The sequence below is a fragment of the Streptomyces sp. NPDC094034 genome, from assembly GCF_040303865.1.
Taxonomy (GTDB): Bacteria; Actinomycetota; Actinomycetes; order Streptomycetales; family Streptomycetaceae; genus Streptomyces.
On the sequence record NZ_JBEOUD010000035.1, the window covers coordinates 1 to 88,027 of the forward strand.

Consider the following 88,027-nt stretch of genomic DNA (forward strand, 5'->3'; position numbering starts at 1 on the left):
CGCGATCTGGCACAACCGCAACACCGGCCGAACCATCACACGCTCGCTAACCGCCTACGACCACTAACCAAGCCTTCGGACTTACTCGTCTAGGTGAGGCGGCTGAGCGCCGCCGCCGCCGCGGCGGACAGTCTCGGGTGGAAGCCGGCGGCTTCCAGGACCGGGCGCGCACGGTCGTCGCCGAGGCGGCCAAGACCCTCCACACAGGCGAGCGCCACCCGCCAGTACGGCTCGTCCGGGGCCAGCAGCCGTTCCAGTGTGCTGATCAGCGCCGGTACGGACTCGGGCGCGCGCAGTTCGGTCAGCAGGCGTACGGGGTGGAGCGCGTAGGCCGTGCGCAGCGCGTTGGTGGCGAGCGCGGCGGCGGCTCTGGGGGTGCGCGGGTCGTCGAGCCGTGCCAGTGCGTACGAGGCGGAGACGCAGCGCTCCGGATCCCGGTGGTTGAGGAGCAGCACCAGCGTCTCGAAGGCCCGCCGGTCCCCCGCGCAGCCGAGCCGGAACGCCGCGATCTCCCGTGCCCACAGGGCCTGTTCGGGCGCGACGAGGACATCGGCCAGGGCCTCGTGATCCTCGGTGGCGATCAGCCGCTCACAGGCGTCGGAGCCCCGGGACTCGCCCCGCACCCGGTCCGCGAGCGAGCGGAAGTCCTCGTCCATCCCTCCAGCGTAGCCATCCGGAGTGGCGCTGTCGGCATCAAGTGGGGTGCCCCACCGGCCACTTCGCGCCCGAACGAGCAATTCCGGCCGCCCGTGACACAGCGCACAGCGTCCCAGATATGGCGCGCTCGTTACTCGTCGGTTAGCCTCAGATGAGCGGATAACCTCCGCGGCTTTCGACGGCCTGGTGACGCAGCCGTCGTGAGTGCTGTCGGTTCAGCACGGCCGTGTACGGCCCCCGGGCTTGTACGGCCTTCAACGGGGATGTACGGCGCGACTCCGGGACAGGGTCCGCCGCCACACCACCCCGACCCGCACGCTCCCGCGCGCCCGGCGCTCGCCGCGCGCCCTCAGTCGTCACCCTCATCCCCTGGAGTCCCGTGATGGACATCCCTCTCTCCACCATCGCCGTCGTCGGCCTCGGCACCATGGGCACCGGAATCGCCGAGATCCTCACCCGCGCCGGACACGAGGTCATCGGTATCGACATCAGCGACGCCGCCGCCGTCCGCGCCGTTGAGGCGCTCGACGCGTCCGCCGCGCGGGCCGTGGAGCGGCGGCGGCTCAGCGAGGAGGAGCGGCGTACCTCGCTCGCGCGGTTGCGCACCTTCTCCGATCTGCGCGCCGCCGCCGACGCCGAGCTGGTGATCGAGGTCGTGCCGGAGTCGTACGAGACGAAGCAGCGGGTCTTCCGCGCGCTGGACACGATCGTCGGCCCCACCACGATCCTGGCGACCGGCACCAACGCGCTGTCGGTGACCCGGCTGGCCGCCGACTCCGCGCACCCCGAGCGCGTGCTCGGACTGCACTTCTTCAACCCCGCCCCGGCGATGAGGCTGGTCGAGGTGGTCTCCTCGGTCCTCACCTCGCCCCAGGCGGTCGCGGCCGTCACGGCGCTCGCCCGGGAGCTCGGCAAGGAGCCGGTCGCGGTGGGTGACCGGCCCGGTTTCGTGGCGGACGGGCTGCTCTTCGGCTATCTCAACCAGGCCGCCGCCATGTTCGAGGCGAAGTACGCCTCCCGCGAGGACATCGACGCCGCGATGCGGCTGGGCTGCGGACTGCCGATGGGGCCGCTCGCCCTGCTCGATCTGATCGGGGTCGACACCGCCCGTACGGTGCTCGACGCGATGTACGCGGCGTCGCACGACCGGCTGCACGCGCCCGCGCCGGTCCTCGGCCAGCTCAGCGAGGCGGGGTTGACCGGCCGCAAGTCCGGGCGCGGTTTCTACACGTACGAGGCGCCGGGCAGCGGCACGGTCGTGCCGGACGTGTTCACCCCGCCGGCCGGCCCACGCGGCGGCGCCGGGCGCCCCGTCCGTTCGGTGGGGGTGGCGGGCTCGGGCACCATGGCGAGCGGCATCGCGGAGGTCTTCGCCAAGGCGGGATACGACGTCGTGCTCGCGGCCCGGGACCCGGAGAAGGCCGCGAGCGCCCTGTCCCGTATCGCGAAGTCCCTGGCCCGTTCGGTCGACAAGGGCCGGCTGACGGCCGAGGCACGTGCCGAGACGCTGGCGCGGATCGCCCCGGCCGGCTCGCTCGACGCGCTGTCCGAGGTGGATCTCGCCGTCGAGGCCGTGGCGGAGGACCTGGAGATCAAGCGGCGGTTGTTCGCCGTGCTGGACAAGGTCTGCCGGCCGGGCGCGGTGCTGGCCACCACGACCTCGTCCCTCCCGGTGATCGCCTGTGCCCGCGCGACCTCGCGCCCGCGGGACGTCGTCGGGATGCACTTCTTCAATCCGGCCCCGGCGATGAAACTGGTCGAGGTGGTCCGTACGGTCCTCACCTCCGACGAGACCGTGGCCACCGTCCACGCCGTGTCCACGGCCGTCGGCAAGCACCCGGTGGACTGCGGCGACCGCGCCGGCTTCATCGTCAACGCGCTGCTCTTCCCGTACCTGAACAACGCGATCAAGATGGTCGAGGAGCACTACGCGTCGCTGGACGACATCGACGCCGCGATGCGGCTGGGCGGCGGCTATCCGATGGGCCCCTTCGAACTCCTCGATGTGGTCGGCCTCGATGTCTCGCTGGCCATCGAACGGGTCCTGCACCGCGCGTTCCGGGACCCGGGCCTGGCCCCGGCGCCGCTGCTCGAACATCTGGTGGCCGCGGGCTGCCTCGGCCGCAAGACGGGCCGCGGCTTTCGCGAGTATGCCCGGCGCTGACCCGGGCGCGGGCCGGGGCGGTCCGCTCCACCTGGGTGGCGGGCCGCTCCACCCGGGTGGCCGGACGCCGGGCGCGGGTGGCCGGACGCCGGGCGCGGGTGGCCGGACGCCGGGCGCGGCGGCGTCCGGCGGGGCGGGCGGCCCGGCCCCGCAGGCGCGCTCTCCTGCACCGATGCAGTACGTTCACCTCATGTCCCAGCCCGCCAAGTCCTCCCGTACGAAGTCCAGGACCGACGTTCCGGAGAGCGCCGCCGGTACCCGCGCCGCCGCCCAGCGGCTCAAGATGCGCCGCGAGCTGGCGGCCGCGGCCATGGAACTGTTCGCGACCAAGGGGTACGAGGCGACGACCGTCGACGAGATCGCCGCGGCGGCGGGGGTGGCCCGCCGTACCTTCTTCCGGCACTTCCGCTCCAAGGAAGAGGCGATCTTCCCCGACCACGACGACACGCTCGTACGGGCGGAGGCGGTCCTGAACGCCGCTCCCGCCCATGAGCACCCGCTCGACACGGTCTGCCGGGGCATCAAGGAGGTCATGCGGATGTACGCGGCCTCCCCCGCGGTCTCCGTGGAGCGCTACCGGCTGACCCGTGAGGTGCCCACGCTCCGGGAGCGCGAGATCGCCTCGGTGGCCCGTTACGAGCGGCTGTTCACCCGCTATCTGCTGGGCCACTTCGACGAGCGTGACCACACCGACGGCAATGACGATCCGCTGCTGGCCGAGGTGGCCGCGTCCGCGGTGGTCACCGCGCACAATCATGTGCTCCGCCGCTGGCTGCGGGCCGGCGGCCAGGGCGATGTCGAGGCGCAATTGGACCATGCCTTCTCGATCGTGCGGGACACCTTCGGCGCGGGCATCGGCGCGGGCCGGACCATCGGCGGCAAGCCGGAGCATCCGGCGGCCTCGGCGCGTACCACCGGGGACGTGCTGGTGGCGGTGGCGCACACCGATGCCCCGCTGGACGAGGTCATGCGCACCATCAGGCAGGCGCTCAGGGACGCGTGAGCGCCCCCCGCTGAACGACGGCGCACCGGACCCCGCGGGGTCCGGTGCGCCGTCGTTCAGCACCCTCCGCCTACGCCATGCGCTCGCATGACCGCGTCCGGTGATATTCGCCGCGGATTGAGCGGTAGACATTGCTCATGCGTGCCACGCGGGTGACAAACGAGGGAAATTGTTGGCACCCAGTGCCTTGCCAGCTGTCACGGGGTGCCATAACGTGAAGTTGTCCGGCTGTTCCCGCAAGCCATCTCGCTTGTGCGCCAGGACGCCTGCGTCACAGGCACCTCCGCGCCCACCCGGCGCCGCCGATCAGCACGAAGCGAGCTCGATCAGCACCCGCACCCCGCCGAACCGACGGCACACCTCCACCGCACCAGCAGGCACTCCCCTCGCATCTCGCACCCTCAGCTTCGCCGGAGGCAACACCGTGAAGGAAATCCTGGACGCGATCCTGTCGCCGGACAGTACGTCCGCCGACTTCGCCGCACTGCCGCTGCCCGGTTCGTACCGCGCGGTGACCGTGCACAAGGACGAGACGGAGATGTTCGCCGATCTCCCCACCCGGGAGAAGGACCCCCGCAAGTCACTCCATCTCGACGATGTGCCGGTGCCCGAACTCGGTCCCGGCGAGGCCCTGGTGGCCGTCATGGCCAGCTCGGTGAATTACAACTCGGTCTGGACCTCGATCTTCGAGCCGCTGCCGACCTTCGGCTTTCTGGAGCGGTACGGCAAGCTCAGCGAACTCGCCAGGCGGCACGATCTGCCGTACCACGTCATCGGCTCGGACCTGTCCGGCGTCGTGCTGCGCACCGGGCCCGGTGTCAACGCCTGGCACCCGGGCGACGAGGTCGTCGCGCACTGTCTCTCGGTCGAACTGGAGTCGTCCGACGGCCACAACGACACGATGCTCGACCCCGAGCAGCGGATCTGGGGCTTCGAGACCAACTTCGGCGGTCTGGCGGAACTGGCGCTGGTGAAGTCCAATCAGCTGATGCCCAAGCCCCGGCACCTCAGCTGGGAGGAGGCCGCGGCTCCCGGTCTGGTCAACTCCACCGCGTACCGCCAGCTGGTGTCCCGCAACGGCGCCGGGATGAAGCAGGGCGACAACGTGCTGATCTGGGGGGCGAGCGGCGGACTGGGCTCGTACGCCACGCAGTTCGCGCTGGCGGGCGGCGCGAATCCGGTCTGTGTCGTCTCCAGCGACCGGAAGGCGGAGCTGTGCCGGCGGATGGGCGCCGAGGCGATCATCGACCGCGGCGCCGAGGACTACCGGTTCTGGAAGGACGAGCACCACCAGGATCCACACGAGTGGAAACGTTTCGGCAAGCACATCCGCGAGCTGACCGGGGGCGAGGACGTCGACATCGTCTTCGAGCACCCGGGACGCGAGACCTTCGGCGCGAGCGTGTATGTGACCCGCAAGGGCGGCACGATCGTGACCTGCGCCTCCACCTCCGGCTACACCCATGAGTACGACAACCGCTATCTGTGGATGTCACTGAAGCGGATCGTCGGCTCGCACTTCGCCAACTACCGCGAGGCGTGGGAGGCCAACCGGCTGATCGCCAAGGGGAAGATCCACCCCACCCTGTCGAAGGTGTACGCGCTGGAGGACACCGGTCAGGCCGCCCAGGACGTGCACCGCAACCGCCATCAGGGCAAGGTCGGCGTGCTGGCGCTGGCACCGCGCGAGGGCCTCGGGGTACGCGACACGGAGCTGCGCGCACGCCATCTCGACGCCATCAATCTGTTCCGCGACGCTCCCGCGGAGCGGACGAACTCCCACACCCGCGTCAGCTGAGGGTCGCCTCCATGCCTGATCGTCAGAAGGACCGGCCCTGGCTCATGCGGACATACGCCGGTCACTCGACCGCCGAGGCGTCCAACGAGCTGTACCGGCGCAATCTCGCCAAGGGGCAGACGGGCCTGTCCGTCGCGTTCGATCTCCCCACGCAGACCGGCTACGACCCCGACCACATCCTCGCCCGCGGCGAGGTGGGCCGGGTCGGGGTCCCGGTCGCCCACCTCGGTGACATGCGCCGGCTCTTCCAGGACATCCCGCTCGAACGTACGAACACCTCGATGACCATCAACGCCACCGCCATGTGGCTGCTGGCGCTCTATCAGGTGGTCGCGGAGGAACAGGGCGCGGACATCGGCCTGCTCCAGGGGACGACACAGAACGACATCGTCAAGGAGTACCTCTCGCGCGGGACGCATGTCTTCCCGCCGGGCCCGAGCCTGCGGCTGACCACGGACATGATCACCTACACGGTGAACCACATCCCCAAGTGGAATCCGATCAACATCTGCAGCTACCACCTCCAGGAGGCGGGGGCCACCCCGGTCCAGGAGATCGCGTACGCGATGTCCACCGCGATCGCCGTACTGGACGCGGTGTTCGCGTCCGGTCGGATCCCCGAGGAGCGCAAGGGGGATGTGGTCGGCCGTATCTCCTTCTTCGTCAACGCGGGTGTCCGGTTCATCGAGGAGATGTGCAAGATGCGGGCCTTCTCCCGTATCTGGGACCGGATCGCCCAGGAGCGGTACGGCATCGGGAACGCCAGGCAGCGCCGCTTCCGCTATGGCGTCCAGGTCAACTCCCTGGGGCTGACCGAGGCACAGCCGGAGAACAACGTCCAGCGGATCGTCCTCGAAATGCTCGCGGTGACGCTCTCCAAGGACGCCCGTGCCCGCGCCGTACAGCTGCCCGCCTGGAACGAGGCGCTGGGGCTGCCCCGCCCCTGGGACCAGCAGTGGTCGCTCCGTATCCAGCAGGTGCTGGCGCACGAGAGCGACCTGCTGGAGTACGCGGACATCTTCGAGGGCTCGCGGGTCATCGAGGCCAAGGTGGCGGACCTGGTCACCGAGTCCTTCGCGGAGATCGAACGGATCGAGGCGATGGGCGGGGTGATGACCGCCGTCGAGTCCGGCTATCTGAAGTCACGGCTCGTCTCCTCGCACGCCGAGCGGCGGGCGCGGATCGAGTCCGGCGAGGAGCGGATCGTCGGCGTCAACTGCTACGAGTCCACGGAGCCCAGTCCGCTCACCGCCGATCTCGACACCGCCATCATGACCGTCGATCCGGCGAACGAGGCCCGGGTGGTGGCCGCGCTCCAGAGCTGGCGGGTCAACCGTGAGGAGGCCCGTGCCACCGACGCGCTGACCGCTCTGAAGAAGGCCGCCGCGGGCACCGACAATCTGATGGCCGCCACCCTGGAGTGCGCCCGGGCCGGGGTGACGACCGGCGAGTGGTCCTGGGCGCTGCGGGACGTCTTCGGCGAGTTCCGCGCGCCCACGGGTGTCAGCGGCGCCCCGATCGCGGTGTCCGCGGAGGCGGGTACGGCGCTCGCGGCCGTACGGGAGAAGGTGGCCCGTACCGCCGAGGAGCTGACTTCCGTGGCCGGCGTCCCCGGCGGCACCGGGCGGCTGCGGCTGCTGGTCGGCAAGCCCGGCCTGGACGGGCACTCCAACGGCGCCGAACAGATCGCGGTCCGCGCCCGCGACGCCGGCTTCGAGGTGGTCTACCAGGGCATCAGGCTCACACCCGAACAGATCGTCGGTGCCGCGCTCGCCGAGGACGTGCACTGTGTGGGCCTGTCGATCCTGTCCGGCTCGCACGCCGCGCTGGTACCCGAGGTGCTCACCCGGCTGCGGGAGGCGGGCGCGGGCGACATCCCGGTGATCGTCGGCGGGATCATCCCGAACGCCGACGCCGAGGAGCTGCGGGCGGCCGGGGTGGCCGCCGTCTTCACCCCGAAGGACTTCGGGATCACGGAGATCATCGGCCGTATCGTCGACGAGATCCGCACAGCGAACAAGCTCGACCCATGGGAGGTCCCCGCATGACCGCGCCTGTTACCACCGAGACCGCCGCAGCCACCGCGAACCGGCTGCGTCCGCGCCGCTCGTGTCTCGCCGTACCGGGATCGAACCCGCGCTTCCTGGAGAAGGCCCAGGGACTGCCGGCCGATCAGGTGTTCCTGGATCTGGAGGACGCCTGCGCGCCGCTCGCCAAGGAGGGCGCCCGGCACACGATCGTCGACGCGCTCAACAAGGGCGACTGGACGGGCAAGATCCGGGTCGTACGGGTCAATGACTGGACGACGCAGTGGACCTACCGCGATGTGATCACGGTGGTGGAGGGCGCGGGACACAATCTCGACTGCGTCATGCTGCCGAAGGTCCAGGACGCCCAGCAGATCGTCGCCCTCGATCTGCTGCTCACCCAGATCGAGCGGACGATGGGCTTCGAGGTCGGCAGGATCGGGATCGAGGCCCAGATCGAGAACGCCAAGGGGCTGGTGAACGTCGACGAGATCGCCGCCGCCTCACCGCGTCTGGAGACGATCGTCTTCGGTCCCGCCGACTTCATGGCCTCCATCAATATGAAGTCCCTCGTCGTCGGCCAGCAGCCGCCCGGTTATGGCGCGGACGCCTATCACTACATTCTGATGCGCATTCTGATGGCGGCCCGTACCCACGATCTCCAGGCGATCGACGGCCCCTACCTCCAGATCCGCGATGTGGACGGCTACCGCGAGGTGGCACGCCGGGCGGCGGCGCTGGGCTATGACGGCAAGTGGGTGCTGCACCCCGGCCAGATCGAGGCGTCGAACGAGATCTTCTCGCCCTCCCAGGAGGACTACGACCACGCCGAGCTGATCCTCGACGCGTACGCGTACTACACATCAGAGGCGGGCGGCAAGAAGGGCTCCGCGATGCTCGGCGACGAGATGATCGACGAGGCGAGCCGCAAGATGGCGCTGGTCATCTCGGGCAAGGGCCGGGCCGCGGGGATGCGGCGTACGACCTCGTTCGAAGCCCCGGAGGCATGACGATGCGGTTCGGACGCACGTTCGAGGAGTTCGAGGTTGGCGCGGTCTACAAGCACTGGCCGGGCAAGACGGTCACGGAGTACGACGACCATCTCTTCTGCCTGCTCACCATGAACCACCATCCGCTGCACCTGGACAGCAACTACGCCGAGAAGACGACGGACTTCGGCAAGAACGTCGTCGTGGGCAACTACATCTACTCGCTGCTGCTGGGCATGTCGGTGCCGGACGTCTCCGGGAAGGCCATCGCCAATCTGGAGGTGGAATCGCTCAGGCATGTCGCGCCGACGTTCCACGGGGACACGCTCTACGGCGAGACGGTCGTGCTGGAGAAGACCCCGTCACGTTCGAAGAGCGACCGCGGAATCGTGTACGTGGAGACCCGGGGCCACAAGCAGGACGGGACGCTGGTCTGCGTCTTCAGACGCAAGGTGATGGTCCCCACCGAGGCGTACATCAAGGAACGCGGCGGGGAGCAGCCCGGCCGCCCCGAGCCGCGGGAGAAGTGACAGATATGAACCGACTCGCCCAGACAGCCGGGCTGACCGACATTCAGCGGGAAATCCTGGCGACCGTAAGGGATTTTGTCGACAAGGAGATCCTTCCGGTCGCCACCGAGCTGGAGCACCGCGACGAGTACCCCACCCAGATCGTCGACGGGCTCAAGGAACTCGGCCTGTTCGGGCTGATGATCCCCGAGGAGTACGGCGGCCTGGGCGAGTCCCTGCTCACCTACGCGCTCTGCGTGGAGGAGATCGCCCGGGGATGGATGTCCGTCTCCGGCATCATCAACACCCACTTCATCGTGGCGTACATGCTCAAGCGGCACGGCACCGAGGAGCAGCGGGCCACCTTCCTGCCGCGGATGGCCGCCGGCGAGGTGCGTGGCGCGTTCTCGATGTCGGAGCCAGGACTCGGCTCGGACGTCGCGGCGATCACGTCCAAGGGGATCAGGGACGGCGACTCCTATGTGCTGAACGGCCAGAAGATGTGGCTGACCAACGGCGGCACGTCCAGTCTTGTCGCGGTGCTGTGCCGCAGCGACGAGGGCCACCCGGAGGGCACGGCTCCGCACAGGTCGATGACCACGTTCCTGGTCGAGAAGGAGCCCGGCTTCGGCGAGGTGCGGCCCGGTCTGACCATCCCGGGGAAGATCGACAAGATGGGCTACAAGGGGGTCGACACCACCGAGCTGATCATGGACGGACTACGCATTCCGGCCAATCGGGTGCTCGGCGGGTCCACCGGCCGAGGGTTTTACCAAATGATGGACGGCGTCGAGGTCGGCCGGGTGAATGTCGCGGCGCGTGGTTGCGGGGTCGCACAGCGCGCTTTCGAGCTCGGCGTCTCATATGCCCAGCAGCGTCATACTTTCGGCAAGCCCATCGCCCAGCACCAGGCGATCCAGTTCAAGCTGGCCGAGATGGCGACCAAGGTCGAGGCCGCCCATGCCATGATGGTCAACGCGGCACGCAAAAAGGACTCCGGGGAACGAAACGACCTGGAGGCGGGGATGGCGAAGTATCTCGCCTCCGAGTACTGCAAGGAAGTCGTCGAGGACGCCTTCCGTATCCACGGCGGTTACGGCTTCTCCAAGGAGTACGAGATCGAGCGCCTCTACCGCGAGGCGCCGATGCTGTTGATCGGCGAGGGCACCGCCGAGATCCAGAAAATGATCATCGGCCGCCGACTGCTGGAGGAGTACCGGTTCCAGGGTTGATTGTCGCTTTTATTGGCGTTTAATGGCGAAGAAGATCACACCCGATCACCCTCCGGCGCTCGCTTCAAGCCGCTCGACTCGGGTCCTGGCTTGCTCAGTTGCGACTCGAAACCAGTACCATCGCTGGAAAGCCGCCGCCGTCCCCCCGTTGCCAGCGCGGCATCATCCGCTACGAAGGTCATCCATGCCCCACAGCCAAACCTCTGCACCACGCGGCGTCCGCCTCGCGCGCGGAGCATCGCCGTGGCTCCTCCCGACCGTCGCCACCGCGGCGATCGGCCTTGTCCGCGCACGTCACTCGAAGCGCGCAGCGGTCCTCGCTGTGCCCGCCACCGCGCTCGCGGCGGGCATGCTGTGGTTCTTCCGCGACCCCGAGCGCGAGATCACGCAGGGCCGGGTCATCTCCCCGGCCGACGGTGTGGTGCAGAGCATCATGCCGTGGAAGGACGGGCGCACCCGGGTCGCCATCTTCATGAGCCCGCTGAACGTCCATGTCAACCGCGCGCCCCTCGCGGGAACCGTGACCTCCGTCGAGCACATCCCCGGCGGGTTCGTTCCGGCGTTCAACAAGGAGAGCGAGAACAACGAGCGCGTTGTCTGGCACTTCGACACCGAACTGGGCGACATCGAGATGGTGCAGATCGCCGGCGCGGTAGCCCGGCGCATCGTCCCGTATCTGCCCCAGGGAACCAAGGTGGAACAGGGCGAGCGCATCGGCCTGATCCGGTTCGGCTCGCGTGTCGACATCTACCTTCCGGAAGGTGTCGATGTCGCTGTCGAGGTCGGTCAGACCACGACCGCAGGGGTGACTCGAATTGACCGTGATTGATCCCGACACGCAAGCCGGCTGGGCCGCGGAGGCCGAGGCCGAGGAGGAGGACGACGCGGAAGACATGCCGCTCTCACTGCGGCTGTCGATAGCGGACACCCTCACACTCGGTAACGCCACCTGCGGCTTCATGGCCGTCTACTTCACCACCACCGGCATCCTCATCCCGCATCTCACGGGCAGCGACGAGACCGGCATGGCGCGGCACTCCGCCGCGACGGCCGTGATCCTGATGCTGGCGGCGGCGATCTTCGACCTCTTCGACGGGCTCGTGGCGCGCAAGCTGCGCAGCTCGCCGATGGGCGCGGAGCTCGACAACCTCTCCGACCTGATCAGCTTCGGCCTCGCTCCGGCCTATTTCGTACTGGTGTACGGAATGGTCGCGGACGACGCGCATCAGCGGGTCTCCGCGCTGGCGGCGGTCGTGGTGCTGCTCGCCGTCGTACTGCGACTGGCGAGATTCTCCTGCGTGACCATGAAGGACGGCATGTTCCAGGGGATGCCGAGCCCCTTCGGCGCCCTGACGGTCATCTCGATCGTGCTGCTCGAACTGCCCTTCGTGCCGACGCTGCTCGCGATCATCGGGGTGGCCTGGCTGATGGTGAGCCGGGTCGAGTACCCCAAGCCCCGGGGCGTTCTCGCGGTGGCGATGCTCAGCTGGATCGTGGCCGCGATGGGTCTGCTGGCGGCCTGGGCGTTCGACGCGCCGGGCGGTCAGCTGCTGCTCCAGACCGGCTGTGCGCTCCAGGTGGTGACGGGAGCGGTGATCCCGCTCTTCGCCACGGCGCGGCGGGTGAACACGTTCCGCGACAATCGCCGTGAGGCGCGGGCGGCGCAGCTGCCGTAGCGGCGCGCCCGCCGTACGGCGAGCGATCGTGAAAGGGCCCGGACGCCCCTGCGCGTCCGGGCCCTTCCCGTGCACTCCCCCTTCCGCCGGCCCCGGCGCTCTGGAAGGATCGACCGCCATGACCGGGGGATCGATACATCAGCTCTTCGAGGAATGGGCCCGGCGGACGCCCGACCACATCGCCGTCATCACCGACAGTGACCGGATCGACTACGCACAGCTGGACGCCGACGCCGGACAGCTCGCCGCGTATCTCACCGCGAGCGCCGGACTTCCGGAATCCGGATCCACCGTCGCCATCTGTACCCGGCGCCCGTACGACGTGCTGGTGTCGATCCTCGCCGTACTGAAGTCGGGCCACGCGTACGCCGTGCTGAACCCGAGTACCCCGGCCCAGGAACAGCACCGGTTACTCGGCCTGACCCGGGCCGAGGCGATCATCACCGACGAATCGCTGCTGCCACGGGTCGATGACGGCCGGGACCGGACGGCCATCTGTCTGGACACCCACGCGACGACCATCGCCCACACCCACGCACCCGCTCCCGCTCCCGGGGACTCGGCGGGCCGGACCGGCGGACCGGCCGCCGTACTGCTCACGGCGGGCACGACGGGAAGGCGCATGGCCGTCGCCACCGGGCACGACCGGCTGCTCGCCGCGTACGCCGCCTGGTCCGAGGTCTACGGGGTGTCGCCGGAGGACCGGGTGCTGCTGACCGCGCCGCCCGCGACCACCGAGTTCACCGGCGGCTGGATACGTGCCCTGTGCTCGGGCGCGACGCTGGTGCTCTCCGAACGGCCGATCACCGCCGAGCGGATCACGATCGAGCGGGTCACGGTCGCGGAGATGAGCCCCGCGACCGCCGCCCGGGTGCTGGACGTGGAGCTGCCGTCCCTGCGGCTGCTCGCGGTGGGCGGCGCGCCGCTGCGGCTCGACGAGCAGCTTCGGCTCCAGGCGCTGCTGCCGGCCGCCGGGGCACGGGTGCTGAGCGTGTACGGGACGGCGGAGGTCGCCGGCTGCGGTACCTGGTTCGAGCCCGAGCAGCTGCCCGGCCCGGTGGCGCACCCGGAGCGGGCCGCCTATCTGGGGCTGCCGTTCCCGGGGTGCGCGGCAGAACTGCGCAAGGGACGGATCTGGCTCACCCCGCCGGAGGGCGGCGACGCGGTCCCCACCGAGGACGTGGGACGGCGCCAGGGCGAAGGGCCCATCGAGTTCCGCGGCAGGACGGCCGACCAGGTCACGATCGACGGCAGGACCGTCGACACCTATCGGGTGGAGACGGCGCTGGCCGGTCACCCGCATATCCAGGACGTGGTCATCACCGGGGACCGCGGCCGGACCGGAAGCCGGCTGATCGCCTTCGTGGTGCCGGGCCCCCGGGCTCCGTTCGGCGCCGCTCCTGAGGTCGGCTCCCTGCGCGCGAGGCTCACCGGCCTGGTCCCGGCGGGCGACGTCCCGGAGGTGGTGGTGCGCCTGAGAAAGCTGCCGACGAACGCGGCGGGGAAGGTGAACCGGGAGAAGCTGCCGCTGCCGCCGGTCCCGGGGGCCGTGCGCGCGAGCGGCAAGAGCGGGGCGGGCGGGGACACGACCGAGGGCGCGATCGCCGCCCTGGTCGGGGTCACCGCCGGTTTCCTCGCCGCCGTGTTCACCGGCGTCATCTTCCCCGGCGCCACGGATGTGTCCGGGGTGCCGGCGCCGTGGAACGCGCTGTTCGTTCTGCTCTATATGGCGGAGTGGCTCGCCTTCGCCGTCGGGATGGGGTTCCTGGTGGTGGGCCGGCGGGTGATGCTGCGGCGGAGCGAGTCGCGGGGGCTGACGGCCGCGGCCCATCTGGCGATCGTCTATCTGCTGGTGGCCTGGTGGCCGCAGGACAACCTCTACCGGCTGACCGCCAAGACGGACTGGCCGCGGCAGGCGGCGCTCGTCTGGGCCTTCAATGTGCCGTTGATGATCGCGGCGTTCATCGTGATGATCTGGATGGTGGCGTCGCTGCCCGCCGTCAGGAAACAGGTCAAGTAGATCCGGCGGGCCGGTCGACGGGGGCGAAGATCCGGCCGAGGTCCTGAGCCGCGCCGCGGACCAGCGCCTCGGCCGCGTCGAGACAGTCCGGTGCCCGGGCGCCGAGCAGGACGCCCACGAACGGGGCGGGGTCGAAGGCGGCCGTGGGGATCGAGGGCACGAGCACCGCGCCGATCCCCGCGCAGCGGCCCGTCAGTTCCTCCAGCCAGCCGATGAGTTCGGTGTCCGGGAGCCGGGCGCCGAGCGGGACGTGATCGAGCGAGCGTACGAGATGATCGCCGCCCCTGGTCTCGTCGAGGCGGGCCTTCACCATGAAGGCGACGGACGGTCCCGTCAGCCGCAGATTGATCTCCGTCGGTGCGAGCCGGCCTTCTGTGGCGGTCACGAAATCGACGTCGTACCAGCCGCGGTAGCCGCTCGCGGCGAGTTCGAGGCCGACGGCGTGCCCGAACCGCAGGGCGACCGAGGCGGCCTGCTCCGGGACGGCGCCGGGGCCGACACTCGCTCCCCGGTACACCGTGTCCGCCACGTCCATCCGCGCAGCGCCGACATCGTGCACCGTGCCGGCCGTGTCCACGAGGCCGTCGTAGGTGAGGTCGCGCGGAACGTCGCCCGGGAGCTCAGGCGACGTGCCATCGCGACCGGAGGCGGAGCGAGGGCAGGCGCGGCCGTCCGTCAGGTAGTCCTCCACGAGGAGCGGGCCACGGGGAAGCGCGCGCAGCACCGGCAGCAGAGCGCGTACGGACCTGACCACATGGGTGCCCGAACCCCCCACACCGTGCTCGGTCTTGACGACTCCGCCGTCACCGGAGCGGATCCGCGCGAGGAGCAGCCGGGCCGCCTCCCGCCGGCCGGCCGCCGTCCGCTGTACGGGCACGGTGATGGCGGGGTGCGCGGGGGCCAGCCGCTGGAAGAGGGCGTTGGCCGCGCTCTTGGACTCGTGGCGCAGCGCCCCGGGCGGCAGGGGCTCCCCGGACAGCTCACCGGACGGTTCGGTGTGACCCCACGGTACGAAGGGCAGCCCGAGCCCGCGCAGCCGGCGGGTGAGGGCGGGGCGGGCGAGGATCGCCGCGGTGAGCCCGGCGGGCGGGGCGTCGTCGGCCGGAGCGGCCTCAGCCGGGGCGGCATCGGTGGCCCGAGCGGCCTCGGTGGCCTGAGCGGCGGCGTCGAGGCCGTCGTACACCTCCACCGATTCCCAGGCCAGTTGGCGGCACAGCAGCTCGACCCAGCCCGGCGGCACCGTCTCCGGCAGAACGACCGCGGCCGGGTGCGGACCGCTCAGCACGGCCAGGCAGGAGTAGTGTCCGCTCGCCCGGCGCGCGAGCGGGGTCAGCTCACCGAACTGCGCCTGGAACTCGCCGACATTGCCGAGCTGTACGGTGCGCCGACCGCGTGTCCAGGCCCGTACCCAGGCCCTGCGCGGAGGCGGTTCCACCAGGAGCCGGGGCAGCGCGCCCCCGCCTCGGACGGGCCGCGCGCCCAGCGCCCGGTAGAAGTCCACCGCGTGCGGGTCGGAGTCGATGGTCAGCCGCTCGAAGCCCAACGCGCGTGCGGTGTCCAGGACATGGGCGAACAGGGCACGGCCGATGCCCCGTCCGATCACGCGTGGTTCGACGAAGAGCAGACCGAGCGCACCGTTCGGGGCCGGGCCCTCCAGGGAGGCGACGCCCAGCGCTTCCCCGGACATCGCGTCCTCGGCGACCACGAGCCGACGCTCCGTCATCTCGCTGGCGGAGATGGTCAGTTCGGCACGGCAGGCGGCCAGGAACGCCTCGTCGTAACCCCAGTACGCCTTCGAGCGCAGCACCAGCGCGCTGAGCGCCCGCGCCTCGCCGGGGCGCGCCTCCCGTATGCGCACGCCCCGACTCCCGTACCCCTTCCCGGTATCGCTCAGCGCAGGAAGTCCCGCGCGATCTCCGTCGCCAGGCGTTCCAGCAGCGGGCCGGCCTGTGCCATGGAGACGGCCGGGTCCGGTTCCAGCCGGCTGAGCGCGTAGGCGCGGCGGATGCCCGCCCTGCCCAGGGCCTCCGGCGGAAGGCTCAGCCGGCCGCAGACCGCGATGACCTCGATATGCCGGGCGCGGGCCGCCGCCGCGACGCCCGCGGGGGCCTTGCCGTGCAGGGTCTGCTCGTCCAGGGAACCTTCGCCCGTGATGACGAGGGTCGCCCGGGACAGGGCGTCGGCGAAGCCCAGCACATCGAGCATGACCTCGATCCCGGGACGGAAGCCCGCGCCGAGTCCGACCAGCGCGCCGTAGCCGATGCCGCCCGCCGCGCCCGCGCCGGGCGAGAGCGCGAGATCGGCGGCACGGGGGCCGATGGACGTCTCCAGGACCGTGGCGTAGTGGGCGAGGGCCGCGTCGAGGGTGGCGACATCCGCGGGGCTCGCGCCCTTCTGCGGCCCGTATACGGCGGCGGCGCCCTTGGGGCCGGTCAGCGGATTGTCGACATCGCTGGCGAGCACGATCTCCGTCCGGGCGAGCCGTTCGTCCAGACCGGAGAGGTCGGCGGTGGCGAGGTCGCGCAGCCCGCCGCCGCCCGGCCCCAGGGGCTGCCCCGCCGCGTCCAGGAAACGGGCGCCGAGCGCGGCGAGCATTCCGGCGCCGCCGTCGGTCGTGGCGCTGCCGCCGACACCGAAGACGATGACGCGCGCGCCCGCGTCCAGCGCGGCGCGCAGCAGCTCGCCCGAGCCGTGGGTGGACGCCGTCAGCGGCGCGAATACCCCGTCGGGCAGACACTGGAGGCCCGAGGCCTCCGCCATCTCGACGACGGCCGTACCGTCCCGCAGCGCGAAGGCGGCGGTCAGCTCGTCACCGAGCGGTCCGGTGACCCGTACCTCGCGTCGTTCGAAACCGGCGGCCACGGCCGCCGCGACCGTACCGTCGCCGCCGTCCGCGACGGGCAGGGTCTCCACCGCCACCTCGGGGACGATCCGGCGCAGTCCCGCCGTCACCCGCTCCGCGACCTGTACCGCCGTGAGGGAACCCTTGAACTTGTCCGCCGCGATGAGCACGCGCGCGGCCTCCGTTGCTGCTCCGTCCGTCACCATGCATCCCTTTGCTCTTCGAACAGGCAGTCGCGCCGTTCCCGACCCTATCCGGACGGCGGCTCCGTGCCCATAGGCCGCCCTTGTGCGCCTATGGGCACCCGCCCGCGGTGCCCGCACCCGCCCGCGGTGCCCGTCCCCGGCGTCGGACACGGCGGTCGGACACGGCCGTCGGACACGGCCTAGGCTTTCCCGTGTGACACACACCGATACGGGCAGCGATACCGATACCGATTCCGACTACGCCACCTACATCGCGGGTCTCCCCCGCGTCCTCGCCGGCGCGGCCGTCCTGTTCAGGGACGGCGCGGGACGCGTGCTGATCGTCGAGCCCAACTACCGGGACGGCTGGGCACTGCCCGGCGGGACCATCGAGTCCGACGACGGCGAGACGCCTCGCCAGGGCGCCCGGCGGGAGACCCTGGAGGAGATCGGCCTCGACATCGAGCCGGGGCGGCTGCTGGCGATCGACTGGGTGGAGGGGAAGGCCCGGCCGCCGATCGCCGCGTATCTGTACGACGGCGGGGTGCTCGACGACGAGCGGCTGGCGGCGATCCGGCTCCAGGAGGAAGAGCTGCTGTCATGGCGGTTGGTGGACCGCGCCGAGGTCCCGGCGTATCTGCCGGGCTCGCTCGGACCGCGGGTACTGGCCGCGCTCGACGTACTGGATTCCGGCGCGGGCGCTGTGGAGCTGGAGAACGGGCACCGGCCCGGCTCGTCGTAGGCCCTGTCTGACACCGCCGGGTGCGCCGGGTGCTCAGCCGCCGGTGGGGAGTTGACCCTCAGGTTGGCTGAACGTCGACAATCACCGGCATGGACCTCGATACCAACGGCGCCGGTCATCTCCTGGGCATCAGCGCCTTCGCCCGGCGCGTCGGCCTCGCGCCGAGCGCACTACGCTTCTACGACGACTGCGGGGTACTGCGGCCCGCCCGGGTCGATCCGGCGACGGGCTACCGCTTCTACCGCCCCGACCAGGACATCCGGGCCCGGCTGCTGCGGAGCCTGCGGGCCGCGGGGCTGCCGCTGGCGGAGGTCACCGTCGTGCTCGACGGCGACGAGGACGAGGCCCGCGCCGTGCTGGAGCGGCATCGGAACACCGTACGGGACCGGACGCGGACGGCCGACGCCACGATCGCGGCAGTGCTCCGGTCCCTCTCCGGTGACGGAGCGCGCGCGGATTCCGGGGCCCAGGGCGCGTCCGGGGCAGGGGCCGGGGCCGGGGCCGTCACGCTCGTACGGCTCGGGGGCGTGGAGCTGGCGAGCGCGCTCCGCCAGGTCGTTCCTGCGGTCGGGCATGACCCGGAGCACCCGGAACTCGGCTGCGTCCTCGTCGAGATCGACGACGGCGAGGTCCGGCTGGTGGCCACCGACCGCTACCGGCTGTCGACACGGGTCCTGAGGCCGGTGGCGGCGGTCGAGGGGCCCGCCACCCGGCTGCTGCTGACGGCCGATTCCCTGCCCGGGGTCGGGGCATGGGCCGCGCGGTGTGCCGCCGTGACGATCGAGGCCGGCCCCGAGGGCGCCACGCTCCACGAGACGGCGGGCACCGCTTCCCGCGAACTCCCCGTCTATGCCGCTCTGTTCCCCGCGTACCGGGAGATTCTGTCGGCACTTTCAGCGCCTCGGCACCGGCTGGTCGTGGACCGGTCGACCCTGCTCGACACCGTCAACGGCCGTGGCGAGACACCGGCGATCGTGCTGCGGCTCGGCGAGGACGAGGTGGCCGTCTCCCTGCCCGATCACTCCCGGACCACGACTCTGCCGGCGGTCCGCCATGGCGAAGGGCCCCTGCGTATCGGCTTCGACCCCGCCGTACTCGCCCCGGCCCTGGAGGCGAGCGTCGGCCCCGACGTCCTGCTGGAGATCGCCACCGTCACCGAGCCGGTGGTGGTGCGCTCGGCGGACCAAGGCAGCTTCACCACCCTGGTGATGCCCATCGGCCTCGACACCGCGACCGCCCGGCCCACGCCGGCGGACGCATCGCACTGACAAGCGGACGCATCGCACTGACAAGGAGACGAGAAGTGGACATGAACCCGGACAACCCCGTCGTACGGCTCTGCGCGCAGGGCATGCGGGCCGAGGCCGAGGGCCGGGAGGAGGACGCGCGCGAGATGTTCCACCGTGCCTGGGAAGCGGCCGGGGACGACTTCGAGGCATGCGTCGCCGCGCACTATCTCGCGCGCCATCAGCCGACCCCGGAGGAGACCCTGCGCTGGAACCAGGAGTGTCTGACCCGCGCCGACCGGGTCGGCGACGAACGCGTGCGCGGCTTCTACGCCTCCCTGCACGGCAACATGGGCCGGGCCCAACTCGCGCTCGGCAGGCCAGGACAGGCCCGTGCGCACTTCCACTCGGCGGCCGAGCGTCTTGACGACGTACCGCCCGGTCCTTACCGGGACTGGGTGCGGCTCTGTGTCGCCAGGGGGCTGCGGGCCACCGACGAGGCACCCGCGGCGGACGATCCGGTCCGTGACCTGCTGGCGCGGCTGTGCGCACGCGCCGATCTCGAAGCGCTGAGCCTGCTCCTCCCCGCCTATATGGGCGGTCTCGGCACACCCGAGGACGAGGAACGCCTCACCACCGCCCTGCGGATGCTCCACGCCGAGAAGCGGCTGCCCGCCCCCGAGCAGTCCGCGCTGAGCGCGGCCATCACGCTGCGCGCCGCCTGACACCGGTCATCGGGTGATGGGTTGACGGCACGTCAGACACTCGACGGTATCGCCCAAGGGGCTGACGGTACGTCAGGGACGTCCCCTCACGTTCATTCCGAGTTGGTCCGCCGTGCACGGCAGCGCGGCATCATCCTGGAATCCCAGGACTCGGAGGCATCATGCGAAGGCATCCACGCGGCCGGTTCGCTGCCCTGTTCATGTCCGTGGTCGTGGTGTCGGCCGTCGTCGCCGGCGCCGGGGCGGCGCAGGCCCAGCCCTCCGCCGAGGCAGCGCCGCCCGCCACCCTGCCCAGCCGTCCCGCCGCGCTGCCCGCCCGTGTCGACGGCGGCACCTGGCAGTCCGGGCATCTCCAGGGCATGGCCATCGACCGCCGCAAGGGCCGTATGTACTTCTCCTTCACCAACCTCCTGGTGAAGACGGATCTGGCCGGCAAGCCCCTCGGCTCCGTCACCGGCATCACCGGCCACCTCGGTGACCTGGACTTCAACGAGGAGGACGGACGGGTCTACGGCTCGCTGGAGTACAAGGCCGCGAAGGCGTTCTACATCGCGGTCTTCGACGGCGACCGCATCACCCGGATGAACATGGACGCCGCGTCCACCGGCGTGGTCTCCACCGTCCATCTCCAGGAGGTCGTGAAGGACTACACGGCCGACATGAACGGTGACGGCGTCTTCGACGGCGACACCGCCAAGACCGCCGACCACCGGTACGGCTGTAGTGGCATCGACGGCGTCGCGTTCGGGCCCTCCTTCGACCGCGAGGGCGGTACGAAACTGACCGTCGCGTACGGGGTCTACGCCCACACCGGCCGCCAGGACAACGACAATCAGGTCCTGCTCCAGTACGACGTCCGGCGGTGGAAGCGGTACGAGCGCCCGCTCACGGAGGACGCCCCGCACACGAGCGGGCCGTCCTCCCCCGACGGCAAGTACTTCGCGTACACCGGGAACACCACATACGGCGTACAGAACCTGGAGTACGACGCGGAGAGCGGCAATTGGCTGATGGCCGTGTACAAGGGCACCAAGCCGGGCTTCCCCAACTACTCGCTCTTCGTCCTCGACGGCTCCAAGCGGCCCGTGTGGGGCGCCGTACCGGGCCAGCGACCGTCCGAGCGCGGGCAGTTGCTGCCGCTCCTGCCGCGCGGGCTGCATGACGCGGCGTCCGGAGTGTACGGCTGGGAGTCGGCCGGACAGTACGGGCTGATCTCGCTCGGCGGCGGCCGCCACTACGTCGCCGAAGCCGGTACGGTCCAGGTCGACGGCGTCACCCGGCAGACCGGCCGGGCGGTACTGCACCGCTGGACGGGGCTGACCCCGAACCCCTTCGCGCCCGTGTCACCGGCGCCACCGGTCGAGCCCGTACCGCGGGCGGGCGCCGTACGGGCCGAACGGCCGGTACAGCGTCCCTGACGAGCCGGGGGATCCGCTGATCCGCGCCGGGCGGCGGGGAATCCGCTCGCCGTCCCCGGCGTGGCTGCGTACGCTCGCGGCATGACTCTCGTCGCGATCCTCAGCGGCGCCGGGATCTCCACGGACTCCGGCATCCCCGACTACCGTGGGCCGGGCGGCCTGTGGCGGCGCGATCCGAGCGCCGAGAAGCTGGTCACGTACGAGTCGTACATGACGGATCCGGAGATCCGCCGCCGCTCCTGGCGGATGCGGAGCGAGAGCCCCGCGCTGCGCGCCGAGCCCAATGCCGCGCACGTGGCGGTGGCCGAGCTGGCGCGGGCGGGGACGGCGGTCCGGGTGATCACCCAGAATGTGGACGGCCTCCATCAGCGAGCCGGGCTCCCCGCCCGCAAGGTGCTCGAACTCCACGGCACGGCACGGTCGGTGAGCTGTACGAAGTGCCATGCGCGCTCATCGATGACGGAGGCGCTGGCACGGGTGGCGGCCGGTGAACCGGACCCGCCCTGTCTGGAGTGCGGTGGGATCCTCAAGTCGGCGACGGTGATGTTCGGCGAGCGGCTCGATCCGGAGGTGCTGGCCCAGTCGATGGCGATCGCGAAGGCGTGCGAGGTGTTCCTCGCGGTCGGTTCGACCCTTCAGGTGCAGCCGGCCGCCTCGCTCGCGGGGATCGCCGCCGACCACGGGGCCCGGCTGATCGTGGTCAACGCCGAGCCGACGCCGTACGACGACCGCGCCGACGAGATCGTCCGCGAGCCGATCGGTACGGCGCTGCCCGCGCTGCTGAAGCGGTTCCACCCCGGCTGACCGGGGGCGGCCCCCGGGGTGGGCTCGGTCAGAAGAGCGTGGCGGTGGCGGGAGCCTCGGCCGCCGCTCCTTCGAAGACCAGCAGCCGCTGCTTGCGGTCGAGCCCGCCGCCGTAGCCGGTGAGTCCGCCGGTCGAGCCGATCACCCGGTGGCAGGGCACGATGATGCCGATCGGATTCTTGCCGTTGGCCAGCCCCACCGCGCGCGAGGCGCCCGGCTTGCCAAGGGAGTCGGCCAGTTCGCCGTACGAACGCGTCTCGCCGTACGGGATCCGCTGGAGCCCGGCCCAGACCGCGCGCTGGAACGGGGTGCCGTTCAGCCGCAGGGGCAGATCGAACTCGGTCAGCTCACCCTCGAAGTAGGCGCCGAGCTGGCGCACGACCTCCGCGAAGGGGCCCGGGTCCGGCTCCCCGAAGGTCTCCTCCGGCGGGCGGTGCCGCTGCCCGACCATATAGAGGCCGCTCAGCACGCCGTCGGTGGCGACCAGGGTCAGTGGTCCGTAGGGGCTGTCGATCACCGTGTGGGCGATGTGCCGCCCAGGTTCCGCTGTCATGACGAACTTCCTTACACGGGGAGGTGGTTGATCGCGTGGTCCGCGGTGGCCCACAGATACTGCACGGCATACGCCCGCCAGGGCCGCCAGGCGGCGGCGCGCGCGGTGAGCGCGGCGGGTGTGGACGGCAGGCCGAGTCCCGCGGCGGCCCGGCGCATGCCGAGATCCGTCGGCAGGAACGCGTCGGGGTCACCGAGCGCGCGCATGGCGATCACCTCGACCGTCCACGGCCCGAACCCGGGCAGGGCGGTGAGCTGTTCGCGCGCCCGGTCCCAGTCGCTGTCGGGGCCGAGCCGGAGCGTGCCGTCGGCGAGGGCCGCGACCAGCGTGGTGAGGGTGGTGCGTCTGCTGCGCGGCAGGGCCAGTGCCTCGGGGTCGAGCGCGGCCAGCGCCTCGGGCGACGGGAAGAGATGGGTGAGCCCGCCCTCGGGGTCCTCGATCGGCTCGCCGTGCGCCGTGACCAGCCGGGCCGCGTGGGTACGGGCGGCGGCGGTGGACACCTGCTGGCCGAGCACGGCGCGCACGGCGAACTCCGCGGCGTCCACGGTACGGGGCACGCGCCGCCCCGGCGCCTTGTCGACCAGCGGGGTCAATTGAGGGTCGGCGCGCAGTTGTTCGTCCACGGCCACCGGGTCGGCGTCCAGATCGAGCATCCGGCGGCAGCCGCTGATGGCGAGCGTGAGATCGCGCGGATCGGTGAGCGAGAGCCGGCACGCGATGTGGTCGGGGCGCGGGGCGAGGGCGACGATGCCGTGTCCGTACGGCAGGGAGAGGGTGCGGCGGTACGCGCCGTCCCGCCACTCCTCGACACCAGGTACCGCGGTCGCGACGAGATGCCCGAAGAGATTGTCGGGGGTGAGCGGCGCCCGGAACGGCAGCCGCAGCGAGATCACTCCGGGGGTGGTCGCCGGTTCCGTACCGCTCATACCACGCGCACCCTTCGTGCCGCTGGTACCGCTGGTGCCGCGGTGACCGCGTGCGCGCAGTTCGCTCGGTGAGAGCGCGAAGACCTCGCGGACGGTGTCGTTGAAGGCCCGGATCGAGGAGAAGCCGGCCGCGAAGGCGACGTCCGCCATGGGGAGGCCGGTCGTCTCGATCAGCAGTCGGGCGGTCTGCGCGCGCTGGGCACGCGCCAGGGCGAGCGGCCCCGCGCCCAGTTCGGCGAGGAGCTGCCGCTCGATCTGGCGCGCCGAGTAGCCGAGCCGGCCGGCCAGCCCGGGGACGCCCTCGCGGTCGACCACACCGTCCTGGATGAGCCGTACGGCGCGGGCGACCGTGTCGGCGCGGGCGTTCCACTCCGGGGACCCGGGGCTGGTGTCGGGCCGGCACCGCTTGCAGGCGCGGAACCCGGCTTGCTGGCAGGCCGCGGCGCTGGGGTAGAAGGTCATGTTCTCGGCCTTGGGCGGCACGACGGGACAGCTGGGCCGGCAGTAGATCCCCGTGGTCAGGACCGCGGTGAAGAACCAGCCGTCGAACCGCGCGTCCTTGGACCGGACGGCCCGCACACAGCGCTCGGTATCGGTGTACATGGCTCCAGCATCGGTGACGCGAGGGCTCTCGGCTGGCAGGAATCCGACATCAACCTTCGGACGGCTCAGCCGTCCGAGGTGGCCAACGCCGTCTCGAACGCCTGGTAGGCCCGCCGTTCGAAGAGCACGAACCGCACTTCCTCGAAGGACCGCCCTACGGCCCTTCCCTCCCCGCTCCGTCTCTCCGGAGCCCCGGTGGTTTCCCAGGCCGCCAGGGTCTCGCGGACGGTACGCACGGCGATCCGGGCGGCGTCGTCCAGGGGCCACCGGTGGGTGCCGGTGGACACCGCGGGCAGCGCGATCGTCCGTGCCCCCAGCTCGGCCGCGACCTCCAGCGAGGTGCGGTAGCAGGAGGCGAGCAGGCTGGACCGGTCGTCGTACCGTACCCAGTGCGGCCCTACGGTGTGGATCACCCAGCGGGCCTGGAGGCGGCCCGCCGTGGTGGCGACGGACTGTCCGGTGGCCACCCCGCGGCCGTACTTCGATTCGCGCAGCTCACGGCACGCGTTCGTGAGAGCCCGCCCGGCGCGGGCGTGGAGCGCGCCGTCGACACCGTAGCCGCCGACCAGCAGGGAGTTCGCGGCGTTGACCAGCGCGTCGGCGCGCTGGTGGGAGATGTCTCCGAGGACGAGAGTCAGCTTCGTCACGCATGACCTCCTCGGGCCCGGCACGGGCCCTGCTCATCGGCGGCTCGGGGGGGGCGGGGCGCGGTGGCGGCCCGGTGGCCCGGCGGCTCGCGGGGGGGGGCGGATGGTCCGACGGCTCGCGGGGCGGGGCGCGGCGCGGTGGCGGTCCGGTGGCCCGGCGTCGGCTCAGACGGCGCGCAGCATGCGCCACACCGCCTTCGCCGCGTTGTGCCCGGACATCCCGTGCACCCCGGGCCCCGGCGGGGTCGCGGAGGAGCAGAGGAAGACCGCGGGACGCGGGGTGGCGTACGGGAAGAGGGAGATCTTCGGGCGCAGCAGCAGCTGGAGCCCGGAGGCGGCGCCGCACGCGATGTCCCCGCCCACGTAGTTGGCGTTACGGACGGCCAGCTGGGGCGGGCCTGCGGTCGCACGCGCCAGGACGCGGTCGCGGAAGCCGGGCGCGAAGCGTTCTATCTGCCGTTCGACCGCATCCGTGAGATCGCCCCGCCAGCCGTTCGGGACATGGCCGTAGGCCCAGAAGACATGCTTGCCCTCGGGCGCGCGGGACGGGTCGACGAGGCTGGGCTGCGCGGTGATCAGGAACGGCGTCGGCGGCGCCTGTCCGCCCGCGGCCTGGCGCAGCGCGGTGCCGATCTCCCCGCTGGTGGGCCCGATCTGGACCGTGCCCGCCCGTCCTGGCTCCTCGGCCGTCCAGGGCACGGGGCCGTCCAGCGCGTAGTCGATCTTGAAGACGCTCGCCCCGTACCGGTAGCCGTCGTAGGCCCTGCCGAGGCCCGCGATCCTGGCCAGGGCGGTGGGTGAGGTGTCGAAGACATACGCGCGGGCGGGCGGCAGCTCGTCCAGCCGCTTGACCTCGTATCCGGTGTGGACCGTGCCTCCCAGGTCACGGAGGTACGCGGTGAGCGAGTCCGCGATCGACTGGGAGCCGCCGCGCGGCATCGGCCAGCCGCCCGCGTGCGCGGCGAGCGCGAAGACCAGACCGACGGCGCCGGTCGCGATCCCGGTCAGCGGGGCGATGACATGGGCGACGAGTCCGGCGAACAGCGCCTTCGCCTTGTCGTCGCGGAACCGACGGGTCAGCCATGTGGACGGCGGCAGTCCGGTCAGACCGAACCGCGCCAGGGTGATCGGATCGCGCGGCAGCGCGGTCAACGGCAGGGACATGAAGTCCTGGGCGAGGCTGTCCCATTTGCCGAGGAACGGCGCGACGAGCCGGCGATACGCCCCCGCGTCGCGCGGTCCGAACGACATGGCCGTCTCGGCGACGGAGCGGGACAGCACAGCCGCCGTCCCGTCGTCGAAGGGGTGCGCCATGGGCAGCTCGGGATGGAGCCAGTCCAGGCCGTACCGCGCGAGCGGCATCGTCTTGAAGACGGGCGATCCGGCGCCCAGCGGATGGACGGCGGAACAGGGGTCGTGGCGGAATCCGGGGAGCGTCAGCTCTTCCGTCCTGGCGCCGCCCCCCACGGTGTCCTTGGCCTCGAACACGGCCACCGAGAATCCACGCCTGGCCAGCTCGACCGCGGCGGTCAGCCCATTGGGTCCCGCCCCCACGACGACGGCATCGAGCATCGAGGTCACCTTCGGACTCCTTAGTCAGCCGATGGCAAGGAGCCCCAGGATATTCCCGGGCACTGACAGCCCGAACCCGGGTACTGTCCGCGACGATGAACGCGACGATCGAAGCGATGGCGACACGCCTGCTGACCGTACGAGGCGTACGCGCCGTGGCCCTCGGCGGCAGCCGTGCCCGGGGCACGCACCGCCCCGACTCCGACTGGGACCTGGGCGTCTACTACCGCGGCGAGCCCGACATCGCCGCGCTGGCGGCGCTGGCCGCCGAGGTGACCGGCTCCCCGGTGGAGGTCGCGGGCCCCGGCGGCTGGGGGCCCTGGGTGAACGGCGGCGCCTGGCTCTCCGTCGACGGGGTCGCGGTGGACTGGATCCTGCGGGATCTGGACCGGGTGGAACGGGTCTGGGCGGAGTGCCGGCGTGGCCGGTTCGAGATCGGCACGCAGCCGGGCCATCCGCTCGGCTTCTGGTCACCCGCGTACGCCGGGGAGGTCGCGCTGTGCCGCGTACTGGCTGACACGGACGGCGAGTTGACGGCGCTGCGGGCGGCGGCGCGCGACTATCCGGAGCCGCTGCGGACCGCGCTCGCGGAGGCGGTCTGGGAGGCGGACTTCTCCGTGGCGGCGGCCCGCAAGGCGGCGGGTACGGCGGGGAGCGAAAGCTCCGGCGGGACGGGGGCCGGGGGCGGGGCCGGGCGTGGGGCCGGGCATGGGGCCGGGGGCGCGCGTGGGGCCGGGGGCGACGCGCTGTATGTGTCGCTCTGTCTGTCCCGGGCCTTCGGAATCCTCGTACAGGCCCTCCTCGCCCATCACCGGGTCTGGTGCCTCAATGAGAAGGGCGCGCTCGCGATGGCCGCCACGCTGCCGGACACCCCGCCGGACTTCGCGCACCGGGTCGCGGCGGCCCTCCAGGGGCTGGACGCGGCGGCGCTGGAGGCGGCGGACGCACTGGTACGGGACGTGCGGGCAGTGCTATAGGACTGATGCCGCTCAGCCTCCGGCGAGCAGCCGCTCCCGCACCCGCTCGGCCGTCACCGTGTCCCTGGCCGCCGTGAAGGGCAGCGCGTTGTCGCCGGTGATACGGAACGGCTCGCCCGCGAGCGTCATCTGGGCGCCACCCGCCTCCTCGACCAGCAGAAGGCCGGCCGCGTGGTCCCACGCGAGTTCCCAGTTGAAGGCCACCGCGTCCAGCGCGCCCCGCGCCACGCGCAGGTATTCGAGCCCCGCGGAGCCGCACGGGCGGGCTTCGACATCCTTGGTGCGCAGCCCCAGGAGGGCGTGCTTCTGCTCGTCCGTGGTGTAGTCGGGGTGGGACATCGCGATCCGGAGCACCGCGCCGGGCGCGGGCGATCCTGAGTGCAGCGGGACACCGTCGAGCGTGGCGCCCCGGCCGCGTACGGCGATCGCCATCTCGTCCAGCGCCGCCGCGTACGTCCAGGACGCCAGCACCTCGCCGCCCTGCGCGAGGGCGACGAGCGTGCAGAAGCCCCGCTCGCCGCGGACGAACGGGCGGGTGCCGTCGACCGGGTCGACGATCCATACGGGCGCGTCACCGCGCAGCGCGTCGTACACCGACGGGTCCGCGTGCACGGCTTCCTCACCGACCACGACGGAGCCCGGGAGGAGTGCGGTGAGGGCGGTGGTGAGATATTCCTCCGCGCCCCGGTCCGCGACCGTCACCAGATCGTGCGGGCCGTGCTTCTCGACGATCTCGTGGGCGGCCAGCTGCCGGAAGCGCGGCATGATCTCCGCGGCGGCGGCTGCGCGCAGCACCTCCTCGACGGCGGACACGCGGGGTCCGCGGGCCGCCCCCGGGAGGGGAACCGTTCCGTACACAGAGTCATCGACCATTCCCCCAGCCAACCACGTCCGGGTGACCGGCCGCCTGCCAGGTCATATGACAGGAGGCGGACGGCCGGCGGACGGTCGGCGGACGGGAAGGTCCGAAGGCGCGGACAGCCGGGTACGCGGGCGCGGACGGTCAGCGGCCCACGGCGTATCCCTGCATGCCTCGGGGGTTGGCCGCGGCCGAGAGGATGCCGGTCTCCGGGTCCCTGGCGACCGCGCAGAGCCGCCCCTCCGACCATGGATCGCCGACGGTCACCTCATGGCCCCGGCGGCGCAGTTCCTCGATGACCTCCGGGTCCATCCGGGACTCCACGGTCACGCTGCCTGGGCGCATGCCGCGCGGGTAGAAGGAGCCGGGGAAGCTGTCGTTGTGCCAGTTGGGCGCGTCGATGGCGCCCTGGAGGTCGAGTCCGCCGCGCACGGGCGGCCGCAGGGCGAGGGCCAGGAAGAAGTGCAGCTGCCACTGGTCCTGCTGGTCGCCGCCCGGCGTGCCGAAGGCCAGCACCGGTACGCCGTCGCGCAGCGCGAGGGACGGGGTGAGGGTGGTACGGGGCCTGCGGCCCGGGGTCAGGGAGTTCGGCAGACCGGGGTCCAGCCAGGCCATCTGGAGCCGCGTACCGAGCGGGAACCCCAGCTCGGGCACGACAGGGTTGGACTGGAGCCAGCCGCCGCTGGGGGTGGCGGCGATCATGTTGCCCCAGCGGTCGACGACATCGAGGTGGCAGGTGTCGCCCCGGGTGGCGCCGTCCCCGGCCACGGTCGGCTCCCCGGCGCCGGGGATCCCGAGCGGGTCGAAGCCGGGCTCGCCCGCGGCGACGGCGGTGGCATGGCGGCTGAGCACGGGTGCGCGTCCCCCGGGGGTGCCGGGGCGCAGCTCGTACGAGGCGCGCTCACCGATGAGGGCGCGGCGCGCGGTGTTGTACGGCTCCGAGAGCAGCGCGGCGAGCGGGGTGCCCTCGCCCTCGGCGTCGCCGTACCAGGCCTCCCGGTCCGCCATGGCGAGCTTGCAGCCCTCGATGAGGAGATGCACATACTCCGCCGATCCGTACCGTGGCAGTTCGGCCGCGCGGGAGGGCAGCAGGGCGAGACGCTGGAGGAGTGCGGGGCCCTGGCTCCAGCCACCCGCCTTGCACAGGGTCCAGCCGTCCCAGTCGTAGGTGGCGGGCGCCTCGTATGTCGCGGACCAGCCGGCCAGATCGGCGGCGGTGAGGGTGCCGGTGTGGCGGGCGCCGCTGGTGTCCATGGTGGGTCGGGCGGAGTGCGCCACCAGGGCCTCGGCGATGAAGCCCGTACGCCAGACCTCTCTGGCGGCCTCGATCTGGGCCACCCGGTCCGCACCGGCCTCCTCGGCCTCCGCGATCAGTCGGCGCCAGGTCGCGGCGAGCACGGGGTTGCGGAACAGCTCACCGGGCGCCGGTGCCTTGCCGCCCGGGAGGTAGACGTCGAGGGACGAGGTCCACTCCGTCTCGAAGAGTTCACGGACCGTCTCGACGGTCTCGCCGACCCGCTCGACGGGGGCGTGGCCGTCCTCCGCGTAACCGATGGCGTAACGCAGCACCTGGGCAAGGGACTTGGTGCCGTGGTCGCGCAGCAGCAGCATCCAGGCGTCGAAGGCCCCCGGTACGGCGGCGGCCAGCGGCCCGGTGCCGGGGACGAGTTCGAGGCCGAGCGAGCGGTAGTGGCCGATGGTCGCGCCCGCGGGCGCGGGTCCCTGGCCGCAGAGGACCCGTACCTCGCCGCCGGCGGGCGCGAGAATGATCGGCACCTCACCGGCGGGGCCGTTGAGATGGGGTTCGACGACATGCAGCACGAATCCCGCGGCGACGGCCGCGTCGTAGGCGTTGCCGCCGTCCTCCAGGACGGCCATCGCGGACTGCGAGGCCAGCCAGTGGGTGGAGGAAACCATGCCGAAGGTTCCCTGGAGGGTCGGTCGGGTGCTGAACCGCATGTCTCACCTCGGTATCCGCTCGCGTCGGCCGGTCGCGCCAGCTTGCCACGTGCCCCCGTGGCGACGGGAATCCCCTGCGCCGACGAAATTCGAGACGCTGGGGACGCTGGGGAGTCCCGCGAAGCCGTACGACGGCCCTTCGCCGCCGTACGAGGTCGTTACGAGGCCGCACAAGGCCGCGCGAGGCGTCAGCCGATGGTCTGCCGCGTTTTCCACCAGGAGTAGGAGCCGATGATTTCGGTGCCGTTGCCGGGGAGGACGTTTCTGGTGCCGAGATAGAGACGTACGGAGCCGTTGGCGGGCACGGTCCAGATGTCGGCCCTCGCCCTGACCGTCACCGACACCAACGGCAGAGTCACCCGTACCGAATACGACGCGCTGGGGCGCCTGACCAAGGGATGGTCCCCGTCCCGTTCGTCCGGTGGGAAGTCCCCGGACACCGAGATCGCCTACCGGACGGCCGTCGCGACGGACGACGAGACCACGCCCGCCGCCGTCACCGTCAAAACCCTGAAGGACGACGGAAGTTACGCGCGGCAGGTCACGCTCTACGACGGCCTGATGCGAGAGGTGCAGACCCAGGGCGAGGCCCATGGGGCCGGCCGGATCATCACCGACACCAAGTACGACGACCACGGCCTGGTCCAGGAGCAGACCAGCGGCTATCTCGCCAAGGGCGATCCGGAAACCAAGCTGTTCGCCCGTATATCCGAGTCGCTGGTACCGAACAAGACCAGAACGCGGTACGACGGCCTGGAACGGCCTGTCGAGTCGGCGGTGTACTACGGCGGCACCTACAAATACGCCACAGCCACCACGTACCGCGACACCTCCGTCCATGTCGACCCCGCCGGTTCGACCGCCCCGGCGACCGAGAGCTACACCGACGCGATGGGGCGGATCACATCGGTCCGGCACTACACCACCCCTGAAGGCACCGGTGCCTCGCGGACGACGAACTACACCTATGACGCGCGGGGAAACCGCACCAAGGTCACCGACCCGGCCGGCAACGCCTGGACCTACACCTATGACAGCCTGCCCGGCGCGGTCGGTCAGCCCGTCGCCTCGATCCGTCATGACGCGTCGGGCGACTACATCAGCCGGATCACCGGCTACGACACCGACTACCTGCCCACCGGCCGTGAAACGGTCATCCCGGCACATGCGATGACCGCCGGACTGTCCGGCACCTACGCGTACTCCTACACCTACACACCCACCGGAAAGCCCCTGTCGGTCACCCTCCCGGCGAAGGGCGGCCTGGCCCGTGAGAAGGTCGTCACCCGCTACGACGCCGACGGTCTGCCGGAGTCGACCTCGGGTCTCAACTGGTACACCTCCGACGTCACTTACTCCCCGTACGGGGAAGCCCTGCGCACCGTCAGCGGATCACAGCCGTCACGGGTGTGGACGACCAACTTCGTCGACCAGCACTCCGGAGACCTCCAACGCTCCGTCACCGACCGTGAGACGGCTGGCACACACCGGGTCTCCGACAGCTACTACTCCTACAACACCGCGGGCACCATCACCTCCAATGCCCGCAAACTCACCGATGCCACCGGCGACACCTGGGACACCTGGGACACCTGGGACACCTGGGACACCTGGGACACCCAGTGCTACACCTATGACGCACTGGGTGAACTCGTCCACGCGTGGACCTCGAACATCACCCCCAACAACTCGGGTACCGGCTGCCGCTCCTCCAGCGGCAGCGCCTGGGGCTACCGCACCGACGGCGCCGCCTCCAGCGGCCCGGTGGCCGACGCCGCCAACACGGCCACGGACACCACCAGCCCCGACGCGGAACTGGCCGCCGCCGCCCCCAACGCCACGACGGTCTCCACCGGCGCCACCGCCTACCGTCAGTCCTTCACCTACGACTGGCTCGGCAACCGCGCCACTCTCACCGAACACAACACCGCCGACGCCGCCAAGAACGTCACATACACGTACGGATACGGCCGCCAGGTCACCGGCAAGGGCCTCACCCAGCCGCACACCCTCTCCACGATCAGCTCCACCCCCTCGGGGCAGGCCAGTTCCTACACCAACGACGCGGCCGGCAACACCACCGGCAGAAGTCTCCCGGACACCACCCAGACGCTGGACTGGACCGCGGAGAACAAGCTCGACACGATCACCGACGACGGCGTCAAAACCCGGTACGTCTACGACGCCGACGGCAACCGCATCCTGGAGAACTCACCCACCGGTTCCACCCTTTACCTGGGCGAGACCGAGCTGACCACCGACTCCACCGGCAAGATCACCCGCTCCTCCCGCGCATACGCGCACGACGGCGCCCCCACCGTCGTCCGCACCACCCTCAACGGCGCCAGTACGGGCCACAAGCTCAACGTCCTCATCGCCGACCAACTCGGCACCGCCAACACCACCGTCGAACTGGGCAGCACCCAGCCCGTCACCCGACGCGCCTTCAAACCGTACGGAGAGGCGCGCGGCCCCAAGCCGTCGACCTGGCCGAACAAGCGCGGCTACCTCGGCGTCGGCATCGACGACGCGGCCACCGGCCTTACCCACATCGGGGCCCGCGAATACGACCAGGCCGCCGGCCGCTTCCTCTCGGCGGACCCCGTCATCGACATCACCCAACCGCTCCAGATGAACGGCTACGCCTACGCGGGCAACAGTCCGGTCAGCACGAGCGACCCGACGGGTCTCTGCCCGGCGGACATCTGCGGCACCGGATCCGCGAACCCGTCGCAGCACTACGGCGGCGGCACGTCGAGTACCGGCGGCGGTGGAGGAGGAGGCGGAGGCGGAGGCGGGGGCGGCAACGCCGGATCGGGCAGCTCGGGCACCACGACCACCGTCACGTACACAACGACCAAGACGGTCACGGTGACCAAGCCCGCACCCTGTGACTGGTGGTGCAAGGCCAAGGGCTGGATGAAGAAGCACGTCACCGTCGTCACCATCGTCACCGAAGTCGTGGTCGGGGTGACCTGCGGAGCCGTCGCGGTCGGCGCCGGCGCGGCGGCCGGCGCGGTCGGCAACGCCCTCGACCCCAAGGCCGACCACAGCCTACGCGTCCGCCGTCGGCAAGGGAGCAGGCGTCGGAGCCGTCGCCTCGGTCGTCGGCGCAGGCGTGGCCAAGGTGGCCGCCAAGGGAGCCAAAGCCGTCGCCTCGAAAATCCTCGGCAAAACAGGCGGCACCAAACCCACATCTGGGGGCTCAGGGGGCTCCACCGGCTGCAAGACCGCGAACAGCTTCACCGGCGACACCCCGGTCCTGATGGCCGAGGGCACGCGCAAACCCATCAAGGACGTGCGAGTCGGCGACAAGGTCCTCGCGACAGACCCCGAAACCGGCGAGACCGGCCCACGCGAGGTCACCGCATTGATCCAGGGATCCGGTGACAAATCCCTGACAGACATCACCATCACCACCGCCGACGGCAAACCCGCCAAGATCACCGCGACCGACGGCCACCCCTTCTGGCTTCCCGCCACCAAGGAGTGGACCGACGCCGGCGACCTCCGACCGGGCCAGTGGCTCCGCACGAGCTCCGGCACCTGGGCCCAGATCACCGCGATCACCCACCGCACGCAGTCCACAACGGTCCACAACCTCACGGTCGACGACCTCCACACGTACTTTGAGCGTGGCGCCGACGGAAAAGTGACACGCTATCAGACCTATAAGGTGAACGATAGGGCTCCCAGCGGATGGCAACAGGGGCCTCGATTCCGTGGAACTGGGGGGACTCATTCCGGAATGGATCCCCCACTGCACTATCCGAAGGGTGGAGGAAAGGCATTTCCGGGCATCGAAGTTCCGGAGAACATTCCTCCAGGATATCTCGAATAATCGAGGAGGCGGTTATGAATGACAATGTTTCGCTGGGAAGCATTCTGCATTGTTCATTTCCAGAGGTTGACTCGCTCGACCCAGTTTCGTACGTCAGCGAAGTCGGGGACGCAGTGCAGGCCCTCGTGTACTCGCGCTTGTTCTGGCCGAAACTTGTAGAGTTCAATGGCGCAGTATTTGTCGCACTCTGGGGAGATGACGAAGCTTATATTTTCCAACGCCTCCATAATTCTTCCGTAGGTAGAGACTGGGCGCCGATGTCATGGACGAGCGTGGTCAACAGCTTCAATGTCTTCGAGGTGCAATATATCTTCCGGCAAGCTAGAGGGGCATGCGAACTTATCGATCAGGCTAATCTAGAGCTTGGTTCCATTCTGATCGAAACATGGCGAGCGCGACTCGCGACTGAATATCCCGAGCGCAACTTCAGAGTGGAATTAGTTGCGGCGGACGAGACCATGGGTTCACGGATCGAGGTAGCCCAAGAATATCCACCCCTTGCATCGCCTGAAGGATGGAGCGACGAGCAGCGCGCGATCATCGTTGATGAGCCGGATCGTTGGCTTGACGGCAGTAGTTGACGGCAAGGCCGGCGTGCAGGTTTCTCGCGCCGCCGGCGGACGGACTCACGGGTACTGCCGGATGCCCCGAACGTCCGCACCGTGAACCCGTGAGCAAGGTGGATATAGCGACCGTAAAGCGGGTTACTAAGGATTGGGTGACTCTGTACCCGGGTTTCGATGCCTGGCGGCCTTTGAGACTGGCTGAGGCGTATTGGCCCTGTGCTTCAAGGGGTCACGCTCGACCGATCCACCTCGGGCGATGCGCACTTCCCGACGGTGCACATTCATGCTCTCACCCGAGAGTTTCCAGTCGTCTCCCTGACTCTTGGCCAGCGTCTCGTCACAAGCTCAGGGGTGCAGGAGGCCGTTGCTTTCTCTCGCCACGAGGAAGGCTACTCTGACGCTGCTATGCGGCTGGCCGAGCAGGCGCGGTTGAGTTTGGATTTGCCGCCGACGATTGAGGACGTCGTCCGAGAGTTGCGCACCTTTGCGGTCTCTCAGCAAGCCCAAGGCGGCCCGCCTGCGGTGAATGAAGTTGAGGTGCGTAGCGCGTCGCGGAGTAGGGCGTTGAAATGCCTGGTGAGCGTGGCGGGTTCTACCGGGTGTCCGTCGACCCGTGTGAAGACGTAGCCGCGCCCTGCCAAGCCCGGCCCGCCTGTTCCTGCTCACGTGCCTGCCGCTGGCGGTGCGACCCGAGCCGGGCCGTCGGCCACCATCTGGTCTGGCTCGCCGATGTCCTCCGTGCGATCGGACAGGCCACCGGCCACCACACACGCGACGTGACGTAGAACTACGAAGTCACACTGGAGTATGAGACGTGGTCTTACAGGACGCCCGCCCCTGGTGACGCCGAGGTGGTCCTCGGCAGGCGGGTCTCGGCGGGACTGCGGTAGCTGCTGCCCGCCAACGAGTGGCCGAGCCCGCTCGACTGGCCCGCGACTGATCCGGGACGGGCTCCCTCACCCTCCCTCACCGCCGACTGCGCACGCGTACGCCCGGTCCGCGGCGGAATGAACCGCCTCGGCGTGAGCGTTTCGGTGAGCGGAGCAGGCATCGGTTCATGGGTGGGCCTGCCGGATCTGGAGGCATGACGGTGCACGGTGAGTACAAGGTCCCCGGCGGCAAGCTCGTCGTGGTCGATCTCGACACGGAGGACGGGCGGCTGCGCCATGTGCGGGTCGCCGGGGACTTCTTCCTGGAGCCCGACGACGCGATCGAGTCGATCGACCGGGCGTTGGAGGGCGCCCCCGCCGACACCGACGCCGCCGCGCTCGCAGCCCGTATCGAGGCGGCGCTGCCGCCCGGCACCGTGATGTACGGGCTCAGCGCCGAGGGCGTCGCCATCGCCGTACGCCGCGCGCTGGCACGCGCCACCGACTGGACGGACTACGACTGGCAGCTGATCCATTCGGCCCCGGAGTCACCCGCCCTCCATATGGCGCTCGACGAGGTCATCACCACCGAGGTCGCCGCCGGACAGCGCCCGCCCACCCTGCGGGTCTGGGAGTGGGCCGCGCCCGCCGTGGTGATCGGCAGCTTCCAGTCGCTGCGCAACGAGGTGGACCCCGAGGGCGCGGAACGCCATGGCATCACCGTGGTCCGCCGGATCTCCGGCGGTGGCGCCATGTTCATCGAGCCGGGCAACACCATCACGTACTCCCTCTCCGTCCCCGACTCCCTCGTCAAGGGCCTCACCTTCGCCGACAGCTACGCCTATCTGGACGACTGGGTGCTGGGCGCGCTCGGCGACATGGGCATCACCGCCTGGTACCAGCCCCTCAACGACATCGCCACCGACGCCGGCAAGATCGCGGGCGCGGCCCAGAAGCGGATCGTGAGCGGTACGGGCGCGGTGCTGCACCACGTCACCATGGCGTACGACATCGACGCCGACAAAATGCTCGATGTGCTCCGCATCGGCCGCGAGAAGCTCTCCGACAAGGGCACCCGGAGTGCGAAGAAGCGTGTCGATCCGCTGCGCCGCCAGACCGGGCTGCCGCGCGAGACCGTCATCGAGCGGATGATCGACTCCTTCCGCGGCCGGTACGGACTGACCACGGGCAAGGTCACCGACGAGGAGATGGCACGGGCCAGGGATCTGGTCGCGACGAAGTTCGCCACCCCGGAGTGGACGGCCCGCGTGCCGTAGGCCCGGTCAGCCCGCCGTAGCCCAGGTCAGCCCCTGCCTCGTAGGCCCGGTCACCCCATGCCCTGTGCCCCGTCAGTCCCCCGACATCCCGGCCCGTAGGCCCCTTCGGTCCCGTCAGTCCCCCGACATCCCCGCCCGCAGGCCCCGTCGGTCCCTCGTCAGGCCCCCGTCAGCCCGTCCTCCCGGCCCGCCCGGCGCCTGGCCGACCCCGGCAGCGTCAGTGCCACATACAGCACCAGCGAAGCCGCCAGGCCGACCGCCCAGCCGTAGTCCGCGAGGGGCTTGAGGAAGGGGATCAGTCCGTCCTCCGGGAACGGGCCCTTCTCCGGCGCCGAGTGGGAGCCGCCCACGGCCAGTACGCCACCGACGACGAAGGCGACGACCGCCCGCGGATTCCAGCCGTTGGCGTACCAGTAGCGGCCGCCGGGGCGGTACAGATCGGCCAGGTCGAGGACGGTGCGCCGGACGATCCAGTAGTCGGCGATCAGGATGCCCGCCACCGTACCGAGCAGACCGCCCACCAGACCGAGCCAGGTGAAGATGTACAACTCGGGGGTGGCGGTGAGCTTCCACGGCATGATGACGACCCCGACCACACCCGTGATCAGCGCGCCCGTACGGAAGTTGATGAGCCTCGGCGCGAGATTGGCGAGGTCGTAGGCGGGCGAGACGACATTGGCGGCGATGTTCACGGAGATCGTCGCGATCAGCACGGTCACCAGCGCGAAGAGCAGGCCGAAGACGTTGTCGGTCTTCGCGGCCAGTTCGACCGGATCCCAGACGGCCGCCCCGTACACCGCCTGCGAGCCCGAGGTGACGAAGACCGAGAGCACCGCGAAGAGGGTCATGGTCGTGGGCAGGCCCAGCGACTGGCCCCAGATCTGGGCGCGTTGGCCCGCGCCGAAGCGGGTGAAGTCGGGGATGTTCAGGGACAGCGTGGACCAGAAGGCGATCATCCCCATCAGGGACGGGAAGAAGACCGGCCAGAAGTCGGCTCCCCAGCCCAGTTCGGACGGCTGGTCGAGCAGCGGTCCGAAGCCGCCCGCCTTGACGGTGATCCAGACCAGCAGCACCAGCGCGCCGACGATCACGAAGGGCGCCGCCCAGTTCTCGAAGCGCCGCAGGGTGTCCATCCCCCGGTAGATGATGGCGAGTTCGAGCGCCCAGAAGAGGACGAAGCAGAGCCAGAGGGTCCAGGGTTGGCCGCCGATCCTCGACGCCTCCGCCCAGCCGCCGAAGACTTTGTCGAGCAGGACGAAGATGCCCTGGCCGCCGATCCAGGTCTGGATCCCGAACCACGCGCAGGCGACCGCCGCCCTGATCAGCGCGGGCAGATTCGCGCCGCGCAGCCCGAAGGAGGCGCGGGCGAGGACCGGGAAGGGGATGCCGTACTTCGGCCCCGCGTGCCCGGTCAGCAGCATCGGGAACAGCACGATCACATTGGCCAGCGCGATCGTGAAGACCGCCTGCTTCCAGTCCATGCCGAGGGTGACCAGCCCGGAGGCGAGCAGCCAGGACGGGATGTTGTGCGCCATCCCGACCCAGAGGGCCGCGAAGTTGTATGTGGTCCAGCGGCGGCGGGCCACCGGTACGGGCAACAGATCCGCGTTGGCGAAGCGGCTGTCGTCGGGGATCGCACCGGGCGGGAGTTCGACCCGGCCCTCGGGGTCGGTCCGCGCGGCGGCGGCTATCGGATCTCCGGGGGAGGCGGGCGGTACGGTCGCGGTCATGGCGGGGACCCTTCGTTCGAGGGCGGATGTCGGGGACGTCGAACGAGGCCGTGCGGGCGGTGGTGGAACACTCGGGCGCGATCGTGCGCGCGCGGTGGTGGAACACTCGGGCGCGATCGTGCGGGCAGTGGCCGACCGGAACAGGAGAGCGCGATCGTGCGCGCAGTGGCCGACCGGAACAGGAGGGCGCGATCGTGCGCGCAGCGGCGGACCGGAACACGAGAGCGCAAGAGCGCCGTCGTGCGGGTCAGTTTTGGAGCGCCGGGATGATCCCGTCTCCGTACGCGTCGATCGTCGCTTCCTTCGCGTCATGCATGGCATAGACGGCGAACTGGTCGACTCCCAGGTCGCGCAGCGCCCTCAGCTTCTCGATATGCGCCTCGGCCGGCCCCAGCAGACAGAACCGGTCGACGATCTCGTCGGGCACGAAGTCCGTGGACGGGTTCCCGGCCCGGCCGTGGTGGCTGTAGTCGTACCCCGCACGCCGCTTGATGTAGTCGGTCAGCGCGTCGGGCACCAGCCCGGAGTGCTCTCCGTACCGGCTCACCAGATCGGCCACATGATTGCCGACCATCCCGCCGAACCACCGGCACTGCTCGCGCGCGTGCGCGATGTCGTCGCCGACATAGGCGGGCGCGGCGACACAGATGGTGAGGGAGTCCGGGTCGCGTCCGGCGTCGGACGCCGCCGTGCGGACCGCCTCGACCATCCACTGCGTGAGAAACGGGTCGGCGAGCTGGAGGATGAAACCGTCGGCCTTCTCCCCCGCCATGGCCAGCGCCTTGGGCCCGTACGCCGCCATCCACACCGGCAGTTTCCCGTCGCGTACCCAGGGCAGGCGCAGCGGCCGGCCGTCGACCATGGCCTCGCGCCCCTCCCCCAGATCGCGGATGACGTCGATGGCCTCGCCGAGCCGGGCCAGTGTGTGGGGCTTACGGCCCGCGACGCGCATCGCGGAGTCGCCGCGCCCGATGCCGCACACGGTGCGGTTGCCGTACATCTCGTTGAGCGTGGCGAAGGTGGAGGCGGTCACCTCCCAGGTCCTGGTGCCCGGGTTGGTCACCATCGGGCCGACGGTCAGTGTGCTGGTGTGCTCCAGGATGCGGCTGTAGATGACGAAGGGCTCCTGCCAGAGCACGGCCGAGTCGAAGGTCCAGCCGTGGGTGAAGCCGTTGCGTTCCGCGCGCCGCATGAGGCCGACGACCGCCGACGCGGGCGGGTCGGTCTGGAGGACGAGTCCGAAGTCCATGGCCTGGTCCTTCCTAGGTCTCAGGTGAGGTACTGGCAGAGGGAGCGGGGGGTGTACTGCCCGTGTCCCGCCCGCCCGGTGAACCGCCGGTTGTCGATGACGAGTTCACCGCGTGAGAGGACGGTCTCCACCCGCCCGGTGATCCGCTTGCCCTCGTACGCGGAGTAGTCCACGTCCATGTGGTGGGTCTCGGCGGAGACGGTCTGTTCGGCGTGCGGGTCGTAGATGACGACATCGGCGTCGGCGCCCGGCGCGATGGTGCCCTTGCGTGGATGGAGACCGAACATCCTGGCCGGGGTGGCGCAGGCGATCTCGATCCAGCGGCGGCGGGTCAACTTCCCCTCGACGACGGCCTGATGGAGCAGATCCATCCGGTTCTCCACGCCCGGCAGCCCGTTGGGGATCTTCGAGAAGTCGCCGCGGCCCATCTCCTTCTGACCCACGAAGCAGAACGGGCAGTGGTCGGTGGAGACCACCTGGAGATCGTTGGTCCGCAGTCCGCGCCAGAGCGCGGCCTGGTGCTCCTTGGGTCGAAGCGGGGTGGAGCAGACGTATTTGGAGCCCTCGAAGTCCGGCTCGGCGAGATTGTCGGTGGAGAGGAAGAGGTACTGCGGACAGGTCTCGCCGAAGACGGGCAGCCCCTTGTCGCGGGCGGCCGCGAGTTCGGCGACGGCCTCCTCGGCGGAGACATGCACGACATACAGCGGCGCCTCGGCGACCCGTGCGAGCTGGATCGCCCGATGGGTGGCCTCGGCCTCCAGCAGGACCTTGCGTACCTCGCCGTGATAGCGCGGGTCGGTGTGTCCCGCGGCCAGGGCCTGTTCGACGAGGACATCGATCGCGATGCCGTTCTCGGCGTGCATCATGATGAGCCCGCCGTTGTGCGCGGCGCGCTGCATGGCGCGCAGGATCTGCCCGTCGTCGCTGTAGAAGACGCCGGGATAGGCCATGAAGAGCTTGAAGGAGGTGATGCCCTCCTGGACGAGGAGGTCCATCTCCTTCAGGGAGCTCTCATTGACATCGGCCATGATCATGTGGAACGCGTAGTCGATGGCGCAGTTGCCGTCGGCCTTGGCGTACCAGGCGTCGAGTCCGGCGCGCAGCGCGTGCCCCGGGGACTGGATGGCGAAGTCCACGATGGTGGTGGTGCCGCCCCAGGCCGCCGCGCGGGTACCGGTCTCGAAGGTGTCGGCGGCGAAGGTGCCGCCGAACGGCATCTCCATGTGGGTATGGGCGTCGACCCCGCCCGGGATCACGTACTTGCCGGTGGCGTCGATCGTCCGGCCGGCGGTCCAGCCCTCGGCCACGTCGGACCCGTGCGCGGCGAGGGCGACGATCCGTCCTTCCTCGATCAGTACGTCGGCGTGGATCTCGTCGGCGGCGGTGATGACGAGTCCGCCGCGAATCAGGGTGCGGGTACTGCTCATGCTGGTGGCGCTCCCTTTCGTACGGTCGGCTCGCCGCGGTCCGGCAGAGCCGGCCACGGCGCTGTTGAAGACCGCGGCTACCGGGGCCTGGAGAGCCCGGCTACGGGTCCTGGAGAGCCCGACTACGCCCCGCGCAGGGCCTGTTCGAGGATCGCGGCGCCCTCTTCCGCCTCGGCGACGGTCAGCGAGAGCGGCGGGGCGATCCGTAGCACGCTGGTGTTGTGGCCACCGCCCTTGCCGATCAACAGACCGCCCTCGCGGGCCGCTTCGAGCACGGCCGACGCCGTCTCGGGGGCCGCCTGGCCGGTGCTCGGCTTGATCAGCTCGATGCCGATCATCAGTCCGCGCCCGCGTACCTCGCGTACGGAGTCGACCCCGGCGCCGATGGCCCGCAGCCGCTCGATGAGCAGTCCGCCGACGCGGCGCGCGTTGCCCTGGAGGTCGTGCTCCAGCAGATACGAGAGATTGGCGAGACCGGCCGCCATCGTGATCGGACTGCCGCCGAAGGTCGAGATCGAGTTGGCGTCAAGGCAGTTCATGATGTCGGCGCGGGCGACGACTCCGCCGATGGACATGCCGTTGCCGATGCCCTTGGCGAAGGTGAGCAGGTCCGGCGGGCCGTTCTCCCCGTGCGCCTGCCAGCCCCAGAAGTGCTCGCCGGTACGGCCCCAGCCGGTCTGCACCTCGTCGCTGATCCACAGGATGCCGTGCCTGTCGAGGACTTCACGGAAGGCGGCGTACAGCCCGTTCGGCGGGGCGGTGAACCCGCCGACGCCCTGCACCGGTTCGGCGATCAGCGCGGCGGGGGTGCGGGTGTGGCCGAGCAGATCTTCCAGATCGGCGACGCACGCCTCGATGAACCGCTCGTCGGTGAGCCCGGCGTACGGGCCCCGGTTGCGGACGCCGCCGTGCACGTACAGCGTCTGGAGCGGCGAGAGGCCGGTGGGCGACCAGCCGCGGTTGCCGGTGACGGAGACGGTGGAGAAGGACCGGCCGTGGTAGCTGTTGCGCATGGCCAGGATCTGGTGGGACCCGCGGTGCGCGGTCGCCAGCAGCAGCGCCGTGTCATTGGCCTCGGTGCCCGAGGTGGTGAAGAAGACCCGGGCGTCCGGGATCCCGGACAGGGCGGCGATCCGCTCGGCGAGTTCGACCATCGGACGGTTGAGATAGAGCGTGGAGGAGTGGATGATCCGCCCGGCCTGCTCGCTCACCGCCTTGGTGACCTCGGGGAGCGCGTGGGCGGTCATGGTGGTGAGGATGCCGCCGAAGAAGTCGAGATAGCGGTTGCCCGCCGCGTCCCAGACATGGCGGCCCTCGCCGTGGGTGATCTCGATGGGCTCGTCGTAGTAGAGCGCGAGCCAGTCGGGGAGTACGGCGCGGTGGCGGTCGTACAGATCGTTCGCGAGCGGACGTGTCACGGCCGCACCAGCCCCTCGTACGCGTCGGGTCGGCGGTCCCGGTAGAACGCCCACTGCTGTCGCACCTCGTCGATCAGGCCGAAGTCCAGGTCCCGTACGACCAGTTCCTCCGCCTTGTCGCTGGCGGGGTCGCCGACGAACTGACCGCGCGGGTCAACGAAGTAGCTCGTCCCGTAGAAGTCGTTGTCGCCGTACTCCTCCTGTCCGACGCGGTTGATCGCGGCGACGAAGTACTCGTTGGCGACGGCGGCGGCCGGCTGCTCCAGCTGCCAGAGATAGCTGGAGAGACCGCGGGAGGTGGCGGAGGGGTTGTAGACCAGTTGCGCGCCGTTCAGCCCGAGCTGGCGCCAGCCCTCCGGGAAGTGGCGGTCGTAGCAGATATAGACACCGACCTTGCCGACGGCCGTGTCGAAGACGGGCCATCCCGCGTTGCCCGGCTTGAAGTAGTACTTCTCCCAGAACCCCTTGACCTGCGGGATGTGGTGCTTGCGGTACTTGCCGAGGTACGAGCCATCGGCGTCGATGACCGCCGCGGTGTTGTAGTAGAACCCGGACTGCTCGACTTCGAAGACCGGGACAACGATCACCATGCCGGTCTCGCGGGCGAGCTCCCGCATCCTCGTGACGGTCGGGCCGTCGGGGACGGGCTCGGCCCACCGGTAGTGCTCGGGCTCCTGCACCTGGCAGAAGTAGGGCGCGTTGAAGACTTCCTGGAACCCGATGACCCGCGCGCCCAGCAGGGCCGCCTCGCGGGCGTGCTCCTCATGCTTGGCGATCATGGATTCGGTGTCGCCCGTCCAGGTCGCCTGGACGAGTGCGGCGCGTACGACTCTGGCCACGAGCTGCTCCTTCGGCGAGGGCGTCGATGAGCTCTACGCACGTAGACACGGTGCGTAGGAGGAGAACGTAAGCCCCGTCTCACACTGGGGCAAGACCATCGCCGTTAACCAGCAGAGTCGATCAAGTTTCACACCCGAGCGGTCGACATTGGGCAAGACGCATCAATCGATCAGGCCCAGGGCCCGTCCCGATCGACGACCGGGGCCGGTCCGCGCACCTCCGGGGCCGATCCCGGTCGAGCGCCGGGGCCGGTCCGCTCACCCCCGGGGCCGGTCCGCTCGCTTCGGGGCCGGTCAGGTGGCGACGATCCCCGCCACCCGCAGGGCATGTACGAGATCGCGCTCACGGGCCACCGAGACCGCACGGGCGGCGTCGATCAGCTGCGGGACCAGCCGGCGCGGATCGGATACGGCGATCCGCACCGCGTCCTCGGGGGCACGGGCCTGGACGAAGGCGCTCAGCAACGCGTGCGACTCGTGCACGCGGCCCGCCTCGCCGAGTGCGAGTACGGCGTCGCCGATCTCCTCCGCGGGGCGGGAGACACCCTGGCGCAGCAGTTGCCCGCAGTCACCGTCCCGGCCCGCGGCGGCGAGCGCCCCGGCCGCGGCGGCCAGCCGCGCGGGCGGCAGGAAGGCCGCTTCCCAGAGCAGTTCGGCCCAGTCGGCGCCGAGTCCGGCGCGGTGCAGTTCGGCGGCGAGCAGCGGGAACTGCTCCGGGGGCCGGCCCGCGGCTTCGCAGAGCACGACATGCGCCTCACCGGTCCTGCCTTCGGCGCGCAGCCGGATCAGCGTGGCGACTGTCTCGGCGGCGGCCCGCAGATCCGCCGCGGAGTGCCGGGGCGCGGCCGGCGCGACGGGAGCGGCGGGCGCGCCGCCGAAGCGGGCCCCACGCGGGGAGGCGGGGGCGGACGGAGGTGGTACGGGGAGCGCGGGCGCGGGCGCCGCCGCGTCGATGTCGTCGGTGTCGTCGACTTCGAGCCCGGCGAAGCGGGCGCCACGGGGCCTCCGCCGGGGCGCGGGCGCGCGCTTCTTCTTCCCGCCAGGCTCGGGAGCGGGTTGGGGAGCGGCTTGGGAAGCGGCGGGGTCGGGGGCCTCGGGGTCGGGTTTCCCCCCGGGTCGGCCCCGGTCCGCCGGGGCGCCTGTGGACGTGGCGCCGGGCGACTCGGCGGGCCCCCCGCCGGACAGCTCATCAGGTATCCCGCCCGGCCTCCCCGCGCCGGGCCTCTGTACGGCCGGCCGGTCGAAGACCGAGGGCTCCTCCGCGCGGAACCAGCTGTCCGGGGCCGGTGGGCGCACGGGCCCGGTGGCGCGGGCCGGTGGCGCCAACGACTCCAGCCGGGCCCGGAGTTCGGCGCAGCGCGCGGAGGCACGGGCGTGGTCGTCGCGGATCCAGGCAAGGTCGTGGGCGAGCTGTTCGGCCCGGGGCGTGCGCTCCGGAGTGGTACCGAGCAGCCGGACCAACTCCTCGGCCCGGCCCGCCGCGTGCACCTGCTCACGCACCATCAGCCGCAGCCGCTCGGACAGCGCCTCCGGACCGCCGGGGCGGCGGTCGTAAGCGGTGGCGGACGCCGTATGGAGCCGACCCGCCCGCTCGGTCTCGGCGGCCACCATCCGGTCGTCGCGTCCGGAGGCGAAGTCCTGGAGCAGCGAATCCACCACGTCCCAGGGCGGCACCTCGGCACCGTCGAAGCAGGCTCGCAGACCATCGGGGTCACGGCGGCGGAAGACTCCGTACCAGCCACCCTCCGGATCGAGGAGGGACGTCAAGTCCCTTAAGTACCGGGCGAACGCCCCGATCTCCGCTGGAAGTTGACGCACCGCCATCGCAGGCCCCGTTCCTCCCCCGCCGTGCTCCGCCGAAGGGAGCCCTCCGGTCCGCTGGCATTCGACCTCAGTCGTGTTACAGCGCGGCTACGGACTGTTTTCCGGCGCGGTTCGGGTGCCTCACCGGGCCACGGGGTCAGAAGGTGACGGCGATGCCGGTGTGGAGGCGCTTGCCGCGCCGAACGACCCTGGCAGGCCGGTCGATCAGCCAGAACTGCCAGGTGTACTTGCGGGTGAGCAGCTTGCGGATGCGCTCCAGCGCCGCCGGCTCCTCAAGCAGCCGCGCACTGCCCTCGGCGCTCGGCGCACCCTGCGCGATCCGGCCGCGCGCATCACACGCCGTCACCACGACGCGGCTGTTGTTACGGATCCGCTTGACCTTCCAGGCGTCGGACCTGGTCCAGATGAGCAGTTCGCCGTCGTCCACCGCGTGCCAGACGGGGGTGGCGACGGCCGTGCCGTCCTTGCGGTAGGTGGTGAGGCTGACATAGCGGCTACGGCCGAGTGCGTCGAGGGTCGTCACGGGCGGGAGACTACGCGGTCCCCGCCCTCCTCGTCAGCCCGGATCACCCGTGACCGCGCGAGAGACCGGCCCGTGACCGGACCGGGATCAGGCCGGCACCAGCACGCAGCTCGCGGCGATCTCGTCCATCGACAGCCCCAGCGCCCCGGCCAGCGCCGCGACGGTGAAGAAGGCGGGCGTCGGCGCCCTGCCGGTCTCGATCTTGCGCAAGGTCTCGGCGGAGAGCCCGGCGACCGCGGCGACCTCCACCATGCTGCGCGAGCCACGCGCCTCACGGAGCAGCCGACCGAGCCGCTCGCCGCGCTCGTGCTCTTGGGGAGTGAGTGGACTACGTACCATGCCGTCATTGTAATACCGCCGCACAAGGGTGCCCGGATCCCCGGCGACCGGTATAGTTATTGGAATGGTGGAGATCAAGACCGATGCGTCCCTGGACGCCATGCGCGCCGCCGGCCGGGTCGTCGCACAGGCACTGACGGCGGTACGGGAAGTGGCGGCCGTGGGCACCAGCCTGCGCGCGCTCGACGAGACCGCCCGCGCGGTCCTGCGCGAGGCGGGTGCCGGTTCGCCGTTCCTCGACTATCACCCCGACTGGGCGCCCACACCCTTCCCCGCCGTCATCTGCGCCTCGGTCAACGACGCGATCGTGCACGGCATCCCCGACGGCTACCGGCTGCACGACGGCGATCTGGTGAGCATCGACTGCGGCGCGGAGCTGGCCGGCTGGGTCGGCGACGCGGCGATCAGCTTCACGGTCGGCCGGCCCCGCCCGGACGACGTACGGCTGATCGACACGGCCAACGAGGCACTGGAGGCCGGAATCGCGGCGGCAGTCGTCGGCAATCGGATCGGCGACATCGCCCATGCGATCGGCCGCGTCTGCCGCCGCGCGGGCTACGGCATCCCCGAAGGCTTCGGCGGCCACGGCGTGGGCAGGACGATGCACGAGGACCCGGGCGTGCCCAACGAGGGCCGCCCGGGGCGGGGGATGCCGCTACGGCACGGCATGGTGCTGGCGATCGAGCCGATGCTGATCAGCAGTGGCACCGACCGGCACTTCACGGCCCACGACGGCTGGACGATCCGCACCCTGGACTCCAGCCGCGCGTCCCACGCGGAACACACGGTCGCGATCACCGACGAGGGACCGAGGATCCTGACGGCGCTCTGAGCACATGAGCGCGCGAGCCACATGAGTGCGCGGGCCACATGAGTGCGCGGGCCACATGAGCGCGAGCACATGGGGCGCACGGAACCGCCGGACCGCACGGAACAAGGGCGCGCGACGGCCCCGGGGCCCGCCCCGGCCGGTAGGCCGGCGGGGCGGGGCCCAGGGGCCGGGAGTCGTTCCGTACGCCCTGCTACTTGCCGTCCGGGCGCACCACCATCGCCGAGCCGCCGCCCCTGCGGACCTTCTCGGCCGCGGCCTGCCAGCGGCCGTCCGGCAGTCGCTGTACACCGGTCGCCGCGCCGATCTCCGGGTTCTGGGTGAAGACATGGCCCAGCGCCTCAAGCTGTTGGCGCACCGGGCTGTTCCAGAGGCCGGGCTCCAGTTCCGTGGCCGCCGCGTTGCGCTGGCTGGCCCGGGGCGCCGCGATCGCGTCGACGAGCGGCAGACCGCGGTCCAGCCGGCCGGTCAGCGTCTGGAGCACGGTGGTGATGATCGTCGCGCCGCCCGGTGAGCCGATCGCCAGGACCGGCCGGTCCTTCGAGTCCAGCACGATCGTCGGGGAGATCGACGAGCGCGGGCGCTTGCCCGGTCCCGGCAGGTTCGGGTCGTGGACGGCCGGGTTCGCCGGGGCGAAGGAGAAGTCCGTCAGCTCGTTGTTGAGCAGGAAGCCCCGGCCCGGCACGGTGATCGCGCTGCCGCCCGTCGACTCGATGGTCAGCGTGTAGGCGACGACATTGCCCCACTTGTCGGCCGCCGTGAGATGCGTGGTGTTCTCGCCCTCGAAGGTGGTCGGCGCCGCCGTCCCGCCGCGCCCGCACGGCGTGGGATCGCTCGGATCACCGGGCGCCAGCGGGCTCTTGAGGACCGCGTCGTCCTTGATCAGACAGCCGCGCGCGTCCGCGAAGCGCTGCGACAGCAACCCCTTGGTCGGTACGTCCTCGAAGGCCGGGTCGCCCACCCAGCGGCCCCGGTCCGCGAAGGCGATCCGGCTCGCCTCGATGAACCGGTGCAGATACCGCGCCTCGGTCGCCTTCGAAAGGTCCGTACGCTCAAGGATGTTGAGCGCCTCGCCGACGCTCGTACCGCCCGAGGACGACGGCGCCATGCCGTACACGTCGAGTCCCCGGTACGAGACCTTGGTCGGCGCCTGCGTCTTCGTGCGGTAACCGGAGAGATCGCGGGTGGTCAGATCGCCGGGGCGGGCGTTGCGGCCGGAGTCCGGGTTCACGGGGGGCTTGCGTACGGTACGGACGATGTCGCGGGCCAGCTCGCCCTCGTAGAGCGAGCGGGTGCCGGTACGCCCCAACTCCCGGTAGGTACGGGCCAGATCGGCGTTCTTGAAGGTGGATCCGACGACCGGCAGCTGTCCCCCGGGCAGGAAGAGTTCGGCGGTGTCGGGGAAGTCGGCGAACCGCGCCTGGTTCGACTGGGTCTGCGCGCGGAAGGTGGCGTCGACGACGAAGCCGTCCTTCGCCAGCCGCTCGGCCGGCGCCAGCAGTTGGGAGAGCGAGCGGCTGCCCCAGGCGTCGAGAGCGCTGTTCCAGGTGGCGGGGGTCCCCGGCGTACCGACGCTCAGACCACTGGTCACGGCGTCCGCGAAGGGCAGCGGTTTGCCGTTCTCCAGGAAGAGCGAGCGGTCGGCCGAGGCGGGAGCGGTCTCGCGGCCGTCGATGGTGTGTACGGTACGGGACTTGGCGTTGTAGTAGACGAAGTAGCCGCCACCGCCGATACCCGCGGAGTACGGCTCGGTGACGCCGAGCGCGGCGGCCGTGGCCACGGCCGCGTCCACGGCGTTGCCGCCGTTCCTGAGCACCTCGATACCGGCGGCCGAGGCATCGGCGTCGACGCTCGCGACCGCGCCCCCGTATCCCGTCGCCACCGGTGTCTTGGCCGGCGGACGTGCCTGTGCGCCGCTCGTCCCCGAGACCGAGGGTGGCGCGCACGCGCCCACCGAGAGCAAGGCCGCGGCAACGGCCGACAACGACACATTCCGCGCAGCGGAGCGACGCATCCGTACCTCCAGTCGAGAACTGTGCGCGCAGCGTAACGCCGACGCCCCCGCTTCGTCAGGACCGTCTCGAACCGCGTTCGCCTCGTCCCGCTACGATGCGCGCCCATGAATGACGACATACGCAACATCGTGCTCGGCGTAGTCGCCGCCGGTGTCAGCGCTTCCCTGGGCTGGCTCGCCCGTACCTATCTCTGGCGCCGCAGGCTCCGCCGCAAGCAGGCGTTCTTCGGTCTGCCCGGAAACTCCGAATGTCTGCTGGTCGTCAATCGTGAGGCGGGCAGCGACGGGGCCGTCCACCGCTACGACGTCTCCGCTCTGCTGGAGCTGGCCGCGCTGATCAAGGACTGCGGGGCGCACGCGGAGATCGTCCAGCACGACTCGGCGCGCCAGGGCTTCGGGGAGCGTACGGAATTCTGCCTCGGCGGGCCGTACTCGAATCGGCGGATGGCCGCGCATCTGGGCTCACTGCTGCCCGGTGTGAAGGTCGACACCAGTACCGAATCCGGGCCGGACCGGGGCTCGTTCCAGATCGGCTCCGAGCGCTACCGCGCGGAGGTGGGCGTCACCGAGTACGTCCTGCTGGCGCGGCTCACCGCCGGTGAGGGGGCACGGCCGGTCTTCCTCTTCTGCGGCCAGCGGGCGATCACCAACCAGGCGGCCACGCGCTATCTGTTCCGCCATCACGAGAAGCTGGCCCGCAAACACGGCGGTAACTCGTTCTGTCTGCTGCTGAAGGTGGTCAACTCGGCGGCGTACGGGCCCGATGTGGTGGAGCTGGTCGCGGATGTGACGCGGGCGGCCCACGAACCGCTCCCCGCCGCCGCGTGAGCGACGGAGGCGCGTGAGCAGCGGAGGCTGGTGAGCGACGGAGGCGCGTGAGCAGCGGGGGCTGGTGAGCGACAGCGGCCGGTGAGTGACCTCGCGTGCCAAGTGGCCCGCCCGCCGGGCGCGCTCCCGGCTGGAGCACAACCCGACCGGCGCGCAGCTGACCTTCTTCCCGTCCGTACGAGATCCGTACGAGAAGTGATCTCCGGCTGCCGCCGGACGGGCCACTGCCCCTGAGCTACTGCCCGCCCGGCAGCAGCGTCCCTGGGGAGGCCGGGGCGACGCCCGCGGCCTCGGTTCTCGGGTTGCGCCGCTGCCGCCCGGCCAGCCAGTGGGCGAACCAGGAGAGCAGCATGCACATCCCGATGTAGATCGGTGAAATCACCATCACCACAGGGATGAACGGCAAATCGTAGTCGAGATTCGAGGCGATGAGCTTTCCGGCATGGAGGAACTCCTCATAGGTGATCAGATAGCCGAGTGATGTGTCCTTGAGAGCGACCACCAGCTGGCTGATGATCGTGGGCAGCATGGCGCGGACCGCCTGCGGCACCAGCACGTACGTCATGACCTGCGTCTTGCGCATGCCGAGCGCGTACGCCGCCTCCCGCTGACCGCGCTCCACCGAGTTGACTCCGGTACGGAACACCTCGGCGAGCACGGAGCCGTTGTAGAGCGTCAGTCCCGCCACCAGCGCGGGCAGCGCCTGCACCTTCAGCGCCACGAAGATGAAGAAGATCATCACCAGCACGGGCATGGCACGGAAGAACTCGACCAGTGCGGTGGCCACCCAGCGCACCGGCCGATGCTCGGAGAGCCGGCCACAGGCGAGGGCCGCGCCGAGTACGAGCGAGAGCACCGCCGCGTACGCGAAGGCCTTGAGGGTGTTGCCGAGGCCGCGCAGCAGCAGATCCTGGATGCCCTGGTACTCGAAGGGGGACCATTTGGTGGCGGTGAACTGGTCGGTGGCGAAGAGGAGATAGAGCAGCCAGCCGAACAGCGCGGCGACCGCCGCCGTCGCCAGCACGCCGTACCAGCGGTGCCGCCGCTCCGTCCGGGGCCCCGGGAAGTCGTACAGCGCGGTCGACTCGCTCCGGGACGTCTTCGTCGTCCGCGTCGTCCGCGCGGGCTCCGGTGTCTTCGAGGCCGTCGAGGTCATCGGGCGACTCCCCAGTGCTTCTCCATGACGTGGAACAGCGCACTGATGGACAGGGTGATGATCAGATAGCCGACGGCGATCCAGACGAAGGTCCAGACGATGCTGTAGCCCATCTCGTTCAGGCTCTTGTACGTGCCGAGCAGCTCGGTGACGCTGAACGCCCCCGCGATCGCCGAGTTCTTGGCGAGGGCGATCAGGGTGGAGCCGATGGGCGGGATGACCGAACGGAACGCCTGCGGCAGGACGATACCGCTCAGGGTCTGCCCGAAGGTCATCCCGAGGCTGCGGGCCGCCTCACCCTGCCCCTTGGGCACGGTGTTGATGCCCGAGCGCAGCACCTCGCAGATGAACGCGGAGGTGTAGCAGCCGAGCGCGAGGACCGCGAAGAGCTGGAAGGGCAGGACGAGACCGAAGCGCGGCAGCCCGAGGACGACCGCGAAGAAGAGCAGCGTCAGGGGGGTGTTGCGCAGGACGGTGACCCATGCGGTGCCCAGCGCCCGCAGGGCGCGGACCGGCGCGACCCGGAAGGAGGCCATCACGAACCCGAGTGCCAGCGCGAGCAGCGAGGCGTAGACCGTCAGCTCGACCGTGCCGAGGAAGCCCTTGCCGTAGAGGGTGAGGTTGTCGGTGAGTACGTCCATGGCTCCTGCCTCAGCTCGCCGGGTAACGGTCGATCGGCGGGGGCGGGGTGGCCCGGCGCCCGGAGAGGCCGAGGGTCGCGTCGTACGCCTTCTGCCAGTTGCCGTTCCTCTCGTTGGCCGCGAGGGCGTCGTCGAGCGCGAGGCGCAGCGCGTTGTCGTCGCGCGGGACACCGATGCCGTAGGGCTCCTTCGAGAAGGGCTTGCCGACCACCTTGAGTTCGCCGGGCGCCTTGGCCGCGTAGCCCTGGAGGATGGTGTCGTCCGTGGTGACGGCATCGACCTGGTAGGTCAGCAGATTGTCCACACAGGCGGAGTACGTGTCGTAGCCCACGAGTTGAATGCGCGGGTAGTCCCGCTGGATCCGCTGGTACGGGGTCGATCCCGCGGCCGAGCAGACGCGTCTGCCGTCGAGGTCCCGCGGCCCGTGGATGTCGTGCTCGTCCGTCCTCACCAGCAGCGACTGCCCGGCCATGTAGTACGGGCCGGCGAATCCGACGAGCTTCTTGCGGTTCTCATTGATGGTGTACGTGCCGACGTAGTAGTCGATCTGCCCGTTCTGCAGGGCGGTCTCCCGGTTCGCGGAGGCGATCGTACGGAAGCGGATGGTCTTCGGATCGAAGCCCAGGGACGCCGACATCATTCTGGCGATCTCGATGTCGAAGCCGGAGTAGACGCCGGTGGCCGGGTCCTTCTCCCCCATGTACGGCTGGTCCTCCTTGGCACCGACGATCAGATACCCACGCCGCTTCGCCGCGGTCCAGGTCGGTGACTCGGGCAGCCGGAACTCGGTGTTCACCTGATAGTGGGGCAGCGTGTCGGCCCGCGGGCCCTTCACGGGCGGGCTGCCCGGCTTTCCGCAGCCCGCGGCGAGAGCGGCCGGCAGGGCGAGCAGGAGGGACAGGAGCGCCATGAGGGTTCTCGCCGCGAGGGTTCTCCTCGTACACGGTGCGCGACTCGTACGCGGTGCGAGACCTGTACGCGGTGCGCGCCCGGTACGCGGTACGCGACCTGCACGCGGTACGCGACCGGGGATCATGGACCGCACCCCCTCAGTGCTTGAGGATCTTGGAGAGGAAGTCCTTCGCCCGATCGCTCTCCGGCGCGGTGAAGAAGTCCTCCGGGGTGCGGTCCTCGACGATGCGGCCGTCGGACATGAAGACCACGCGGTTGGCGGCGGAGCGGGCGAAACCCATCTCATGAGTGACGACGACCATCGTCATGCCCTCGCGGGCGAGTTGCCGCATGACTTCGAGCACCTCATTGATCATCTCCGGGTCGAGCGCCGAGGTGGGTTCGTCGAAGAGCAGGGCCTTGGGGTCCATGGCGAGCGCGCGGGCGATGGCGACGCGCTGCTGCTGACCGCCGGAGAGCTGCGCGGGCAGCTTGTCGGCCTGGGAGACGAGTCCCACGCGGTCGAGCAGTTCCCGGGAACGCCGGTCGGCGTCCTCCTTCTTGCGCTTGCGGACCTTGATCTGCGCGAGCGAGACATTGTCCAGCACGGTCCGGTGCGCGAAGAGGTTGAACGACTGGAAGACCATGCCCACTTCCGCGCGGAGCCGGGCGAGCCCGCGGCCCTCGGCCGGCAGGGGCGTTCCCTCGATGGTGATCAGGCCCGACTCGATCGTCTCCAGCCGGTTCATGGTCCGGCAGAGCGTGGACTTCCCGGAGCCGGAAGGGCCGATGACCACGACCACTTCCCCGCGGGCGACCGTCAGATCGATGTTCTGGAGGACATGCAACGGTCCGTAGTACTTGTTGACGCCCCGCAGCTCGATCAATGAATCGACGGCCATACGCTGCCCCACCCACTCCCGGCTGTGTCGAAGTCAGCGCAAACTATCCAGCCGGACAAGGGACTTCGTGCTCGACACGCACATGTGGGGCATAAGCCGTATTTACTGCACAGGACGACATACCGCACCGGAGGACTGACCGCGCGGAAGGCCGAGGGTCAGGCTTCCGCGGCCTCCGCGTAGACCTGGGACAGCTCGGGCGCTCCGGTCGCCGCCCAGTCGAGACCGGATTCGACGACCGGGATCTCGCGCCCGGAGACGAGGCGCACCACGGGATGTCCGCCGGGCCAGATGTGCCAGAGCGCGCCGGGCACCGTACGGACGATCACCGTGCCCAGATACAGCCCCGCGTCGTTGCCCAGCCAGGGCAGTTCCTCGGGGTCGTCGCGCCAGCGCGGTGGCAGTTGGTCGAGGGCCTCCAACGAGGCCGGGGAGTCGTCCAGTTCAAGACCGTTCTCCCCCGCCCGGGCACGCAGCAGCTCGCACTCGGCGAGCAACTCGGCCACACCCTCCGGGTCGCCGTCGACGACGGAGGCGAGCGAGGCCGCGTCCTCGCCGTCGTGCCGCTTGCGCCAGTTGTCCAAGAAGGGGATGTTCATACCGCTCAGCGTGCCATTCCGCTTGCCGACGCACCATAGGGCGCGCGGACCGGTTGGCGGGCCGCGGAGGGTGCGGACCGCGGAGCGCGCGGACGCGCGGACCGGAGAGGGCACGGACCGGAGAGCCGTCCTCAGACGTCGATGTCCACGACGACGGGGGCGTGGTCCGAGGCGCCCTTGCCCTTGCGCTCCTCGCGGTCGACATAGCTGTCCTTGACCGCGCCCTCGAACGGCGTGTTGCCGTAGACCAGGTCGATACGCATGCCCTTGTTCTTCGGGAAGCCCAGCTCGCGGTAGTCCCAGTAGGTGTACGGGCGGTCGTACTTGAGCGGGCGTGGCACCACGTCGGAGAGCCCCTGCTCGCGCAGCGCGGCGAGCGCCGCACGCTCGGCGGGGGTGACATGCGTGGCACCCTCGAAGCGGGACAGGTCCCACACGTCCTCGTCGGCCGGGGCCACATTGAAGTCACCGAGCACCGCGAACGGCCGCGCGCCCGCCGCGTCGTCGGTCACCGCCGCGCGCAGCGCCTCCAGCCAGCGCAGCTTGTACGCGTAATGGTCATGGCCGACCTCGCGGCCATTGGGCACGTACACCGACCAGAGGCGGACGGGGCCGCAGGTCGCGGAGATCGCGCGCGGCTCGGTCACGCCCTCGTACTCCGGTCCGCCGGGCAGCCCCCGGACGATGTCCGTCAGGCCGGCCCGGGAGATCACCGCCACCCCGTTCCACCGTCCGGTGGCGTTGACCGCCGATTCGTAGCCCAGCTCACGGAGCTGTTCGGCGGGGAACTGCTCCTCCGTGCACTTGGTCTCCTGGACGCACAGCACGTCCGTACCGGTGCTCTCCAGCCAGGCCAGCAGCCGGGGCAGCCGGGCAGTGATCGAATTGACGTTCCAGGTCGCGATGCGCATGCGGGACAGCCTATCGGCGGGGTCCGACAGTCACAGTTCGACGGAGCGCCCCGGGGCGAGCCTGCCGTGCTCCGCGCCGCCCAGACCGCCGATCTGGGTGTCGTAGATGGGCCGGGCCAGCTCCGTGATCAGCGCGTCGTGGACATCGAAGGAGCGCCGCGGCTTGACCTCGCGTACGTACTCGATCACCTCGGAGATCTTGTTCCAGGGCGCCTGTACGGGCAGCAGCAGCGTCTCGACGGGCTGGTCGGGGACGGTCAGCGCGTCGCCGGGGTGGAAGACCGAGCCGTCCACGAGATAGCCGACATTGGTGATCCGCGGGATGTCCGGGTGGATCACCGCGTGCAACTCGCCGTGGACCTGGATGTCGAAACCGGCGGCGGAGAACGTGTCGCCGTGGCCGACCGTGTGGACGCGCCCTGGGTAGGCGGCGGAGATCTGGTCGGCGACGCTGCGCAGCGTCCACAGCTCGGCCGCCGGGTTGGCCTCAAGGCCGGCCCGCAGATGCCCCTCGTGGAAGTGATCGGGGTGCTCGTGGGTGACCAGGATGGCGTCCGCGCCGGTCGTGGCATCGTCCTCGGTGTAGGCACCGGGGTCGATGACGAGCGTACGGCCGTCCTTCTCCAGCCGGACACAGGCGTGCGTCTTCTTGGTGAGCCTCACCGCTGACCGCCTCCCTCGCTGTCGGTGCCGCTGTAGGTGCGTTGTCGGTGCTGGTGTCGGTGCCGGCGCATGAGCGCACACCGCCATCCTGCTACGTCTCGGGCGTGGTCTCCTCTTGGATCACGGTCCGCGCCACCCGGAACGCCGTGTTCGCGGCCGGGACCCCGCAGTACACGGCCGTCTGGATCAGCACTTCCTTGATCTCGGCGGGGGTGAGGCCATTGCGCAGCGCCGCCCTCGTGTGGAAGGCCAGCTCCTCCAGATGGCCGCCCGCGACCAGCGCCGTCAGCGTCACGGCGCTGCGGGTGCGGCGGTCAAGGCCCTCCCTGGTCCACACCTCGCCCCAGGCGTAGCGGGTGATCAGCTCCTGGAAGTCGCCCGTGAAGTCGTCGGCGGCCATGGCACGGTCCACATGGGCGTCGCCCAGGACCTGTCGGCGCACCCGCATGCCCGCCTCGTACGGGTCGGGCCGCCCGGCGGTCACGGCCTGGGGCTGCTCGACGGGGGCGATCTCGGCGATCGGGCCGACCGTCGCCGAGAGTGAGGGCACGGGGCCCCGGTCGGGCAGGACGGTGAGGCCGGTGGAGGTGTCGGACGGGTTGTACCAGGCGGTGGAGAAGTGGTGGACGAGCAGATCCGTGACGGCGGCGGGCCGCTCGACGGGCGCCAGATGGGAGGCTCCGGGCACCAGCGCGAGCCGGGCGTCCGGTATCCCCGCGACCAGCGTGCGCGCCTCGGCGGGCCCGGTGACATGGTCCTCGGCGCCGACCAGCACCAGGGTCGGTACGGTGATACGGCCCAGCTCCGCCCGGATGTCGAAGGCGGCCAGCGCCTCACAGGAGGCGATATAGCACCCGGGGTCGGTGGTACGGACCATCTGGACGGCCCATTCGACGATGGCGGGCTGCGCGGCGGCGAAGCCCGGGGTGAACCAGCGTTCGGGCGCGCTGCGGGCCATCGGGTCGAGCCCGTTCGCACGGACGATCACCCCGCGCTGCCGGAACTCGTCGGCCGTCCCGAACCGGGGCGAGGCCGCGACCAGCGCGAGCGAGGCGATCCGGTCGGGACGGCGCAGCGCCAGCTCGGCGCCGATGGCTCCGGCGATGGAGCAGCCCACATAGCCGAACCGCTGCACGCCGATCTCGTCGAGGGTGGCCAGCAGCCGTTCCGTCAGCTCGGGGACGCTGGTCGCGGGGTGCGCGGGGGCGCCGCCGTGACCGGGCAGGTCGAAGCGGAACACCCGCCACTGGCGGGCCAGCTCGGGCACCTGGCGATCCCACATGTGCCAGGTCGTTCCGAGGGAGGGGCCCAGGATCAGAATGGGTGCGTCTTCCGGCCCGTCCATGCGGTATTGCAGGGTCTTCGGCAGTGTCTCGCTCACCCTCAGACCCTCTCATCCCTCACGAGATCTCCTATGGCCGGTCCCGACCCAGGGGGTCTTGTCCCGGCCTGGGACCTCTTGTCCCGGCGGGTACGGATCACCCCGCGTGACGATGGAGCGGCTCGCCGTGGCGGCCGTCACGGGGTCGTGGTGGAGACCACGTACACCCTCGGGAAGCCGGGCTCCGTCAGGTCCACCACCACGTCCTGACTGGGCCGCGGGCTCTTCTGGTGGTGGCTGGTGCCCGCCCAGTCGTGGCCGGGGAGGTCGAAGTTCCAGCCGACCGTGCGGCGGTCGCGCGGCGTGATCGTGATGGCGCCGTCCTGGAGCGCGGAGCGGCTGGTGCCCATCTCGGTCAGGAATGTGTCGAGCCGTCCCGAGGTGATGTCGAACTGGACGTACAGCCTGCTGGTCTTCCAGTTGCTCGTCTCGAAGTAGCGCACCCGGGTGGCGCCCAGCGGTATCGGCACCTCGAAGATGCGGCGCTTCATCTTGGACGGGCGCAGCTGCTGGAGACCGGTGGCCGAGGACTCGGCCTCCTTGTTCCGGCCGCTGTCGCGGCTCTGCCCGGCCGAGATGACGAGGTAGCCGGCCGGGATGCCGATGAGCAGGACGATGACGATGGCCGTCAGCCAGCGGCGGCGGTTGCGGTGCCCGCGGTCCTCGGGCGGCTTGCCGCCCTCGTCGCGCACCGGCACGGGTAGCTCGATGGTCATGAGGGCGGTTCCTGGGTCGTACGGGGTTCCTGCGTCGGGCGGGCGGTGCGGATGGCCTGGGCGTATCTCTCGTACCGCTCGTGGCGCTCCACCCGGCGGCGATTGGCGCGGCGGAAGCGGCGGGCCACCAGCCGGGCGAGATCGGCGGCGCCGACCATGCCCGCCTCGGGGCCGAGCTGCGCCTTGGTGATCCGTGCCTCGGGGCGGTAGCCGCGGCCGGTGAGATGGCGGCGGAAGGCGTCACGGGCGGGGCCGATCAGCAGATCGTCGGCGGCGCTGACCCCGCCGCCGATGACGAAGCAGGACGGGTCGAGCGCGGCGGCGAGGTTGGCGATGCCGACCCCGAGCCACTGGCCGATGTCCTGGAACAGCTCGATGCACATGGCGTCGCCCTCGCGGGCGAGTTCGGTGATCAGCGGTCCCGTGATGTCATGGACGTTGCCCTTGACCCGGTCGATGATGTTGTACGCGACGGGCGAGTCGGCGGCGGCAAGCTCCCTGGCCTCCCGTACGAGGGCGTTGCCCGAGCTGTACTGCTCCCAGCAGCCGCGGTTGCCGCACGGGCAGCGGTGGCCGCCGGGCACGACCTGCATATGGCCGAACTCACCGGCGACGCCGAACTTGCCGCGCTTGACCCGGCCGTCCTCCAGGATGGCGCCGCCGATACCGGTGCCGAGCGTGATCATGACGAGATGGTCCTCGCCGCGCCCGGCGCCGAAGCGCCACTCCGCCCAGGCCGCGGCGTTGGCGTCGTTGTCGACCATCACGGGGACGGCGAGCCGTGAGGAGATCGCGTCCCTGAGGGGTTCGTCGCGCCAGGCGAGGTGCGGCGCGAACAGCACGCGGGACCGGTCGGCGTCGACCCAGCCGGCCGCGCCGATGCCGACGGCGTGCACATCGTGGCGGTCGGAGAGGTCGAGTACCAGCTCGACGATGGTGTCCTCGACGACCCGGGGGCTCTTGGACTTGTCCGGCGTCTCGGTCCTGAGCTTCTCCAGGATGTTGCCGTCCGGATCGACGACGCCGGCCATCACCTTCGTACCGCCGATGTCGATGCCGACGGTCGGGACCCGGGGCGCGGTGAGGAGGGAACGGCGCTCACGGGTGCCGGCGGTCCGCAGGACGGTGGCGCGGGCGGTGCCGCGGTGTGCGAAGTCGCGGTATGTGCTCATCGGCCGGGCTCCCCGGCCTCGTCCGTGGGCGCGAGCGGCTCCGGTTCGCCGTGCCGGGTGAGTGGGCGGCTGCGTACGCGCACGAGTCGTGTCGTCCCTGCGGGGTCGGGAGCCGCCGGGCCCGGACGGGCGGCGGCGGCGGACGGTGTCCGCCGTGCCAGATTGTGCCATCCGTGGCGGGTTGGTTGGCTGTGCGGCCCGGCGGGGGTCCGGCGGTGACGGTCGCCTCCGGGCTCAGTCCTCGCTCTCGGGGCCGTCACCGGGGCGTGCGGCGGGGTGGCCGCCGACAGGGGTGGGCGCGGGGGCGCGCTCCAGTTCATGACTCAGCTCCTCCAGCTCGGAACCGCCCGCCATCTGCCGCGTCAGCTCATCGAGAGTGATGGAGTCCTTGGTGTGGCTGCCGGCCATCACGCCCCGCTTGAGCAGGACGAAGCGGTCACCGACCAGATACGCGTGGTGCGGGTTGTGGGTGATGAGCACCACTCCGAGTCCCGCGTCACGTGCGGCTGCCACGTACTTGAGCACCACTCCGGACTGCTTCACCCCGAGCGCCGCGGTCGGCTCGTCCAGAACGAGGACCTTCGCGCCGAAGTAGACGGCCCGGGCGATGGCCACACACTGGCGCTCACCACCGGACAGCGTGCCGATGGGCTGGTCGACATCGCGCAGATCGATGCCCATCCGCAGCAGTTCGGCGCGGGTGGTCGCGCGCATCAGGGCGACATCGAGCCGTTTGAACGGGCCGGAGCCCTTGGTGGGCTCGGAGCCGAGGAAGAAGTTCCGCCAGACGGGCATCAGCGGTACGACGGCGAGGTCCTGGTACACGGTGGCGATCCCGCGGTCCAGGGCCTCGCGCGGGGAGGCGAGGGCGGTCTTCTCGCCCTCGATCAGGAAGTCGCCCGCGTCATGCCGGTGCAGCCCGGCGATGATCTTGATGAGGGTGGACTTGCCCGCGCCGTTGTCGCCCAGCACACAGCTGATCGCGCCCGCGTGGACCTCCAGCGAGACGCCTTCCAGGGCGCGGATATTGCCGTAGTACTTGCTGACGTTGTCGAGTTCGACCAGCGCGCCGCTCGTGGTGCCCGCCGAGGCGCGGTCCGTCGCTGTCCCGTGCGTCGTTGTCCCGTGCGTCGTTGTCCCGTCCGCCGTTGTGCCGTCCGTCATCGTGTCGCCTCCGCACGCTTGCGCACCCACGCGTTGAGCAGGGTGGCCAGAAGGAGCATCGCTCCGAGGAAGAACTTGAACCAGTCCGGGTTCCACTCCGCGTAGACGATGCCTTTGCTGGTCATGCCGAAGATGAACGCGCCGACCGCCGAGCCGATCGCGGAGCCGTAGCCGCCGGTGATCAGACAGCCGCCGATGACGGCCGCGATGATGTAGATCAGCTCGTTGCCGACGCCCTCGCCCGACTGGACGACATCGAACGAGAACAGCAGATGCTGGCCCGCGATCCAGGCGCAGAAGGCCACGCCCATGTACAGCGCGATCTTCGTCTTGAGGACCGGGACACCGACCGCGCGGGCGGCGTCGGCGTTGCCGCCCACCGCGAAGATCCAGTTGCCGAAGCGGGTACGCAGCAGGATCCAGGTGGCGAGCGCGACCAGACCGGCCCACCACAGGATGGTGACCTTCAGCTCGACACCGCCGAGGGTGAGCTGGGAGGCGAAGAGCTTCCTGGCGGAGGGGAAGCCCTCCATGTCGCCGATGCTCTTGGTCGAGACCGTGCCGCTGATCAGCTTCGTCAGTCCGAGATTGAGGCCGGTCAGCATCAGGAAGGTGCCCAGCGTGATGATGAAGCTCGGCAGCTTCGTACGGGTCAGCATGACGCCGTTGAAGACCCCGAAGGCCAGCGTGACCAGCAGCGACACCAGGACGCCGACCCATACGTTCGCGGTCATCTGGAAGCTGAACATCGACGAGACCAGCGCGGAGCTGGTCACCATCACACCGGCGGAGAGATCGAACTCGCCGCCGATCATCAGCAGCGCCACCGGGACGGCCATGATCCCGATCGTGGAGGCCGCGTACAGGACGGTGCCGAAGCTGGACAGCTGGAGGAACGAGTCCGCCACGAACGAGAAGAAGACGAAGACGGCGAGCGCGCCGACGACCGAGCCCAGTTCGGGCCGGCCGAGCAGCTTACGCAGCGGGGAGGCGTGCAGCAGCCGCTCGTCGGCGCCCGCGCTCCCGCCGGGGCGGTCGTCGACCGGTGGGGCGGTCGTGGTCATCGGGTGCCCCGCTTCGTGTACGCGGCGAGCGCGCCGGCGTCCTTCTCCGTGATGATCTGCGGGCCGGTCAGTACGGGGCGTCCGCCGCCGAGGACATCGGCGTTGTACCGGTAGAGCCAGAGCAGGTCCACGGCCTCGTACCCCTGGAGGTAGGGCTGCTGGTCGACGGCGAAGCCGAGCGCGCCGGAGGTGAGCGAGGAGGCGACCTTGGCGTTGAGGTCGAAGGTGTCGATCTCGGCCTGGCTGCCCGCGGACTCCTTGGCCTTGACGGCGGTGTCCGCGAAGGGGGCGCCGAGGGTGACGACGGCGTCGATGCTCTTGTCGGTCTGGAGCTTGGCCTCGATGGACGCCTGGACGTCGGGCATGTTCGTACCGTCGACATAGAGGTTCTGGAGCTGTCCGTCGAAGGTCTTCTTCGCTCCGGCGCAGCGCTGCTCATGGCCGACGTTGCCCTGCTCGTGGATGACGCAGAGGGCCTTCTTCCTGCCGCGCTTGTCCAGCTCGTCGCCGACGGCCTCGCCCGCGATGGTCTCGTCCTGGCCGATATGGCTGAGCGCGCCGAAGGACGCGGACTCCGCCGCGCCGGAGTTGACGGTGATCACCGGTATACCGGCCTTGACCGCCTTTTCCACGACGGCCTTCATGGCGTCGGGCTTGGCGAGCGTGACGATCAGTCCGTCGACCTTCTTGTCGATGTAGGACTGGACGAGCTGGGCCTGCTGCTGGCCCTCGTCGCTGTTGGCGTAGAGGAACTTGATGTTGTCCTTGGCCGCCGCCTGCTTGGCGCCGCTCTGCACGATGTCCCAGAAGGTGTCGCCGCTGCCCGAGTGGGTGACCATGGCCACGGTCCACTCGGGGGTGTCCACCGCGGCCCGCCCCTGGGCGGCCGCCTGCTTGGCCCGGTCCTCCGCGCGCTTGCCGCCGGTGCTGCTGCATCCCGCGAGAACCGAGGCCGCGAGTACCGCCGCCAGCACGGCGCTCGTCGCGCGTACTCCTGTCCGAACCCTTGCCACGACGCCGCGCCCTTCTTGCCGTACTCCTCGGTGCGGCCGGGGCCCGTTCGGTCCCGCCGCCGCCCAAGTATCGGTCATGCCCGCTCGGCGGCCGGTCGGCGGGTGCCGGGGCGGGTGCGCTGCCGGGCGAGCCGGGCCCGCTTCCCGCCCGCCGTTTCCGGTGGTTCGCGTCCTGCGAGGGGTTCGCGCCATGGATCCGCCTCCTGTCCCGGCCGCCCCGTTGCGGCTGGGGGGAGTTCTAGCCGGGCCTCCATGGAGGCGTCAATACTTTGTCCGTACATTCTTACGAAGCGACGAAGGCGTCGGGGCCGTCACGGGCGGACGAGCAGCTGGAACTCGAAGGAGTATCGCGAGGCGCGGTAGATGTGCGAGCCGAACTCCACGGCCCGTCCGGTGTCGTCGAACGTGGTCCGCTCCATGGTGAGCAGCGGGGCCCCCGCGGGCTCCCCGAGCCGCTCGGACTCCTCCTCGGTGGCGGCCCGCGCCCCGACCGTCTGCCGGGCGCTGTGCAGGGTGATCCCGGCGGAGCGCATCATCCGGTAGAGACCGGTCGTCTCCAGACGCGCGGTGTCGCACTCGAACAGCCCGATCGGCAGATGGTTGCGCAGATACGCCATCGGCTCGTCGTGCGCGTATCGCAGCCGTTCCACGAGCCGTACCTCCACGCCCTCCGCCACCCCCAGCGCGGCGGCGACCTCGGCCGTGGCCGGCACGACGGTGTTGCGCAGCACGCGGGTGGCCGGGCGCTGACCGGCCGCCTCCAGATCGTCGTAGAGGCTGCTCAACTCCAGCGGGCGCTTGACCTGGCTGTGTACGACCTGGGTGCCGACGCCCCGACGGCGCACCAGCAGCCCCTTGTCGACCAGGGACTGGATGGCCTGCCGGACAGTGGGCCGGGACAGTCCGAGCCGGCCCGCCAGCTCGATCTCATTGCCGAGCAGGCTCCCCGGCGCCAGTCCGCCCCGCTCGATGGCCGCCTCCAGCTGCTGCGCGAGCTGGAAGTAGAGCGGGACCGGGCTGGTGCGGTCGACGCTGAGCTGGAGCGGCGTGGCGTGATCCGTCTCCGGTCCGGGCGTGTCCTGTCCGGGCTGGGCTGATCTCGGCTGCTGGGGCACGGGGTGAGCGTAACCGCACGGCATGTTGACGGGAAGTCGATACGTTCGATTGTCAGGACAAACGCTTGACATGACGAGGGGCCCCCGGCCACCTTGGGGGCCATGCGCATCGGACTCATCGGAACCGGCCGTATCGGCACCTTTCACGCGGATGTACTCGGCCGCCATCGCGACGTCGGCTCGCTGGTGGTCGCGGACACCGACGCGGCCCGCGCGGCGCGGGTCGCCGAACGTACGGGAGCGACCGCCGCCCCCTCCGTCGACGAGGTCTTCTCCTCGGGCGTGGACGCCGTGGTGATCGCCTCGGCCACCTCCTCGCACGCCGATCTGATCAGCCGCGCCGCCCGGGCCGGGCTCCCCGCCTTCTGCGAGAAGCCGATCGCCCTGGACCTGCCGGGGACACTGGGCGCGCTGCGCGCGGTGGAGTCGGCGGGCACGGTGCTCCAACTGGGCTTCATGCGCCGCTTCGACGCGGGGTACGGCGCGGCGCGCGAGCTCGTACGGTCGGGCCGACTCGGCCGGCTGCACACCGTACGGGCGATCACCTCCGACCCGGCGCCGCCGCCCGCCGCGTATCTGCCGCTCTCCGGCGGCCTGTACCGCGACTGTCTGGTGCATGACTTCGACATCATGCGCTGGGTGACCGGACGCGAGGTGGTGGAGGTGTACGCGACGGGTTCGGACGCGGGTCCCGCCATGTTCCGCGAGGCCGGCGACGTGGACACCGCCGCCGCGGTCCTCACCCTGGACGACGGGACACTCGCGACCGCCACGGCCACCCGCTGCAACGGCGCGGGCTATGACGTACGGATGGAACTGGCGGGCGAACTGGACCAGTTCGCGGTCGGACTGGACGACCGTACGCCGATCACCTCGACCGAGCCGAAGGGCCCGCCGCCCTCCGACAACCCCTGGCCCGGCTTCCTGGAGCGGTTCGCACCGGCGTACGAGGCCGAGCTGGACGCGTTCCTCCAGGTCGTCTCCGGCGAGCTGGAGAACCCGTGCGACGGCCGGGAGGCGCTGCACGCACTGCGGATCGCGGAGGCGTGCGAGCGGTCCCGGCGCGAGCGACGCCCGGTGCCGCTGTCGGAGATCCCCGCCCAGGACGGCTGAGCGGGGAGCCCCCCGTCCCTACCGGCGCACCGGCGGCCCTCGCACCACGGAGGCCGGGGAGACCATGCCGGTTCGATCACCGCGATCGCATCAGCGTGGGTCGCCGTTCCGGGCGCCCTCCGCCTCCGTGGCCGGATCGGCGTCATGCACCAACAGGGCGATCTGAACGCGGTTGTTGAGGCCGAGTTTGGCCAGAATCCGGGAGACATGGGCCTTGACGGTGGGGACGCTCATATAGAGCCCGGCGGCGATCTCGGCGTTGGACTGGCCGCGGCCCACGGCGAGCGCGACCTCCCGCTCGCGCTCGGCGAGAGAGCCGAGCCGGTCCGACGCGGTGTCCCGCCGGGTGCCGGTGGCCGCTCCCGCCACATGGGTCATGAGCTGGCGGGTGACGGCCGGTGACAGCACCGGATCCCCAGCCGCCACCCGCCGCACGGCGGTGACGATCTCGGCGGGCGGGGTGTCCTTGAGAACGAATCCGGCCGCTCCCGCGCGCATCGCCCGCACCACCTGTTCATCCGCGTGGAACGTGGTCAGGATCAGCACCTCCGGGGCGCCCGGGCGGCGGCGCAGCGTCTCGGTGGCCGTCAGACCGTCCACGCCGGGCATCCGGATGTCCATCAGCACCACATCGGGCGCGGTCCGCTCGATCAGCGCCGGGACCTCGGCGCCGTCGGCGGCCTCCCCGACGATCTCGATGTCGTCGGCGCCGCCGAGCATGAACGTCAGTCCCGTGCGGACAAGGGGGTCGTCGTCGACGATGATCAGCCGGATACTCATGCGGCCCACGGTAGCCAAGCGCGGACGGCGAATCCGCCGTCGCCGGTGGCTCCGTGCTCGAACCGGCCGCCGGCCAGCAGCGCGCGCTCGGTCAGCCCGATCAGCCCCTGGCCGGAACCCGGCACCTTCGGGACCTCCCCCCGCGGCGCGTGGTTGCGCACCTCTACGGTGAGCCCGTCCCCCGGTCCCCCGGTCACCTCGACGGTGGCCTCCGTGCCCGGCGCGTGTTTACGGGCGTTGGTCAGGCCCTCCTGGGCGATGCGGTAGGCGGTACGGCCCGTGGCGGCCGGCACCGCCGACGGGTCATCGATCCGGCTGTCCAGAGTCACGCTCATGCCGGCCTCACGCGACTCGGCGACCAGCGCGTCCAGGGTGACCAGGGTGGGCTGCGGCCGGTCGCCCTCGTCACCGGGCGCCCGCAGCACCCCGATGATCATGCGCAGATCCTGGAGCGCGTCGTGCGCGCTGTCCCGGATCACCCCGGCGGCCCTGGCCACCTCGGGCGCCGGCGCGTCCGGCCGGTACTCCAGAGCGCCCGCGTGGACGCTGAGCAGCGTCAGCCGGTGCGCGAGCACATCGTGCATCTCCCGCGCGATGGCCTCCCGGGCGAGCCGCTGCGCCTGCTCGGCCCGCAGCTCGGCCTCGGCCTCCGCCCGCGTCGCCCGCTCGCGCAGCGCGACGACCAGCTGGCGCCTGGCCCGTACGAGCATGCCCCAGCCGGTGACCATCAGGATCAGCACGACGGTCGCGATGAGCCCGGTCGTCAGGGGCGTACTCGGATCGGGCCTGATCCAGGTTTGCAGGCACCCGGCCACCAGAGACAGCCCGGCGACAGGAGCGACATATTTGAACGGCCGGTGCACGGCCACGCAGAAGAGCGCCACGACCGTGGCCCCGCCGGTGACCGGGGCCACCGTGCTGACCACGGCGAGCACCAGCGCGAGCCCCACGGGCCAGCGGCGCCGCGTCCACAGCGCGCAGCAGGCCAGCACACCCACGATCGTGTCGACGAGGACGATGTTGTCCGAGTTACCGGCCTTCTCGCCGGCCTCCAGGGCGATCAGCCCGATGGCGGCCGCGATCAGAAACATCAGGGTGTCGATGATCCAGTCGCGCACGGTCCGCCGCGGCCGGGCTCTGCCGCGGTCGCCGGGCAGCTCGGGGCCTCGCGGGTCGATCATCTCCGAGGGGAGCAGCCAGGGATAGTCCGTGCGTGTCATATCGACAAAGTTACGCAGCGAGGGTGGGAGCCGGGTCCCTCGGCGGGGTGGAAGCTACCAAAGTCACCAGGACGTGGACGTTGGTCCGGCCGGCCACGACTCGTGGCGGTGCCGGTGTGTTTCACCCACCGCCGGATGCGCCCCGCGGCTACCGCTCCCCATACCGCGCCCGCAAACTCGCCGCGCCCCCCTCGGTCAACCCCCCGAACACCCGCAGCCGCGAGATCCCGCCGTCCGGAAAGATGTCCAGCCGCACATCCGTCGCCACCACCGCCGCCGTCGGCACGAACCGGTGGTTCGTGTCCGGCTGAAGCCTCGTCCGTGGCAGGAGCACCGTCCACGCCCCCGTCGACCCGTCCCGTACCGACAGCGTCGCCCACCCCGCCGCGTTGCCCTTCAGATACGCCGTGTCGATCTCGATCGCGCGGATCTCCGCCTGCTCCACCAGGCGGTAACAGATCCAGTCGTTCCCCCTGTCCCGGCGGCGCCGGGTCTCCCAGCCGTCGTCCATCGTGTGGGAGCGGCCCGGCCGGATGGTGTTCGTGGCGGGCGAGTAGAAGCGGTCGGAGGCGTCCTCCACCCGGCCGCCGTTCTCCAGTGCGACGAGATCGAACGTACCGAGGACACCGAGCCACGCCGGGTCGGGCGTGACCTCGCCGTGGACGCGGAGACGGGCGATCCCGCCGTCGGGATGCTGGTTCAGCCGCAGATGGGTGAAGCGCTGTGCCACGTCGACCGCGAAGCCGTTCGCGGCGTGGCCGCCGATGGCCGTACGGGGCACCAGGACCGTCCACTTCACGCCGTCGCCGAGCAGTTCCCCCGGTGACGGGGCGCCCGGCAGCGAGGTGGCCTCCACCGAGACCGCGCGGGGGTAGTTGCCGCGGAAGTGGGCGGTGTCGACGACGATCCCCCGGATCACCCCGGGCGCGCCGAGCCTGATCAGTGCCCAGTCGTGGTCCTCGTCGGTGGGGTGCGGCCGGTCGGCGTCGGTGCCGCGGCGGCGGCGGGTCTCCCAGCCGTCCATGATCTTGCCCTTGTGCCCGAACCGCTCCGGGTCGAACTCCGCCGCTCCGGGCTTCAGCAGGTTCTCGCGGTCGGCGAAGAACTCGTCGTTGGCGGCGATGACCCCGGCCCCGAGCCGGCGGTCGGCGAGATCGGCGAGTTGGGCGAAGGGGAAGTCGGTGGTGCGGTAGTCGGCGTACGGGTCGCCGCCGGGGTACGGGCGGGCGTCACCGGTGAACAGGGCTTCGGGCACGGTCAGTCGTTCCTTTCGAGCAGTCGGCCGATGGGTCGCGTGAACGCGCCGTCGTAGATCCGGGTGCCGCGCAGCCAGGTGGATCCGACCACGCCGTGGAGCGTCCTGCCCGCGTACGCCGTCACCTGATTGCGGTGGTGGAGGCGGGCCGGGTCGACGGTGAAGGTCTGGTCGGGCGCGAAGACCGTGAAATCGGCGTCGCGTCCCGCTTCGATGGCGCCCTTGCGGGTCAGTCCGGCGAGCGCGGCGGGGGCCGTGGACATCCAGCGGGCGACGTCCTCCAGCGGCAGGCCGCGTCGGCGGGCCTCGGTCCAGATCGCGGGCAGGCCCAGTTGGAGCGAGGAGATTCCGCCCCAGGCGGTCGCGAAGTCGGGGGTCTTGAGATCGGTGGTGCAGGGCGAGTGGTCGGAGACGACGCAGTCGATGGTGCCGTCGGTGAGGCCCTGCCAGAGCGCGTCCTGGTTCGCGGCCTCGCGGATCGGCGGGCAGCACTTGAACTCCGTCGCCCCGTCCGGGACTTCCTCGGCGGTGAGGGTCAGGAAGTGCGGACACGACTCGACGGTGACGCGTACGCCGTCCCGCTGGGCCTCGGCGATCAGCGGCAGCGCGTCGGCCGACGACAGATGCAGTACGTGGACCCGGGCGTCGAGCCGCCGGGCCTGGGTGATCAGGCTCCTGATCGCCGTGTTCTCGGCGGCGCGCGGCCGGGACGCCAGGAAGTCGGCGTAGCCGGGGCCGCTTCGGCGGGGCGCGGCCGCGAGTTCGTGGGGGTCCTCGGCGTGCACGATCAGCAGCCCGCCGAAGCCGGTGATCTCGGCGAGCGAGCGGCTGAGTTGTTCCTGGTCGAGTTCCGGGAACTCATCGACTCCGGAGGGCGACAGGAAGCTCTTGAAACCGAAGACCCCGGCGTCGTGGAGCGCGCGCAGGTCCGTGACGTTGTCCGGGACGGCGCCGCCCCAGAAGCCGACGTCGACATGGGCCTTCGTCCGGGCCACGTCGCGCTTGGTGCGCAGATGGGCGGCCGTGGTGGTGGGCGGCAGGGAGTTCAGCGGCATGTCGAGGAGCGTGGTGATCCCGCCGGCCGCCGCCGCGCGGGTGGCGGTCCAGAAGCCTTCCCAGGCGGTGCGCCCCGGGTCGTTCACATGGACGTGGGTGTCGACGAGGCCGGGGAGTACGGCGTCGTCCCCGACGTCCTCCAGCCGGGCGCCGGGCGGCACCTGCGCGTCGTACGGCACAACGGCCGCGATCCGTCCGTCGGCGACGGCGACCGAGGCCGCCCGCGCGCCCTCGGGGGTGATGACGCGCGTCGAGCGCAGTACCAGGCTCACATCGGACACAGGTGCCCCTCACTGAGCGAAATTCAACGAACTGTTGAAGGAGTCTTCACTCCGAACCCTGGCGAGTCAAGACCGGACCGAGCTTGATTGTTTCCACAGAGTGAAACTCTGATTTCGCCAGATAGAATGGACTCATCGCACACAATTGACCGCGGACACCGGACAGAAACGTCCTGACCGGCAGATACGCTCCACGATTGATCAGGTACCCGGTCACCCGGCCCGGTAGGCTGCTTGCCTGCCCCGCCCGCCTCGAAAGGACCGTTGACGTGCCGTCGTCCAGCGCCAGCACCACCGACGCCACCAAATCCGCCTCCGCCAGCGGCGGCGTCCAGTCCCTTGAGCGCGCCTTCGACCTGCTCGAACGAATGGCGGACGCGGGCGGCGAGGTCGGGCTCAGCGAGCTCTCGGCGAGCAGCGGGCTGCCGCTGCCGACCATCCACCGGCTGATGCGCACGCTGGTGGCCTGCGGCTATGTGCGCCAGCAGGCCAATCGCCGGTACGCGCTCGGCCCCCGGCTGATCCGGCTCGGCGAGTCGGCGTCACGGCTGCTCGGCACCTGGGCGCGGCCCTATCTGGCCCGGCTGGTCGAGGAGACCGGCGAGACGGCGAACATGGCGCTGCTCGACGGCGACGAGATCGTGTATGTCGCGCAGGTCCCCTCGAAGCACTCGATGCGGATGTTCACCGAGGTCGGCCGACGGGTGCTGCCGCACTCCACGGGCGTGGGCAAGGCGCTGCTCGCGCACACCTCGTCGGAGGAGGTCCGCGCGCTGCTGTCCCGTACGGGGATGCCGGCCGCCACCGAGAAGACGATCACGACACCCGACGGCTTCCTGGACGCTCTGGAGCAGGTGCGCCGAGTGGGGTACGCGGTCGACGACAACGAACAGGAGATCGGCGTCCGCTGCCTGGCGGTTCCGGTCCCCGACTCCCCCACGGCCGCGGCCATCTCCATCTCGGGTCCGGCGGGCCGGGTGACGGAGGAGGCCACACAGCGGATCGTCCCGGTGCTCCAGGAGGTCGCGCGCGATCTCTCCGAGGCGCTGGCGAACACGGCACAGGCCCAGCCGCACGTCTGAGCCCCCGGATGGGGCCGGTCAGGGGCGGCGGGGCGCGTCCCCGAAGAGGTCGACGGCTGCCCGTACCCCCATCAGTGCCTGCCCCAGCGCGCTGACCGAACCGATCGAGCCCACGATCAGCAGCAGCGAACGGCGCATACGGGACGCCTCGGGAGCACCGCTCGCCACCATCTCGGCGAGGGCGGCCAGCTCGTCCTCCGCGATGGCGCGGTCCCTGAACTCTGCCTGATAACCGGCCAGTTCACGTCTGAGCCGGGACACCGCGGCACGTAGCTCCGCGATCCTCGGGTCTTCGCCCTTCTCTGCCACCGGCGTCTGCCCCACGCTCCGCAACAAAGCTGTCCCCCTTGCCCCTCGCCCGCACACACCGCTGCGCCGGGCACGTTCCTGTACCGGTATATGCCAAAAGGCCGACTCCTCGGACGGTGGTCAAGCGCCAAGGTTCGCGGGCAAGTTAACGCCATTACGCGTGGTACGCGCCACTCCACGGACCCAAGTGGGACGGAATGAGGTACGCAGTACCCATGCCAGGCACACAGGACGAGATGAATCCGCCCGACCCGCCCCCTCCCGTGATCGCGGGACTGCTGCTCGCCGCGGGTGGCGGGCGCAGGCTCGGGGGCCGGCCCAAGGCGTTGCTGACGCATCGAGGGCGGCCCTTGGTCGAGCACGGCGCGCGGGCGCTGCGCGAAGGGGGCTGTGGACCGGTGCGTGTGGTGCTGGGGGCGGCGGCCGAGGAGGTACGGAGCCGGGCCGCGCTGCCGGGCGGCGAACTGGTCGACAATCCGCGGTGGGCCGAGGGCATGGGGTCCTCGCTGCGCGCGGGACTCGCCTCGCTGGCGGACACGGACGCGGCGGCGGTGGTCGTCCTGCTGGTGGACCAGCCGGGGATCGGCGCGGCGGCGGTGGCCCGGGTGGTGGGCGCGTACCGCACCCCGGATTCGCTCGTGGCGGCCTCGTACGACGGGACGCGCGGCCATCCCGTGCTGTTCGGCGCCCGCCGATGGGCGGAGATCGCGGCGGACGCGGAGGGCGATCGCGGGGCGCGCGCGTATCTGCGGGCGCATGAGAGCGAGATCGTGCGGGTGGAGTGCGGGGATGTCGCGCGGGCGTATGACATCGACACGGAGGAAGATCTGTCGCACCTTGAGTGAGGACGGTGGCACTCGGCGCCACGGTCGCTCGACCAGGAGAATCTCGATATCAACAAACCATTGAACTTCCACCATGAGGAAACTATTATCCACAGGTCAGAAGCGCCCGACCCCCCGCACGGCGCCCGCGACCGTACCCCCTGCCATGGCACTCCGTGCCGTCCCGGGCCGGCCGGCGGTCCCGGGCACCGCCCGTGAAGGAGTGACAGCTCATGTCCGCACCAGCGCCCTCCCCGCTGGCCGTCGTCGACGCCGAACCGCTGCCCCGCCAGGACGAAGTGCTCACCGACGCGGCCCTCACCTTCGTGGCGGAGCTGCACCGGCGTTTCACCCCGCGCCGTGACGAGCTTCTCGCCCGCCGCGCCGAGCGCCGCGCCGAGATCGCCCGTACCTCAAGCCTGGACTTCCTGCCGGAGACGGCGGCGATCCGCGCGGACGACAGCTGGCGGGTCGCTCCGTCACCGGCCGCGCTGGAGGACCGCCGAGTGGAGATCACCGGTCCCACCGACCGGAAGATGACCATCAACGCGCTCAACTCCGGTGCGCGGATCTGGCTCGCCGACTTCGAGGACGCCTCGGCCCCCACCTGGGAGAATGTGATTCTCGGTCAGCTCAATCTGAGCGACGCGTACCAGCGCCGTATCGACTTCACCGACCCGCGCTCCGGCAAGTCGTACGCCCTCAAGGACGCCGGTGAACTCGCGACCGTCGTGATGCGCCCGCGCGGCTGGCATCTGGCGGAGCGTCATCTCCAGCTGAACGGCGAACAGGTGCCCGGCGCGCTGGTCGACTTCGGGCTGTACTTCTTCCACAACGCCACACGCCTGATCGAGCTGGGCAAGGGCCCCTACTTCTACCTCCCGAAGACGGAATCGCATCTGGAGGCCCGCCTCTGGAACGATGTCTTCGTCTTCGCGCAGGACCGTCTGGGCATTGAACAGGGGACCATCCGCGCGACGGTGCTGATCGAGACGATCACCGCGGCGTACGAGATGGAGGAGATCCTCTACGAGCTGCGCGACCACGCCTCCGGGCTGAACGCGGGCCGCTGGGACTATCTCTTCTCGATCGTCAAGAACTTCCGTGACGGCGGCGCCAAGTTCGTCCTGCCGGACCGCAACGCGGTCACGATGACGGCGCCGTTCATGCGCGCGTACACCGAACTGCTCGTCCGCACCTGCCACAAGCGCGGCGCCCACGCGATCGGCGGCATGGCCGCCTTCATCCCGTCCCGGCACGACGCCGAGGTCAACAAGGTCGCCTTCGAGAAGGTCAAGGCCGACAAGGACCGCGAGGCGCACGACGGCTTCGACGGCTCCTGGGTCGCCCACCCCGATCTGGTCCCGATCGCGATGGCCTCCTTCGACGCGGTCCTCGGCGACCGCCCGAACCAGAAGGACCGGCTGCGCGAGGACGTCTCCGTCGCCGCGGGCGATCTGATCGCCATCGACTCGCTCGACGCGCGGCCCACGTACGAGGGCCTGCGCAACGCCGTCCAGGTCGGCATCCGCTATATCGAGGCGTGGCTGCGCGGCATGGGCGCGGTCGCGATCTTCCATCTGATGGAGGACGCCGCGACCGCGGAGATCTCGCGTTCGCAGATCTGGCAGTGGATCAACGCGGGCGTCGAGTTCGACCACGACGGCCACACCGTACGCGCCACCCCGGAACTGGCCAGGGGCCTCGCCGCCGACGAACTCGCCGCGATCCGCGCCGAGATCGGCGAGGAGGCCTTCACCGCCGGCCGCTGGCAGCAGGCCCATGATCTGCTGCTGACGGTCGCGCTGGACGACGACTACGCGGACTTCCTCACGCTCCCGGCGTACGAGCAGCTGCGCGGCTGACGCCTCCCCGGGCGGGAACCGCCCCCGGTGCCCCGCACGGCGCCGGGGGCTTTCGCGTGCCCGACGCCCCCGGTCCCGGTCGCGCTGCCGGTATAGGTGCCGGTGCCGGTCGCGGTCCCGGTCGCGGTCCTGGTCTCAAAGAGTCTTGGCCGACGGAAGCCTCGGTACGCTCGCGATCAGCCGTCGCGAGTAGGGGTGCGAGGGCGAGCCCAGGACCGACGCGGTGTCGCCCTGCTCCACGACCCGCCCGTGTTCCAGCACCGCCGTCCGCTCGCACAGCGCCGCCACCACCGACAGGTCGTGCGACACCATCGCGATGGTCAGCCCCCGCGTCTCCTTCAACTCGACGAGGAGATCGACGATCCTGACCCGGGTGGTGACATCGAGCGCGCTGACGGGCTCGTCGGCCAGCAGCACCCGGGGCTCGCACACCGTGGCCCTGGCGATGGCGATGCGCTGGCGCTGGCCGCCGGAGAACTCGTGCGGATAACGGCGGGCGGCGTCGGCGGGAAGACCGACCGCCTCCAGCGCGGCGGCCACCCGGGGGTCCTCCTCCCCACGCGCCACCGGCCGGCTCAGACCGAGCGAGCGCAGCGGCTCCGCGACGATACCGCTGACCCGCTGCCGGGGGTCGAGTGAGGAGTAAGGGTCCTGGAACACGCTCTGCACGCCCCGCCGGAAGCGGCGCATCAGCGCGCGGTCGCGGAGCCTGAGCTCGTCCCCGTCGAACAGGATCCGCCCGCTGGTGGGGCGGGCGAGTCCGAGCAGCAGCCGCAGCACCGTGGTCTTGCCGGCGCCGGACTCGCCGACCAGTCCGAGGCTCTGGCCCGCGGTGATGTCGAGGGAGACGCCGTGCAGTACGGGCGGGGCGCCCCGGTAGGCGAACCCCGCCTCCCGCGCGGTCAGGATCGAGGGGGCCGCGGCCCGGTGGTCCGGGGCGGGTGCCGGGGTGGCCGGAATCGGAGTGGTCATCGGACGATCCGTTCCAGAGCGCTTTCGAGGTGCCTGGCACTGTCCACCAGGTCCCGGGTGTACGGGTGCCGGGGGCGCCGCACGATGTCGTCCACACTGCCGGACTCCACGGCCGACCCGTCCTTGAGCACCAGGACATGATCGGTGACGGACGAGACCACCGCCAGATCATGACTGACGAACAGCAGCGCCATGTCCCGCTCGGCGACCAGCCCGTCCAGCAGCGCGAGCACATCGGACTGGACCGTGACATCGAGGGCGGTGGTGGGCTCGTCCGCGATCAGCAGGGCCGGTTCACAGGCCAGCGCCATGGCGAGCGCGACCCGCTGACGCTGTCCACCCGAGATCTCGTGCGGATAGGCGCGGGTGATCCGCTCGGGGTCGGGCAGCCGTACCTGATCGAGGACTTCCGCCACCGCGCGGCGCAGCGCCGGTCCGCGCAGCCCGCGCCACCGGCGCAGCGGTTCGGCGATCTGACGACCGATCCGCATCAGCGGGTCGAGCGCGGTGAGGGGTTCCTGGAAGACGACGGTGGCGGCCCGGCCGCGCAGACCGGTCAGCCGCCGCTCGCTCGCGCCGACGACTTCGGTGCCCGGCGCGTCCGGGGCCGTCCTCAGCACGATGCTGCCCGAGGCGTTCATACCGGGTGGCAGCAGGCCGAGCACGGCGAGCGCGGTGAGGGACTTGCCGGAGCCGGACTCGCCGACCAGCCCGAGCCGGGAGCCCGCGTCGATCGAGAAGGTCAGGTCGGAGACGAGGGTCCGGCCCTGGTCGGTGCGGATCGTCAGTTCGCTGACATCGAGCACCCGCGGATCGCGCGCGTTCATCGGGTCCTCCGCCGGGTGGGGTCGAGGGTGTCGCGCAGTCCGTCGGCGATCAGATTGACGCCCACGACCAGCATGACCAGCAGTACTCCGGGGGCGATGACCCCGGTGGGGGCGGTGAACACGGTCGCCTGCGCCTCCTGGAGCATGCGCCCCCAGGACGCGTTCGGCGGCGGGGCACCGAGCCCGAGGAACGACAGGCTCGCCTCGGCCATGACGGCGAGGCCGAACTGCTGGGCGAGGTTCACCACCAGGGTGGGCCAGATATTGGGCAGCACATGGCCGGTGATCACACGGGGCCAGGAGGTGCCCGAGGTGCGCGCCGCCGTGATGTAGTCCTGCGCCAGCACCCGTTTGACCAGGATCCGGGTCAGCCGGGCCACCACGGCCGTCATCGCGAGCCCGATGGCGAGGATCGCGGAGCTGAGCGAGGCGGAGCGGGCCGCGACCATCAGCATCGCCAGCAGGAGGGTGGGGAAGGCGATCAGAACATCCAGCAGCGTGGAGAGGGTGTCGTCGAGCCATCGGGTGGCGAAGCCCGCGGCGAGACCGAAGCACACACCGAGCACCGCCCCGATCGCGGTCGCACCGAGGCCGGCCTCCAGCGCGATACGGGCGCCCGCCATGAGCTGGGTCAGCAGATCGCGGCCGAGCTTGTCGGTGCCGAGCAGATGCGGCAGTCCGGGCGGGGTGAGCCGGCCGCCCGTGGTGTCCTCGGGGGCGTACGGCACCCAGAACAGCGAGACCAGCGCGGTCACGACGATCAGCCCGAGCAGGACGCAGCCGCTCACCAGGGCCGGGGAGCGACGGCGCCGAGTGACCGGGGGCGTCTTCGCGCGCTCGACGGTGGGGGTGGCGGCCGGCGCGGAGTCCGCTTCTCCGCTCGGGCCGGGGTTCAGGTCGGTCCGCTCGCTCATCGTGCGCCTCCCGACAGTCGGCCGCGCAGCCGGGGATCGATCAGCCGCTGCGCGAGGTCGCTGAGGAATCCGATGACCAGTACCGCGAAGGTGCTCACGAAGAGGACTCCCTGGACCGTGGGGTAGTCGTGCTGGGCGACGGCCTGGGCGAGCAGGCTGCCAAGGCCGGGCAGCGCGAACACCGTCTCGACCACCACCGCGCCCAGCAGGGTGGTGGCGAGTTCGATCCCGAGGACGGAGACGACGGGTACGGCGCCGTTGCGCATGCCGTGCCGCCACATCGCCCGGTTGAACGACGAGCCCAGGGCCCTCGCGGTACGGAGATAGTCGCTGCCGAGGACATCCAGCGCGGCCGACCGTACGTACCGGACGAGGGAGGCCGGCATCACCAGCGCGACGGTGATCACCGGCAGCGCCAGCGAGGTGAGCGCCTCCCCCGGCCGCGCCCAGCCGTCCTGTGGAAACCCTCCGGCGGGCAGTACTCCGAGGCGCAGCGCGAAGACGGTGATGAGGATCATCCCGATCCAGAAGACCGGTACGGCGATCCCCAGTTGGGAGACTCCACTGATCAGCGTCCCGTACCAGGTGGCCGACCGGTGCGCCGCGATGAAGCCGACGGGGACGGCGATCACCACGGCCAGCAGGAAGGAGAGCAGCGTCAGCGGGACGGTGACATCGAGCCGGGAGGTGATCTCCGGGCCGACCGGGAGAGTGCTGACGAACGAGTTCCCCAGATCGAAGGTGGCCAGTTGACGGAGCCACTGAACGAATTGTTCCGGTACGGGGCGGTCCGAGCCGATCTCATGGCGGGCGGCGGCGATCTGCTCCGGGCTCGCGCCGACCGAGAGCAGGGAGTTCGCGGGGTCGCCCGGGAGCAGCCGCAGCAGCAGGAAGAGCACCACGCTGGCCAGGAACAGTGAGCCGGCCAGGAAGGCCAGCCGTCGCAGCAGATAGGAGATCATCAGGCGGGGGACCGATCGACGGAGGCGGGGACCGCGCCGTGCGGGTCCGGGGAGGGTGTGGCGACCGGGCCCGCACGGCGGGGTGAGGCGTCAGCTCTTCTTGATGCCGTAGGCGTGGAACTGCGAGTTGAGACCGTTGAGCGGGTAGCCCGACAGCTTGGTACTGGCCACCACGATCTGCGGGTAGAGGTAGAGCCAGTCGCTCGCCGCGTCCTCGGCGATCTGCCGGTTGACCCGCTTCAGCAGGGCGGTCTGCTGGTCGGTGGTGTCCGACTGCTCGGCCTGCTTCACCCACTCGGTGACCTGCTTGTTGTCGTAGCCCCAGTAGAAGTCCGGGTCGCCGTACCAGACGATGTCGCGGTCGTTGACATGCTCCTGGAGCGTCGCGCTGAAGTCGTGGTTCTTGTAGACCTTGGTGTACCACTCGTCCGGCGTGATGACGTTGATGTCGACCTTGATACCGACCTTGGCCAGCTCCGACTTGATGAAGGTGGCGGCCGTCGGGTGCGGGTCGTAGTTGGGGGTGTCGAGCGTGAAGCTGAAGCCCTTGGGGTAGCCGGCCTCGGCGAGCTGCTTCTTGGCGAGCGTCACGTCGTACGGGTTGACCTTCGTGAGGTCCTCGTACCAGGGGTCGGTGGGCGGCACCATCGAGCCGATCAGTGTGCCGTGGTCGCCCCAGACCGACTGGAGCAGCTTCTTGTTGTCGATCGCGGAGCTGACGGCCTTGCGCACCGTGACGTTGTCGAACGGCTTGACGCGGTCGTTGAAGGCCAGCAGCAGCTTGGTGGTCGAGTTACCGTCGTTGACCTTGTAGTTCGGGTTGTTCTTGAACTGGTCGAGGGCGTCCGGGCTCTGCTCGCTGGTCACCACGTCCACGGCGTTGGTGAGCAGCGCGTTGTTGAGGGCGGTCGCGTCCTTGTAGTAGTGGAAGACGACCTTCGCGTTGGTCGCCGCCGTACCCCAGTACCCCGGGAAGCGCGCCAGGCTGAGCGCGGAGCCCCGGGTCCACTTGTCCAGGGTGTAGGGGCCGGTGCCGTCCTCCGAGGTTTTGAGGTCCTTGGCCGCGGAGTTGACCACCCACACATAGCTGAGGTTGTAGACGAACGAGATCGACTTGGACGACAGGGTCACCTCGACGGTGGCCGGGTCCGGGGTCGCGATCGACTTGACCATGTCGAAGCTGCTCTTGCGCGCCGACTGGGAGTTCTCGGCCCGGACCTTCTCGATGCTGTACTTCACATCGGCGGAGGTGAGGGCCTTGCCCGAGTGGAACTTCACGCCGTCGCGCAGGGTGAAGGTGTAGGTGAGGCCGTCCGGGCTGACAGTGTAGTCCTTGGCGAGCTGCTTCTCGACCTTGCCGCTGTCGGTGAGCTTGAACAGCCCCTCGTAGACATTGCCGTTGAGCGCCTCGGTCACGCCCTGCCCGCCGCCTCCGGTGTTGTCCAGATTCTGCGGTTCGTAGAGCGAGCCGATCCCGACGGTCGCGTTCTTGTCGTACGAGCCGGCGGGCGATTTGCTGTTCGTGCCGGTCCCGGAGCCGCAGGCGGTGAGGGCGAGGGACAGGGTGACCACCAGGGTGCCGCCGAGCAGCGGTACGGACTTTCTCATCACTTCTACTCCTGATCGACTGCCGGACGGGGCCGCGGGGAGGGGCGGTGGGTGCCGGCTGTGGTGCCTTGGGTGTGCTCAGTTGACCGTGTAGCCGTCGCGGAAGACCGGAAGCCTCTCGCCCGCCTCGACGGGCAGGTGCAGCCGGTTCTGCCGCGGCGGCAGTGGACAGTTGTACTGAGCGGAGAATCCGCACGGCGGCACGAACGCGCGATTGAAGTCCAGTACGACCGTTTCGCCGCCGGCCTCGTGCGGGACGAACAGGAAGCGGCCGGCGCCGTAGGTGTCGCCGCCGTTCGTCGGGTCACCGAAGACCAGGAGGAGTGTCCCGTCGTCGTCGAAGGCCGACAGTGTGTAGTCCACGCCGTCCAGTGTGACGTGGATATCGCCGGGCACAACCAGTTCGCGACTGCCTCCGCTGTCGCGAATGTGCTCGAACGGCACCCGTCGGTCGGTGGATACCGGAGTGAAGGTGGCCTCGACCACCCAGTCCGGATGGAACGGATATGCGGCGATATGCGAGAAATGCCGGATGGCCGGAGCGTCCGCGTCCCAGAAGCGCAGCGCCTCTTCCGGCTCGCCGGTATGGAGGTTGGCGCGCCGCACGGTGGTTACGGTCACACCGTCCGGGACCGCGATCCCGGCCCGCTCCTCGGCGGCGTCCACGCCGGGCTCCAGCCAACGGGTCTCCACCAGCGCCAAGTTGCCTGTGGGGCCGGTCACGGCGGCCTGCCGCGCGGCGCGCCAGGTCTCCAGCGCCGCCCGCGCCTCCTCGGCCCGCCGCGCGGCGGCCTCGGTCGGCTCGGAAGAACGGGTGTGCACGGACATGCGGGACTCGCTCCGGTCTGAGGGAATGGTTCGATCCCGCGCGGCGTCGCAGTGGGGTCTGGAACGACTGGATCGTACATACGTAGGGTTATTTCCAGCCATGATTGACCATCCTTCGAGACAGGTTGTCTCGCGCCCGGGACAACAGGGTGTAACCACGGGCCCGGTCGATGTGTTCCGGAGCGATGAGTTTTGGCGGCGGGGCCGGTCTGCTTGGTATGGACACAGAGACCGAGACGCAACCCTTCGACCTGGGCCCCGCGTGCCACGAGACGGCGCGGTTGCTGGGCGGTATCAAGGATGATCAGCTCGCCGGCCCGACGCCCTGTCCCGACTACGCGGTACGGGACGTGCTGGCGCATCTCGTCGGGCTGACGGTGGCGTTCCGCGACGCCGCGGCGAAGAAGTCCGGGCCGACGACGGACACACCGCCGGATGCCGCCCTTCCCGTACTGCCCGACGACTGGCGTGAGGTGCTCCCCCGGCAGTTGGACGAACTGGCCGAATCCTGGCGTTCGCCCGCCGCCTGGCAGGGCGGCACCCGGGTCGGTGGTGTCGATCTGCCGGGCGCGGTGGCCGGGCTGGTGGCCCTCAATGAAGTGCAGATCCACGGCTGGGACCTGGCGCGGAGCACGGGGCTGCCGTACGCCCCCGCCGAGGCGTCGCTCCGGGCGTCGCTCGCGGTGCTGGCACCGCCCCCGGCGGCCGGGTCCGACGGATCCGATGGGCCTGATGGATCCGATGCGTCCGGCGGGCCTGATGGACCCGGCGGGTCCGATGATCCTGGCGGCTCGGGCCCGGCTCCGGACGGCGTGTTCGGGCCGCCGGTCGAAGTCCCCGAGGACGCCCCACTGCTGGACCGGGTGATCGGCCTGAGCGGTCGCCGCCCCGACTGGCGGCCCGGGGAGTGAGCGGGGCGTGAGCGGGGCCGGCCGCCCGAGGGTCCGGGGGGCTCTGCGGTCGGCCGGCCCGGAACCGACGCCCGGGTCGTCCGCGGGCCCGCCCGAACGCGGTCAGTCGGCGGCGGCCCGGGCGTCGGTGCGCCGGGAGGCGGTGGCGGTGCGCAGCAGTGCGCGGGCCGCCTCCTGGAAGCGTGTGTCCGAGGAGACGACATCCGGTTCCAGGCCCGTGCCCCATATCCGGTGGTCCCGTTCCGCCAGGGTGGTCAGCCGGTGCAGTGCGGACTCCGTCAGGGATTCCGGGCCGAGCGCCGCGAGGGCTTCCAGGGCCCTCATTGGGTCCGCGTGGCGTTCGGCGCAGCTCAGGAGCGTGTCCGCGAGACGCGCGTGATCGGCCAGGTGGGCATGGTCGGCGTCGTGGGTCCGGTCGGCGTCGTCCGGGGCCGCGGTTCCGGTGGCGAGCAGGGCCAGGGCCATCGACGGGGCCCGTTCGGGGTGGGCCAGTCCCCGTTCCAGGGCCGGACGGAGCGTCGCGGCGGCCGGGCCGAGCCGGGCGGCGGCGCGGGCGGCGTGGACGGCTGTCCAGCGCATCCACTCGCTGCCCGACGCCTCCAGTACGGCGGCGATCACCGGCAACGCCTCCCCCGGATCACCGGTCAGCCGCCACAGGGCGAGGGCGATGTCCACGTCCGCGTCCAGCCGTGGGCTCGTCACACGATCGTCGTCCGTACCGAGCGCCGCCCGCAGACGCGGAATCAGCACGGCGGCGTCCTTACCGAGATCGGCCGTGGCCCGGGCGGCCTGCCGTACGCGGTGGAGGTCGGCCGCCTCGAGCTCCGCGGCGAGAACGGTCAGCAGTGGTTCAAGGTCGCCGGTGAGGGAGTGGAGCGCACGCGCGGCGGCGAACCGGCCGGGCTCGGGCCCCTCGGCGGCGGCCTCCGCCAGCGGCACGACAGCCCTCCCCGGATCGACGGCCGCCAGTGCGGCGGGCACGAACGCGGGAAACTCGCCGAGCAGCGCGGCCAGTTCGGGAAAAGCGGGCGCGGCTCGCTCGCCCCAGGAGGCGAGCAGCCGGATGAGCCGGTTCGGCTCGTTCCCGTGGAGCTCCGGCACGGTCAGTCTGACTCTGGCGGCGTCCAGCAGCTCCGGGTGGTACGGAAACGGCCTGTCGTGGTCGGTGCGGGGGAAGCCGCTGGCGGCGCCGAGGGCCGCCGGGCGCCCGGCCAGATCACGCGCGAGCAGCGGGGCCGCCCGCTCGGGGTCCACGACCACCAGGACTTTGAGCGCGCGGTCCGCGACATCGCCGCCCCCGGAGGCGAGCGCCGTCAGCGCGGGCGCCGCGGCGAGCGCGTACGGTCCGAGCTTGTCCAGGGCGCTGAGCGCCGGGCGCGCCGACGCCGGGTCGTCCAACAGCGCGATCAGCGGGTTCGCCAGCCGGGCGGGCGCGCTCCGCGAGGACACACACGCCTGCTCCGTCGCCCACAGGGCCTCCGCGCGCACCTCGTCGTCCGGGACGCGCAGCGCGAAATCGAGCAGCGCGAACGCCGCCTCGCGATCCGCGGGGGTGTCGCGGTCCAGCAGCGCCTCGACGATGTGGTGCAGCGGTTCCGTCCGCTCCGTGTCGAAGCGGTCGGCGACCAGTTGGCCGGCCGGCAGCAGGGACAGCACGGTCTGATGGTGGCTCCCGGTCCAGGGCAGCCCCAGGTCCAGAGTGCCGAAGACGGCGGCGATCCGGAGCTCCCCGGGCTCCCCCGCCGCCAATGCCCCCATGACCATGCCCATCGCCGCGCCCGCGGGGTCGAGCAGTACCGCCCCCGCCAGCAACTCGGCCCGTACGAGCGGCTCCTTCTCCCGCTTCCAGCGCCGCAGCAGCACCGGAAGAACGGGCTCCGCGGCCCCCGTACGCACCGCCGCCCAGACGGCCGCCTGCCGCACCGCCTTGTCCTCGGCGTCGACCAGCGGCAGGATCAGGGGCAGTTGGCCGATCACGGCGGCCTGGCACTCGCCGGGCGGCGTGCCGTCATAAACGGCCTCGCTCTCGGCTATCCCCCCGAGAAGGACGAGCAGATCGTCGGTGCGCACCCCGGCGGCGGCCAGCCCGGCGAGATACGGCACGGCCCGCGCGGACGCCTCGTACACCGACCCCTGGTGGAGGATGCTGCTGTACAGCTCGCCCAGCGCCTCCCCGGCCGCCTCCTCGTCCGCACCCGCCAGCGCCCGCAGCGCCTCGGGCACGTCTTCGGCGCTGCCGTAGGCGTGCTCGAGCTCCGCCCACGGCTGGGCGTCAAGGTCGGCCAATACCTGTGCGAGATCCATGGCGGGAATGCTGCCACGGGGGTCTGACAACGGCGCCCGACGTCCTGCCCCGCGTAACCTCGTCCTGTGTCAGCCTCCCGCCTGAATCGCGTCGCCGTCCTTGTGCTGGAGGGTGCGAAGCCGCTCGATGTCGGCATTCCCGCGCAGGTTTTCACGACCCGCGCGAGCATGCCGTACGAGGTGCGGGTGTGCGGCGCGACACCCGGCCTGGTGACCGGCGGCGACGGCCTCGCGTACGACGTCGCCCACGGCCTCGACGCGCTCGCGTGGGCCGACATCGTCTTCGTCCCCGGCTACCGGTTCCCGGACCGCGACGACCCGCCGCGGGCCGTCGTCGACGCGCTGATCGCCGCCCACGACCGGGGCGCGCGGCTCGCCGCCATCTCGACGGGTGCCTTCGCGCTCGCCGCCACGGGGCTGCTCGACGGCAGGCGCGCCACGACGCACTGGCACTACACGCGGGCACTCATGGCCAGGCATCCGCTCGTCCAGGTCGACGAGAACGTGCTGTTCGTCGACGAGGGCAGCGTGCTCACCTCGGCCGGCGCCGCCTCCGGCATCGACCTGTGTCTGCACATCCTGCGCGGCGATCTCGGAGTGGCCGCGTCCAACCACGCGGCCCGGCGTCTGGTCGCCGCCCCCTACCGCAGCGGCGGGCAGGCCCAGTACGTACCGCGCAGCGTGCCCGAGCCGCTCGGCGAGCGGTTCGCCGCCACCCGCGAGTGGGCGCTGCACCGGCTCGGCGAGCACCTCACCCTCGGCACACTGGCGCGGCAGGCGGGAGTCTCGCCGCGCACGTTCTCCCGGCGCTTCGTCGAGGAGACCGGCTACACGCCGATGCAGTGGGTGATGCGCGCCCGTATCGACCTGGCCCGCGAACTGCTGGAGCGCTCGCAGCGGGGCGTCGAACAGATCGCCGCCGACGTCGGGCTCGGCACCGGCGCGAATCTGCGCCTGCACTTCCAGCGCATCCTCGGCACCACACCGAGCGAGTACCGGCGCACCTTCACCCGGGGCGAGTAACCCGCCCGGCGCCGCGTGACGGGATCCTTTCGAACCATGGCGATCCCGCCACTGTCGGCGGCCCTGGCCGCGGGCGAGCCTGGTGGCGAAGGGAAGGGACACCACTCATGACTCGCATCGCCATCAACGGATTCGGCCGCATCGGACGCAATGTGCTGCGCGCGCTGCTGGAGCGCGACAGCGCCCTGGAGATCGTCGCTGTCAACGACCTGACGGAGCCCGCCGCTCTCGCCCGGCTGCTCGCCTACGACAGCACGGCCGGCCGGCTCGGGCGTCCGGTGACCGTCGAAGGGGACACCCTCCTCGTCGACGGCCGTCGGATCACGGTGCTGGCCGAACGCGAACCGGCGCGGCTGCCGTGGGCCGAACTCGGCGTCGACATCGTCCTGGAAGCCACCGGCCGCTTCACCTCGGCCAAGGCCGCCCGCGCCCACCTCGACGCGGGCGCGAGGAAGGTACTCGTCAGCGCGCCGTCGGACGGCGCCGACGTCACGCTCGCGTTCGGGGTCAACACCGACGCCTACGACCCCGCCGTGCACACGATCGTCTCGAACGCCTCCTGCACCACCAACGCGCTCGCGCCGCTGGCCGCGGTCCTCGACGAACTCGCCGGTATCGAGCACGGGTTCATGACGACGGTGCACGCCTACACACAGGAGCAGAACCTCCAGGACGGTCCGCACCGCGACGCCCGTCGCGCCCGGGCCGCCGGCGTCAATATCGTGCCGACCACGACCGGTGCCGCCAAGGCGATCGGCCTGGTGCTGCCGAACCTCAACGGCAAGCTGTCGGGCGACTCGATCCGCGTACCCGTGCCGGTGGGCTCGATCGTCGAGCTCAACACGACGGTGGCCCGCGATGTGACACGCGACGATGTGCTGGCGGCGTACCGCGCCGCGGCGGAAGGGCCGCTCGCCGGCGTCCTGGAGTACTCGGACGACCCGCTCGTGTCGTCCGACATCACCGGCAATCCCGCCTCGTCGATCTTCGACTCGGCCCTCACTCGCGTCGACGGCCGCCACGTCAAGGTGGTCGCGTGGTACGACAACGAGTGGGGCTTCTCGAACCGCGTGATCGACACGCTTGAGCTGCTCGCCATCCGCTGATCTGACGCCGGGCCTGCTGCGCGGTCCGGGCCGGCGCCATCGGCTCCCCCTCGCGTGCGGGCACGAGACACATCTCACCGTCCCGGGAGGTGAGGTACCGGCAGCGTGCGGTACGACACCTCCCGGGCACGGCTGCCAGAGACCCCGCTGGGGTCCCTGGCCTCCGGTCGTGGGCCGTCCCCCGCGACCGGATGTCCTGAAGTGTGTCCTGGCGTGTGCCCTGGCGGGATCAGCCCTGTTCGGCGATCCGCGCGAGACGCTGGGCCTCGGTCCGTGTGTGGCGGGCGATGGTGTCCTCGTCCACCGTGGTCAGATGACCGCCCTCCACCACGGGTCGGCCGTTGACGAGGGAGAGTGTGACGGGGGCGGCGGCGCCGAAGATCAGCGCGGTCACCGGGTCCGCGATGGAGGCGTGGGCGAGGGTGTCCAGCTTCCACATGACCAGGTCGGCGAGCTTCCCCGGCTCGATGGAGCCGATCTGGTCGGCGCGGCCGAGGACCTGGGCACCACCGTACGTACCGAGCCGCAGCGCCTGGCGGGCGTTGAGCGCGGACTCGCCGTGGGCGCTGAGCCGGTTGATGAGCAGCGCGTTGCGCAGTTCGGTGTGGAGTTCCCCGGACTCGTTCGAGGCGGTGCCGTCGACACCGAGGCCGACCGGTACACCGGCCCTGAGCATGTCGGGGACCCGCGCGATCCCGGCGGCGAGCCGGGCGTTGGACGAGGGGCAGTGGGCGACGCCCGTGCCGGTACGGCCGAAGGCCTGGATGTCGGTGTCGTTCATATGGACGCAGTGGGCCATCCACACATCGGGGCCGAGCCAGCCGGTCGACTCGAAGTAGTCGGTGGGCCCCATCCCGAACAGTTCCTTGCAGAACTGTGCCTCCTCCACCGTCTCGCTGCCGTGGGTGTGCAGCCTGACGCCCTTGCGGCGCGCCAACTCGGCGCCCTGCTTCAGCAGTTCGGTGGTGACGGAGAAGGGCGAGCAGGGCGCTACGGCGATCTGGGTCATCGCGTCGAAGGAAGCGTCGTGGTGGTTGTCGATGGTCTTCTCGGTGGCGGCGAGCGCGCTGTCGAGGGATTCGACGGCGAAGTCCGGGGGCAGTCCGCCGTCCGATGTGCCGCGGTCCATGGAGCCGCGGGCGAGGGTGAACCGTACGCCCATCTCCGCCGCGGCCTCGATGATCGCACCGGACAGGTCGCCCGTGCCGCGCGGATGGACGTAGTGGTGGTCCATCGCGGTGGTGACACCGCCGCGCACCATCATCGCCAGCGAGCCCTGCGCGGCGGCGCGGACCATCGGCTCGTCGAGCCGCGCCCAGGTCGGATACAGCGCGACCAGCCAGTTGAACAGATTGTGGTCGGTGGCGAGTCCGCGGGTGAGCCACTGGTAGAAGTGGTGGTGTGTGTTGACCAGGCCGGGCGTGACGAGATGGCCGGTGCCGTCGATACGGCGGACCGCGTTCTCGGGCTCGCGCTCCGGACGGACCGGGGCCGGGCCCGCGCCGACCGACTCGATCCGGTTGTCCGCGACGACGACATGTCCCGAGGTGTACTCGGTGTCGTGCGCGTCCACCGTCGCGATGGCGCAGTTCTCGATGACGATACGCGAAGCAGCCATGGCGGTTCCTCTTCCTGATTCCTGAGTCCGGGGCTGAGTTCGGGCTGAGTTCGGGCTGAGTTCGGGCCGACGACGGGTCAGAGATTGGTCAGATCGACCGGGATCCGCGGCTCGGTTCCGTCCCGCAGGACGGTCGCCTCGATCAGCCCGTAGGGCCGGTCCGCCGCGAGGTAGACCTCGTTGTCGTTCTTCAGTCCGAACGGCTCCAGATCCACCAGGAAATGATGCTTGTTCGGCAGCGAGAACCGGATCTCGTCGATCTCGCCACAGCGGTCGATGATCCTCGAACCCATCTGGTAGAGGGTCTGCTGGAGAGAGAGCGAGTAGGTCTCGGCGAAGGCCTGGAGCAGATGCCTCCTGGCCTCCTCGTAGGACCGCTCCCAGTCCGGCATGCGGGTGTCGTCGCCCGACCAGCCGTAACGCCACCTGGCGGACACCTCGGTGGCAAGGATGCGGTCGTACGCCTCTTTGAGAGTGGTGTACTTGTCCTTGACGTAACCCCAGAATTCGGAGTCCGTCGAGTTCATCACGGTCAGATCCTTCAGACCGGAGATGACCTGCCAGCGCTCACCGTCGAAGGTGATCTGGGTGAGCCGGGTCTCCTGGCCCTTGCGGACGAAGGAGTGCTTGGCCTCGTCCGCGCCGACGTGCCCGGAGTCGCCGCCCGAGGTCTCGATGCGCTCCCAGGCGTACTCCTCGATCCGGATGCGCGCCTGCCGGATCGGCTCCTGACTGGTGACGAAGTGCCGGGCGAGATGGATACCGAACCGCTCGGCCGATTCGACGCCGTGTTCCTTGGCGAACGCGTAGACCGTGTTCTTGGTGGTGTCGGTCGGCAGTACATGCGCGTTGGAGCCCGAGTAGTGGACGTCCTCCATCTCGCCGGAGAGCGCGACGGAGACATTGAGGTCCTTGACGTGGTGGGTGCCGCCGTCCCGCGTGATCCTGACGACGCGGTTCTCCGCCTTGCCGTACTGGTTCTGACCGAGCGTCACGGGGCGGCTCGGGCGGCTCGGGCGGCTCGGGCGGGGCTGATCGGTCATGTCCTAGCTCCCTCGGTATACGGAGTAGCCGAACGGGTTGAGCAGCAGCGGTACGTGATAGTGCTCGCCGGGGGTGACGGTGAAGGTGATCGCCACCTCCGGGAAGAACACACCGCGGTCCCTCGCGCGGGGGGCGTCCTGCCGTGCCTCGGCTTCCTGCCTGCTGGTGAAGTACGCCTCGGTCTCGAAGTCGAGACGTACCCGCGTGGTGCCCACCGGCAATTCCGGCAGATCCTCGCACCGCCCGTCTGCGTCGGTACGCGCACCGCCGAGCGCCTCCCACCGCGCGCCGGGGCCGCCACGGGCCGCGAGCGCGATGGCGACGCCCTCGGCGGGGCGTCCGATGCTGGTGTCCAGGATGTGGGTGGACACCGAGGCCGTGGTGGCGGTGCTCATGAGTCGTCGTCCTCCGCTACGAGACGGGTCAGCCGGATCCGGTTGATCTTGCCGAGTTCGGTGCGCACGATCGCACGCTCCCGTTCCGGTGTGTGGCCCATCCGGCTCTTCAGCGCGTCGCGCATTCGCTCACCGGTGGCTCCGGTGGCGCAGATCAGGAAGACATGTCCGAACCGCTCCTGGTAGGCGAGGTTCAGTTCGAGCATCTCGGCCTTCAGCTCCTGCGACGCGCCCGCCATCCCGCGCTGTTCACGGGCGGAGGCCGGGTCTTCCGGCTTCGGCCGGCCGATCGGCGGGTGTCCCGCCAGCGCCTCGGCCAGTTCCGCGCCGTCCAGCTCACGGGTCGCGGTGTCACTGGCGGCGAGGAGAGCGTTCAGATCGGGGAACGGGCGCCGGGCGAGGACCTTGGCCCCCCACGCCCGGCCGGCGCACACCTCGTGCAGTGCGGCCAGCGCCACATCGTCGGGTGAGGTGTTGAACCGGGTGAGACCCGGTCGCGGTGTCGACGTCACGGGAGCCTCCGTGGCTGTGCTGGGCGGGCTTCGCCCAGGTCCTGTCCGGTCGATCATCTGCGTCGGCGCAAGTAATGTCGTGGTGTGAGTAGCAGCGAAGAGAGCATCCGACTGGCGGCGGGCGACGCCGAGTTGACCATTACC

The 88,027-nt window shown here is 70.7% G+C and carries 76 protein-coding genes and 1 pseudogene; 29 read left to right on the plus strand and 48 right to left on the minus strand.

The window, feature by feature from the left end; genetic code table 11:
• Positions 1-89: 89 nt before the first annotated feature.
• Positions 90-656 (minus strand): adenylosuccinate lyase, encoded by a 567-nt coding sequence (locus ABTZ59_RS26700; RefSeq protein ID WP_351417708.1) that lies wholly within the window; start codon positions 654-656, stop codon positions 90-92.
• A 383-nt stretch (positions 657-1,039) separates the two neighbouring features.
• Here ABTZ59_RS26700 and ABTZ59_RS26705 point away from each other — a divergent pair, with 383 nt between their 5' ends.
• The 10 genes from ABTZ59_RS26705 to ABTZ59_RS26750 all read left to right on the plus strand — a co-directional run bounded on the left by ABTZ59_RS26705 (position 1,040) and on the right by ABTZ59_RS26750 (position 14,075).
• Complete coding sequence (locus ABTZ59_RS26705; RefSeq protein WP_351417716.1) at positions 1,040-2,821, plus strand: 3-hydroxyacyl-CoA dehydrogenase family protein; 1,782 nt, start codon at positions 1,040-1,042, stop codon at positions 2,819-2,821.
• A 190-nt stretch (positions 2,822-3,011) separates the two neighbouring features.
• A complete protein-coding gene (locus tag ABTZ59_RS26710) occupies positions 3,012-3,824 on the plus strand; it encodes a TetR family transcriptional regulator (protein ID WP_351417722.1) in 813 nt (270 codons plus the stop codon).
• Positions 3,825-4,248: 424 nt separating this feature from the next.
• Positions 4,249-5,622: a crotonyl-CoA carboxylase/reductase gene (gene ccrA, locus ABTZ59_RS26715; RefSeq protein WP_351417728.1), complete on the plus strand. Its 1,374-nt coding sequence runs from the start codon at positions 4,249-4,251 to the stop codon at positions 5,620-5,622.
• Positions 5,623-5,633: 11 nt separating this feature from the next.
• Positions 5,634-7,670 (plus strand): ethylmalonyl-CoA mutase, encoded by a 2,037-nt coding sequence (locus tag ABTZ59_RS26720; RefSeq protein WP_351417739.1) that lies wholly within the window; start codon positions 5,634-5,636, stop codon positions 7,668-7,670.
• A complete protein-coding gene (locus ABTZ59_RS26725) occupies positions 7,667-8,659 on the plus strand; it encodes an HpcH/HpaI aldolase/citrate lyase family protein (RefSeq protein ID WP_351417744.1) in 993 nt (330 codons plus the stop codon). The genes ABTZ59_RS26720 and ABTZ59_RS26725 overlap by 4 nt, the downstream gene beginning before the upstream one ends.
• Positions 8,660-8,661: 2 nt before the next feature.
• Entirely contained in the window at positions 8,662-9,168 is a 507-nt protein-coding gene (locus tag ABTZ59_RS26730; protein WP_351417750.1) for a MaoC family dehydratase, read from the plus strand.
• A gap of 5 nt (positions 9,169-9,173) precedes the next feature.
• Complete coding sequence (locus ABTZ59_RS26735; RefSeq protein ID WP_351417754.1) at positions 9,174-10,379, plus strand: acyl-CoA dehydrogenase family protein; 1,206 nt, start codon at positions 9,174-9,176, stop codon at positions 10,377-10,379.
• Positions 10,380-10,563: 184 nt separating this feature from the next.
• Positions 10,564-11,208 (plus strand): phosphatidylserine decarboxylase, encoded by a 645-nt coding sequence (locus ABTZ59_RS26740; RefSeq protein ID WP_351418159.1) that lies wholly within the window; start codon positions 10,564-10,566, stop codon positions 11,206-11,208.
• On the plus strand, positions 11,195-12,055 hold the full coding sequence (gene pssA, locus ABTZ59_RS26745) for a CDP-diacylglycerol--serine O-phosphatidyltransferase (protein WP_351417758.1): 861 nt from the start codon (positions 11,195-11,197) through the stop codon (positions 12,053-12,055). Before ABTZ59_RS26740 ends, pssA begins: the two co-directional genes overlap by 14 nt.
• Positions 12,056-12,173: 118 nt before the next feature.
• The gene (locus ABTZ59_RS26750; protein WP_351417763.1) at positions 12,174-14,075 is read left to right on the plus strand and encodes an AMP-binding protein; all 1,902 of its coding nucleotides are present in this window, start codon (positions 12,174-12,176) and stop codon (positions 14,073-14,075) included.
• Here the strand turns inward: ABTZ59_RS26750 and ABTZ59_RS26755 are convergent.
• Together ABTZ59_RS26755 and ABTZ59_RS26760 are read right to left on the minus strand one after the other, a co-directional pair.
• Complete coding sequence (locus ABTZ59_RS26755) at positions 14,068-15,933, minus strand: GNAT family N-acetyltransferase (RefSeq protein ID WP_351417766.1); 1,866 nt, start codon at positions 15,931-15,933, stop codon at positions 14,068-14,070. The genes ABTZ59_RS26750 and ABTZ59_RS26755 overlap by 8 nt on opposite strands.
• 32 nt (positions 15,934-15,965) lie before the next feature.
• Positions 15,966-17,123: a glycerate kinase gene (locus tag ABTZ59_RS26760; RefSeq protein WP_351417771.1), complete on the minus strand. Its 1,158-nt coding sequence runs from the start codon at positions 17,121-17,123 to the stop codon at positions 15,966-15,968.
• 193 nt (positions 17,124-17,316) lie between these two features.
• On the opposite strand from ABTZ59_RS26760, the gene ABTZ59_RS26765 reads away from it, so the two are divergent.
• From ABTZ59_RS26765 to ABTZ59_RS26785, 5 genes are all read left to right on the plus strand, one after another.
• Positions 17,317-17,844, plus strand: coding sequence for an NUDIX domain-containing protein (locus tag ABTZ59_RS26765; protein WP_351417777.1), 528 nt, complete (start codon positions 17,317-17,319; stop codon positions 17,842-17,844).
• 89 nt (positions 17,845-17,933) lie between these two features.
• On the plus strand, positions 17,934-19,112 hold the full coding sequence (locus ABTZ59_RS26770) for a MerR family transcriptional regulator (protein WP_351417782.1): 1,179 nt from the start codon (positions 17,934-17,936) through the stop codon (positions 19,110-19,112).
• A gap of 41 nt (positions 19,113-19,153) precedes the next feature.
• Positions 19,154-19,795: a hypothetical protein gene (locus ABTZ59_RS26775; RefSeq protein ID WP_351418162.1), complete on the plus strand. Its 642-nt coding sequence runs from the start codon at positions 19,154-19,156 to the stop codon at positions 19,793-19,795.
• A gap of 161 nt (positions 19,796-19,956) precedes the next feature.
• Positions 19,957-21,213 (plus strand): hypothetical protein, encoded by a 1,257-nt coding sequence (locus ABTZ59_RS26780; RefSeq protein WP_351417786.1) that lies wholly within the window; start codon positions 19,957-19,959, stop codon positions 21,211-21,213.
• 81 nt (positions 21,214-21,294) lie between these two features.
• A complete protein-coding gene (locus ABTZ59_RS26785; protein WP_351417791.1) occupies positions 21,295-22,017 on the plus strand; it encodes an SIR2 family NAD-dependent protein deacylase in 723 nt (240 codons plus the stop codon).
• A gap of 28 nt (positions 22,018-22,045) precedes the next feature.
• On the opposite strand, the gene ABTZ59_RS26790 is transcribed toward ABTZ59_RS26785, so the two are convergent.
• From ABTZ59_RS26790 to ABTZ59_RS26805, 4 genes are all read right to left on the minus strand, one after another.
• Positions 22,046-22,570, minus strand: a complete 525-nt coding sequence (locus tag ABTZ59_RS26790) for a methylated-DNA--[protein]-cysteine S-methyltransferase (protein WP_351417794.1) — start codon at positions 22,568-22,570, stop codon at positions 22,046-22,048.
• 11 nt (positions 22,571-22,581) lie between these two features.
• On the minus strand, positions 22,582-24,099 hold the full coding sequence (locus ABTZ59_RS26795) for an AlkA N-terminal domain-containing protein (protein ID WP_351417799.1): 1,518 nt from the start codon (positions 24,097-24,099) through the stop codon (positions 22,582-22,584).
• A 65-nt stretch (positions 24,100-24,164) separates the two neighbouring features.
• Positions 24,165-24,746: an O-acetyl-ADP-ribose deacetylase gene (locus ABTZ59_RS26800; protein WP_351417807.1), complete on the minus strand. Its 582-nt coding sequence runs from the start codon at positions 24,744-24,746 to the stop codon at positions 24,165-24,167.
• A 165-nt stretch (positions 24,747-24,911) separates the two neighbouring features.
• Positions 24,912-26,327 (minus strand): phytoene desaturase family protein, encoded by a 1,416-nt coding sequence (locus ABTZ59_RS26805; protein WP_351417817.1) that lies wholly within the window; start codon positions 26,325-26,327, stop codon positions 24,912-24,914.
• 86 nt (positions 26,328-26,413) lie between these two features.
• Here ABTZ59_RS26805 and ABTZ59_RS26810 point away from each other — a divergent pair, with 86 nt between their 5' ends.
• Positions 26,414-27,295, plus strand: a complete 882-nt coding sequence (locus ABTZ59_RS26810; protein ID WP_351417822.1) for a nucleotidyltransferase domain-containing protein — start codon at positions 26,414-26,416, stop codon at positions 27,293-27,295.
• A gap of 12 nt (positions 27,296-27,307) precedes the next feature.
• Here ABTZ59_RS26810 and ABTZ59_RS26815 read toward each other — a convergent pair whose 3' ends face one another.
• Both ABTZ59_RS26815 and ABTZ59_RS26820 read right to left on the minus strand, forming a co-directional pair.
• Positions 27,308-28,168 (minus strand): inositol monophosphatase family protein, encoded by an 861-nt coding sequence (locus ABTZ59_RS26815; RefSeq protein WP_351417827.1) that lies wholly within the window; start codon positions 28,166-28,168, stop codon positions 27,308-27,310.
• 130 nt (positions 28,169-28,298) lie between these two features.
• Positions 28,299-30,113 (minus strand): gamma-glutamyltransferase family protein, encoded by a 1,815-nt coding sequence (locus ABTZ59_RS26820; protein WP_351417834.1) that lies wholly within the window; start codon positions 30,111-30,113, stop codon positions 28,299-28,301.
• Between the two features lie 1,170 nt (positions 30,114-31,283).
• On the opposite strand from ABTZ59_RS26820, the pseudogene ABTZ59_RS37435 reads away from it, so the two are divergent.
• From ABTZ59_RS37435 to lplAB, 4 genes and pseudogenes are all read left to right on the plus strand, one after another.
• Positions 31,284-32,744: pseudogene (locus tag ABTZ59_RS37435) on the plus strand (polymorphic toxin-type HINT domain-containing protein); the annotation flags it as partial.
• 634 nt (positions 32,745-33,378) lie between these two features.
• Entirely contained in the window at positions 33,379-33,954 is a 576-nt protein-coding gene (locus tag ABTZ59_RS26830) for a polymorphic toxin-type HINT domain-containing protein (protein ID WP_503003721.1), read from the plus strand.
• 14 nt (positions 33,955-33,968) lie between these two features.
• Complete coding sequence (locus ABTZ59_RS26835) at positions 33,969-34,535, plus strand: hypothetical protein (RefSeq protein ID WP_351417849.1); 567 nt, start codon at positions 33,969-33,971, stop codon at positions 34,533-34,535.
• A gap of 1,075 nt (positions 34,536-35,610) precedes the next feature.
• A complete protein-coding gene (gene lplAB / locus ABTZ59_RS26840) occupies positions 35,611-36,666 on the plus strand; it encodes a lipoate-protein ligase LplAB (RefSeq protein ID WP_351418165.1) in 1,056 nt (351 codons plus the stop codon).
• A gap of 158 nt (positions 36,667-36,824) precedes the next feature.
• On the opposite strand, the gene ABTZ59_RS26845 is transcribed toward lplAB, so the two are convergent.
• The 8 genes from ABTZ59_RS26845 to ABTZ59_RS26880 all read right to left on the minus strand — a co-directional run bounded on the left by ABTZ59_RS26845 (position 36,825) and on the right by ABTZ59_RS26880 (position 46,015).
• A complete protein-coding gene (locus tag ABTZ59_RS26845; RefSeq protein ID WP_351417854.1) occupies positions 36,825-38,396 on the minus strand; it encodes an NCS1 family nucleobase:cation symporter-1 in 1,572 nt (523 codons plus the stop codon).
• A 247-nt stretch (positions 38,397-38,643) separates the two neighbouring features.
• A complete protein-coding gene (locus ABTZ59_RS26850; RefSeq protein WP_351417857.1) occupies positions 38,644-39,645 on the minus strand; it encodes a TIGR03842 family LLM class F420-dependent oxidoreductase in 1,002 nt (333 codons plus the stop codon).
• 20 nt (positions 39,646-39,665) lie between these two features.
• Entirely contained in the window at positions 39,666-41,072 is a 1,407-nt protein-coding gene (gene hydA / locus ABTZ59_RS26855) for a dihydropyrimidinase (RefSeq protein ID WP_351417864.1), read from the minus strand.
• 122 nt (positions 41,073-41,194) lie between these two features.
• Complete coding sequence (locus ABTZ59_RS26860; protein WP_351417869.1) at positions 41,195-42,490, minus strand: aspartate aminotransferase family protein; 1,296 nt, start codon at positions 42,488-42,490, stop codon at positions 41,195-41,197.
• A complete protein-coding gene (locus ABTZ59_RS26865; protein WP_351417873.1) occupies positions 42,487-43,329 on the minus strand; it encodes a nitrilase-related carbon-nitrogen hydrolase in 843 nt (280 codons plus the stop codon). Before ABTZ59_RS26865 ends, ABTZ59_RS26860 begins: the two co-directional genes overlap by 4 nt.
• Positions 43,330-43,623: 294 nt before the next feature.
• Complete coding sequence (locus ABTZ59_RS26870; RefSeq protein ID WP_351417878.1) at positions 43,624-45,096, minus strand: hypothetical protein; 1,473 nt, start codon at positions 45,094-45,096, stop codon at positions 43,624-43,626.
• 193 nt (positions 45,097-45,289) lie between these two features.
• Entirely contained in the window at positions 45,290-45,676 is a 387-nt protein-coding gene (locus tag ABTZ59_RS26875) for a PPOX class F420-dependent oxidoreductase (protein ID WP_351417881.1), read from the minus strand.
• An 87-nt stretch (positions 45,677-45,763) separates the two neighbouring features.
• Positions 45,764-46,015, minus strand: coding sequence for a helix-turn-helix domain-containing protein (locus ABTZ59_RS26880; protein ID WP_351417888.1), 252 nt, complete (start codon positions 46,013-46,015; stop codon positions 45,764-45,766).
• Positions 46,016-46,079: 64 nt separating this feature from the next.
• On the opposite strand from ABTZ59_RS26880, the gene map reads away from it, so the two are divergent.
• The gene (gene map, locus ABTZ59_RS26885) at positions 46,080-46,847 is read left to right on the plus strand and encodes a type I methionyl aminopeptidase (RefSeq protein WP_351417895.1); all 768 of its coding nucleotides are present in this window, start codon (positions 46,080-46,082) and stop codon (positions 46,845-46,847) included.
• A gap of 190 nt (positions 46,848-47,037) precedes the next feature.
• Here the strand turns inward: map and ggt are convergent, their stop codons facing one another.
• Positions 47,038-48,858, minus strand: coding sequence for a gamma-glutamyltransferase (gene ggt / locus ABTZ59_RS26890; RefSeq protein WP_351417900.1), 1,821 nt, complete (start codon positions 48,856-48,858; stop codon positions 47,038-47,040).
• 105 nt (positions 48,859-48,963) lie between these two features.
• Between ggt and ABTZ59_RS26895 the strand changes: the two genes are divergently transcribed.
• Positions 48,964-49,686, plus strand: coding sequence for a hypothetical protein (locus ABTZ59_RS26895; RefSeq protein WP_351417905.1), 723 nt, complete (start codon positions 48,964-48,966; stop codon positions 49,684-49,686).
• A 235-nt stretch (positions 49,687-49,921) separates the two neighbouring features.
• Here ABTZ59_RS26895 and ABTZ59_RS26900 read toward each other — a convergent pair whose 3' ends face one another.
• From ABTZ59_RS26900 to ABTZ59_RS26965, 14 genes are all read right to left on the minus strand, one after another.
• A complete protein-coding gene (locus tag ABTZ59_RS26900; RefSeq protein ID WP_351417912.1) occupies positions 49,922-50,842 on the minus strand; it encodes an amino acid ABC transporter permease in 921 nt (306 codons plus the stop codon).
• Positions 50,839-51,483 carry an amino acid ABC transporter permease gene (locus ABTZ59_RS26905; RefSeq protein WP_351417921.1) on the minus strand — a complete coding sequence of 215 codons (645 nt, stop codon included), beginning with the start codon at positions 51,481-51,483 and terminating at the stop codon, positions 50,839-50,841. The genes ABTZ59_RS26900 and ABTZ59_RS26905 overlap by 4 nt, the downstream gene beginning before the upstream one ends.
• Before the next feature lie 10 nt (positions 51,484-51,493).
• Entirely contained in the window at positions 51,494-52,393 is a 900-nt protein-coding gene (locus ABTZ59_RS26910) for a glutamate ABC transporter substrate-binding protein (protein WP_351417926.1), read from the minus strand.
• 139 nt (positions 52,394-52,532) lie between these two features.
• Positions 52,533-53,276, minus strand: a complete 744-nt coding sequence (locus ABTZ59_RS26915; protein WP_351417933.1) for an amino acid ABC transporter ATP-binding protein — start codon at positions 53,274-53,276, stop codon at positions 52,533-52,535.
• A gap of 158 nt (positions 53,277-53,434) precedes the next feature.
• Positions 53,435-53,875: a DUF6278 family protein gene (locus tag ABTZ59_RS26920; protein ID WP_351417938.1), complete on the minus strand. Its 441-nt coding sequence runs from the start codon at positions 53,873-53,875 to the stop codon at positions 53,435-53,437.
• 131 nt (positions 53,876-54,006) lie between these two features.
• Positions 54,007-54,786, minus strand: coding sequence for an exodeoxyribonuclease III (locus ABTZ59_RS26925; RefSeq protein WP_351417943.1), 780 nt, complete (start codon positions 54,784-54,786; stop codon positions 54,007-54,009).
• Between the two features lie 30 nt (positions 54,787-54,816).
• Positions 54,817-55,449 (minus strand): MBL fold metallo-hydrolase, encoded by a 633-nt coding sequence (locus ABTZ59_RS26930; RefSeq protein WP_351417951.1) that lies wholly within the window; start codon positions 55,447-55,449, stop codon positions 54,817-54,819.
• A 91-nt stretch (positions 55,450-55,540) separates the two neighbouring features.
• Positions 55,541-56,830 (minus strand): bifunctional 3-oxoadipate enol-lactonase/4-carboxymuconolactone decarboxylase PcaDC, encoded by a 1,290-nt coding sequence (gene pcaDC, locus ABTZ59_RS26935; protein WP_351417956.1) that lies wholly within the window; start codon positions 56,828-56,830, stop codon positions 55,541-55,543.
• Between the two features lie 137 nt (positions 56,831-56,967).
• Complete coding sequence (locus ABTZ59_RS26940; RefSeq protein ID WP_351417964.1) at positions 56,968-57,546, minus strand: hypothetical protein; 579 nt, start codon at positions 57,544-57,546, stop codon at positions 56,968-56,970.
• Positions 57,543-58,718 (minus strand): ROK family glucokinase, encoded by a 1,176-nt coding sequence (locus tag ABTZ59_RS26945; RefSeq protein ID WP_351417973.1) that lies wholly within the window; start codon positions 58,716-58,718, stop codon positions 57,543-57,545. Before ABTZ59_RS26945 ends, ABTZ59_RS26940 begins: the two co-directional genes overlap by 4 nt.
• A gap of 234 nt (positions 58,719-58,952) precedes the next feature.
• Complete coding sequence (locus ABTZ59_RS26950) at positions 58,953-59,882, minus strand: ATP-binding cassette domain-containing protein (RefSeq protein ID WP_351417984.1); 930 nt, start codon at positions 59,880-59,882, stop codon at positions 58,953-58,955.
• On the minus strand, positions 59,879-60,946 hold the full coding sequence (locus ABTZ59_RS26955) for an ABC transporter permease (RefSeq protein WP_351417991.1): 1,068 nt from the start codon (positions 60,944-60,946) through the stop codon (positions 59,879-59,881). The genes ABTZ59_RS26950 and ABTZ59_RS26955 overlap by 4 nt, the downstream gene beginning before the upstream one ends.
• Entirely contained in the window at positions 60,943-61,959 is a 1,017-nt protein-coding gene (locus ABTZ59_RS26960; RefSeq protein WP_351417996.1) for a sugar ABC transporter substrate-binding protein, read from the minus strand. Before ABTZ59_RS26960 ends, ABTZ59_RS26955 begins: the two co-directional genes overlap by 4 nt.
• A gap of 311 nt (positions 61,960-62,270) precedes the next feature.
• The gene (locus tag ABTZ59_RS26965; RefSeq protein ID WP_351418003.1) at positions 62,271-63,074 is read right to left on the minus strand and encodes a GntR family transcriptional regulator; all 804 of its coding nucleotides are present in this window, start codon (positions 63,072-63,074) and stop codon (positions 62,271-62,273) included.
• A gap of 102 nt (positions 63,075-63,176) precedes the next feature.
• On the opposite strand from ABTZ59_RS26965, the gene ABTZ59_RS26970 reads away from it, so the two are divergent.
• On the plus strand, positions 63,177-64,187 hold the full coding sequence (locus tag ABTZ59_RS26970) for a Gfo/Idh/MocA family protein (RefSeq protein WP_351418007.1): 1,011 nt from the start codon (positions 63,177-63,179) through the stop codon (positions 64,185-64,187).
• A gap of 90 nt (positions 64,188-64,277) precedes the next feature.
• On the opposite strand, the gene ABTZ59_RS26975 is transcribed toward ABTZ59_RS26970, so the two are convergent.
• From ABTZ59_RS26975 to allB, 4 genes are all read right to left on the minus strand, one after another.
• Positions 64,278-64,967, minus strand: coding sequence for a response regulator transcription factor (locus tag ABTZ59_RS26975; protein ID WP_351418011.1), 690 nt, complete (start codon positions 64,965-64,967; stop codon positions 64,278-64,280).
• Positions 64,964-66,187, minus strand: a complete 1,224-nt coding sequence (locus ABTZ59_RS26980; protein WP_351418016.1) for a sensor histidine kinase — start codon at positions 66,185-66,187, stop codon at positions 64,964-64,966. The genes ABTZ59_RS26975 and ABTZ59_RS26980 overlap by 4 nt, the downstream gene beginning before the upstream one ends.
• Before the next feature lie 148 nt (positions 66,188-66,335).
• A complete protein-coding gene (gene alc, locus ABTZ59_RS26985; protein WP_351418170.1) occupies positions 66,336-67,448 on the minus strand; it encodes an allantoicase in 1,113 nt (370 codons plus the stop codon).
• A complete protein-coding gene (gene allB / locus ABTZ59_RS26990) occupies positions 67,445-68,779 on the minus strand; it encodes an allantoinase AllB (protein WP_351418020.1) in 1,335 nt (444 codons plus the stop codon). The genes alc and allB overlap by 4 nt, the downstream gene beginning before the upstream one ends.
• A gap of 269 nt (positions 68,780-69,048) precedes the next feature.
• Here allB and ABTZ59_RS26995 point away from each other — a divergent pair, with 269 nt between their 5' ends.
• Positions 69,049-69,861, plus strand: a complete 813-nt coding sequence (locus ABTZ59_RS26995) for an IclR family transcriptional regulator (RefSeq protein WP_351418027.1) — start codon at positions 69,049-69,051, stop codon at positions 69,859-69,861.
• Between the two features lie 18 nt (positions 69,862-69,879).
• Here the strand turns inward: ABTZ59_RS26995 and ABTZ59_RS27000 are convergent, their stop codons facing one another.
• Positions 69,880-70,197 carry a DUF5955 family protein gene (locus ABTZ59_RS27000; RefSeq protein ID WP_249947709.1) on the minus strand — a complete coding sequence of 106 codons (318 nt, stop codon included), beginning with the start codon at positions 70,195-70,197 and terminating at the stop codon, positions 69,880-69,882.
• 188 nt (positions 70,198-70,385) lie between these two features.
• On the opposite strand from ABTZ59_RS27000, the gene ABTZ59_RS27005 reads away from it, so the two are divergent.
• Together ABTZ59_RS27005 and aceB are read left to right on the plus strand one after the other, a co-directional pair.
• Positions 70,386-71,015 carry a nucleotidyltransferase family protein gene (locus ABTZ59_RS27005; RefSeq protein ID WP_351418036.1) on the plus strand — a complete coding sequence of 210 codons (630 nt, stop codon included), beginning with the start codon at positions 70,386-70,388 and terminating at the stop codon, positions 71,013-71,015.
• 212 nt (positions 71,016-71,227) lie between these two features.
• A complete protein-coding gene (aceB, locus tag ABTZ59_RS27010; protein WP_351418039.1) occupies positions 71,228-72,859 on the plus strand; it encodes a malate synthase A in 1,632 nt (543 codons plus the stop codon).
• Between the two features lie 135 nt (positions 72,860-72,994).
• On the opposite strand, the gene ABTZ59_RS27015 is transcribed toward aceB, so the two are convergent.
• The 6 genes from ABTZ59_RS27015 to ABTZ59_RS27040 all read right to left on the minus strand — a co-directional run bounded on the left by ABTZ59_RS27015 (position 72,995) and on the right by ABTZ59_RS27040 (position 78,970).
• A complete protein-coding gene (locus ABTZ59_RS27015; RefSeq protein WP_351418046.1) occupies positions 72,995-73,831 on the minus strand; it encodes an ABC transporter ATP-binding protein in 837 nt (278 codons plus the stop codon).
• Positions 73,828-74,658 (minus strand): ATP-binding cassette domain-containing protein, encoded by an 831-nt coding sequence (locus ABTZ59_RS27020; protein WP_351418055.1) that lies wholly within the window; start codon positions 74,656-74,658, stop codon positions 73,828-73,830. Before ABTZ59_RS27020 ends, ABTZ59_RS27015 begins: the two co-directional genes overlap by 4 nt.
• A complete protein-coding gene (locus ABTZ59_RS27025) occupies positions 74,655-75,572 on the minus strand; it encodes an ABC transporter permease (RefSeq protein ID WP_351418061.1) in 918 nt (305 codons plus the stop codon). Before ABTZ59_RS27025 ends, ABTZ59_RS27020 begins: the two co-directional genes overlap by 4 nt.
• Positions 75,569-76,534, minus strand: coding sequence for an ABC transporter permease (locus ABTZ59_RS27030; protein WP_351418071.1), 966 nt, complete (start codon positions 76,532-76,534; stop codon positions 75,569-75,571). The genes ABTZ59_RS27025 and ABTZ59_RS27030 overlap by 4 nt, the downstream gene beginning before the upstream one ends.
• 90 nt (positions 76,535-76,624) lie before the next feature.
• Positions 76,625-78,142 (minus strand): ABC transporter substrate-binding protein, encoded by a 1,518-nt coding sequence (locus tag ABTZ59_RS27035; RefSeq protein ID WP_351418078.1) that lies wholly within the window; start codon positions 78,140-78,142, stop codon positions 76,625-76,627.
• Positions 78,143-78,220: 78 nt separating this feature from the next.
• The gene (locus ABTZ59_RS27040) at positions 78,221-78,970 is read right to left on the minus strand and encodes a DUF1684 domain-containing protein (protein ID WP_351418082.1); all 750 of its coding nucleotides are present in this window, start codon (positions 78,968-78,970) and stop codon (positions 78,221-78,223) included.
• A gap of 218 nt (positions 78,971-79,188) precedes the next feature.
• Between ABTZ59_RS27040 and ABTZ59_RS27045 the strand changes: the two genes are divergently transcribed.
• Entirely contained in the window at positions 79,189-79,881 is a 693-nt protein-coding gene (locus ABTZ59_RS27045) for a TIGR03086 family metal-binding protein (protein WP_351418087.1), read from the plus strand.
• 102 nt (positions 79,882-79,983) lie between these two features.
• Here the strand turns inward: ABTZ59_RS27045 and ABTZ59_RS27050 are convergent, their stop codons facing one another.
• Positions 79,984-82,185: a hypothetical protein gene (locus ABTZ59_RS27050; RefSeq protein ID WP_351418092.1), complete on the minus strand. Its 2,202-nt coding sequence runs from the start codon at positions 82,183-82,185 to the stop codon at positions 79,984-79,986.
• A gap of 66 nt (positions 82,186-82,251) precedes the next feature.
• On the opposite strand from ABTZ59_RS27050, the gene ABTZ59_RS27055 reads away from it, so the two are divergent.
• Together ABTZ59_RS27055 and gap are read left to right on the plus strand one after the other, a co-directional pair.
• Entirely contained in the window at positions 82,252-83,208 is a 957-nt protein-coding gene (locus tag ABTZ59_RS27055) for a GlxA family transcriptional regulator (RefSeq protein WP_351418097.1), read from the plus strand.
• A 107-nt stretch (positions 83,209-83,315) separates the two neighbouring features.
• On the plus strand, positions 83,316-84,314 hold the full coding sequence (gene gap / locus ABTZ59_RS27060; protein WP_351418105.1) for a type I glyceraldehyde-3-phosphate dehydrogenase: 999 nt from the start codon (positions 83,316-83,318) through the stop codon (positions 84,312-84,314).
• Between the two features lie 229 nt (positions 84,315-84,543).
• Here gap and ABTZ59_RS27065 read toward each other — a convergent pair whose 3' ends face one another.
• The 4 genes from ABTZ59_RS27065 to uraD all read right to left on the minus strand — a co-directional run bounded on the left by ABTZ59_RS27065 (position 84,544) and on the right by uraD (position 87,883).
• Positions 84,544-85,932, minus strand: coding sequence for an 8-oxoguanine deaminase (locus tag ABTZ59_RS27065; RefSeq protein WP_351418118.1), 1,389 nt, complete (start codon positions 85,930-85,932; stop codon positions 84,544-84,546).
• A gap of 77 nt (positions 85,933-86,009) precedes the next feature.
• Positions 86,010-86,975 carry a factor-independent urate hydroxylase gene (gene pucL, locus ABTZ59_RS27070; protein ID WP_351418125.1) on the minus strand — a complete coding sequence of 322 codons (966 nt, stop codon included), beginning with the start codon at positions 86,973-86,975 and terminating at the stop codon, positions 86,010-86,012.
• A gap of 3 nt (positions 86,976-86,978) precedes the next feature.
• Entirely contained in the window at positions 86,979-87,371 is a 393-nt protein-coding gene (uraH, locus tag ABTZ59_RS27075; RefSeq protein WP_351418142.1) for a hydroxyisourate hydrolase, read from the minus strand.
• On the minus strand, positions 87,368-87,883 hold the full coding sequence (gene uraD / locus ABTZ59_RS27080) for a 2-oxo-4-hydroxy-4-carboxy-5-ureidoimidazoline decarboxylase (protein WP_351418153.1): 516 nt from the start codon (positions 87,881-87,883) through the stop codon (positions 87,368-87,370). The genes uraH and uraD overlap by 4 nt, the downstream gene beginning before the upstream one ends.
• Positions 87,884-88,027 lie beyond the last annotated feature (144 nt).

Excerpts from the sequence above, each read along its gene's own strand:
- ABTZ59_RS26975 (WP_351418011.1), bottom strand. The coding sequence starts at position 64,967 with ATGAGTATCCGGCTGATCATCGTCGACGACGACCCCCTTGTCCGCACG.
- ABTZ59_RS26915 (WP_351417933.1), bottom strand. The coding sequence starts at position 53,276 with ATGGCCGTCGATTCATTGATCGAGCTGCGGGGCGTCAACAAGTACTAC.
- ABTZ59_RS26730 (WP_351417750.1), top strand. The coding sequence starts at position 8,662 with ATGCGGTTCGGACGCACGTTCGAGGAGTTCGAGGTTGGCGCGGTCTAC.
- ABTZ59_RS26775 (WP_351418162.1), top strand. The coding sequence starts at position 19,154 with ATGAACCCGGACAACCCCGTCGTACGGCTCTGCGCGCAGGGCATGCGG.
- ABTZ59_RS26920 (WP_351417938.1), bottom strand. The coding sequence starts at position 53,875 with ATGAACATCCCCTTCTTGGACAACTGGCGCAAGCGGCACGACGGCGAG.
- ABTZ59_RS26835 (WP_351417849.1), top strand. The coding sequence starts at position 33,969 with ATGAATGACAATGTTTCGCTGGGAAGCATTCTGCATTGTTCATTTCCA.
- ABTZ59_RS26830 (WP_503003721.1), top strand. The coding sequence starts at position 33,379 with ATGGCCGAGGGCACGCGCAAACCCATCAAGGACGTGCGAGTCGGCGAC.
- ABTZ59_RS27020 (WP_351418055.1), bottom strand. The coding sequence starts at position 74,658 with ATGAACGCGCGCGATCCGCGGGTGCTCGATGTCAGCGAACTGACGATC.
- pucL (WP_351418125.1), bottom strand. The coding sequence starts at position 86,975 with ATGACCGATCAGCCCCGCCCGAGCCGCCCGAGCCGCCCGAGCCGCCCC.
- ABTZ59_RS26845 (WP_351417854.1), bottom strand. The coding sequence starts at position 38,396 with ATGACCGCGACCGTACCGCCCGCCTCCCCCGGAGATCCGATAGCCGCC.
- ABTZ59_RS26905 (WP_351417921.1), bottom strand. The coding sequence starts at position 51,483 with ATGGACGTACTCACCGACAACCTCACCCTCTACGGCAAGGGCTTCCTC.
- ABTZ59_RS26760 (WP_351417771.1), bottom strand. The coding sequence starts at position 17,123 with ATGGTGACGGACGGAGCAGCAACGGAGGCCGCGCGCGTGCTCATCGCG.
- ABTZ59_RS26710 (WP_351417722.1), top strand. The coding sequence starts at position 3,012 with ATGTCCCAGCCCGCCAAGTCCTCCCGTACGAAGTCCAGGACCGACGTT.
- ABTZ59_RS26925 (WP_351417943.1), bottom strand. The coding sequence starts at position 54,786 with ATGCGCATCGCGACCTGGAACGTCAATTCGATCACTGCCCGGCTGCCC.
- ABTZ59_RS26770 (WP_351417782.1), top strand. The coding sequence starts at position 17,934 with ATGGACCTCGATACCAACGGCGCCGGTCATCTCCTGGGCATCAGCGCC.
- ABTZ59_RS27030 (WP_351418071.1), bottom strand. The coding sequence starts at position 76,534 with ATGATCTCCTATCTGCTGCGACGGCTGGCCTTCCTGGCCGGCTCACTG.
- ABTZ59_RS26720 (WP_351417739.1), top strand. The coding sequence starts at position 5,634 with ATGCCTGATCGTCAGAAGGACCGGCCCTGGCTCATGCGGACATACGCC.
- ABTZ59_RS26980 (WP_351418016.1), bottom strand. The coding sequence starts at position 66,187 with ATGACACGCACGGACTATCCCTGGCTGCTCCCCTCGGAGATGATCGAC.
- ABTZ59_RS27050 (WP_351418092.1), bottom strand. The coding sequence starts at position 82,185 with ATGGATCTCGCACAGGTATTGGCCGACCTTGACGCCCAGCCGTGGGCG.
- ABTZ59_RS27065 (WP_351418118.1), bottom strand. The coding sequence starts at position 85,932 with ATGGCTGCTTCGCGTATCGTCATCGAGAACTGCGCCATCGCGACGGTG.
- uraH (WP_351418142.1), bottom strand. The coding sequence starts at position 87,371 with ATGAGCACCGCCACCACGGCCTCGGTGTCCACCCACATCCTGGACACC.
- gap (WP_351418105.1), top strand. The coding sequence starts at position 83,316 with ATGACTCGCATCGCCATCAACGGATTCGGCCGCATCGGACGCAATGTG.
- ABTZ59_RS26910 (WP_351417926.1), bottom strand. The coding sequence starts at position 52,393 with ATGGCGCTCCTGTCCCTCCTGCTCGCCCTGCCGGCCGCTCTCGCCGCG.
- ABTZ59_RS26785 (WP_351417791.1), top strand. The coding sequence starts at position 21,295 with ATGACTCTCGTCGCGATCCTCAGCGGCGCCGGGATCTCCACGGACTCC.
- ABTZ59_RS26940 (WP_351417964.1), bottom strand. The coding sequence starts at position 57,546 with ATGACCATCGAGCTACCCGTGCCGGTGCGCGACGAGGGCGGCAAGCCG.
- ABTZ59_RS26950 (WP_351417984.1), bottom strand. The coding sequence starts at position 59,882 with ATGACGGACGGCACAACGGCGGACGGGACAACGACGCACGGGACAACG.
- ABTZ59_RS26815 (WP_351417827.1), bottom strand. The coding sequence starts at position 28,168 with ATGGTCGATGACTCTGTGTACGGAACGGTTCCCCTCCCGGGGGCGGCC.
- ABTZ59_RS27035 (WP_351418078.1), bottom strand. The coding sequence starts at position 78,142 with ATGAGAAAGTCCGTACCGCTGCTCGGCGGCACCCTGGTGGTCACCCTG.
- ABTZ59_RS26750 (WP_351417763.1), top strand. The coding sequence starts at position 12,174 with ATGACCGGGGGATCGATACATCAGCTCTTCGAGGAATGGGCCCGGCGG.
- ABTZ59_RS27040 (WP_351418082.1), bottom strand. The coding sequence starts at position 78,970 with ATGTCCGTGCACACCCGTTCTTCCGAGCCGACCGAGGCCGCCGCGCGG.
- ABTZ59_RS27025 (WP_351418061.1), bottom strand. The coding sequence starts at position 75,572 with ATGAGCGAGCGGACCGACCTGAACCCCGGCCCGAGCGGAGAAGCGGAC.
- ABTZ59_RS27005 (WP_351418036.1), top strand. The coding sequence starts at position 70,386 with ATGCCAGGCACACAGGACGAGATGAATCCGCCCGACCCGCCCCCTCCC.
- ABTZ59_RS26790 (WP_351417794.1), bottom strand. The coding sequence starts at position 22,570 with ATGACAGCGGAACCTGGGCGGCACATCGCCCACACGGTGATCGACAGC.
- ABTZ59_RS26810 (WP_351417822.1), top strand. The coding sequence starts at position 26,414 with ATGAACGCGACGATCGAAGCGATGGCGACACGCCTGCTGACCGTACGA.
- ABTZ59_RS26945 (WP_351417973.1), bottom strand. The coding sequence starts at position 58,718 with ATGAGCACATACCGCGACTTCGCACACCGCGGCACCGCCCGCGCCACC.
- aceB (WP_351418039.1), top strand. The coding sequence starts at position 71,228 with ATGTCCGCACCAGCGCCCTCCCCGCTGGCCGTCGTCGACGCCGAACCG.
- ABTZ59_RS26970 (WP_351418007.1), top strand. The coding sequence starts at position 63,177 with ATGCGCATCGGACTCATCGGAACCGGCCGTATCGGCACCTTTCACGCG.
- ABTZ59_RS26725 (WP_351417744.1), top strand. The coding sequence starts at position 7,667 with ATGACCGCGCCTGTTACCACCGAGACCGCCGCAGCCACCGCGAACCGG.
- map (WP_351417895.1), top strand. The coding sequence starts at position 46,080 with ATGGTGGAGATCAAGACCGATGCGTCCCTGGACGCCATGCGCGCCGCC.
- ABTZ59_RS26900 (WP_351417912.1), bottom strand. The coding sequence starts at position 50,842 with ATGACCTCGACGGCCTCGAAGACACCGGAGCCCGCGCGGACGACGCGG.
- ABTZ59_RS27015 (WP_351418046.1), bottom strand. The coding sequence starts at position 73,831 with ATGACCACTCCGATTCCGGCCACCCCGGCACCCGCCCCGGACCACCGG.
- ABTZ59_RS26740 (WP_351418159.1), top strand. The coding sequence starts at position 10,564 with ATGCCCCACAGCCAAACCTCTGCACCACGCGGCGTCCGCCTCGCGCGC.
- ABTZ59_RS26820 (WP_351417834.1), bottom strand. The coding sequence starts at position 30,113 with ATGCGGTTCAGCACCCGACCGACCCTCCAGGGAACCTTCGGCATGGTT.
- ABTZ59_RS26705 (WP_351417716.1), top strand. The coding sequence starts at position 1,040 with ATGGACATCCCTCTCTCCACCATCGCCGTCGTCGGCCTCGGCACCATG.
- ABTZ59_RS26955 (WP_351417991.1), bottom strand. The coding sequence starts at position 60,946 with ATGACCACGACCGCCCCACCGGTCGACGACCGCCCCGGCGGGAGCGCG.
- ggt (WP_351417900.1), bottom strand. The coding sequence starts at position 48,858 with ATGCGTCGCTCCGCTGCGCGGAATGTGTCGTTGTCGGCCGTTGCCGCG.
- ABTZ59_RS26850 (WP_351417857.1), bottom strand. The coding sequence starts at position 39,645 with ATGGACTTCGGACTCGTCCTCCAGACCGACCCGCCCGCGTCGGCGGTC.
- hydA (WP_351417864.1), bottom strand. The coding sequence starts at position 41,072 with ATGAGCAGTACCCGCACCCTGATTCGCGGCGGACTCGTCATCACCGCC.
- ABTZ59_RS27045 (WP_351418087.1), top strand. The coding sequence starts at position 79,189 with ATGGACACAGAGACCGAGACGCAACCCTTCGACCTGGGCCCCGCGTGC.
- ABTZ59_RS26780 (WP_351417786.1), top strand. The coding sequence starts at position 19,957 with ATGCGAAGGCATCCACGCGGCCGGTTCGCTGCCCTGTTCATGTCCGTG.
- ABTZ59_RS26895 (WP_351417905.1), top strand. The coding sequence starts at position 48,964 with ATGAATGACGACATACGCAACATCGTGCTCGGCGTAGTCGCCGCCGGT.
- ABTZ59_RS26735 (WP_351417754.1), top strand. The coding sequence starts at position 9,174 with ATGAACCGACTCGCCCAGACAGCCGGGCTGACCGACATTCAGCGGGAA.
- ABTZ59_RS26700 (WP_351417708.1), bottom strand. The coding sequence starts at position 656 with ATGGACGAGGACTTCCGCTCGCTCGCGGACCGGGTGCGGGGCGAGTCC.
- ABTZ59_RS26795 (WP_351417799.1), bottom strand. The coding sequence starts at position 24,099 with ATGTACACCGATACCGAGCGCTGTGTGCGGGCCGTCCGGTCCAAGGAC.
- ABTZ59_RS26880 (WP_351417888.1), bottom strand. The coding sequence starts at position 46,015 with ATGGTACGTAGTCCACTCACTCCCCAAGAGCACGAGCGCGGCGAGCGG.